Here is a 115343-nt window from a genome sequence, read left to right as displayed (position 1 = left end):
GATTGCTTTCATTGTAACCGGAACCTGATTCAGCAATACCTTTACCATTCAGCATTACATAATCATCTACGAGGTCTTGTGTAGGCACCAGCACACTTCTCAGCAATGCAACCGTCTGTGGCAGGAAGTTGCGTTGTGTAGCATAGGTACGCCCACCACCATATTGCAGGTCGAGGATCACTTCGCTGTTATACTCATTGTTGACGCTGAATACATTTTTATAACTGGATTGCAGGCTATAAGTTCCGTTATCAGTTTTGCCAATGAGTTGTTCACAATCATCTACCACAGCCTGCCACTCACCCTTGTACAAATGTACCCGTGCACTGAAAGCGATCGCAGCGCCACGGGTGATGCGGCCTCTGTCCTGTTCAGCATAAGCCGTGTTTACAGGCAGGTCTGCACGGATAGCTGCCAGCTCAGACTGTACAAAGTTGAGAATGTCTGCCTTTGGTGTACGGGTGATGGATTTAGCTTCGTCGATGGTGATGAGGTTGGTATAGAAAGGAACATCCCCATACCAGTCTGCCAGCTGAAAGTAAGAGTAGGCACGAATAAAACGGGCTTCTGCAAGGATTCTTTTCTTCAGGGTAGAATCCATGTTTGGCACCTTGTCAATATTCGTTGTTACGGTGTTACACTTGCGGATACAGGTGTAGCGGTATGACCATTCATTTGTTACTCTTGCATTGGATGGATCGTAGGCACCATCAGCAATAGCGGTCACGTTGTCAAAGCCGGTACCGTTTACATAAGCATTGTCGCTCAGTGCTTCGGTGCCGAAAAAGTAGCCATCGTTCAACATGTTTTCGTAACAACTGTTTACGGCTGCGAGGGCATCATCTGCATCCCGCCAGTAGGCCTCCTCTGTATATTCGCGTGTGATAGGCTGATCCAGCTTGCGGCAGGAATACAGCGTAGTCGCACTTATGAGTATTATCAGTAGTCTCTTCATACGTTTAAAATTTCAGGTCTATACCGAAAGAGAAGGTAGCTGCATTCGGATAGCTACGTCCTGCAATAGCATTGTAATTGGAAAAAGACAGCTTATCGTCGAACTGTGTGAACTCAGGATCTACACCCAGATCGTGGAAGCGACGTGGCGTGAAGGTGAGCAGGTTCTGACTGGTGAAGTAGATTCTTGCACCCTGTACCTTTATGCGATCGGTAAAGCGTTTAGGCAGATTGTAACCAAATTGCAGGTTCTTCAGGCGCAGGTAGCGGGTGTCGAACAGCCAGTAGCCTGAATAAGCGAAGTTGTTAGCATCAGCCGCACCGATGGTCAGACGTGGATAAGTTGCATCCGGATTTGTAGGTGTCCAGCGATCCAGGTGCTGTACAAAGGCGTGGTCCTCATTGTTATGGAATGCTTCTACGATATCACCGCGCAGGAACTGGGTACGCTTGCCAACCCCCTGCCAGAACATGGAGAAGTCAAAGTTGCGCCAACTGGCACTGTAGTTAAATCCGAAGGTGTAACGTGGGAATGGATTACCGAACACATAACGGTCGTTTGCATCGATCACACCATCACCATTACGGTCTATATATTTAATATCGCCGGGCATCACCTGTTGATTGTAGGCGAATGGCACTTTGGGTGCATTCTTGATATCGTCCAGGTTCTGGTACAGACCATTGGATTTGTAGCCGTAGTAAGAAGCGATCGGGAAGCCTTCTTTGATGATGTAAGTGAAGTCAGAACCCTGAATGGACTGTTCACCATATTTGATCACCCTGTTCAGGTTATCAGATAAGTTCACGCCGATCGTGTGGTTCACAGCGCCTGTTTTTGCGTGGTAGGATAAGGAGATTTCCCATCCTTTGTTTTCCACTTTACCTACGTTCTGTAGAGAAGAGCCGATACCGGCTGTACCCGGTACTACCTGGAAGAGATAGATGCCAGTGGTGGTTTTATTGAAGTAGTCGAAGCTGGCGGTGATCTTGTTATTGAACAGATCCATATCCACACCATAGTTACTCATAGTAGAGATTTCCCATTGCAACGTCTCGTTGTATGCGGAGAAATCCGCACCGGGAGCAGGTGCGTTGTTGAACGCGTACTTGCCGGAGTTGAGCGTTACGCGGGCCAGGTAGTTGAAGCCTCCGATGTTGGAGTTACCCACTTGCCCCCATGAGTAGCGCAGCTTGATATTGCCGTATTTATCTTTGAAGTCTTTGAAGATCTTTTCGTCCGTCACTCTCCAACCCAGGGAGAATGCAGGGAAGAACTGCCAGCGGTGACCGGGAGCCAGTTTGGAAGAACCATCATAGCGCCAGGTGAACTCAGCGAGATATTTATCGTCGTATACATAGTTGACCCTGCCAAATAGAGAGTTCAGTGCATAGAGATTTGGGTTGCTGATATCATTGTAAGTGCCGATAGTAGAATAATCATAGCTGCCATCAGGCTTTGGAATATAACCGCCACCGATTGCCCATTGGTCATCGAGGTTGGTAGTACCATAGCGGCTGGCTTTGATACCATAGTATTCATTCACTGCATCGCTACGGGCGCCTACCTGTGCTTTTACGTAATGCTTGCCGAAGTTGTTTTCGTATTCAGCAGTGGCGTATACGTTCGTGTTGTTATCCTTGTATTCAGATTCTGAATACTGGTTGTAAGTAGGTGGATTCGCAGTGGTATAATAAGGTGCGTAGCTGTACTTATTCACCCTGTTGATATCGTTGGTGATGGTGTAGTTGCCTGAAGCGTTGAAGTTCAGTTTCAGGTGCTTCACGGGCGTGATGGTTACGTCCAGGCCACCAAGCAGGTTATCCTTTTCGACGAGATCAAACCCTTGCAGATCCAGCTGTGCGAACACATTGTTGCTGTTCAGCGCAGGAACTACGTAGTTGCCGAGGGAGTCTTTTACAGGATAGATACGGGGTGTACGCATCGCATCGCGCATCAGGATACCGATGTCTGCAGATTGGCGGCGGAAGAAGGATTTAGTATAAGCGATGTTGGCATTTACTTTTACATATTTGCTTACATCTACACCGAGGTTCGCCCTGGCGTTATAGCGTTTATAATAGAAGTCCTGGTTGACGTATTTATTCTGCAGCATGTTGCCTTGGTTGACGTAACCGAGGGAGATCAGATAACTGCTGCTTTTACCCCCGCCAGTCAGGCTTAAGCTATGATTTTGCTGAGGGGTATAGTTACGGATCATTTCATCCATGTAGGAGGGATATGAGCCTTTACGTTTCCAGTAAGCAATATCTTCAGGTGTGTACTGTGGTGTTTTACCAGAGTTCACCAGTGCTTCATCTTTCAGGGTCATATATTCCCATGCTTCTACGTTGCGGGGTAGTGTGGTTGGTTTTTGCCAGCCATACATACCGTTGTAGGTCACGGATGGTTTATCGTCTTTGGAACCTCTTTTGGTGGTGATATAGATAACACCGTTAGCAGCCTGAGAACCGTAGATAGCGGAAGAAGCGGCATCTTTCAGTACAGAGATGCTTTCCACATCGTAAGGGTTCAGGTTTTGTAAGCCATCGCCACCGGTTTGCACACCATCGATGATGATGAGTGGGGAGTTGCCGGTAAGGCTACCTACACCACGGATATTGAGGGTCAATTTAGCACCTGGTTCTGCATTTTGTTGTTGCAGGATGAGGTTGGGGGCAGTACCCTGGAGAGCCTGGAACATGTTTGTTACAGGGCGGCCTTCAATATCCCTGGTCGAAATGGTATTGATAGCCGCAGTTACCTGGGTTTTCTTTTGTGAGCCGTAAGCTGTGATCACTATCTCTCCCAGGTCCTTGGAATCGGCGGTGAGCATTACGGTAATATTAGTTCTGCCATTGATACCCACCTCCGATGGGATGTAGCCAACGGAAGAGCAAACTAAGGTACCATTGGCTTGCCCAGCTGGGATCTTTAGCGTAAAAAAACCATCATCATTTGTAGTGGTGCCTAGATTGGTACCTTGCAGACGTACGTTGACGTTAGGGATGCCAACGCCTTTGGCATCTACAATACGGCCACTTACACTCAGGTCATTTGCCTGGTAAGTAGCGGCTGGCTGGCGGCCCTGACGCAGGATGATTTTGTTATTGATCTTTTCGAAGCGGATATCCAGCGGAGAGAGGATGAGTTTGAGCACATCGTCGAGCTGTTGATCTTTGACGGAAAGGGTGACTCTTTGGCTGGCTTTCACTTCGTCGTTAGAGTAGACGAAGACAAAGGGTGTTTGCGCTTCAATTTTTTCCAACACCTGTCCCAATCCTTCATCGTTTACCTGGAGGGAGATGCGGTTTTCTGTGGGCTTTTCGGCGGCATTTACCTGCTGTGCGCCTGAGTAGCGGCCAGTGTTGGAGGCGAAAGCCATCTGGGCGCGCAGATCGAGTATGTTCATAACGATCATACAGACGAACATAGGCAGGAAAAGGGAGCGGAAAGTAGCCGGAATAGTAAAACGTAGCGGTCTTTCTTTCATAACGCTATTTTGGTTTATTGTGTGTATCAGTGATGTTTACAGAGTAGGGGGCGGCTAAAAAGGGCTGAATTGGAAGCCCTTTTTAGAGATGCCTGTACCTTAACGTGAATTATGATGTCTATTTCTTTTTCTTTTGCTGTTTTGATTTACGTGTTTAGCATTTACGATCTGGTTTTGCCGTTTTTTGGCTTTACTGTTTGCCTATCGGCAGTATGCAATTACAGTGGTTGCGTTTACCTTCCTGCTATTCACTTATAAGCAGTGTGCTATCAGTTATATTATAGTGGAATGATCTTGATCTGGCAAGGTAATACATGATATCCTGCAGGTTATTGTTCTGGAATGAGCCGGTGAGCCTGTAATGCCGTGGTGCTTCATCTATAAATGAGATCTTCTTGCCGAAGGTCCTTTCCAGTTCAATGCCTATTTCTTCCAATGTTTTATCTCTGAATACGAGTCGGCCTTCAGTCCAGGCTTTATCGTCTTCTGCAGCTGTTGGTTCTTTAATAATTGTTTTTGTAGCGGCAGGCTGATAGGTTACTTTTTCATCTGGTGTGATGAAGACGGTATCCCTGTTATCAGCAGGTATAAAGGCTACTTTACCTGTTTGTACGGAGGTCTGAACGGCTTCATTATCATAAGCACGGATGTTAAAGGAAGTGCCCAGTACATGTACACTTCCTTTAGCGAGGTGAATGATGAAAGGCCGACCCGGATTGGGTGCGATATCAAAGAATGCTTCGCCGATGAGGTAGACTTCCCTGGAGTTACTGTTGAACACTTCAGGGTAAGTGAGTTTACTGTCTACATTGAGCCAGATCTTACTACCGTCAGCAAGTTCGATGCTGGCGCGGGTTGCTTTGCCATTCTGGCGATGCAGCCATTGCATGGTGTCATTGACTGCCATCTGTGATACAGGAGTATGAGCTTTGTCTACATACAATAATCCGGTACCGAGTAATAACAGAGCGGCAGCGGCGACACTGAGCCATTTCCACACAGCTCTTTTTGGTTGGAGTGTGGGGGTGGCGTGAATGCGTGCCATAGTTTTTTGCAGGGCTAGTTCAGTATCTGCCGCAGCGTGATAAGGTGCTTCCCTGAAATAGGATTGTAATAGGGTAAATTGTTCCCGTAAATAATCGTTATCCTGCATTAGGATATCCAACTCCTGCAGCTCTTCGGCGGTAGCTTCTCCAGCCAGTTTCCTGGCGGCTAGTGTATTAAAAAGTTCATCGTTGATCATAATTGAGGAGCCGGTTGTATGAGAAGGACAGAGATATTTTGAAAACTACTTACAGAGAGATTAATTTTTTTTCTGTTTAGCGAAATATATTTTCATTGTCAGAGAAAAGGATGGCCTACTTCTTTTTTGCTTTCAGTGAAACGAATGGCCCGATCACTTCATTCAATCGCTTCATCGCTCTGAATAATTGGGTTTCGACAGTGCGTGGAGAGATGTTAAGAATTTCAGCCACATCTTTATATTTAAATCCTTCTTCTTTAATCAGTTTAAACACCCGCCGACATTGATCCGGCAGACGGTTTACTTCCTGATCCATTTTGAAGAGGATCTCTTTCCATTCCATCGTTTTCTCCGGGTCTGTAGTGGTCAGTCCGGCTAAACCAGTATCATCATTTAGTGGAGTAATTCTAAGGTTGGAATATTGTTCCAGATAATTGAGAGAATGATTTTTGACAGCTACGAACAGGTATACTTCCAGGTTGGAAATAGCATCCAGCCCGGCACGTCGGTTCCAGATCTTCACGAACACGTCCGAGACGATTTCTTCCGCAGCTTCGCGCGTGGACACGTATTGCATGCAGAAGTGCAGTAGTCGTTCGTAATAGTGACGGAATAGCGAGGCGAAAGCTTTTTCATCACCATCATCAGCTATTTGCTGTTGCCATAAACGGATGTTTTCATTGTTGCTCATACCCTGCTGACAGTACCGTAGACGATATAGATAATTTTTGCCCCTTTCATAATGTGGAATAATGGCAGTTAGACCATTTGATATAGGACAGATAAATTAGATAAATTACTGACAGCCATAAAAAATATTTTTTTCAGCAACACGCTTCTTCCGGAAGCTGCCGCAGGGCCCACCTCAACCATTTGAATCTGCCCAAGGTAAATTTGAAAGGAATGGCGTGATTTACTCATTCAGAATTGAGTACTTTTCCGTCAAATAAATAAAACCCAAACCCTTTGCCAGTATACACTGCGACAGAAATATCAGTCATTAATTGAAATGTTAATATAGTAAGAATTATATGTGTGAATCGGGGGAAAAGCCTTAACTTAGTATTGTTACCCAAAATTATCAAACTTCAAATGATTAATGTCGGCGATATTTAATACCATATTATCAATTATAGCTGTTTTCAGCTTGCTGTCTACCTTAGCATTACCTGTTATCAGTGCCTGGAGGGAATCAGCCAGGCTGAAGAAATATAACACACATCCTCCGAAGGCTTTAGTATTGGAGGACAGAAGAGGAAAGGTAGTAGTACTTGAACTGGAAAAACAGAATGATGCCCAAGAGATTCTTCGCACGATGGATGTACTACTAGGTAAGTGACCCAAATACCATAAATTCAATTCAATCCTATAAAACCATTTTCATTCCTTGGATCAAGCAAACTCATTGGTTGCTAACCCATCCACAGAGGCTCTCAATAACCAGCAACCAAGCTCTACATCTGCCAGTATAGCTGGCGCAAGCAGTGGTACCCTGCTCGTACTACTAGCTAGTAATCTCCCTGACAATTATCCACTAAAGTCCTGGCTTGTTATTATTGCTCCCACTGTTTCAATAGCCTTCTCTTTAATCTGGAAGTTCCTTATCCGGGAGAAGAATGCGTATTACAAACGGAAGCGGGTAGTGAAATTTAAAAAACTTCTACTACAGAAAATAGAAGCAGCATTAAGTGATGGGCTTATCTCTTCTGAAGAAGCAGCAGCACTGAAAAGGAAAATGATAGAGATCGAGCTGCAAAGTATTGACAACCTTGCTAACAAGATCAAAAGCATTGAATTTGAAGAGTAGTCTATTCCGTTTGAATACTTTGGACCGGATTGGTCAGCGCGGCAGTCATTGCTTTGTGATTCACGGTGAGCAAAGCTACGGCTACCGATGCCGATGGCAAGACCGGCGATGTTGAGTAAGGAAGCTTTTTTAAAACGGAGGAGGCGGCGGATGGTGATTTTCAGCATGAGGAGGTGGAAGCAGTAATGGTGCCATATGGGAATAAGATGATAGTCAGAGGGTTGTGGGGGTAGGGTGTCCGGTTTTGAGCGGAGCGATGTCCGGTTATGGACGAGGGAAGATTAAGATCGTTTTATTTGTTGTAAAAGATCTTTTGCAGGTACACTTTTGAAATTGCCATCTTTGTCACCGATAATTAGGTTTTCATTATTGGCAGCACGTGCTTCCACAAGTCTACGTCTGGCAATTTCAACTCCCAGTTTTATCTTTTCAGATAATTCTTTGTGTGTTTTTTGTTTATCGGTCATAGTGCCTACTTTGTTGCAATATTACTTCCCAAATACCGGTATGCCATTGCCCTGCCATGATATAAAGATTCGGCATGATTAAATTTATTGAATAATCACTTTTTCGCAGCAAACTTCTCGCGCTGTCCCAAATATAACCCTGCTATTACTAAGATCGTCCCAACCCATGTAAACCAGGTAACCGCCTCATGCAATAAGATAGCCGCATAGATAAAACCGAATACCGGACAGAGAAAGAGCCAGAGCGATGCACGCACTGCATCACGCTTTACAAGATAGAAGAACAGCTGTAATGCCGTGACAGAAACAGGAAGTACCAACCATAAAAGCCCACCCCAAAAATTGATGTCGTATCTGGTAGTAGAAAAATCAGAAGTAAAGCAGGTAAATGGCAATAACAACAACCCACCCAGAAATACCTGCCAGCCATTAATGAGGAGATTGGGTAACTCCCATTCGATGCGGGAATAATAGACAGTAGCAACAGAAACAGATAACATACCGGTAAGCAGTATGATTAGCCCTGCTACAGACCCATGGCTCTCTGCCAACAAAGGATAAGTAGCTACTGCAACGCCGGATAAACCCAGGAACATACCCGTGAGCTCATACCATCTTAATGGTCGTTTGAGCCATAATGCAGATATCGCCATGATGAATAAAGGGTTCGTTGCAGTAGCCAGGGTGCCGATACCCGCAGATACCGATTTCATGGAAATAACATAAAAACTCAGGTATAATGTAGTATTGAGAAAACCAAATGTGAGCAGCTGTCTCCACTCCTTTCCCCGCGGCATTCTATGTTTGCCTTTCTGTATAAGATAGGCAAACAACAACATCCCTCCTCCTGCGAGGAAAAATCGGAAGTTGGCCAATATTAAAGGCTCTGCTGATCTGATACCAATCTTGGTAGCCACGCTGGCGGAAGCCCATAGCATGGCGAATAATACACCGAATACAACTTGACGCATCTGATAAACCCTGGTTACTTCCCAAAGGTAATATCTTTCCTGTCATCTGTTCTGAAAGTTGCTCTGGATACTTCTCCAAAGGGATTCATTTCCAACAATCTTTTCTGAAAGATTTCCACACTTATGTTCTGAAAGTGATCCCTCCTACTTCCCAAATGTCACTCCCTTCCAATCATCTGTCCTAAATGGACTCGCTGGTAACCCCGCACCGTTGTATAGATTGCCCTCAGGATTATTGGCCCAATCATACCTCACCGCCACAGGATGTGGCACCTCTTCACTCCATACCACGACCTGATTCCCCTTGATCGTAGCCTGTGCCCAATGGAATTGCTTGTCGTCGCCAGCGATAGCGAACCCTTTTAATGCCCCTCCTTTCTTCACCTGCAATCCATCATTGGTATATTTAAAGTTCAAAGTCACTTTGTTTCCAGCAATCTGCTTAGACAAATAGATAGGCCCGGAATAAGGAATTTTCTCCCCATACACCTCTGCCCTTGCGATGAGGGACAATCTACGCCCTACCTCCTGTTTGTTTTTAGGATGTATATCCTTCGCCTCTCCAATATCAATCGCCGATGCCATTCCTGTAGCAGGCAGTGATAAAGTCTTAAATTGTGCCTCCCGCAGCTCTGCCCAATCAGACTCCACAGGCTGTGCATCCACATCCTTGTAATTAGCCAGCTGCACGAAATAGAAAGGGAAATCCCCCTGCTTCCACTGTTTCCGCCAGTCTTTGATCATGAGGGGAAACAATTCCCTGTATTGATACGCCCTTTCCGCGTTGCTCTCCCCCTGATACCAGATCACTCCACGGATAGTATAAGGTATAACAGGATGGATCATAGCATTATATAATAATGTCGCCTTATTAGGATTTGAAGGCGCTTCCGGTGTGGACAGTTGTTCAAATGATTTAACCGCATCTGCAAATGCCGGCATTTTTTTCAACGATTCCCCACTCGTCCACGCTTCTGCTACAGTACCACCCCACGAAGTGAGGATGATCCCCACAGGTACTTGTTGATACCCATTAATTTCACGGGCAAAAAAGTACCCGACTGCAGAAAATTCCGGAATATATTGCGGCGTACAAGCTTGCCATCCACCCTGCAAAACAGTGACGGTATCAAGCGGTACGGTACTGGTTGCACGTTTTATCATCAGCAGGCGAATGTTAGGATAGTTCGCTGCTTTGACTTCCTGTTCGAAGTTGTGGACCTTGCCCCAGCCCTGGAGCGGCATTTCCATATTTGACTGGCCGGAAGCCACCCACACTTCACCTATTAATATATTATCGAGGTGAATGGTGTTCTTCCCTTTTAACGACATTTCGTAAGGGCCACCAGCTGGCATTGCAGGCAATGTAACCTGCCATTTACCTTTTTCTGTTGCAACAGTTTTTACTGATTTCCCTTTAAAAGTTACTGTTACAGTTTCGCCTTTATCAGCCCATCCCCAAATGTGTAATGGTTTATTGCGTTGCAGAACCATATTGCTTCCCACTAAAGCAGGCAATTTAATATCAGCATAACAAAAAGTAACAAATAGTGATAAAACAGTGGTACTGAGGAACGTGGTTAATCGCATGAAATTAGTTTTTTAATGATCACTACAAGTTACAATAGTTTGGCACGAAATTTTTATAGCATGAATTATTAAAATGAAACTATCATGGCAAACGGTATCATCACTTTCGAATTTGACATCAAAGCGCTTCACTATTTGAATTCAAATAGCAGCTTTATCAAAGCCACTGCAGATGCCGACGGTAATATCGACATTGCAGCAGCAGCTTTACAATATTATAATACAACCAATACTCATTTCGATATGGAACTGGAGAGCGAAGAAGATGTGAATAGATTTAAACACGTAGCACGTCGCTTTTTCAGTGGGTTTAGTGAAAACTAATTGATCAGTGATTAGCCAGAACTAATTGATCAGTGATTAGCCAGAACTGATTGATCAGTGTTTAGTCATACTGGTTTAGTTCAAACTAATTGATAAGATATTTATTCGTTTAGTGCAAGCAGTTTTCATTCCATTGTAACTTCCAATAGTTTCATCCATTTTACCCCCGAAATTTCGTCCATTATTACCCAGCTTTCATCCATTTTAGCCTGAATTTTATCCATTTTCATCCTGATTTCAACTTTGTTTTCATCCAGTTTCCTACTCCAAAATTTCATCCATTTTAACCTCCGATTTTTCGTCTAGTTGTGATCCCCGGATTTCATCCAATTGCGACCCCTGATTTTCATCCGATTGGCAATGCCCCAATATTCATTGTTTCCCCGTTTCGTTCATTGTTCCCCAAAACATTCATTGTTTCCTTATTCCATCCATTTTATTTCCTCAATTGCATCCATTACCCAAAAAAGTGAGCAGCCTGCGAATACTCTTCGCAGGCGCTTCTATTTAAATAATTAGTGGGTGTTGCATAAATAAATGACAACCGGGAACTGCATAAAATAGAATATGGCTCCATCCAGGTATCAGAATTAATAGGGGGTGTATCTAACATTTGATACTGGCCCTAATCATTTAAATAATCTGAAAAACAAAAACCGGCCAAACTGGCCGGTACAAGTAATAGATGTAGGTAAAAAGATATAGGGATAAAATAAGATTTGAAAAATGAAAGGTCGCCAGGAATGACAACCTTTTTCTACCATATCCTAATAAAAACCAAGCTCTTAACAGTATATGATCATGCTCATATACATATATTTTGAATAAATTATTTTAAATTGCTATTTGGCAATAGAGAAGTCTCAGGATAGTATGACATAGTGTGCTACAAATATAAACAAGCCCCCAATGAGGACGTGTAGTACTATTACTACACCTCAAAAACAAAGGTGGGGAAGCCTGTAGAAAGGCCACCCCACCCCGATACGGCTGATTGCAGCCAATTATTTACCCAGTTTCTTTTCCAATATTTCCATAAAATATCCACCTACCACACTTCTCGCCTGGAATCCTACCATCTTACCATCGGTAGTCTCATGCCAGTCGGAAATAGGTACACGGCTGCTGGTCTCTGTTGCATACTTATACACCGGAGTAATCAGTGCTTCAAAATCAGCCTGGTTATCGGTTAACCCCGCTGTCCACACTATCCAGTCAGATTTTGTGTAGGTCTTACGGCTATCCAGTGGCAAACCAAAACGCTTCTGCTGTGTCAGATAATATTTAATTTCCTTGTCGTATACTGCTTTTGGAAACAGGTCCAGACCCAATACTTTATCCCAAACCAGGTTGTACTTCTGGCTCCAGGTGCCTTTGCGCTCAAACGCCAGGGTATAGTGGTCACCATCATCTGCCAGTTTCATCCAGTTCGTCACCATATTTTTTGCTGCTGTTCTGAACTTCTCAGCTGTTGCCTTCTCGCCCAGCTGATCTGCCAGCATAGCATAACAACCCAAACCAACGATCGCTTTTACAGAGAGGTTAGCATTTCTGGCCAGGTGACCGGCAAAGTCATCGGTACACAGCTGGTTAGCTGGATCGAAACCTTCTTTCAGCAGGTAGTCGGCCCAGGTTGTCAGGGTCTTCCAATGCTTCTTTGCATAATCAGCATTACCTTCTGCTTTTGCGATAGCTGCAATCAGGATGATCATGTTACCAGATTCTTCTACCGGCATGCCTTCGCCATATACCTGCCCATTTGCCAACGGGTACGTGCCCAGGTCATGTGCAGCGTAAGGCTCGGTGTATTTACCGCTTTCGCTGAAGTAGAAGATACCGTTTGTCATCCCCTTCATCAGATCAGGATTGTAGATCAGGAACAAAGGAGCGGATGGATAAGTTACATCCACTGTATTGATACAACCATTGCTGAAGTTCTCTTTGGAGAGGAACAGGATTTCGCCTTCAGGACTCTTCACCAGTTTATGTGCAGCAATGCTCTGGCGATAACCGAGTACACACAACTTAGCATAAGTGTCGCCACCTGCTTTGGTCGCATCAGCATACATCTGTTTGTCGAAGGTATTGCAGCGTTCCAGGATGGAACCGTAGTCTTTGCTGGCAGCAGCCAGTTCTTTTTCGATGGTGAAGGTATCATCCTTTTTCCACCATGGGCGCAGGTTAGTACCGAAGTACTGAATGCTGTAGATATCATCATAACCAATGAGGACAACCTGTTCTTTGGATTCAGCACCTACTTTACCCAGTTTTACAACCGTGTTCAACATCAGTTGTTTGCCGGTAGTTACTGCTTTTGGTTTACCTACGAAAGAAGCAATCGCATCACCATCAGTTGTTATAGTCTGAGTTGCGTTGGCTTCTTTTGGTACAGCTACATACAGGTAACCCCAGTCTATGCGGAGGTCATCCCCTTTCTTCGCCAGGATCGCCTGCTCTGTCGTACCTGCTTTCAATATAGACAGACCATTGCTGTTAAGCTGCTGTGCAGTCACCTCCTGACCAGCGGTATTGGTAGCGAGCGTGGAACTTGCACCAAAGTACACCTGTACATCGTGCTGTGCGCCATCGTTAGATTGTACTTTGTAGCTGATATAAGACACCGGACGAGACATCAGGTCAAGGTCATTTAATAATAAAGGAGACAGGAAGTTCAGCGTCAGATCTACCTTACCACAGGTAAAGGTGTAGGTAGTCTGCGTAGCTGTGAGCTGTACGCTTTTCTGCACGGCTATTTTAATATTGTCAGCCAGTACATTCTTTGGTTTTACAGAGATACCGGCATCGAGGTAAGCACCACCCTGTGTGTTGGTAACATGTATGGCCAGTACATTTTTACCTTTCTTCAGGAGTTTCTTTACATCGTCGCTGATAGGGAAATATTGTGTGTGATTCAACCAACCTTCGTAGCTATACGCTTTAGTACCATTAATATAAACTTCAGCGTTATCATCGTGATTGATCTTCAGGAACAATGGTTCTGAAGGGAGCTTATTCAGGTTGAATGAGCGGCGTACCCAGATGTCGCGGGTATTCCATTGTGTACCTGACATATGTTTGTCGTTGGTGAAAGGTGCCTCACCTGTCTGCCAGCCTTTTTCAATGAAATCGGTAGACATCCAGTCAGCCGCAGGCGCTGTTTCTGTATAGGCAACGGTGTATTTCTTTTCGTCGGCAGCAGGCACGATACCATCATAATGTTCACCTTGCTGACCGAGTACACGGTAAGTGGTGCCATCCACTTTAACCATGCCTACGATGGGCTGTTCTGCACCTGTCCAGTGACGGGTGGCTGAAGCGGTGAGATTGTCCGAAGCGGACCAGATGCTGAAATAAGGATCGTGTGTTACCAATGGATAGGCTGGAGCCTGTTGTTGCTGCGCATGCAATTGCTGAGCGAGCAACAGCGCGGCAAATCCCAAAAATTTGTTCATGGTTTTGTGGAGCTTTATATTGATTAAATTATACGCAAACGTGGACGCAAAGCCATTGTTGGCTGCGGAAGTGTTGAGACGCATAGACCTGAGTTTGAGTAATGACGTGGTATTCTGCTACACTTTTTTCATTCACACGGGTGAAAAATAGGGATTTTATTCTAAATAAAGGTATAGGGTACGCTTAATTTTTTTGCAAATGGGGTTTAACGAGGGGGGGTGGGCCTGCGGCAGGCAGGAAAGAAGAAATAGCTGCCACAGGCCTGAAAAATTATTTCAATTTATAAATCTCGCTACCGGCTAAGAGGAAGCATCCCAACCCATAGTCCTCAAAATCGGGTATCTTATCAAAACTAACCGGCTGACCATCTGAAGGTTGCTTACCTGTACTCTGCACAAAGCCCAGCATTCCATTATCATGTACACAATCTTTTACCAGCGCATTCCAGGCTTTCACCACCACCGGATAATAAGTCTTTTTATCCAGGTAACCTTTACGAATACCCCAGGTAATACCATATACAAATAATGAAGTACCTGTGAGCTCTTTACCACCATAATTATTGGGATCGTGCAGGCTCGCATTCCAGAATCCATCCATCCTTTGCAGGGGTAAAACAGCAGCTGACATTTCCTTAAAGTCATTGAGGAAGATCTTATAATAATGAGAGTTTTCGGGGAGTTGCTCCATTGTTCTTACCAGAGCTGCCAGTACCCATCCATTGCCACGACTCCAATAGCAGTTCTGTCCATTTGGTTCCTTATAAGGAGGAATGAAATCCTTATCTCTCCACCACAAATGCTCTTCTTTATTATACAAACCATTCCTTGTCCACTCATACATTTCATACATGCGGTGGAAATAAGCCGTATCCTTATATATTTTACCTAAGCGGGCCATTACAGGCATCGCCATCTGAATGGCGTCGATCCAATGCCAGTCGTCTATTTTAGATGTCTTTAGCATGGTATCAATAGACGCTTTGATATTGGCGATACGTTCCGGTTTTTTGTCTATCAGGTACAGATCAATATACGTCTGCCCACAATCCTGGTCATCCGCATTGCGGGTTTTAATACCATTGCGAAGGTTCCAGTTATGTTTTTCACCCCATTGCACAGCATAATCATAATAGGATTGCTTTGGGTCAATAGTATACAATGCCATGAGGCCTTCATAATACACACCACGGGTCCAGATATTAGAAGGCCATGTTTTATTCAACACAATCTCTTTCCCGGTATCCGGCCATTTCTCCATAAAATATTGATTCGCCTTCGTCAACGCCGCCAGCGTGGTCTTTTTTGGAATGAGGGTCTGCTGTGCCTGGGTGCTTACGGCCAACAGCATGATAACGAACAGGAAATACTTTTTCATTGTGGATATATTTTAATTTATCAGGGCATAGGCTGCAGGCCTTCCCATTTTATTTTCCATTTACCGTTTTTAGGAATGCCCAGTTCTTTGATGGTACAGCCATCAAAACCTGCACACATCAGTGCCACCGCTGTTAGTAACCCGCCATTTCCAGGAAGGTAAAGCCTTAACCGATCATCCTGGTAGTTATGGCCATTGGGTAACCAGGTATTTGTTTTGATATTCATGAACAGGGCATCTATTGCTCTTTCAGGTTGTCCTAGTCTTACCGCGGTCATGCAGGTGAGTGGAAAATCCCATCCCCATGTATCTTTCCAATCCCAGCTGGTCCATATCTTATCGAGAGTATGGTGCATAACAGCCGTATCCAGTGCAGCACTGGTGGGTAACATGCCCAGGGTACCCAGTACGGCAGGGTGATCTGTCATGTATGCCGGTCGGGTATAGCTATCAGGCGCACTTTCAGCTGCCAGGTATAAGCCTTCCTGCTGTGGTAGTGGCGATAAGCCATTTAATACCTGATCCCATTCCGGGTTACGGGGTAACCCAGCTCTTTCTCTCCATCGTTGAGCCGTTTGCAATCCCCATCGCCAGTAAGCCAGTTCGTATGTTGGATTGTACGTGTCTTCAGGTTTAAATCTTTCCTGTGCAGGAATGAGTCCTTTGCCTAATATATAATGATGGGTGGCACTGTCATACCACGCATAAGACGCCATAAAATCGGCCGTAGCAGCGACCAGCGACTGGTATTTTGTCAATACTTCAGGGTGCTGGCGATACAGTAACTCAGCCATGTAAATAAAATGAGGCTGTTGCCAGATGAGGAAAGCGCCTACAGAAGATGGGCTTTCATTCCCTTCGGGGTCTGTCATCTTTTGCCAGCGAATACCTTTGTAACCCTGTCTTTGTGCAATAGCACGTGCTTTGTCAGCAACGGTCGCATACCATTGCAAGCTTTTCTCCATCAGGTCTGCCCTTCCCCAAAGTGCAAAATGAACGGCATGCCACCAGTACATTTCAAGGTGTGGTTTACCATACCAGCTATTGTACGTCAACCCTGTTTCCTGCGGCGGCATATAGCCGGCACATTGCACTGCCATGAGATACTGGGAAAGGACCACTCTCCTTTCCAGTTCAAAGGCGCGGGGGTCTGTACTACCATTGAAATCAACCGCTCCGCCCCTTTTCCAGAACGCCTGCCAGTATTGGCGGCTATCTTTTTCCGTTTGCGCAAAAGAAGGAAGGTCCTGCGCTTCACGAGGAGAGAACTCAACAGTGATCTCCTCGTCAGGGGTAAGCAGATACTCATGGAGATGAGGACTGCTGGTATTTATAGGGGAGTAATTCAGATAATAATGGGTTGAATCTAACTCGTGGATGATAAGACCGGGTTTAATAACAGACGATTGGTGCCTGTCAGGATGCTGGTAGTCTGTACCCGCATCAGCGAATTCGCCTGTGGGGTAAGGAAGGCGGATACGGATTTTCAAACGCCCCTGCTTTACAAGCGGGGAAATGATTTTGATAGATAGGAGGTCTTTTTGTGGATGAACGACGGTACGGACTTTTACGGGAACGCCTTCTACAGTAAAAGCGCTGCGGACCTCTCCATTCCAGAGGTCCAGTACCTGGTCTACCTGTTGGATATCATCGAGGGTAGCGGGTTGTCCATTCCTTTTCAGTATCTGAAACCCAATGTTCCCCAATTGTAAGCGATGTACATTCTGGCGGAAATAGTCGACAGCCGGGGTATTTTTCTTTTGTACCGTGTAGGTGATATCCCGGCCATGCAGGTGATAAGGCTGGTAAGCATCATCGATTTTATACCCTTCACTGTTGGGGAAGCTATGCCATCCCCAGCCTGACTGGGTACCCAGGGGAATACCTTTGCTATATGCTTCGGGAAACGTTTGCAAACCAGTGACATCTACAGTAAATGCAAAGTTGCCATTGCCCAGAGTCAGAGCGGCGAGTGTATCTGCCTGGTGCAGGGTCACATTATGCCGCTCAACCAGCGCCTGGCGGTTGATGGGCGTTTGTCCACACACTATACTGTATGTGCAGGTCAACAGGAAAGTAATATAGTTTTTCATTCGTGGAATACTTAAAAGTACGTTTTTATGGAAACGTTTGCATAAAAAGTTGACTTTTCAAATATGCAAAATGATGAGAGGAAAGGTATCCTATGCTGTCTTTTTACTATTTTAGCTTATATGAAAAAGTTACTCTTGTGCTGCCTTATGCTTAGTCTGAAGGCGGTTTGCTATGCCGAAGAAGGTACCCCACCACAGGAAAGATATATTTTAGTAATTCATGGCGGTGCTGGTACGATTACCAAACAAAACATGACTCCTGAAAAAGAAGCTGCTTACACAGCGGTGCTGAAGGAAGCCCTGATCACGGGTTACAAACTTCTGAAAGCCGGCAAGAGCAGTGTTGATGCAGTAGAAGCTACTATCAAGGTGATGGAAGACTCTCCTCTCTTCAATGCAGGCAAAGGCGCTGTATTCACCCATGATGGCAAAAATGAAATGGATGCTGCCATCATGAATGGTAAATCTCTGCAGGCAGGTGCTGTAGCCGGCGTGACCACTGTCAAAAATCCGATTGCTGCCGCCAAAGCGGTGATGGAGAAATCTGAACACGTGATGCTGGCAGGTCGTGGAGCTGAACAGTTTGCAAAAGATGCCGGTCTTGAAATCGTAGATCCTAAATATTTCTGGACACAGGAACGCTGGGATGCGCTGCAAAAAGTACTCAAAACCGATTCTACCAGAACAAAACCGGAGCATAGTTATACGCCAGCCGGCAAACTGGGTATCGAAAATGTGGATAACAAATTCGGTACAGTAGGTGCGGTAGCACTGGACAGAAATGGGAACCTGGCGGCAGGAACTTCTACCGGTGGTATGACCAACAAAAAGTACGGCCGTATCGGTGACTCCCCTATCATTGGTGCAGGAACTTATGCTAATAACAAAACTGCCGCTGTGTCCTGTACTGGTTGGGGTGAATATTATATCAGAGACGTAGCAGCTTACGACCTTTCTGCCATGATGGAGTACAAGGGTATTAGTCTGGATCTGGCAGCAAAAACAGTGATTGAGAAAATCGGTATCCTGGGTGGAAGCGGTGGATTAATTGCACTGGATCAGGCAGGCCATGCTGTGATGCCTTTTAATACAGAAGGTATGTACAGAGGTACTATTACCGAAGATGGCCAGATTGATATTGAGATCTACAAACCACAATAAAAAGCGAAAGACTGACTAACAGGCAACCATTTTTAGAGGGGGGAATGGTAAATAACACCTTATTAGTCAGTCTTTTTATGCTTTCAAAAGGATAGTTAATCCGGGCTTTTCAACAATGATTGGGATTAATTTTTTCTGAAAACATGCTTAGTTCAGAAAGCTGAATTTGTTTTCGAAGACTTTACCAATTACTGGTACAGGTCTCTGTGCTTCATTAGAAGCTGTTATTATTCCAAATATCAGCAGAATCAATGGAAGAAGGCCGGCTAAACTCAAGAGGAATCCCATGGTAGGAATTATTCTTGCGACGATAGAAACAATAATTGAAATTGCCAGACCAGCGATAAATACGCCTAAGGCCTGTGCAAGATGGTAACGTACCAGTGGTGAACGTTCAGGTGTTTCTTTATACTTAATGTATGCAACTACCCAACCAATTATTGTACAGTAGGCGACGATAGCTAATGTTTTGTCCTTCATGATATGATCATTTTTTTGTGATTGATGATGTCACAAAAGTATTTGCCCCAAACATGTGTAGCTATTTTTAGCCTACTACGGAAGTACTACAAGCGAAAAAAACAGCGTCTACGAAACAACTACAAACGATGCAATCAATTCATAATCAGAACATTAATACTATGCCTCTCTATTAATATCAGCGATTTCTTCCTTTGCAGCCTGGCTATCGCGGGTATTTTTCTGTACTGCGATGGCACCAAAAATGCTCAGTAAAAATGCAAATGCGTAAAATCCTTTCTCGCTGGGCAGCATGGTGGCGTTCCATAATCCAACTGCCAGGAGGATCAGGCAGAGTAATGTAGACACCCAGCTAATACCATAGTAAATGTCTGTAACAGGAATTTTCTCCAACCTATCCCTTACGCATTTTTGCACAGATACCCCTGCAAAGAGACCATACATCAGCACAGTGAAATAGTATCCCTTTTCATTGAGTTGCATTTGGGCATTATACAGGCCTACGATGTAGCCAACAACCCCAATAAGCAACGCAACCCAGGATGCGGCAATAAATGCCATCGATGGTTTTTGTTTCATTGTATCGGTATATTTCTATATAAGATACAAATTAACCCCAATTATCAGGGGCCTGAAATAGCTGAATTCAGGGATAAAATTTTTGTGCGTTATAATATTATGAAAATCAAGCTTCTCTAAAGTGTCGATTTTAAATACTCATTCTATTTTGATAATTTTATATCAATACTAATAAGCATGCATCAGGAAACACACATCAATAGCTCCAACTTTGTCAGAGATGTTATCATCGGCATGTCCGACGGGCTGACCGTACCCTTTGCTCTTACTGCGGGGTTGAGTGGCGTACTGGATACGAACCACCTCATTATCGTATCCGGACTTTCTGAAATTGCAGCAGGTTGTATTTCAATGGGATTGGGTGGATTTCTTGCCGGTCAGACGGAAGTAGAGCACTATGATTCCGAACTACAACGGGAATATGAAGAAGTAGAGAAGGTACCGGAAACAGAAAGAATGGAAGTGGAAGCCATCTTTATTGACATGGGTGTGGATAAAGAACTAAGTAAGCAGGTGACTTTACAGATCAGCCAGGACAAGCATAAATGGGTAGACTTTATGATGCGCTTTGAACTGGGTCTTGACAAGCCAGATAAGGACAGAGCGATCAAATCTGCATTGACGATAGCATTCTCTTACCTGGCAGGTGGTTTTATTCCTTTGTTCCCCTATCTCGTTACTTCCAATAATCAGCAGGGTTTTTATTTCTCTTGTATCATTACGGTGATAGCCCTGATCATATTTGGGTATTTTAAATCAAAAGTAACCGGGCAACCCTTGATAAAAGGCACTTTGAAGGTAGCGTTCACAGGTATTATAGCAGCTGTGGCGGCTTATTCACTGGCTAAACTGGTGAGCTGATTCAGAATACGACTTTGCCTCCTGGCCGACCGTTTAACCCCATTGACCTACATCACCTCCTCTGATGTTTCACATGCTTTTAGCTTTGTATCAGTATTAAACTAAAAGCATATGAAAACGTTACTTTTATCAGCAGCCGCCCTTTTCATGGTGGTAATGACCAGTGAGGCTAACTCCTTTGACAAGGGGGGCTCTGATAGAGATAATATAACCTTCTTCCAGGCATTGAAATAACCTTAAATTTAATAGTCATGAAACGTATTGTTTTAGCCCTGTTTTCGTGTTTATTGTTGTTGAATAGTTGTACGACTACCACTGCGATACAAGGTAGCACCGCCCCGGTTGGAAGTATTACTTACCAGACATTTTACGATGACCTGTCGCCTTATGGCAACTGGATTGATTATCCTGGCTATGGCCATGTGTGGAGTCCGGGAATGGATGGAGAATTCCGTCCTTATGCAACGAATGGTCACTGGGTATATAGCAATGAAGGATGGATGTGGGCATCTGATTTCAGCTGGGGATGGGCGCCTTTCCATTATGGCCGCTGGTTTTACGACGATGCGTATGGCTGGTTATGGATACCAGGATATGACTGGTCACCGGCATGGGTTACCTGGGGTGCTGTGGATAACTATTACTGCTGGGCGCCACTGGGACCTGGTGTAGGCGTAGGTGCTGCCTATGGCGGGTGGAGACCGCATGACTATTACTGGAACCAGGTGCCAAAGGATCACATGTATGACAATGATCTTTCCAGGGTGGTAACAAGACCCAATAGTGCGGACAGGATTTCTGTGATTAACAATTTTTCCACTACACACCGCAATAACCTGTATTATTCACAGGGACCGAATGTAGCTGAGGTGCAGCGATATACTAACAGGACTATCACCCCGATGGCGATACAGGAAACCAGGGTACGCGGCAATGCCGTACAGACTGGCAATAACATGCAGGTGTACAGACCACAGGTTCAGAATCCACAACCCAGACAATTCAGGAGTTTTAATAGTAACACGACTGCCCGGCCAATTATGCAAATGCAGGACAGGCCGACACCGAGTATAAAAAGATCAGAGCAAATACGAAATGTGAATAGTTTGCCTATGCGTACAGCTCCAATGATGTCTTCACCGTCACCATCATCGAGAGTGAGAAGGTAAAATAACAATGCCGGCGATTATATCACCGGCATTGTTTTATTTCAATAACTTTCTGTCTTCGTCTGTGAGTGGTACAATATGACTGACCAGCTCTACAATTTCTTCCTTCATACCTGCTTCCAACAGAATACCGAGCAAGCCAACATTGATACGCTGCTGCTCTTTGTTTAACCCCTGGAATAAACGGGGTTCTATGCAGTAAAGACTTTTCACTACTTTGAGCAATGCCTTCTTTTTTCTCCCGTCATTGAGCTTTGGAATGATGCCGTTCTTCTCATAGTTATCCACCAGTTTCTCTGCCGCTTCTCCATCTACAAAGGCTTTTTGGCGCAGTCTCACCAGCTCGTGCAGGTGATTCATCAGCGATTTGAATACTCCATGCTGACGGGTGCGTTCAAACAGGTTCTGAGACAACTCATTGTCCTGTGGGTTGAAAGCATCAAAGTAACGGGATTCTACATACACACTGTGATAAAACCCGATCGCATTATTATTAAATGAAGTGAGGTCTTTAAACAACTCCTTTTGATGGGAGTTGAGGAAGTAAAAGAAGAACTTATCCCCAATACGCTCCGACCACCTGACAAAGGTAATCTTGAAATAGTGGTCCTTACCCTCCGCATCCTTGATGGGCAAAGTGCCAATATCGCTTTCTGCTATCAGCTGCTGGTAAGGTACAGCCACTCCATTAATGCGGATCTGGTATTCCTTTTCCCGGTTCAGCATCAGGAACCAGCCAAACTCTCTTTCCAGGAAGGTCTTGAATTCATCTGACTGAAAGGAAAATCCAGTCACATCAAAGAGGTCCGTGAAAGTCACCATGGTGCCGGTAGCACCTTTAGACAGATCCCTGTTGTTGTGCGGATCGAAATAATCTTTAGAGTTTTTTGTAATAAGGATCTCGTAAGCTTTGAGCTGACCGGTGGTCTGGTCTTTATAGACCGTTTTCCACAATGCTTTTCCACTAAAGGCGGAAAAGGAGAAACGTCCACGGCCTTTGTTCCCTTTGATGAAGGAAGATGTCTTCTGAAAGGTGGCCTTCTTGATAGAGTCGTTGAAGTTACCGAAGGTCTCCTTCAGCTGTTCATAGTCAATACCAGTACCATTGTCTGTAATGGACAGACTATGGATAGTATCTATTTCATTTGTTTCAAAAGTGATATCAATGATGGATGCAGCTGCGTCAAAACCATTCCAGATATATTCTGCCACCGCTTCCATGTAGTCCCGGGGAAGCCCGGAAGACTGTATACCGGTATCTGTAACAGACACTTTTTCTTTCATATTACGTGCGCATTTAAGTGGGCAAAAGTAATATAAAAGGCTTATTCATTTGTTAATATAATCTTACCGATATGTTGGCTACTTTCCATGAGGGCATGGGCTTCGGCAGCTTTGTCATATGCAAAAGTTGCATATATGACAGGTTTGTATTTTCCGGCATGAATAAGTGGCCAGACTTTTTCCAGCAGCTCCTGTGACAGGGCTTTTCTAAAGGTATAATCACGGGGGCGCAGGGTAGAACCAGTGATAGTGAGGCGCTTCTGCATCATCCTGCCGATGTTGAGTTGCGCCATGTTTCCACCCATGGCATTAATGTACACCAGGCGACCTTCGGTATTGAGTAGCTGAACGTTTTTGTCCAGATAGTCGCCTCCCACCATGTCGAGGATCACATCCATGCCAGTGCTGGCATATGCCTCTCTGAAATCCTGTTCTTTATAATTGACATAACCGGCGGCACCGAGTTCCAGGCAGGCTTTGCCTTTTTCTTCTGAGCCGACGGTTACGTATACATTTGCGCCAAAGGCATGCCCCAGCTGGATAGCAGCAATACCGATACCACTGCTACCACCATGGACCAGCAAATTTTCGCCGGGTTGTAAGTGTGCCCGCTGAAAGACATTTGTCCATACGGTGGCTATCACTTCGGGCAGACTGGCAGCTTCAGCAAATGAAAGCTTATCTGGTATGGGTAAGCATTGTCCTTCTTTAGCTGTGACATAGGTGGCATATCCACCACCTGCAATGAGGGCACATACTTTATCGCCGGGTTTCCACATGGTTACATCCTGGCCGCATTCCTTTACGATGCCAGCCACTTCCATTCCCAGGATCTCCTGTACTACACCGGGAGGAGGTGGATACTTTCCTTTGCGCTGAGAGACGTCTGCCCTGTTCAGTCCAGCCGCTTTGATTTCAATCAGCACTTCTTCTGCACCTGGTGTGGGTGTAGGGTATTCCTGTAGTTGCAGTACTTCCGGTCCTCCGGGTTTGGTAATGACGATGGCTTTCATAACTTATGCGTTTAAAATGGGTGCATCTTTCAGTTTTTCTTTGATAGCATCTGGCAGAAAAGGTCTGCCACCGGTAGCAGGTACACAGGTGCCTGTAAATACCGCTTTGGTAACGACCTTGTTATTGAGCATGATTTTTTGTTCGAAATGGATCTGTGGTTTGCCGCTTCCGTCTGCCATCAGCTGACAGGTAACTGTGAATGTATCATCTCTTTTCAGAGAGCGAACGAACTGGATGGTATATTGAGACAGCACCATATTGATGCCTTTCTGTGCTTCTTCTTCCAGGCTGAAACCCAGTACGTCTTTGATAAAGTCGTGTCTGCAATATTCCATGTAGAAAGGGTAATAGAGACCGTCCATGATGTTTTGGACGTCGATATGTTCTGGTTTAACGGTGTATTCTTTTACGTATTCCATTGTGTTGGTCCTTTTTCAGTTATAAGCAAATCTACATGAAGGATTCTGATAATATTTCCTTTCTATCAATATTTGTTTTTGTCGAATTTTTACTACTCTTTTATTCAATTTGTTTTAATAATTTTAATATTATTACTATACCTATCTCCTCCCTGATTTTTTCCTATATCGAGTAACAGTGATACCACAACAATGAGATCGTTATGAGAATGGCCAACATTATCGTGTTGCATCAGTATCCTGCTATGGCAGAGAGATTGATTAAAACGCTATACCACAGGAAATTTGATTTTTATGTACACCTTGATAAAAAGGTAAACATCGGTCCTTTCATATCCCTTTCCAGTTTGCCGAATACTTTTTTTGTTCAGGAACGTAAAACAGTGAATTGGGCGGGGTTCAGTCAGCTTGAGGCCATCGGTGCGTCGCTGCGTGCTATATTTTCAAGTGGCCGATCGTATGACTATGTAAACCTGCTGAGCGGGCAGGATTATCCGATAAAACCGACCGGTTACATTTATGATTTTCTCAATGCTTATATTGGTCACTCTTTCCTTACCTCAGAAACACCCCCTACTACCTGGTGGAATGAAGCGCATCAACGGTATACCCGATATCACCTGATAGATTACAGTTTCAGGGGAAAACACCGACTGGAAAATATAATTTCCAATATCTTACCGCAAAGGGAGTTTCCACTACCCTACCAGCTATACGGGGGGCCTTTAGCCGCTTACTGGACGCTGAGTGGAGAGGCAGCATTCTACCTAAGCCAATTCCTGTCTGAAGGAACATGTTATTCATTTTTTAAACACACCTGGGCACCAGATGAATTCCTGGTGAATACCTTACTGATGAACAGTCCATTAAGCAGCATGGTCATCAATGACAATTACCGGTATATAGACCGTTCTGGCGGTGGATCGCACCCAAAAGTGCTCACTATGGCAGACCTGAAGTGCCTACAGCAAAGTAACCGGCTATTTGCGAGGAAATTTGATTCCAATATTGACAATCAGATACAGGACAAAATTGATGAAACCATCCTTTATACTAAAAATTGGGTTTAACCGATGAAACATAACGAAAGTTGGGACTGGGAAATTACCACCAACACAAGATGGTTTGATTGGAAACTTCGGGAAATTATCAGTTACAAAGATCTCTTGTTCCGGTTTGTAAGACGCAACCTGATTGCGAGTTATCAACAGACGATATTGGGGCCGTTCTGGGTATTTATTCAGCCGGCACTGACCACACTTGTTTATTATATCATTTTCGGCAAGGTGGTAAAGATTTCAACAGGGGGGATTCCACCTGTTTTATTCTATTTATCCGGGATAATTTTCTGGAGTTTCTTTTCTGATTGTCTGAATGGGACGATGTATACTTTTTTGCAAAATGCCAATATTTTCAATAAGGTATATTTCCCACGATTGGTAGTGCCTGTTAGCAATGTGCTTTCACATAGTATAAGGACAGGTATTCAATTATTGTTGTTCATTATAATTTATTGCTATCATCTTTTAACAACGGGCATCTATGGTAACTATTACATATTATTAACACCATTGCTGTTGTTGCTGACGGCAGGATTCGGTTTGGGAGCCGGCCTTATTATCAGTGTTTTTACAGCAAAGTACAGGGACCTGGATTATGCACTTCAATTTTTACTACGACTATTTATGTTTGCTACACCAGTCGTGTACCCGGCATCAATTGTTCCGCCTCAATACCAGTTTTTGTTCTGGTTAAATCCGCTTACTGTTATCACCGAAACATTCAGGGCTGCTTATTTTTCGGTGGAACCCGTGCATTATCTCCGGTTGGCGGTTTGTATTGTAGAGGTAATGATTTTATTGGTGGTGGGCATAACGCTGTTTAAGAAAAAGGAACTTAAAATAATGGATGTTGTATGATAGCTATAAAGGTTGAAAACATCTCTAAATTATACCGGCTTGGGAATGCAGGTTCTGGCCGTCTGCGCGAGGATATCCGCTTTTGGATAAAGCGACAGAAGGCAGATAAGCATTTACTGTGGGCACTGAAAGATATCAACTTTGAAATCCATCAGGGGGAAGTGATGGGGTTTATTGGGAATAACGGTGCTGGCAAATCCACCCTGTTAAAAATTATTTCTTCAATTACAACGCCCACTACAGGAAGAATATCAGGCAGGGGCAGTATTGCCAGTCTGCTGGAAGTGGGTTCAGGTTTTCATGGCGATTTAACTGGTCGCGAAAATATCTTCCTCAATGGGAACATATTGGGAATGAAAAATCACGAGATTAAAAGCTGTTTTGATGAGATCCTTACATTCTCTGGTGTAGAAGAACTAATTGATACACCTGTCAAGCATTATTCAAGTGGCATGTATATGCGACTGGCATTTGCTGTAGCCGCGCATTTAAATCCTGAAATATTGATTGTGGACGAGGTACTGGCTGTGGGAGATGTAGAGTTCCAGCGAAAATGCCTGGGAAAAATGAAAGAGATTTCGGGCAGGAAAGGGAAAACAGTTTTGTTTGTAAGTCACAACACGCAGGCAATGCAGAACCTGTGTGATCGGGTAATTACCTTACATAAAGGACATATCATTGATTCAGGCAAGCCGGAGCCTGTGATTGCCAATTATCTGAAAAGTACGGACAACAATTACCTGGAACAGTGCTATGACACTCCGGAATCCGCACCGGGAAATGATTATATCCGGATTAAAAAAATAGCCATTCAATATGATACTGAAATATTCGATATCCGTACACCGTTTACTACGCAATTTGAGTTTTGGTACAACGCCCCTGAGCAGGGTATGCTGACTGTTGGTATTCATTTATTTAATATGGCAGGTGAATGCATTTTTGATGTGGCATCAAAGGGCGCTGATCTGCGTACCGGGCTTATAAAGGGGGAATGTCATATACCTGGTAATTTTTTGAACAATGGAGCTTACTATTTATCCATTGTATTTGTAAAAGATACGACTCAGCGGTTGTATTATTTTGAAGGCTGTCTTTCATTTAATGTAGAAGATTTCAGGGAAAATACCGCTTGGTTTGGGAAATGGATGGGGTATGTTCGTCCGGCATTTCCAGTGATATTAAATCAGCAGCATGTACTATAAAATACACCATATACAATTATCTGCAGTAGATAGTTTTTCGGTGGGGAAAGGCTGGCATTATGTTGTGGTATGGTCAGGAGAATTACCATTGGGGCATGTATGGATTAATTCTCCGGTGAGGATAACTGAAAAAATTCATGCTGCTATACAACCTGCACTTAATTATTACAATGAGTATGGATCATCACTAACTTTTGGTAAGGTAGTGAAGTTAACTGTTGTGATTTGTACCCGTCACAGGCCCCAGTCATTGCAGAAATGCCTGCACTCATTATTATCCGGTCCTGATACTGAATTTGAATTGATTGTGGTGGATAATGCGCCGGAGAATGATGAGACATGGCTGGTAGTGAAGCAGTTTACCCAGGTACGATATGTCCGTGAAGACAGGAAGGGACTTGATATTGCGCGTAATACAGGTGCCAGAACAGCTACGGGGGATATTATAGCCTATACGGATGATGATGTAATCATCCCACAAAACTGGATCACCAATCTAAAGGCTTGTTTTTCCGATCCATTAATCATGGCAGTGACAGGGCTTGTGATACCTGCTTCGCTGGATACCAGGGCACAGTATATTTTTGAAAAAAAATGGGGATTCAATAAGGGGTATCTGCCCAAGCGGTTTAATCACCGGTATTATCTTGATCACCTTGAGTATGGTGTGCCGGCATGGGATATCGGCGCGGGAGCTAATATGGCCTTTCGGAAAGAAGCATTCCTGGTGGCGGGGCTATTTGATGAAAGGCTGGATGTAGGAGCTTCGGGGTGTAGTGGTGATTCGGAAATGTGGCACCGCATACTGGCCGAAGGGTGGGATTGTTATTATATACCGGAGTTGTTTGTATATCATGAACATCGTTCTACTGACGAAGGGTTGCGAAAACAACTGTTTGGTTATATGCGTGGGCATGTCAGTGCACTGCTTGTGCAATATGAAAATTACCAGCATCCGGGAGAATTAAAGCGACTACGGCAAGGGCTACCCCGATATTACCGGCAGCGGTTAATACAATGGATAAAAGGGAACAAGGAGGAGTATATCAGGCATATTATCACTGAGATCAGGGGGTGTAAATCTGGTATTCGATTTTATAAAGCGCATCAACACCTTCGGCGGCAGGATATTCAGACATTTCCCTTACGGCTGTTGGAGCCGGTTTCTGCAGCGTGGAACCTTGTTTCTGTAATTATTCCCTGTTACAACCATGGGCATTATCTCAGGTCGGCCATTGAAAGTGCGCTGGGCCAAACATGGCCCAATATGGAAGTTATTGTAGTGGATGATGGCTCCAGCGATGATACGGCGGCGATTTGTAAAGAATATGGAGACAGGGTGAAATACATATATGTAGAACGTGTTGGTTTATCAGCAGCGCGGAATATAGGCGTACAATTTAGTCAGGGGAAATTCCTGATCTTCCTCGATGCAGATGATTATTTATATCCAGGCGCTGCTGAGATAAACATTTTTTATTTCAGGTACTATCCACAGTTAGCTTTTGTATCCGGTGCACATGACAGGGTTGATGCAAACGGGGAATTCATAGCGGAAGTGTATAATAGCGGAACAGGGTACCTCTCTTTATTGCAGGGGAACTACATAGGTATGGAAGGTTGTATTCTATACAGGAGGGATCTGTTCTTTCATTTTCATTTTGACACAAAACTGAAGGCATGTGAAGATTATGACCTCAACCTGAAAATAGCAAGGCTGCTACCAACTTTCCATCATAAAGAAAGGATAGCTGCTTACCGGATTCATGGTCAGAATATGTCGGACAACAGGAAAATGATGTTGCATTTAGTGAAGGAGGTATTAAAAAGGCAAATACCGCTGTTATCAAATGATGAGGAGCGATTGGCATTACAATCCGGACAGCAAAACTGGAAGGCATATTATGAATAACAGGATTCCCGATCAACCACCTATTATAGCGCCGATTTCACCGGAGGTGCATAGACCATTATGGTCTGTGATGATCCCAACTTACAATTGTAGTCACTACCTGGAGGCTACTTTAAAAAGTGTGCTGGAACAGGACTTGGGGCCAGCGCTGATGCAGATTGAAGTGGTGGATGATTGTAGTACGGATGGGGATATTGCAGCCCTGGTAGCGGCGATTGGCCAGGGTCGGGTATCGTTTTACCAGCAACCGGAAAACCGGGGTAGCCTGCGGAATTTTGAAACATGCCTGAACCGGGCAAAGGGGCATTTTGTGCACTTATTGCATGGTGATGATTTATCAGGGCATGGTATCTACCAACAGGCGACGCAATTATTTAAACAGTATCCTGACGCAGGTGCGATTTGCACGGGTTTCTCCTACATCAATGAACAAGGAGCCGTAATAAATAGAAGTCGCGCTATACAGGCTGAAACAGGTCTTATAAAGGATTGGCTAACCCAGATAGCAACAGGGCAAAAAATGCAGCCACCAGCAGTGTTAGTCAGAAGGAGTGTCTATGAACAGTTAGGCAGCTTCTTTGGCATACATTACGGCGAGGACTGGGAAATGTGGGTAAGGATTGCGGCGCATTACCCGGTGGTGTATACGCCGGAAAGGCTGGCTTTTTACAGGGTACATACATCCAATATTACAAGCAGGTATTTCCTGTCGTGTCAGCATATCCTTGATATTTCGAAAGTCATTCACCTGATACAATCTTATCTTCCTGTTACAGAACGTTCCCGTTTAAAACGGCAGGCCCAATATAACTGGTCATTATATTTTGCACGAACTACTGATATGACCTATCATAAATACAATGCGCCCCTACAAGCCCTTAACCAGGCGGGCAAAGCATTTAAGATGCATCCGAACAAGGTAACGCTCTATTATTTATGTAAAATTTTATTGAAAATAATGCTTCGATACAAGCAATGAATTTAGTATTTTGTTGATATGAAATTACTGACAGAAGCTGAATTAATCTGGTCTCCCATTGTGGCGAATAACAAGATGAATCGTAAGCGTGTGGCGAATGGTGTAAATAGTTATGAGAAGGAATTATTTTTCAATCCGTCAAAGTACCTGAATGATTGCCTGGCGGAACGAGGTGAAGTGAAATGGCTGGATTTATGTTGTGGAGAGGGGAATGCTTTGATTCAATATGCGAAAGGATTAACGCAGCAGGCAGGGGTGCAATTGAAAGGGATTGACCTGGTAGATTTGTTCCAGGAAATACCTCCTTTTATTGGTTGCCTGGAATTTGAGGTAAGATCTTTAGTGAATTGGGTTCCTTCGGAGAAATATGATCTGATTACCTGTGTACATGGTATTCATTATATCGGCGATAAATTGAAGGTGTTAGTGAGGGCAATAGCAACGTTGCAACCATGGGGCTTGTTTGTGGCCAATCTTGATCTGAATAATATACAGGGGGTGGATGTAAAGAAATTATTTGCTTTGTGCGGGATTGAGTATAATAAAAGAAGGAAGCTCCTGACATGTACCGGCCCCCGGCATATTGATATCACCTGGACCTATGTGGGTGCTGATGACCAGACCGGCCCCAATTATACAGGTCAGGAAGCTGTGACCTCTTTTTATCGTTAATTTACTTTCTTAATACTTAATACGATCCTTATCTTTTCGCCTTCATTATCGGCAGTTTTCTTCACTACAAAGTACCATTTCTTATCAGGCACATCTACTAAAAAGATATCTCCTTTTTTGTGGACACGTACAGCATCTTCAAATGGTTTTACCATCATACCGGCTGTAAATGGACCGGTATCTCCGTCCTTTTGATTGGGATCCATGTTATATTTAGCATTCAGCTCTTCGAAAGATTTACCAGCAGCGTATTGCTGTAGTATCAACGTGCGGAGGCTGTCTATCTCTCTATGTTTTAACACCGCACCATCCAGGTGGATGTAGCTGGCCCGGAAGGCGTAATTCCCGGTATCTGCGACTACCCTGTAATAACGCCCTTCAATGGTGGCAGTATCTCCTACATTCAAACTAAACAGCTTTTTATCCAACGCATTTGTATCCTTTGAAGAGTTCAATGGACTCGCGGTGATAAAGGAATATTTATCAGCCAGCTTGTAAGCATCGTCAATCGTAACTGCCCGGTCAAGAATGATTTCCTGGGAGCGGTAGTCGGCTGACTGACCGCAGGCTGCTAGTATCAATAAAAACAGACAAGCGTATATGTATTTCATAGCCCTCAAGATAAAAAATAATTAGGTATTTGCCACGAGGATGAGTTCTGAATTTGAGAGAGACAGACCGTCATTTCTTACCTGAAAATATTTCTTTGTAAGGTCGTCACCGGATACCACTTTAGCATATTTAAACCCTGCTTTGTGAGCAAGATCCAACATCTGCTCCTCTTTTAGAAGCTGTAAAGATTGGGAATAAGCGTTCTTTTTGAGTATGCCAATCGGAAATAAAATTTACTCAGTAATGAATTTTTTCTCTTTCCACAGGTCAAGGGTTTCAGGTTTTACCCCGCATTCCAGGAGGATTTCCTCTAAATCTTCGCGGCCACCTTCTACGGTCCAGTCTACAGCATAAGCTGCAAAGTCAGTGGTGGTTTTGATTTTCCCTAATAGTTTGGTTTCGGTTAGGATAGCAGCGGTTCTTCTGAGGGCTATCCGGCCAATATCCCAGTTATCCTGTTCTTCCATTAGTTGTTCCATTTGGGCGAAGTAGTCTTCGAATGAGGTGATATCTAATGGAGAGGAATCGTCATATTTGTCATGAAAGAAAACTTCTCCCCCATTTTCGAGTCTTTGTTCAACTTCCTGTTGAGATTGAGAAACCAGGAGGGGGAAATAGTTATCAGCATAGTGGTAATTTATTTCCAGGAGAGCCAGTGGTGAAGTTGTTTCATGATGCGTCAGAGAACTAACGATTGATTGGGCCATAGCCTGGGCGACTTTTTCGATCAGCTCATCCTGGGACAGGTTTTCCCGGTTCCGACTATAGGTCAGGCGGTTGCTGCCTCCTTCATGGAAGGTTCTGATCTTATCCAACTGATTATCGGTATAAGTGTATTCATCGTAGGAGGAATACTTTCCCAGACCGGGGGCGACATTGTTGCTTACGGAGCGGATGATCCTGCCATCTGCGTCGTATTCGAAGGTAGTCGTGATCAGGAAAAAGAAGAGGTCATTTTCTTTATATTCTTTTATTAACTCTTCCCTGGACTGATTCGGTTTGCAAATGGTTCCTTTACCGTTTATGCCCAAACGTTGTGAGGTGATCTTACGGCCATTTTCAAATGTAATCCTTGTAAGGGCGGAAGGCACACCTGTATTGATATTAAATTCTATGTACTCAGCGAGGTTATCGGTATATTTATAATATCCTTCCCATAAGGTTTTGATTGCTTCATTGCCGAAGGTCATGTAGCAAGGTAGCCCCTGGTCATTGAAGCCGTATTCATAGTCGTCTTTTTCATTTGATAAGGCTCCATTTGAGGGGAAGGAGTGCTGGTCATATTTTTCGAGATTATAACGGGTGCCGGGGGCGTATAGTGTTATTTTAACCTGTGCTTTGAAAGCAGGGAGGTTGTGAATGTCGTCAAAGGCTTTTTCCCAACGGCTGATGAGGTTATCTATTAAATTGTCCATTGAATAAAATTAAAGAATAAATATGTCATACGATTTTTTTTTGCAGTCGTATTGAATGGGGAGCGGCAGCAGGTGGAGACAGGGCGGATATAGGGAGATAATTAGGGATTACCAACTCGAGCTTATCGGCACCGAAGACTTTGACGATTTAGATAGTCGTAGTTAACAGATCCTGTCGTGGAATTTTTTTATTTTTAGTATTATCTTCCCATGGAACAGTTTAAAAAAATACAATGGGTTGTACAGCGCAACCTTACTAACCCCACTGATTTTGAAGGCATGCAGCATGCCTGTGAGCAATTAAGTATTCCATTTATCCCATTGGATATTATTCCTTTTTCGACTGAATTACCTTCATTTGACAGGAGCCGCCGATCTATTATATACGGGTCTACGACGTTTAATGCCCTCGCGAGGGAGGAAGCTTCTTTGCGGGAGGGTATCTTCTTTGATGAAGCGCAGTTTTCGATAGAAAATTATTTCCATCATTGGGGCAGATATATGCTTAACTATGGAGCCCGAATTACGACGTTTGAGGAATTAATTGTTAGCAATGAGTATCCAGGGGATAAAATGTTGTTTATTCGCCCAAATGACGACAACAAATCATTTGCAGGGGAGATGAAACGATATGATGAGATCAGGGATTGGTATGCTCAGTTATCATCGGTGGAAAAATTTACAGATGGTAAGATTGTTATTTCTGAGCCGTATAATATTCAATATGAATGGCGGCTTTGGATTGTGAATAAGCAGGTGATAGCGGCTTCCAAGTATAGGCATTATTTTAAATTAAAAAAAGAGGAAGGTTGTCCGGATAGTGTGGTAGCATTTGCGCAGGCGAGGTGTGAGGAGTATACCCCGCATGATGTATTTGTGATGGATATCTGTTTGTGTGGGGATGAGTATTTTATTGTGGAGTGTGGGGGGATGAATGCGGCAGGGTTTTATAAAGCGAGGATTGGAGATATCGTGAAGGGGGTATCGGAGTATTTTGTAGGAACCTGAATGTGCTATAATATAGTGGCTTTCAGACAGTATATCTGAAAGCCTTTTTATTATTGATATTCAAACTTACCACCTCTGTATTTGCCATATTTCAATATTGTATATACCATCCAGAGTACTAAAAGTGGGGACAGTATGAGACTAATCAACATTATAGGAACTGTCAATCCAGTCGTTAATAAAATTAAATGCACCACGAGGTAGATAGTCACTGTCCAGATTGAAAAAGTTGGGCTCTTTAACATAAAATAAGTTTTAAAGTTAATAATGCGGCGGCCTCATATACTCCTGATTTTACATTTCATTCTCATATCTTACTAACATAAAGGTTACAATTAGTAAGCCACAAGTGGTTTCTTAAATATGGAACTGACAATCAATTATTGTCAGAATTCAATGGGGTTCTCATCAATAGTTCAGGATGTTGACATATGTCATCAAATAATGAATAATATTTGCGGTTACCCAGCTATTAGAGGATTCAGGTTACGATTCGCTTGAAGTTTTTCAAGAAGGGATATATCTCTTTTTCATAATTCAGCTTATGAATTTATCAGTTAAAATCTGAATGGATTTAGATTTTTCAGGAATTTAAACTGGCTACTCACTAATTGCATTTCTTGTGAATAATTCTTTGTCAAACAAAGAATATCTATTAAATTAGTATACCCCAATTTATTATTGTGTTTCAATATGAATTTTCTATTTGATGTCGCTGAATAAGAATAAAGATTTGCTTGCATAGATTAACCGATACATCAAATATCACTACCCCCAAAATCGTTGTTATGTTTTATTCGAGCCCCCAAAAGAAATCATCGATTGCTACAAGTTCACACGCTTTTTTTGGTGAACAACAAACTTCATCTCCATTTTTTCAACCAGTCGTACAACCTAAACTTGCAATAAACAGTCCAGGAGATAAATATGAGCAGGAAGCCGATAGTATGGCTGATCGGGTGATGTCCATGCCTCAGGCAGAGGCAGCGCCGTCCATACAAAGAAAATGTAAGCAATGTGAAGAAGAAGAAAAGGGGAACCTGATGCGTAAGGCTACGAATGATGGAGGCTTCCATACACCTCAACACTTTGAATCAAAACTGGCGGAGAGCAAAGGAACCGGTACACCATTGCCAACCGATACTCGAATCTTTATGGAAAATGCCTTCCATGCAGATCTATCGCATGTTCGCATTCATGATAATACAGCATCGACAGCCATGAGTAACACCATACAGGCAAAAGCATTTACACATGGAAGCGACATTTATTTTAACAGCGGCCAATATAACCCACACAGTGCTGAAGGCAAACATTTACTGGCGCATGAATTAACACATACCCAACAGCAGAGAAAAGGGGGCCTATCCCTGCAAAGGCAATCTGCTGATGCACCTGGGCAGACATCCTTTAGATCGGCCAATATCCCTCTTGAAAAATGGGGAGATAATGTGGAGCAGTCTTATCGCCGGGCCGGGCTTGTCAATGCTGCCAACGCAGTTCGTGACTGCCGGGAATGGGGGGCCTGTGATAAAGTACTCACTGAAGCTGAAGTGTATCATATGTACAGCACGGGACGACAGCAAGCAGGCCTTAATGATCCTAAGGCACAAGCCACACAACAAGCTAATATGGCTCCTTTAGCAGCTCCCCTGGTTGCAGGTTCTATTAGGGCAGGTGCGGCAACTGCGGTAGAAGGCGCCACTGAATCCGCTGCAAAGACAGCTTTAGAAAGGGCAGCGGTTCGATGGGGTACTGCCAGTGTAATCGAAGGAGGCGCATCCACAGCACCAGCAGCGGCAGGTGCCACTGTAAGCACTGTGGCTATACCAGTAGCCTTAGGAGTGTATGTTGCCGCATCCATTTACGATCTTATTAACTACGGAGCATTCCAAAATATGCTGACGAAACAAGGGTATATTATTCTGCCATCACCATTAGGGGTATGCATTGGTAACTGCCATCAACCCAAGGCTCCGCAACCAAGTCCTTGGTTGAGTGGTACGGACCTTCTTACACCAACTACCAGACAACCCTTAACACCATTTGACCGATATCCCTTTCCTTTCCCAAATCCAAGCCCATGGCCAGAGGATGAGGATAAGAAAAATGGATGCAGATCTCGTTGGATAGAACCTAAATTTGGCAGGTATCCCTGTCATTCTGATTACGCGAAACTTTTCAGCGGCACACGTCTGGAATACCAGGTAACAGCTCCTGATGGATTGACTGCTGATTTTGATGCTGTACGCGGAGATATGCTGATAGAAGTAAAAACAGGATATGAGTGGTTATTGAATAAACATCTTTCACCTGAAATGCAGGCGAGGAAGAAGCAGGTAATTAGTCGGTTTATGGATCAAAGTATCAGGCAGTTCCTGATAGCAGCTGAATGCGGCTATGACGTTGAGTGGTATTTTAATTCTAAACCAGTGGCTGATATGATGCGGGATGAACTGCCTCATGTGGAGGTAAAATGGCGGGCGTTTAATTGCGATAAGGATAGCGATTTTACGTGGTAAAGGAATTAGGGATAACAGGTAAAATTGGAAGAGCTTAAGGAGAAGGGGATTATGATGAATCATGTTTATAAAATCAACATCAATATTCGGAGAAATAAAAACGGCCCGGAATAATTCCGGGCCGTTTTCCAGTGTAGCGGGAAAGGGAGAAATGTTGAACCAAGCATTAAAAGATTTATCAATATTTATGAACTTTCCCTAACTATTGCTGAAAAGCATAACTGATGAATTGTGGGTTCTAAAAAATGTATTTCACAACCCACAAACAAATTGATTATCATTAAATTACAACAAAAAGTAAATTATTTATTGTTTTTTCATGTTCCAAAGTGTCGAGAATTTCTTAAATTTGGGTATGACAACTTCAGCGTATAATAGAATAAGAACTCTTTTAATAGAGCAAAAGCGCCAAGTTACTAGTTCATCACAGGCTGCGTCCGAGTTGATAACTGAGTTGGGCATAAGGGATATCTTAGTTACGGCTCCATCAAGAAAGGTTGCTCCTAAAAAGGCCGCTGCCAAGAAAGCTGCACCTAAAAAAGGAGCTGCAAGATAGCAATATTACTTACCAAAGTAATCCCCAAAACTTTTCCTAATATTTATTCCACAATTCCACCAACCATTTATGGCATCCCAATACATCTATTCATCCGATCCAGGATTAATAATCGGTTTTCACGGTTGTGACCAAAATGTTAGAGATAATATTGTATCAGGCCAGTCTGCGCTTAGACCAAGTAAAAATAAGTGGGACTGGTTAGGAGAGGGTATGTATTTCTGGCAAAATAATTATGAGAGAGCTTTACATTATGCACAGAATCCGCCTACAAAGTCTGCAATAAAAACGCCAGCAGTACTTGGAGCTATTTTTAGTCTTGGTCACTGTTTAGATCTTACCGATAAAGAAGGAATTGATTTGGTAAAACTTTCTCACGAAAGCTTGAGCAAATCAGCAGAACAGGAAAAAAAAGAATTGCCACGTAATGTCAACCCTAAGGAAAGTACAGATTCAAAGGATAAGATAATTAGAAGGCTCGATTGTGCAGTAATAAACAATATTCATTCGTTAATGGAAAAAGCGAATGAAGCTCCATTTGAATCTGTTCGAGCGGTATTTTTTGAAGGCGCAGAACTCTATAAAGATGCAGGCTTTCTCGATAAAACCCATGTTCAGATTTGTATAAGAAATCCTAATTTAATAAAGGCATTTTTTGTTCCTCGCAAAACAGTCAAATGGCCTTAACCCTTCTCACTTATATATTTCTAAAGCCGATTAAATTACAAACATATACAAATGAGTTATACAAAAAATGATATGGTTTACGATGATTATTCATGGACCACACGATATACCAATGATGACCCCAAAGTTACAGGGGAACCAGACAGCACATTATTAAATAGAAAAGAGGGATGGGAAATGCTTTATTTTATTAATAAATGTGGAGAAAAATGGAACTGGGCGCAAAATTCAATTGAGGCTTACAAAAAGCTTGAAAAAACAATAAGACAGAAAGTCCCGAGTGATATAAGATCTCAACAACGAATTAAAACTTGGATTGAAGAAAACTATAAGTCATTTTGGAATACCATCTAACAACGTGAATCCAGTAGATATTTGTGGGCATAGTTGTAGAAAGAAAAAGAGAGGGGTGTGAAGAAAAAAGTAAAAGGCTTCCAGTGATACTGAAAGCCTTTTTTAGTCAGTGTAGCGAGAAAGGGAGTTGAACCCTTGACCTCAGGGTTATGAATCCTGCGCTCTAACCGCCTGAGCTACCTCGCCAAATCCTCGTCTTGTTCAAAACGGGAGTGCAAAGATAATCGCTAAATTGATAAAAGCCAAGAGGTATTTATATTTTTTTTTAATACGCTAATAATTCCTTCACCGCAGCCTTCACCTTTTGCGGATTTGGCAACATTTCATTCTCCAATGCCAGATTGATAGGCACTGCTGGCAAATCCAAAGCACCAATCGTGAAAATCGGCGCATCCAGCGAGCGGAAGCAATGCTGTTGAATACGACCCGCTAAAGCCTGCGCAAAAGAATTGTTCAGTTGTTCTTCAGTGAGCACAAGACATTTTCCATGGCGGGAAACTGATGAATAGACCAGCTCTTCATCCAGCGGGAATAACGTACGCAGATCAATCACCTCTACCTGACCAGGGAAGGCCGCAGCGACAGCCATTGCCCAGTATACCCCCATTCCGTAAGTGATAATACAACAAGTATCACCCTTCTTCACATCTTTTGGATGAGCAGGTACCACTACCCTACCCTTGCCCATAGGTAACTGATAGTCTGCATCTGGTTCAACCATGATCGCTGCCTGTGTACCAGGGACCTTGCTCCAGTATAAACCTTTGTGCTCCAGCATAACAACCGGATTAGGATCTAAAAAAGCCGCCTTCATCAGCCCTTTCATATCTGCAGCATTCGATGGGTAGACTACTTTAATACCTTTGATAGTTAACAAAGTAGATTCGATACTACCAGAATGATATGGACCTCCTCCTCCGTAAGCTCCTATAGGTATACGGATCAGGGTCTGTACCGGGAATTTGCCATAGCTGAGGTAACAGGATTTCGAAATCTCCGTCACCAGCTGATTAAATCCAGGATAGATATAATCGGCAAACTGAATTTCTACAATAGGCTTAACACCTACTGCTGATAAACCAGCAGTGGCCCCAACAATATAAGCTTCCTGTATAGCCGTGTTGTATACCCTGTGGTCACCGAATTTTTCAGCAAGGGTAGCTGCTTCGCGGAATACGCCACCCAAACGGCGTCCTACATCCTGACCAAAAAAGATGGCTTCAGGATAGTCCCGCAGAATTTCTTCTACCGCATGCAAAGCAGCATCCACCATCATCACTTTCACACCGTTTGCAGGGGTACGATTCCCCTTTTCACTTGTAACTGCAGCAGGTGCAAATACATGATCCTTTACGGTGCGGGGATCCGGATCCTGCGCTATCCGCGCCTTATCAAATTCGGCTTCTATATATTCCTGTGTTTCTCTTTCAATGGTTAACAGGTCCTTCTCCGGAATACCGGAGGATATTAATAATGCTTTTAGTTTTGGTAAGGGATCCTTTTCTCCGTGAAAGGACAGGTCTTCATCTGTTCTATACCATTCCTTTCGTACACCTGAGGTATGGTGCCCTAACAATGGTACACAGGCATGGACCAATACAGGTTTTCTTTCCTTGCGTACATAACTGATAGCCGCCTCCATGCCGTGATAACTCTCTTCAAAATCACTTCCATCCACCCGTATGCGTTTCAGGCCTTTAAATCCCGCAGCATATTCATATGCATCCATTACACGGGTTTCTGCAGATGAAGCAGAAATACCCCATTCATTGTCCTGTACCAGGTAAATGACAGGTAACTCCCATAGAATCGCACTCTGCCATGCTTCACTCACTTCACCTTCTGTAACACTGCCATCACCGAGAGAGCAAAGAACTACCGGTAATTCTCCATGGGGCCCGGTAGGCAGAGAGTCCGATAAATTTCTTTCCAGATAACGGATACCCTGCGCCATGCCTGTAGCCGGAATGACCTGCATGCCGGTAGCACTGCTCTGGTGAGGGATTAAGGGGCGATTGGGCACCCGGCTGGCTGGATGACTATAATACGATCGACCGCCAGAGAAAGGGTCATCTCCCTTAGCGAGGAGTTGTAACATCAGCTCAAGAGGAGTAAACCCCATGGCCAGCATCATACTGTCATCGCGATAATAAGGACTGGCATAATCCCAGGGGTGTAACTGTAATCCTGCTGCTATCTGAATAGCTTCATGCCCACGAGACGTGGAATGTACATATTTGCAAACGGAGCGATTCGCTTCATACGTGGCGGCCATTTGGGAAGCCTGACACATCAGCCGGAAGGCTTTCAGCCATAGGCCTTGCTTATTAGCAATACCTGCTTTTATAGTTGGGGTGATTGTATTATCTTTAAACACTTTATATCCTGTTTGGATGTTTATAAGATTAAATAGTTGCTAATACAACTATTGCTAATGCAATTTAAATAATTATGCCTAATACTTTCGTAACGAATCCATCTTTTTTTAAGTTGGATGCCACCCTTAAAAGAATCCGTAACTACTGGCAAAAGACTTTTGATATTCATAAAGTGGACATTACTGTTGACCAATGGCTGCTGATAGAAAACCTGTATAAGCACAAAAAGATTACGCATAACGAACTCGCTAAGCTGACATCGAAAGATATTACCACCGTTTCCCGTATTATTGAATTACTGGTTAAGAAAGAACTGGTACTTAGGGAAGGATCTCCCCAGGACCGCAGGAAGGTATATTTACAACTCACTGTTAAAGGCGCAGATAAGTATAAGGAAGCAAGGCCTTTAGTGCTGGAAATGCGTAAAACAGGCTGGAATCATCTTACAGAAGACGATTTTCAGGAGCTGACGAGGATACTGGATGTGATTTATAACAACGTGCCGGATGAGGTTACTTTGACGAAACAGGTGCCAGAAGATAAGTAATTTAAAGGACAGCGAGATTCATAGGGTTGATCGATTACACTAAAAAGAAGCTAGAAGAAAAGTAATATAAAGAACTAACAAAATTCTGAATGGGATAGATAAAACCATACAATTGATTTCAAGAACTAACAAGAATTTCGATTAAAGCCGCTCAAAACAAATCCAAATAAAAACCGGCCTGCTCAGTGAATGAGCAGGCCGGTTCATTTATATCATCAAAACTTATTTCACCATAAACTCCAGCAAACTATCATTTTCAATAAACGCTTCCAGTGTATCCCCTATCTCCACAGGACCAACCCCAGCGGGTGTTCCCGTAAATACAAGATCCCCAATATTCAGCGTAAAGAATTTAGAAATATAAGCCACCAGAAAATCAAATGAAAACAACAGGTCTTTCGTATTACCCTGCTGCACCAGTTCTTTATTTTTATACAAACAGAAGTTAATATCCTTTTTATCCAACTCAGGGGTAATGGGAGTAAACTGCCCTACCACGGCCGAATTATCAAACGCCTTGGCAATCTCCCACGGTAATCCTTTCTGTTTTTGCTTATCCTGCAGATCACGGGCAGTGAAATCAATACCAATCCCAATCTGGTCATAGTATTTATCTGCAAATTTTTCCTGAATATGCTTTCCATTTTTGCATATTCTCAGCACCAGTTCACATTCATAATGGAGGTTGTCGGTAAACTCTGGATAGTAAAATGGATGGTTGTTCTGCAGCAATGCATTCTTAGGCTTCATGAAAATCACAGGTTCTGTCGGTACCTCATTTTTCAATTCCTTTGCATGATCGGCATAGTTTCTTCCAACGCATATAATTTTCATGACGGTTAATCTTTAATTAAGGTTAAATGAATGGATTTATAAATTTAGCTTCCGGGTGAATATTTAAGGTTATTATACTTGTTCATTGTGCGTTCCAAACCTATAGATACAAATCCTTCAATGATTTCCACGCATTTTTCCAGTTTCCACTGCACTATTACCATTTCATCTTTAGGCCATTTGCCCAATACAAAATCAACCTGTCTGCCTTTAGGATAGTTATTACCAATACCGAATCTCAGCCTTGGATACTGGTTTGTACCCAGTAGCTCCTGAATATTCTTAAGCCCGTTTTGTCCTGCATCGCTACCACCAGGGCGGATACGTAGCACTTCTACCGGCAGGGCCAGGTCATCTACCAGTACAAAGATATTTTCCAATGGGACTTTCTCCTTGTCCATCCAGTATTTTACGGCTTTGCCACTCAGGTTCATGTAGGTGGTAGGCTTTATTACAATAAGGGTACGCCCTTTCCATTTCACTTCTGCCACATCCGCCAGGCGTTCGCTTTTGTAGGTAGCTCCGTGCTTTGCAACAAAGGTATCTGCTATATCGAATCCAATATTATGGCGGGTATGCTCATATTCTGCGCCTATATTCCCTAGCCCTACTATCAGGTATTTCATCTGTCGACTAATTTAATAAACACGAACTCGTGGCGGCATCCACCATATATACGGAAGATTTGCAAACCACGGCGTAAAAATAGAAAAAGTCCCATCCCGGACGAACCAGGACGGGACTTTTTGGAAAAATATCTATAAAGAAAATTATTTCTTCTTGGCGTCTTTTTCGTTAGCAGCCTCTTCCTGACGTAACTGACGGGTCATTACTACGGAAGCGATAGGAATACGAGGAGAGTTAGTGATCTCGATGTTTTCAGCTACTACGTCTTCTACGCGGATGTTACCATTCAGTTCCAGGTTATCGATGTTTACTTCGATATTCTCACGCAGGTACTTAGGCAGCGCCTTAACTTTCAGTGCCTTGATCTTTACAACCAGCTTACCACCGGCTTTAACACCTTCGGACTGACCTACGATCTTGATTGGCAGACTTACCGCTACTGGCTTATCTTCAACCAGTTCCAGGAAGTCGATGTGTGACAGCTCGTCAGTTACGGTATCAAACTGCAGATCTTTCAGTACACATCTGTAAGTATTAGCACCTAATTTGATTTCAGCGAGCTGAAATTCAGAAGTGTAAACCAGCGTTTTGAAAGCAACAGCCGGAGCAGAAAAGCTCACGGTTTCAGCACCCCCGTAAATAACACAAGGCACTTGTCCCTCAGAACGTACCTGGCGGGTGGCTTTTTTGCCATATTCGCTTCTGAGTTGTCCTTCGATTGTTATCGTTTTCATTGATTAAACATTTATAATTGTTATAAATAAGCTTGTTGCTACTAGCGGCGGTGACTATGCACGAACAGGTTTGTGATAGACTTGTTCTCATGCATGTTCCGGATGGCTACTGCAAAGAGATCAGCAACACTGATCACCTTGATCTTTGAAGATTGCTGTTTCAATGGAATAGTGTCGCAGATAACGAACTCTTCCAATACAGAATTCTCAATGTTTTCGTATGCCTTTCCGCTCAGCACAGGGTGTGTACAAAATGCACGAACACTCTTTGCTCCCTTTTCTATCAGCAGGTTAGCTGCTTTGGTAAGGGTACCTGCAGTATCGCAGATGTCATCGATCAGCACGATGTCCTTGTCTTTCACATCACCTATTACAACCATGGAAGCGATCTCATTCGCACGTTTACGGTGCTTATCGCAGATCACCATTTCCGCGTTGAAGTAGGCTGCTACTTCCCTTACCCTGTTAGTGCTACCCACATCAGGGGACGCAAAGGTAAGATTTTCCAGCTTCAAATTCTCAATGTACGGTATGAAAATTGCCGAACTATCCAGGTGGTCTACCGGGATATCGAAGAAGCCCTGGATCTGAGGAGCGTGCAAATCCATGGTAATCACCCTGTTAGCACCTGCCGACGTGAGCAGATTCGCTACCAGCTTAGAGGCGATGGCTACCCTAGGTTTGTCCTTTCTGTCCTGCCGGGCGAAGCCAAAATACGGAATTACTGCGGTGATATACCCGGCAGAAGCCCTTTTGGCTGCGTCGATCATCATTAATAACTCCATCAGGTTGTCCGATGGAGAATTAGTGCTCTGCACGAGAAAAACATAATCACCGCGGATACTTTCCATATAAATTGGCTGGAATTCTCCGTCACTGAACTTCTGAATTGTCAATTTGCCTAACCCGTTGCCGTAGCGGCTGGCGATTTTCTCTGCCAGCGCGGGATTGCTGTTCCCTGTGAATATTTTTACTGATGGTTGCATGAACTATGAAAAAGAGGTTGCAAAACTATGATATTTGGAGAATGAATTTTTTTATTTTTTGGTGACTACAGGGCCAGACACACGACTTTGCTTTATTTCGAATAAGTAAAACTCTTATTATTAGGAGGTTACCTATTCTATGCTGTGGATTGTAGTGCTAATTTAAAAAAAATTGAAAGCCCGGGGGAAAAGATGTATCTTTTGGTAAAGATAGAAAGAATGGATACCATTGATTCGTTAGCCGGGCATGTGTCAATCAAAGATTGGCACACAGATGACCAACCACGACACAAGTTAATCATAAAAGGAACAGGAACATTGAGTGATGCAGAATTGCTCGCTTTATTATTAAATACAGGCCATAAGAACAAATCCGCATTGTTGCTGGCACAGGAAATACTTCACAAATCATCCAATAATTTACAGGAATTAGGGAAGCTAAATGTCAATCAGTTGAAGAAACTGAGGGGAATTGGCGAAGCTAAAGCAGCCAGAATAATAGCTGCTTTGGAACTCGGGCGCCGAAGGCAGGCCGGATTCATGCTGTCAAAAACCAAAATCAGAAACGGGCAGGAAGCAGCTTTATATTTTAAACCCATTCTGGGAGATTGCTCCAATGAGCGGGTACATGTACTTTATTTAAATTTTGCGAATACAGTGATCAAGGATTGTTGTGTGAGCGTGGGAGGTATTTCTTCTGCACCCGCCGATGTGAGAGTGATTCTGAGAGAGGCGCTGGAACTGGGAGCTACCTCTATTATTCTTTGCCATAACCACCCTTCAGGTAATCTGAGTCCCAGTCAGGCCGATATTCTTTTTACACGAAAGGTGGTACAGGCTGCCAGCATTTTGGATATAATGGTGCTGGATCATATCATCGTTTCACAGGCAGGGTACTATAGTCTGAATGAAGAAGGTCTGATGGAGGAAGAAAAAAAGCAACCAGTAAAGAGCAGGCTAATCAGAGAAAACAACTCTCCATTAGGCTTCTCCGGAATGAGGATTGCCATGGCATAATTGCAACTTTCACATATATAATATAACATTTGGATATAACACCGTCTTTTCCTTACATTCGCAATTATTTTATTTTCAAAGAATAATATGCTCAAAATAGGAATCTTTGGTGTGGGGCACCTGGGTAAGATCCATCTTTCTCAATGGGCCACCATAAAAGACGTAGAAGTAGTCGGCTTTTTTGATCCAAGTGATAGCAATGCCGCCAGTGTAGCACAGCAATACCAGATTCCGAGATTCTCGACCGCGGAAGAACTGATACAGGCTTCTGATGCCATTGATATCATCGCTCCTACCACCCAGCACTTCAAGTTATGTGAAAGCGCTATCCGTAACGGAAAGCACATTTTCGTGGAGAAACCTATGACCAATACCATGGAAGAAGCTAAAACACTGGTGAAACTGGTGGAAGAAGCTAATATCAAATTCCAGGTAGGTCATGTGGAACGTTTCAACCCGGCTTTCCTTGCGCTGAAAGGACATGCACTCAACCCCATGTTCATCGAAGTACATCGCCTGGCTGAATTTAATCCACGTGGTACGGACGTAAGCGTAATTCTGGACCTGATGATCCATGATATCGACATCGTGCTCAGTATCGTACAGTCAACCGTGAACCGTATCTCTGCCAGTGGCGTCGCTGTGATGAGCGATACACCTGATATAGCCAATGTTCGCATTGAATTCCATAACGGCTGCGTAGCCAACCTGACATCCAGCCGTATCTCTCTGAAAAAGATGCGCAAAATGCGCCTCTTCCAGAAAGATGCTTACATCGGCATCGACTTCCTGGATAAGAAGACTGAAATCATCAAGCTGAAAACACCAGAAGATGAAGGGCTATTCACATTGGATATAGATACCAACAGCGGTAAAAAAACCATCGCTATCGACAATCCTGAAATCAAACAGGTGAACGCGATCAGAATGGAGCTGGAATTGTTCAGAGATGCTATTCTACTGAATAAACCTGTACCGGTGAATGCAATTGATGGTCTGCAGGCTATGGAAGTAGCACATCAGATCCTTGCTAAAATCAATAAGGGATTATCTTCAGAAGCTTAATTTCTTGTTCCTAACAAGGCCTCCGCGATCGTAAGATCCAGCGGACGGGTGATTTTTATATTCGCTTCGTCGCCGGGTACCAACTGTACCTGGCGACCCTGCCGCTCTACTACCGTTGCTTCATCTGTGAATAACGGATCAAAAGGTTGCTCAAATGCGGGCAGGATCCATTCCGAGAGGAATGTCTGCGGGGTCTGTATGATCTTATATTGCTCTCTGTTTACCGCCCTGTTACCATCCCCTACCAACTCGCGGATACTATCTTTCATATCAATCACAGGGATGGCACTTCCCTGCGCTACTGCTCCTTCATAACAACGGTGGATCAATGCTCTGCTAACCAGCGGCCTTACACCATCGTGTACAAAAATCACTGCCGGTGCCTGCACCGTCTTCAACCCGTTGAGTACAGAATTGAAACGGGTTTCCCCTCCTTTCACCAACATCACCTGCTTAAAATCGCCTATCCATTCAGCCACATAACTGAAATGGGCCTCCGGCAATACCAATACGATCTCCATATCAGCATACGCCTGCACAAAAGCATTGACGGTGTGCCATAATACCGGCTTTCCGGCCAGTTCCAGAAACTGTTTGGGAACGGCACTTCCCATGCGGGTACCGGAACCTCCGGCTACAATGATGGCTACTTTCTTTCGTTGTTCCACGAGCTGAAATTAAATTGCGAATGATCCTGCCTAAGCAGTACCATTCGCAATAAATAATTGAGAATCTGTTTCGTTTATTAGAGGATCAGCATAGCATCGCCATAGCTGAAGAAACGGTATTTCTCCTTGATAGCCTGTTGGTAAGCTTCCATCACCAGATCATAACCAGCAAAAGCACACACCATGATCAGCAGACTTGTCTTAGGCAGGTGGAAGTTCGTTACCAAAGCATTAGGGATAGCGAAATCATAAGGCGGATGAATGAATGTGTTCGTCCATCCTTCTGCTGCTTTCAGCATGTTCTGCGCAGTCACGGAAGATTCTACAGCCCTTACAGTTGTAGTACCGATCGCACATACTTTACGATTTTCTTCTTTCGCTTTGTTCACAATCTTCACAGCGTATTCATCAATGTTGAAATACTCTGCATCCATCTTGTGTTTGCTCAGATCTTCCACTTCAATAGGACGGAAAGTACCTAAACCAGTGTGAAGAGTTACCTCTGCAAACTTAATACCTTTGATCTCAAGACGCTTGATCAGCTCACGGCTGAAGTGCAGACCAGCAGTTGGCGCAGCTACTGCACCTTCGTACTTGGCATACACCGTCTGATAACGCTCCTTGTCCTCATCTTCAGGCTTACGCTTGATGTACTTAGGCAGTGGCGTTTCACCCAGGGTGTCCAGCACCTGCTTAAACTCTTCATCATTACCTTCGAACAGGAAACGGATTGTACGGCCACGGGAAGTAGTGTTGTCAATTACCTCCGCTACCAGCGACTCATCATCTCCAAAATACAACTTGTTACCAACCCTGATCTTACGGGCAGGATCCACAATCACATCCCACAAACGATTCTGCTTGTTCAGTTCGCGCAACAGGAATACTTCAATCTTGGCACCTGTTTTCTCTTTACGGCCATAAAGACGGGCAGGGAACACTTTCGTGTTGTTTACCATCATTACATCCTTGTCATTGAAATAATTCAGGATATCCTTGAATACCTTGTGCTCGATTTTGCCGGTGGCACGGTTTACCACCATCAAACGTGCTTCATCTCTTGTCTTGGAAGGGTGCTGTGCGATCAGATTTAAAGGAAGATCAAACCTAAACTGTGATAGTTTCATATTACGGTATGAATAAATTTAAAGGTTGCAAAGGTATTGATAATATACCATCTGTCAAAAAATGATTATTTGATATTTATGAAACAATTAATTACGCATAAATATTTTTAGGAATAGAACTAATTAGCTGCTTTGTATATGCACTCTGCGGATGTTCATAGACCTGATCGGCCAATCCGGCTTCCTCTATCCTCCCCTTATTCATGACCATCATTCTGTCACTGATAAAACGCACTACCGATAAATCGTGCGATATGAATATATACGTAAATCCAAACTCTTCCCGTAAGCGCATCAGCAGATTCAATACCTGTGCCTGTATACTTACGTCCAGTGCGGCAACCGACTCATCACAAATGATAAATGAAGGTTGTAGCGCCAACGCACGGGCGATGACTATCCGCTGCCGCTGCCCACCCGAAAACTCATGTGGATAACGGTAATAATGCTCCGGCAACAGATTAACTTTATCCAGCAATTCCTGTACCTTTTCTTTACGCTGACGATCATTGGCATATAATCCGTGTACCTGCAACGGTTCCAGAATGGCCTGCCCTACGGTCAAACGTGGATTCAGGGACGAGTAAGGATCCTGAAATATGATTTGCAGCTCTTTGCGGAGGTCCCGCATCTCTGAAGCCGGCAACTGGCAAAGGTCTTTCCCTTTATATAATATGCTTCCGTCAGTGGGTGGCGTGAGTCGCAGCAAGGTACGACCAAGGGTCGTCTTTCCACATCCTGACTCCCCTACCAACCCCATTGTCTCACCTTCTTTGACTGTAAAACTCACCCCATTCACGGCTTTGGTCCAGCTCAGGACCTTTCCGAATATATTGCGGGAAGCCGGAAACCAGGTATGCAGGTCCTTTACCTCCAACAATGGAGGTTGCTGTACAATGTACTGTTCTCTGAGTATTATTTTTTCAGCAGGGATTTCGAGGCTATGTACCAGCGATTGTACGGCCTGGCCTTTTTCCTGGATCTGACCGGCAGTGTCCACTTCCATAAAGTCGCGGGTCACCGGCAGTCTATATAATCTTTTATCCAGCGGAGGGCGGCAGGCCAGCAGCCCCTTGGTATAAGGATGTTGTGGATGTGTGAATATCTCCTGTACACTGCCCTGTTCTACAATCTGTCCTTTGTACATCACCGCGACCCTGTCTGCGATTTCTGCAATTACACCCAGGTCATGGGTGATAAATACCACGCTCATACCCGTTTGCTGCTGCAGTTCCTTTAACAGGGCGAGAATAGTCTTTTGTACGGTAACGTCCAGGGCAGTAGTCGGTTCATCAGCTATCAGCAGGCGGGGTTGGCAGCTGATGGCCATGGCAATCATGACACGTTGTTTCTGACCGCCGGACAACTGATGTGGGTAACGGTGCAGGATCTTCTCCGGATCTGGTAGGCGCACCTGCCTGAATAAAGCTAATGTTTGCTCCCTCGCGTCACTGGCAGAGACTTTCTTATGCAGACGGATGACTTCCATAACCTGTGCTCCACAGGTATGCAGCGGGTTCAGTGCCGTCATCGGCTCCTGAAAGATCATTGCGATTTCATTGCCTCTCCATTTGCGCATCTCGCTTTCGGAGAGATCGGGAAGATTAACAGGGGGCTTTTCCGGGTCAACCTGGTAAAATAAACTACCAGCTGAAATGAGACCAGGAGGCTGAATGAGCCGCATCAGGGCCAGCGACGTCACAGACTTTCCTGAGCCGGATTCTCCGACTATTCCCATAATCTCCCCTTTTCTGATGTCCAGAGAAATATCCTTCACCGCCTGATGGCCGGCGAAGGAAACGGTTAAATTCCGGATGGAAAGTAATGTTTGTTGCGTAGTGGCTGATGTGAGCATGAGTCCTTTATCCTGCTCATATTACGAAATAATACGCAAAATTCTTACTGCTTACGAACTTAGAATCGTAGATGCTTCACTGTCTGGTGACTATTGATCAGCGCTTTCAGCGAGTCAATACCAATCTTGAGGTGATTGTTCACATAATCAGAAGTCACTTTCTTATCAGATTCTTCTGTCTTCACTCCTTCCGGAACCATAGGTTGGTCAGAAACCAGTAATAATGCACCGGTAGGGATCTTATTGTAGAAGCCTACTGAAAAGATGGTGGCAGTTTCCATATCCACGGCCATTGCCCTGATCTTTTCCAGATAGCGTTTAAATTCCACATCATGCTCCCATACACGTCGGTTGGTACTGTAGCAGGTACCTGTCCAGTAGTCGCAGCCATATTCGCGAATGGTGGTGGAAATTGCCTTCTGAAGGGCGAATGAGGGTAGTGCAGGAACTTCGGGCGGGAAGTAGTCATTGGAGGTACCTTCACCTCTGATAGCTGCAATAGGCAGGATCAGGTCTCCAACATTATTCTTTTTTTTCAGTCCCCCGCATTTGCCAAGGAATAATACGGCATTGGGTGAAATAGCGGTCAGCAGGTCCATGATAGTAGCGGCACCGGGACTCCCCATACCAAAATTGATGATGGTAATGTCATTTGCAGTGGCACATTGCATTGCTTTGCCATTGCCAACGATCTTGACATTATTCCATTCAGCAAATAAATTAAGGTAATTACTGAAGTTGGTGAGGAGGATGTGGGAACCAAAGTTCTCCAGCTTTTCTCCGGTGTAGCGGGGAAGCCAATTAGCTACTATTTCGTCTTTTGTCTTCATAGCCTTTTGACATGCAAATTTACAAAAAATTACTGAGAAGACTACCTTTGCCTGATGATTACCATCGAATTTCCCCCTCCTGACTTCAAAATCATCACTGAAAACGATAAAGACCTGATCTTCGACCGTTTCCGGAAAAAATACGTTGTCCTCACCCCTGAAGAATGGGTACGTCAAAACTTTCTGAATTATCTGGTCGCAACCCTTAAATACCCGGCATCCCTGATAGGCATTGAAAAGGAGATCTACCTGGGAGAGATGAAAAAGCGCTATGACATCGTAGTTTTCAACAAAAATCACCAGCCCTGGATGATCGTGGAGTGCAAGGAGATGGGGATTCCCCTCAGCCAGACTACTTTAGAACAGATCGTTCGTTATCATATGGTATTGCCCGCCGCCTATCTGGTGATCACCAACGGCGTCAATACCTGGTGCTGCGAACATAATGTGCCGGCCGGCGGATGGGATTTTATCGAAATGCTACCTTCGCACCAATAAAAAAAGGACGTACCAGCAATGGTACGTCCTTTCGTAAATATGCTGTATTCCAATCAAGGGAAAATACCCAGTTGTTCGTAGGCTGCGCCTACTTTATCAATTGCACAGATATAAGCGGCAGTACGCATATCGTGTACATCAGGATGGTTCACCATGATCTCACGTACTTCGTGCAAAGCAGCATGCATGGTTTCTTCCAGGCCGGAATATACCAGATCCACTTCGTCCGCACCGTGTGCAATGAATTTTCTTTCTCTTTCTGACACGCTCTTACCTGTCATTTCTTCAATCACGCCAAGAATGTGAATATTCATATTCTCATCAAAGCGTTTGCCCAGACGACCATAACGTACATGGCTAAGGTTCTTGAGCCACTCAAAGTAAGATACAGTCACACCACCGGCATTCAGGAACATATCCGGCACTACAATCACGCCTTTCTTATTCAGAATATCATCTGCTTCTGGTGTAATAGGACCATTCGCCGCTTCACCGATAATGCGGGCTTTGATATTAGCAGCGTTGCCTTTGTGGATCACATTTTCCAGCGCGGCGGGGATCAGGATATCACAATCCAGTTCCAGTCCGTCTGTATTTTTCGCCAGCGTCTGTGCACCCGGGAAGTTGATGATTGAACCAGTCTCGTTCCTGTGTTTCAATACCTTGTCAGGATCCAGGCCTTTCTCATTGTAGATAGCACCATCATATTCGATCAGACCTACAATGACAGAACCTGCTTCATGGAAATATTTAGCGGCATGGTAACCTACGTTACCCATACCCTGTACGATCACCCTTTTGCCAATGAGACCAGGCTCCAGACCGACCTTTTTCATATCTTCCCTGATATTACATAGTTCCTGCAAACCATAGAATACACCCAGACCAGTCGCTTCTTTACGGCCTCTTACACCGCCCTGTGATACGGGTTTACCCGTTACGCAGCCATAACCATCTATTTCTCCCGGACGAAGGCTCATATAAGTATCCAGGATCCAGCTCATTTCTCTTTCACCGGTTCCATAATCAGGAGCAGGTACATCGATACCAGGGCCGATAAAGTTTTTCTTTACCAGTTCAGCAGTGTAACGACGGGTAATGTTTTCCAGCTGGAATGGAGAATAATTGCGGGGATTGATTTTGATACCACCTTTTGCACCACCGAAGGGTACGTTTACGATGGCACATTTGTAAGTCATCAGGGAGGCAAGGGCCATTACCTCATCCTGGTTCACTTCTTCACTGAAGCGGATACCACCTTTACAAGGAAGTTTGTGGTGTGAGTGCTGTACACGATAGGCTTCGATCACTTCAATCGTATCACCTACGCGTACGGGGAATTTCATACGGTAAACGGCATTACAAGCTTTAATCTGCTCGAGAATGCCCTTCTCCCATTTCGTGAAACCTGCGGCTTTGTCAAAGCTTTTTTCAACGTTCTGAAAAAAGCTTATGTGCTGTTCTTGCGCCATAAAAAACTGTTTTGGTATAAATATGTAGTTGGACTTAATAAAGTCTTAGAGGGTATCAGCACGTTCCCTACGCTCCAGCTTACTGATCTTCCGATCCAGGCGAACTAAAAAAATCACAATTCCAATAAAGATGATCAGCAGGACTCCTACTACCACATATATCTTGCCATTGCTACGAAAAAATTCATTTACCGGTCCAGTCTCCGTATTCTGTTGTTGTGATGCCGGCTCTTGTCCAAAGGTCAGCAGGGATACTAATAACAACAAACAGGTACAACAGAAAGAAATCGCTTTGTTAATCATTTAAAAATATTTTTTAACTCTAATTTTTTGTAGCGCACCACGAGGGTATAGATCCAGACACTCAGCAGTACCCAGCCAATGAATGCGGGATAGAGCACCGTCTTCATACTGCCATCAGTATCTTTTGAGGCAAACGTAGGAGAGCCGGCGGCACCTGGGTGAAGGGATTCCACCATGCGTGGGATGATATATGTTAAGGGAATCAACAAAGCAAATGCGAAAATGTTAAACACGGCAGAGATACGTGCACGCTTATCGATGTCCGGAATAGACATACGCAGTACCAGGTAAGCCATATATATGAGCAGGGCAACAGCGGTAAGCTGTTGTTTGGCGTCATTCGTGATTGTTCCGCCCCAGGTGTATGTTGCCCACAGTGTACCGGTACAAAAGCCCAGTATACCAAAGAACACGCCTACACTACCGGCTGCGCCAGCCAGGGCATCTTTCTTCAAATCGTATTTTGTGAGATAGAGCAGGGAATTTGCTACCGAAATGCTGAACATGGTATACATACACATCCACATCGGTACGTGGAAAAATAGTCCCCGGGATGATTGTTGATTCGTACCTATAAGGGGTATATTAATTGTAAACCCTGCAATTATAGTGTAGATGAGAAGTATTACCGCTAAAGCTTTCCACCAGTGCTTTGCCATTGTTTATAACGACTAAATGAGAGGCAAACCTACAACAAAATTCTAATCCTTCCATAAAAAAGGGAATAGAATCAGGGACAAGCCTACAATGAGTATATCCATAGCACCCAGCATCAGGAACATCTTAGGCAGACCAGGCTGATAGACAGTGATAAATGAAGAACGGGCGATGTTCGACAGCATAGTCAACAAGGGAAGCATGATCGGGAATCCCATGATTGCCATAAGTGCCGCATTCTGATTGGCCTGAGCTGCAATGGCCGCCAGCATGGTAAAAAGCAGGGAAAGGCTGAGGCCCCCCAGCATAATGACACCCAGGAAATAGGATATATTAATAATAGGATTGCCCATAAAGAGGATGCAGCATACCAGGGTAATTATACTCATGAGGGCCATGAGCAAAATATTATATATCAGCTTAGCAATGATAAAGTTACGGGGATGTACCAGTGAGTAAAAATACAACAGCCGCCCCCGGTTTTCCTGCAAAAAGCTCTTGGCAATCGCATTGACAGATACAAATAACTGTACCACCCAGAAAAGCGCATTCCAGGTCTTTTCTTCCGGCTTGCCTATCATCAGGTTAATGACAAATACGGTAGAAATGATATAGAGCAGAACCCCATAAAGCGCATATTTCTGACGTAATTCCAGTAATATGTCTTTTTTTACCAGGGTAATTGTTTGTTGGAATGCGGTCGATTTCATGAGGGGGCAAAGATACCTTATATTCGCTTTTATGAAAAAAATACTGGTAGCCAATCGCGGCGAAATCGCACTACGTATTATGCGATCTGCACGGGAAATGGGCATTGCTACTGTGGCGGTGTATTCTGAACCTGACCGGACCATGCCCTTTGTACAATATGCTGATGAAGCTATCTGTATAGGCCCTGCCCCCTCCAGCCAATCCTACCTGCAAATCGAAAAGATCCTGGCAGCAGCCAAACAATCCGGAGCGGATGCTATCCATCCGGGCTACGGATTTCTTAGCGAAAATGCCCGTTTTGCTGAAGCGGTGACCGCCGCCGGTATTACTTTCATTGGACCCAGCGCCTACGCCATCGAAATGATGGGTAGCAAACTGGCCGCCAAACAAGCCGCTCAAAAATTCGGCGTACCAATGGTACCAGGTACCGAAACGCCCCTACGCAACCTTGAGGAGGCCCAGGAGATCGTGAAAAAAACCGGATTCCCGATTCTGATCAAAGCCTCTGCCGGTGGTGGTGGCAAAGGTATGCGGGTAGTCAACTCAGCCTCAGAGCTGGAAGAACAGATCCGGCTGGCCAAAAGTGAAGCCATGAGCGCCTTTGGCGACGATGCCGTTTTCATTGAAAAATATGTAGGCGCTCCCCGCCATATTGAAATACAAATATTGGGTGACCAGCACGGCAATTACGTATATCTCTTTGAACGTGAGTGTTCTATACAACGCCGTCACCAGAAACTGATCGAAGAAGCGCCCTCCTCCTGCCTGACGCCGGATATCCGTTCCGCCATGGGCAAGTGTGCGCTAGATGTAGCCAAAGCCTGTAACTATTATGGGGCCGGCACAGTAGAGTTCCTCGTAGATGAACAGTTACAGTTTTACTTCCTGGAAATGAACACCCGTCTGCAGGTGGAACACCCGGTGACTGAACTGATCACCGGACTGGACCTGGTAAAGGAGCAGATCAGGGTAGCCAGAGGGGAAAAATTATCTTTTTCACAGGAAGACCTGACAATAAATGGTCATGCCATCGAGTTAAGGATCTGTGCAGAAGACCCTGCCAGCAATTTCCTGCCGGATACTGGTACACTTGAAACTTATGTACGCCCTCAGGGTTATGGGATCAGGGTTGATGATGGGTACGAAGCGGGCATGGAAATACCTATATATTATGACCCGATGATTGCCAAACTTATTGCCTGGGGCGCTAACAGAGAGGAAGCAAGGGAAAGGTTGATCCGTGCGATTGCCGAGTACCAGGTAAAAGGCATCCAGACCACTTTACCGTTTGGCAGCTGGGCACTGCAACACCCCGCATTCATCAACGGGCAATTCGATACTAATTTTATAGGGAAATACTTCACGCCACAATCTTTGGAAACTCCGTCGCCGGATGCAGCCCGGGCAGCCGCACTCCTGGCAGTACAGGTATGGCAGGAGGAACAGCGAAATGCACAACAGCAACCTGTAAACCAGGTGGCAGGAAGATGGAAAACCCGCCGCTAAACGTTCATTTATTCCGTCTCATCCATCTCCTTAAAAACCATCAAATTGTTAAGATAATTCTAAAGCGCGATTCAATAACGGTAAAACGTACTAGTTTTGTTATTGTATATTTCTATTATGAGACGGTTTATTTTATTAGTTATTTCGTTTTTCTACCGCCCATTTGCCAAAGTGATGCCCTTTCAGACCTTCCGCTACCTTGCTTGTGGTGGAGGTAATACGGTGTTGGACATATGTTTATATTACATCAGCTACCATTACATCCTTGGAGGAGGTAACGACCTCATTCCCCCTCCTGACGTAGTCTTACCATTTATAACTATTCAGGCGCATATCGCAGCTTTATTTATGGCGCTTGCTGTTACTTTTCCCACAGGTTTCCTGTTGAGCAAATACATCGTATTCTCTGAATCCAACCTGAGAGGCCGGGTACAGCTGATCCGCTACTTTATGATGGTAGGCACCTGCCTGCTGCTGAACTATGGATTCATGAAATTATTTGTAGATTACCTCCACTTCTACCCCACTCCTTCCAAGATACTGACTACCTGCTTTGTAGTGATATTCAGTTACCTGGCACAAAAAAGATTCACATTCAAGGTAAAAGTAGCGGAACAAAAGTAAAGACTACTCCTCGTAATAACAGTGCCTGCAACGGGGTTCGTACAGGTCTGTTTCTCCTAACAATACGGTGTGCTTATCGGCTGATTTCCGGTAAGAATAATTGGCAATGTTGCCACACTTCACACAGATGGCATGCAGCTTGGTAATGTAATCTGCCTTAGCCAGCAAAAATGGCATCTGCCCAAATGGTTTACCCAGGTAATCCATGTCCAGACCTGCCACAATTACACGAATTCCACGTAATGCCAGCTGGTCGCACACTTCCATCAATTCACCATCAAAGAACTGGGCTTCGTCTATGCCCACTACATCTACGTCCTGCGCGAGCAGCAGGATCTGTTGAGAATTCTCAAGAGGGGTGCTTATTATTTTGCTTTCATCATGAGATACAATATGTTGTACGTCGTAGCGGGTATCTATGACCGGTTTAAATATTTCGACTTTTAAATTGGCAATGCGGGCCCTTTTTAATCTCCTGATCAACTCCTCCGTTTTTCCAGAAAACATTGAGCCACAGATCACTTCTATCCAACCCCTTCGCCCTCCTGCAAGAGAAGGTTCAATAAACATAATATACTATTTTGATTTACAGTTAATTAAAATGGTATAACTTCATGCAAATAAAATAATTTCTCTCAGACTACGTTAACAATTAACGCATGGAACACATTTTGCATTAAATTATTTTTTTTTGCGATTATGGAAAAAATAAGTGCATTAATTGACAAGTTACAGGAATTAAAGACGACTGGCGCGACCCTGCAGTCAATATCATATTATGTGCAATTATTGCAGGCGGAAATCCTTCATGCCCGGAGTCTTGAAAGAGAACGGGAAAGAGAATTGCAACGCAGACAGAGTAATATTGCTGTAATTATGCCGGGAGCTACTATGGCTGACCCGGAAGTTACAGTTGATTCCAATGATAAAATAACCGCCCCGCAATTTACGCCATCTGAATCAATACCAGTTGTTGAATATAAACGACCTGAACCGCCAGCTCCAGAGCCAGTAGGAATGATTGAACCGGCACCGGTTGTAAATCAACCTATTGCGGAGAAGACGCCAGCGCCTGCAACAGAACCACTGCGGGCGTACCAGTCTCCAGCTCCTACATCAGAAGCATTGAAAGCGTATCAGTCGCCAATACCTGAGCAGGATGCCCTGAAAGCTTATCAAACACCTGCACCTGAGCCAAAACCAGCACCCATTCCTGAGCCACCGGTTGCCTACCAGCCACCGACACTCACTCCAGCTCCAGCGCCTGCTCCGGAACCAACACCGGCACCCGCTCCTACTCCGGCTCCCAAAGAAGAAGAAAAACAACCTGTGTTCATCACCCTCTTCGGTGACCATAGCCAGCCTGTTGTCAGTGCTTCCAGACCTGAAAAGAATGAAAAGGTTGAAAAACCTGAAAAAACAGACAAGTCTGAAACCAACGGTATTCACTCCGAGCTGAAAGAACTGAATCAAAAAGTAGCACAAAATATTCCTTCCCTGAACGACCGCCTGCGTCAAAGTCAGTCAGAGATAGCTGATCGCTTCAACGATATGCCTGTCAAAGACCTGCGCCAGGCCATCGGTATCAACGACAAATTCCAGTTCATCCAGGAACTCTTCCGTGGTGATGTAGACTCTTATGAGCGCTCCGTCAAGACGATCAATGAGATGCACTCATTGCCTGATGCGGAATACTGGATAGAAAGAGAGTTGAAAATCAGACAGGGTTGGGTAGATGATAACCGTGTCGTTCGCCAGTTCTATGCATTGGTGAAAAAACGTTTCTCCTGAATATAAGCCAGAATTTTTTCGGTCGCACCCTTATTATCGGCCACAAAACGGCCGGCGGCATTACCTTTTTGCATACAGCGGGCATCGTCTTCCAGTAAGGATTCCATTTCTGTAGTTAATGCACTGACATCAGCAATGGTTGCACCACCGCCAGCTGCCAGCAATGCAGCTGCTTCCGGGTATTTATGGAATACTGGCCCGAATACTACCGGCTTGCTGTAAGTAGCCGGCTCCAGGATATTGTGAATGCCATCTTTTCCAAATCCCCCACCGATAAAGGTAACGCGGGCATAACGATATAACAGGGACAACAAACCAATATTATCAATAATCAGCACATTGCCCTGACCACCCTGTGAATAACGGACAGCGCCGGGAAACAATAACTGCACCCGTTTAATATGCGCTTCATGAATCTCATGCGGCGCCAGTATCAAACAGCGATCCGGTTTCGCATTTGTTTTCCACCATTCAGCCAGCACCTGTTCATCGGCCTCCCAGGTACTACCTGCTATCACGGCCTTACGGCCATTGATAAAAGTTTCGATAGCCGGCAAAGAAACAGTTTCCTCCAACAGCGCCGATACCCTGTCAAAACGGGTATCCCCAGCCAGGCTTGCTCTTTCAATGCCCAGCTGCCGGATCAGGTCCAGCGAATCCTGGTTTTGTACAAAAATCCAGTCAAACTGCCGGAGCAACTGTCTGAACATACCACCATAAGGCTTGAAAAATAACTGGTTAGGTCTGAAAATGCCGGAAATAAGCAATACTGGTAGCTGCCTTTGAGACAAGGCTGTCAGGAAATGATACCAGAACTCATATTTAATAAAGATCACCAGTGTCGGACATACGATGTCCAGGAAATCTCTGGCATTGCCTGGAGTATCCAACGGAAGGTAGCATACGTAATCAGCTCCCTGGTAATTCTTACGCACCTCGTACCCGGATGGGGAATAAAAGGTGAGCAGGATACGGCAATGGGGGTATTGTGCCCGGATCGCTTCCAACACAGGTCTTCCCTGCTCAAATTCACCCAGCGAGGCGGCATGCACCCAAATGAGAGGACCAGTTCCTTTCAGCTGTTCCTTCATCCGTTCCCGCCAGTGACGGCGGCCTTCAATCCACAGTTTCGCTTTGGCATTGCCGGTAGCAGCAGCCAGCCCAACCCCGGCCCGGTATGATTTTATTCCTATATTATATATGGCGTTTCCCAGCATCCTGATGACGTACTTGTACTGATTTTTTTAACAGGGGCAAAGATACTGCCCTTCCTATGTCAAAATTTGTAAATTTGCCTCACTTTAAACAAAATATCTATCCCAGACATGGTTCCGATTCAAATGGTGGATCTCAAACGCCAATACAACAAGATAAAACCGCAGGTAGATGCTGCTATGGCGGAAGTTTTAGAAAGTGCAGCTTATATTAATGGTGCGCCAGTACAGAAATTTACGTCGGCTCTGCAAGACTATCTGGGAGTAAAGCACGTAATTCCCTGTGCCAACGGTACCGATGCATTACAGATCGCCATCATGGCGCTGGATCTGCAACCTGGTGATGAAGTCATTACACCATCCTTTACCTTTATTGCTACAGCCGAAGTAATAGCTCTCCTACAGCTTAAACCCGTTTTCGTTGATGTAGACCCAAAGACTTTCTGTCTTGACCCGGTGGCAGTTGAAAAGGCCATCACACCAAAAACCAAAGCAATCGTTCCTGTGCACCTGTATGGCCATAGTGCTGACATGGAGCCAATTATGGAAATTTCCCGCAAGCACAATATTCCTGTTATCGAAGATAACGCCCAGGCCATCGGTGGTACTTACACCTTCTCCGATGGAACTGTGAAGAAAACCGGTGCTATCGGTCAGATAGGCTGTACTTCCTTCTTCCCTTCCAAGAACCTGGGGTGCTATGGTGATGGCGGAGCCCTGTTCACTAACGACGACACCCTGGCTGCAAAGATCAAAATGATCGCCAACCACGGACAGTCTCAACGTTACTATCATGATGTAGTGGGTATCAATTCCCGCCTGGATACACTACAGGCGGTGGTATTGAACATCAAGCTCCCGCTGCTGGATGAGTATATCAAGGCCCGTCGTGCTGTAGCTGACGCCTACGATGCAGCATTTGCCAACCATCCGAAGATCACGGTTCCTTTCCGTGCGGCAAACAGCTATCACGTATATCACCAGTATACATTACAACTCGAAGGTGCAGACCGTCTTGCACTTCAACAATATTTAGCTGAGCAGCAAGTTCCTGCTATGATTTATTATCCTGTACCTGCTCACAAGCAAAAGATGTTTGCCAATTTTGGCGGCGCTGATTTTAACCTGCCTATTACAGACTCTCTGACGTCCAAAGTGATCTCCTTACCGATCCACACCGAAATGGATGCAGACCAATTGAATCACATTATTCACTCCGTTCTTTCATTTTTAAATCAAACCTCCAAATGAAAATTACAGTAGTAGGCACCGGGTACGTAGGGTTGGTCACTGGTACTTGTTTTGCTGAAACCGGTAACGATGTCACCTGTGTAGACATTGATGCCGCTAAGGTGAACAAGTTGTCCGGCGGACAAATCACTATTTACGAGCCCGGCCTGGAAAAATTATTTGAACGTAACCTCAAAGAAAATCGTCTGCAGTTCACTACTGACCTTGCAGCCGGTGTGAAAGACGCTGAAGTGATCTTTCTTGCACTCCCTACCCCTCCCGGTGAAGATGGCTCCGCAGACCTCTCATACATCCTGAAAGTAGCTGAGCAACTGGGTAACATCATTACAGACTACAAGGTTATTGTAGACAAAAGCACTGTACCAGTAGGCACTGCCGACAAAGTACAGGCCACTATTGCCCAAAACTGCAAATGTGAATTCGATGTGGTGTCCAACCCTGAGTTCCTACGCGAAGGAGTAGCTGTGGATGACTTCATGAAACCTGACCGCGTGGTAATAGGTACCCGTTCAGAAAGAGCCCGCAAAGTAATGGGCGAACTGTTCGGACCATTCGTTCGCCAGGGTAATCCTATCCTGTTCATGGATGAAAAATCAGCAGAACTGACTAAGTATGCTGCTAACTCTTTCCTCGCTACCAAAATCTCTTTCATGAACGAAATCGCCATCCTGTGCGAAAAACTGGGTGCCGATGTAGACATGGTACGCCGTGGTGTAGGTAGCGATGACCGTATCGGTAAGCGCTTCCTGTTCCCAGGTATTGGTTACGGTGGTAGCTGCTTCCCTAAGGACGTGCAGGCACTGGTGAAATCTTCTGAAGATGTAGGATATAACTTCAGTATCCTGAACGCAGTAATGGACGTGAATGAAAAGCAAAAGCTGTTCCTGCTGCCAAAGATCAATGCCTTCTTTAACAATGACCTGAAAGGTAAACACTTTGCACTGTGGGGGCTGGCCTTTAAGCCAAATACCGACGATATACGCGAAGCACCGGCTTTATATATCATAGATGCACTGGTGTCCGCAGGTGCTACTATTACAGTACACGACCCTGAAGCCATGGAGAATGTAAAAAGACTGCTGGGAGACAAAGTATCTTACGCCAGTCATCAGTACGATTGCCTGGACAATGCAGATGCATTGGTGATAGCAACCGAATGGAGCGTATTCAGAACGCCTGACTTCGAGAAAATCAAGTCAACACTGAATAACCCACTCATATTCGACGGTCGTAACCTGTTTGACGTGGCAAGGATGCAGGAACTAGGCTTTCATTATGAGAGCGTAGGCCGCGCAGCTGCTACTATTTAACATTCAACCAAAATATTTATGGAGAAAAAAAGAATTCTGATCACTGGTGCTGCAGGTTTCCTGGGTTCACACCTCTGTGATCGTTTCATAAAAGAAGGTTACCAGGTAGTTGGAATGGATAACCTCATCACCGGCAATATCAAGAACATCGAACACCTGTTCCCGTTACCGGAATTTGAATACTACCATCATGATGTCAGCAAATTCGTGCACGTATCCGGCAAACTGGATTATATCCTGCATTTTGCCTCTCCTGCGAGCCCGATTGACTATCTGAAAATGCCGATCCAGACACTGAAAGTAAGCTCCCTCGGTACCCACAACCTGCTGGGTCTTGCCAAGGAGAAGAAAGCCAGGATCCTGGTAGCTTCCACTTCCGAAGTATATGGTGACCCGTTGGTACATCCACAGACAGAAGAATACTGGGGCAATGTGAATCCAATAGGTCCACGTGGAGTGTATGATGAGGCGAAACGCTTCATGGAATCCATTACCATGGCTTATCACAATTTTCACGGTGTAGAAACACGCATCATCCGCATCTTCAATACTTATGGTCCAAGAATGCGCCTCAATGACGGCCGTGCACTGCCTGCATTCATGAGCCAGGCATTGACAGGACAGGATCTGACCGTATTCGGAGATGGCTCTCAGACCCGGTCTTTCTGCTATGTAGACGACCTGGTAGAAGGCATTTACCGCCTGCTGCTGAGCGATTACCACTTACCGGTAAACATCGGAAATCCTGCAGAGATTACACTGAAAGAATTTGCGGAAGAAATCATAGCACTGACCGGTACCAAGCAAAAACTGGTGTACCAGCCATTGCCAAAAGATGATCCGAAGCAACGTAAACCAGACATTACAAAGGCACAGGAGATACTGGGCTGGTCTCCTAAAGTGGATAGAAAAGACGGTCTGCGCATCACATACGAATACTTCAAAGAAGCTCTTAACAAATAAATAACTCAACACGGGTTACAGACTACGAATGTCTGGTTGTATACTAATGAGATAGTTTTACAATCGTTATTCGTATTTTGTAACCCGTAATTTTATTATATATGAACCATACCATCTTAATAACCGGGGGTGCTGGATTTATTGGATCTCACGTGGTGAGATTATTTGTCAATAATTATCCACAATATAAGATCGTCAATCTTGACGCGCTGACCTACGCCGGTAACCTGGAAAATCTGAATGATATCAAGGATAAGCCCAACTACACTTTTGTAAAAGGCGATATTACTGAGGAAGCTTTTATTGATGAGCTGTTCCAGGAATATACATTTGATGGTGTAATACATCTTGCCGCAGAGAGCCATGTAGACAGATCTATCATGGACCCGCTGGCATTTATCAAGACCAATGTAATGGGTACTGCTACCCTGCTGAATACCGCCAGAAAATACTGGAAAGATAATCTCGAAGGCAAACGCTTCTATCACATCTCAACTGATGAAGTATACGGTAGCCTGGGCCAGGAAGGTTTCTTCACAGAAGAAACTTCTTACGATCCCCGCTCTCCTTACTCTGCCTCCAAAGCCAGCTCTGACCACTTCGTAATGGCATGGTACCATACATACCACCTGCCCGTAGTGATCTCCAACTGCTCTAACAACTATGGCTCCCACCATTTCCCTGAGAAGCTGATTCCGCTGGCTATTCACAACATCAAGCATAATAAGCCCGTACCTGTATATGGTAAAGGTGAAAACGTTCGCGACTGGCTCTTCGTTGAAGACCACGCCCGCGCTATCGACACCATCTACCATAAAGGCAGGATCGGGGAAACATACAATATCGGTGGTTTTAATGAGTGGAAAAACATCGACCTCATTAACCTGCTCTGCATGATCATGGACAAGAAACTGGGACGTGCACCTGGCACTTCCGCAGGACTGATCACTTTCGTGAAAGACCGCGCCGGCCATGACCTTCGCTATGCGATCGATGCGACTAAACTGAACAAAGAACTGGGCTGGTATCCTTCCCTGCAGTTCGAAGAAGGACTGGAAAAGACCGTAGAATGGTATCTCGCCAACGAAGAATGGCTGGACCACGTAACCAGCGGTGCTTACCAGGAATATTACAGTGACCAATACCAGAAAAGATAATACAACATGCCATTTACAACGACACCGATTCCCGATTTGTTAGTGTATGAGCCAAAGGTGCATCATGATAATCGCGGTTATTTTTTTGAAAGCTATTCTGAACGCGTATTTAAAGATGCCGGCCTTGACCTGAACTTTATTCAGGACAACCAGGCCCGTTCTACCTACGGGGTATTGCGTGGATTGCATTATCAGCTGGAACCATACGCTCAGACCAAATTGATCAGGGCACTGGAAGGTAAGATCCTGGACGTGGTGGTTGACATCCGTACCGGCTCTCCTACCTATGGTCAGTCTTATTCTATAGAACTTTCTGCCGAAAATAAGCTGCAACTGCTCGTGCCTAAAGGCTTTGCCCATGGCTATGTAGTACTGAGCCCTACTGCAGAGGTGATGTATAAAGTTGACAACTTCTACCACAAAGCAAGTGAAGGCGGCCTCATTTACAATGATCCTGCCCTGAAGATCGACTGGCAGATTGACCTGAAAGATGCGATTGTATCTGATAAGGACCAGATCCTGCCAACACTGGCAAACTGCACACACAATTTTGTATATAACAAACCCACTGAATAATATGAAAACAGTGCTGATCACCGGCGCCAATGGGCAGCTAGGACAGGCTTTGAAGCAAATAGCAGGAGATTATCCAGCCTTCAGTTTTTTATATACAGACTATACAGAGCTGGATATAACAAATGAAGAAGCAGTAACCGCATTCTTCTCCCAGCAGGAAATTCATGCCTGCATCAACTGTGCTGCCTATACGGCGGTAGACAAAGCTGAATCAGAAGAAGAACAGGCTTTCAGATTGAACTTCGAAGCGGTCATGCACCTGGCTAACGCTTGCCTGGCGCACAATGCAAGATTTATCCAGATATCTACTGACTATGTATTTGACGGTAAAAAAAATACCCCTTATACAGAAGAAGACGATACAGATGCACAAAGCATATACGGTAGTTCCAAACTACGTGGTGAAGCGACAGCGCTGGGTATTAATGAAGATACCATCGTGATCCGTACAGCATGGTTATACAGCCAGTATGGTGTGAACTTCGTAAAGCGCATGCGGGAGCTGATGCAGGAAAAGGATAGCCTGAACGTAGTATTTGACCAGGCAGGTACGCCTACCTATGCTGTGGATCTGGCACAGGTATTACTGTCAGTACTGAGCAAAGCGATCGATGCACCCGGTACTTTAGGTGGTGTATATCATTACAGCAACGAAGGCGTGACCAGCTGGTACGACTTTGCCATTGCCATCAGGGATATGAGTGGCCTGAGCTGCAATATTCAGCCGGTTACTTCTGATAAGTATCCTACTGCTGCCAAACGCCCGGCTTACAGCGTTTTTAACAAGCAAAAGATCAAGGATACCTTCGGACTGGAAGTTCCTTATTGGAGAGAAAGTCTGGCAGTATGCCTGAAACATCTATAAAGAAAACCCTCATGAACCGAATTCACAAACGACTATGAAAATGGTGGTACCTTCGACAAAAGTACTACCATGGAACAATCACATATCAGTTTTGAACAGGTTGTGAGTCGTGGCTGTGGCCTCGATGTTCACCAGGAGAATGTAGTAGCTACCATCAGGGGTGATAATTTGCAGGAACAAACCCGCACTTTTAGCACCTTCACAAGTTCACTTAAGGACCTGGTAGCCTGGTTGGAAGAATCGGGCATTACACATGTCGCAATGGAGAGCACGGGTGTTTACTGGAAGCCTGTTTTTAATATACTAGAACCTCACTTTGAACTTATTTTGGTCAATGCCCGGCATATTAAATATGTGCCGGGTCATAAGACTGATCGTAATGACAGTGCCTGGATTGCAAAATTATTGCTAAGCGGGCTACTAAAAGGAAGTTTTATTCCACCCCAATACACTCGTGAATTACGGGAATTGTACCGATACAAACGTAAAGTAATAGGCCAACGCTCCAGTGAATATAACCGATTACAGAACATTTTAGAGACTGCCAATATCAAATTGAGCAGCGTTGTCAGTGATGTGTTCGGCATAAGCGGCTGGTCAATGATCTCTGCTATTATTGATGGAGAACAGGATCCCATGATATTGGCCAATCTGGCCAAAGGTAGGCTCAAAATCAAGAAGCAAGAACTTATTCTTGCTTTAGAAGGTAATCTTAATGAGCATCACCGTTTTATGCTCAACCTGTCTAAAGCTGCTATCTTACAGCTAAATGAACTGCTTTGTCAGGTAGATAACCGTATTGATCAGTACTTAAGAAAATGGGAAGAAGAAGTAAAATTACTTCAGACTATTCCCGGAGTACAAAAACAAACAGCTACAGCCATCTTAGCCGAAATAGGTACAGATATGCATGCCTTCCCAAATCAGCATCATTTAGCCAGTTGGTGTGGCTTATGTCCGGGTAATAATGAAAGTGCCGGAAAAAAGAAAAGTGAACGTATCAATCATGGCAACAGTTCTCTTAAAACAGCACTGGTGGAGGCGGCCTGGGCCGCTGTACATACAAAGGAATCTTATCTGAAAAGAAGATATTACTCTTTAAGTGTGCGAAGAGGTAAAAAACGTGCTCTTATCGCCATTGCACACAAAATCCTCATTGCCACTTATTTTATACTCAAAAATAGAGTGCCATATATGGAACCGGATAATCAGGAGTGGCTTAAAAAAAGAAAGCAGGCGCAGATAAATAATTATCTCAGGCGCCTGCGCGAGCTTGAGGCATTACCCCCATCTCAATAAGATTACTAAGTTACAAAAATCGACCTCTTATTGGTGCTTTTTAAGCCTGTAAAGAAAACTGATTTAAGACTCTAAGTACAAACGATTGTTGCTATAAGCACGAAATGAAAATTTTAAGCATATAGAGTCATATCAAAATTATGACACAGACTAACTATTTTCAATGAAAAACCCTCATGAACCGAATTCACAAACGACTATGAAAATGGTGGTACCTTCGACAAAAGTACTACCATGGAACAATCACATATCAGTTTTGAACAGGTTGTGAGTCGTGGCTGTGGCCTCGATGTTCACCAGGAGAATGTAGTAGCTACCATCAGGGGTGATAATTTGCAGGAACAAACCCGCACTTTTAGCACCTTCACAAGTTCACTTAAGGACCTGGTAGCCTGGTTGGAAGAATCGGGCATTACACATGTCGCAATGGAGAGCACGGGTGTTTACTGGAAGCCTGTTTTTAATATACTAGAACCTCACTTTGAACTTATTTTGGTCAATGCCCGGCATATTAAATATGTGCCGGGTCATAAGACTGATCGTAATGACAGTGCCTGGATTGCAAAATTATTGCTAAGCGGGCTACTAAAAGGAAGTTTTATTCCACCCCAATACACTCGTGAATTACGGGAATTGTACCGATACAAACGTAAAGTAATAGGCCAACGCTCCAGTGAATATAACCGATTACAGAACATTTTAGAGACTGCCAATATCAAATTGAGCAGCGTTGTCAGTGATGTGTTCGGCATAAGCGGCTGGTCAATGATCTCTGCTATTATTGATGGAGAACAGGATCCCATGATATTGGCCAATCTGGCCAAAGGTAGGCTCAAAATCAAGAAGCAAGAACTTATTCTTGCTTTAGAAGGTAATCTTAATGAGCATCACCGTTTTATGCTCAACCTGTCTAAAGCTGCTATCTTACAGCTAAATGAACTGCTTTGTCAGGTAGATAACCGTATTGATCAGTACTTAAGAAAATGGGAAGAAGAAGTAAAATTACTTCAGACTATTCCCGGAGTACAAAAACAAACAGCTACAGCCATCTTAGCCGAAATAGGTACAGATATGCATGCCTTCCCAAATCAGCATCATTTAGCCAGTTGGTGTGGCTTATGTCCGGGTAATAATGAAAGTGCCGGAAAAAAGAAAAGTGAACGTATCAATCATGGCAACAGTTCTCTTAAAACAGCACTGGTGGAGGCGGCCTGGGCCGCTGTACATACAAAGGAATCTTATCTGAAAAGAAGATATTACTCTTTAAGTGTGCGAAGAGGTAAAAAACGTGCTCTTATCGCCATTGCACACAAAATCCTCATTGCCACTTATTTTATACTCAAAAATAGAGTGCCATATATGGAACCGGATAATCAGGAGTGGCTTAAAAAAAGAAAGCAGGCGCAGATAAATAATTATCTCAGGCGCCTGCGCGAGCTTGAGGCATTACCCCCATCTCAATAAGATTACTAAGTTACAAAAATCGACCTCTTATGGTGCTTTTTAAGCCTGTAAAGAAAACTGATTTAAGACTCTAAGTACAAACGATTGTTGCTATAAGCACGAAATGAAAATTTTAAGCATATAGAGTCATATCAAAATTATGACACAGACTAACTATTTTCAATGAAAACCCTCATGAACCGAATTCACAAACGACTATGAAAATGGTGGTACCTTCGACAAAAGTACTACCATGGAACAATCACATATCAGTTTTGAACAGGTTGTGAGTCGTGGCTGTGGCCTCGATGTTCACCAGGAGAATGTAGTAGCTACCATCAGGGGTGATAATTTGCAGGAACAAACCCGCACTTTTAGCACCTTCACAAGTTCACTTAAGGACCTGGTAGCCTGGTTGGAAGAATCGGGCATTACACATGTCGCAATGGAGAGCACGGGTGTTTACTGGAAGCCTGTTTTTAATATACTAGAACCTCACTTTGAACTTATTTTGGTCAATGCCCGGCATATTAAATATGTGCCGGGTCATAAGACTGATCGTAATGACAGTGCCTGGATTGCAAAATTATTGCTAAGCGGGCTACTAAAAGGAAGTTTTATTCCACCCCAATACACTCGTGAATTACGGGAATTGTACCGATACAAACGTAAAGTAATAGGCCAACGCTCCAGTGAATATAACCGATTACAGAACATTTTAGAGACTGCCAATATCAAATTGAGCAGCGTTGTCAGTGATGTGTTCGGCATAAGCGGCTGGTCAATGATCTCTGCTATTATTGATGGAGAACAGGATCCCATGATATTGGCCAATCTGGCCAAAGGTAGGCTCAAAATCAAGAAGCAAGAACTTATTCTTGCTTTAGAAGGTAATCTTAATGAGCATCACCGTTTTATGCTCAACCTGTCTAAAGCTGCTATCTTACAGCTAAATGAACTGCTTTGTCAGGTAGATAACCGTATTGATCAGTACTTAAGAAAATGGGAAGAAGAAGTAAAATTACTTCAGACTATTCCCGGAGTACAAAAACAAACAGCTACAGCCATCTTAGCCGAAATAGGTACAGATATGCATGCCTTCCCAAATCAGCATCATTTAGCCAGTTGGTGTGGCTTATGTCCGGGTAATAATGAAAGTGCCGGAAAAAAGAAAAGTGAACGTATCAATCATGGCAACAGTTCTCTTAAAACAGCACTGGTGGAGGCGGCCTGGGCCGCTGTACATACAAAGGAATCTTATCTGAAAAGAAGATATTACTCTTTAAGTGTGCGAAGAGGTAAAAAACGTGCTCTTATCGCCATTGCACACAAAATCCTCATTGCCACTTATTTTATACTCAAAAATAGAGTGCCATATATGGAACCGGATAATCAGGAGTGGCTTAAAAAAAGAAAGCAGGCGCAGATAAATAATTATCTCAGGCGCCTGCGCGAGCTTGAGGCATTACCCCCATCTCAATAAGATTACTAAGTTACAAAAATCGACCTCTTATTGGTGCTTTTTAAGCCTGTAAAGAAAACTGATTTAAGACTCTAAGTACAAACGATTGTTGCTATAAGCACGAAATGAAAATTTTAAGCATATAGAGTCATATCAAAATTATGACACAGACTAACTATTTTCAAAGAAAACCCTCATGAACCGAATTCACAAACGACTATGAAAATGGTGGTACCTTCGACAAAAGTACTACCATGGAACAATCACATATCAGTTTTGAACAGGTTGTGAGTCGTGGCTGTGGCCTCGATGTTCACCAGGAGAATGTAGTAGCTACCATCAGGGGTGATAATTTGCAGGAACAAACCCGCACTTTTAGCACCTTCACAAGTTCACTTAAGGACCTGGTAGCCTGGTTGGAAGAATCGGGCATTACACATGTCGCAATGGAGAGCACGGGTGTTTACTGGAAGCCTGTTTTAATATACTAGAACCTCACTTTGAACTTATTTTGGTCAATGCCCGGCATATTAAATATGTGCCGGGTCATAAGACTGATCGTAATGACAGTGCCTGGATTGCAAAATTATTGCTAAGCGGGCTACTAAAAGGAAGTTTTATTCCACCCCAATACACTCGTGAATTACGGGAATTGTACCGATACAAACGTAAAGTAATAGGCCAACGCTCCAGTGAATATAACCGATTACAGAACATTTTAGAGACTGCCAATATCAAATTGAGCAGCGTTGTCAGTGATGTGTTCGGCATAAGCGGCTGGTCAATGATCTCTGCTATTATTGATGGAGAACAGGATCCCATGATATTGGCCAATCTGGCCAAAGGTAGGCTCAAAATCAAGAAGCAAGAACTTATTCTTGCTTTAGAAGGTAATCTTAATGAGCATCACCGTTTTATGCTCAACCTGTCTAAAGCTGCTATCTTACAGCTAAATGAACTGCTTTGTCAGGTAGATAACCGTATTGATCAGTACTTAAGAAAATGGGAAGAAGAAGTAAAATTACTTCAGACTATTCCCGGAGTACAAAAACAAACAGCTACAGCCATCTTAGCCGAAATAGGTACAGATATGCATGCCTTCCCAAATCAGCATCATTTAGCCAGTTGGTGTGGCTTATGTCCGGGTAATAATGAAAGTGCCGGAAAAAAGAAAAGTGAACGTATCAATCATGGCAACAGTTCTCTTAAAACAGCACTGGTGGAGGCGGCCTGGGCCGCTGTACATACAAAGGAATCTTATCTGAAAAGAAGATATTACTCTTTAAGTGTGCGAAGAGGTAAAAAACGTGCTCTTATCGCCATTGCACACAAAATCCTCATTGCCACTTATTTTATACTCAAAAATAGAGTGCCATATATGGAACCGGATAATCAGGAGTGGCTTAAAAAAAGAAAGCAGGCGCAGATAAATAATTATCTCAGGCGCCTGCGCGAGCTTGAGGCATTACCCCCATCTCAATAAGATTACTAAGTTACAAAAATCGACCTCTTATTGGTGCTTTTTAAGCCTGTAAAGAAAACTGATTTAAGACTCTAAGTACAAACGATTGTTGCTATAAGCACGAAATGAAAATTTTAAGCATATAGAGTCATATCAAAATTATGACACAGACTAACTATTTTCAATGAAAAGAGGGTGTATCTAACTTCAGATACACCCTCTTTCTTCTGAAAATGGGTTTCATGCCTGTTGGCGAATTCCCGCTTCTATTTCTTAAAGGCAGTGATCTGCATACTCCCCAGCGTCGAACCTCCTCTTTCAGTATCCGTTTTTACAATCCCGAACCCCGGAGCAAACCATTCAGTCGCATTTACATCCAGGTCCATCGGAAAGTTCGTTCCCATCATCTGCACAGTGAATCCCAGTTTATAAGAGATCTTAAAGCACTCCCAGGTACCGGCAGGGGTCGTGATCTTTTCCTTTCCCACTACTTTACGGTCGCTCACTTTCAGGGTCATGCTGATCTCCATCCCATTCATATTTCCCCTCATTTCCTTTTCATTACCAGGCAGGGTCTGCCCTTCTTTCAGGGTTGCAGGATAAGAAAGGAAAATCTCGTCACTACCTGGTTCCATCTTCATATTCTGAAGCTGAGGAATGTTGGGCATCGCCATTTGCATATCCAGCAGTATTTCTGATCCGGTACATTTAAATTTACCTTTCCCGTTGGAAAGGTCTTTGCCCTTTGCATCCTTCAGCGTGGTAGAGAAGTTGGAGCTGATCACATTGGCCGTTCTGTTGACATTCAATACCTTCTCAATATTCTTAGCCACCAGTTCGCCCTTGCCGTCATAAATGCTCATTTCCACTTCCGCGTTGTTCTGCAAAAAGTAGTAACTCTTACAATCCTGTTGCTGACCATATAATAATTGTGCTGCCAGTATTAATGGCGCAGCAAAAAACATTTTTTTCTTCATACTGCTAGATATATACTATTATTTTATCACATGAATGTACGTATTTACCCTGGTTCCGGGTTGTAGGCCAAAAGCAATACCGTTTGCGACTGCCTAATTTCTGGTTAATTTCTTACGTTTGCAAAAATTATCCCAATAAATCATGAACCTGATAGAAGAATTAAGATGGCGGGGAATGTTGCAGGATATTATGCCCGGCACTGAGGAACAATTACAGAAGGAGATGACCACTGCCTATGTAGGCTTCGATCCTACTGCAGATTCTCTGCACGTAGGTAGCCTGGTTCCAATCCTGTTGCTGGTACACCTGCAGCGGGCTGGCCACAAGCCATTGGCGCTGGTAGGCGGTGCTACAGGTATGGTGGGCGATCCTTCTTTTAAGGCGGCCGAAAGGAAAATGCTCGATCTTGATACCCTCAAGCATAACCAGGCAGGTATTAAAGCCCAGCTGGAAAAGTTCCTGGACTTTGATCCTTCCAAACCGAATGCTGCTGAAATGGTCAATAACTTCGACTGGTTTCAGAACATCAGCTTCCTGGATTTTATCCGTGATGTAGGTAAACACATTACTGTAAACTATATGATGGCCAAAGATTCTGTAAAAAGAAGAATCGAAGGCGACAGCGGTATGTCCTTCACGGAGTTTTCTTACCAGCTGATTCAGGGATACGACTTTTTCCATCTGTATACTACCAGGAACTGTAAACTGCAAATGGGCGGTTCTGACCAGTGGGGAAATATCGTAACCGGTACCGAACTGGTAAGACGTAAAGCCAATGGCGAGGCATTTGCCTTTACCTGTCCGCTGATGAAAAAGTCAGACGGTACCAAATTCGGTAAATCTGAAGGCGGCAACGTATGGCTGGATGCCCGCCTCACCTCTCCATACCTCTTCTACCAGTTCTGGCTGAAAGCTACTGACGAAGACGCAGAGAACTATATTAAGATCTTCACCCTGCTGGACAAAGCAGAAGTAGAAGAACTCATCGCACAGCATAGGGAAAAACCTGAGCAGCGCCTGCTGCAGAAGAGACTGGCAAAAGAAGTGACCATCTTTATCCACAGCGAAAAGGACTATGAGTTCGCTTTGCAGGCTTCTGAACTGCTGTTCCGCAATGATACGGCAGATGTACTGCAATCACTCACCGAAGAGCAGCTGCTGGATGTCATGAACGGCGTACCACAGGTAGAAACTACCCTGGCTGAACTACAGGAAAATAAAGACGTCATCACCTTCGCAGCAGAAAAGGGCATCTTCCCAAGTAAGGGAGAAGCCCGCAAAATGCTCCAGGGCGGAGGTGTAAGCATCAATAAAAAGAAAGTAGAAGACCTGGCTGCAGTGGTAGATAGCTCTCTGCTGCTTGCGGGTAAGTATATTCTTTTCCAGAAAGGGAGAAGGAACTACTACCTCATTATTGTTAAATAAAAAATTCCCGGTGGTCGGACGATCTTAAGTCTGACCACTGGTTTATATACGCAATAAAGTGTTGGCTAATAATGGCCGTTTACGATTGTTTGCCTTAGTCCAGATTGAGTTCTCCGGTTTCCCCGTCTTCGAATTGCTTTCCCCTGATGATTGCAGTCAACACATTAAAAAAGATGATCATTTTGCTGGAAGAGTTGTCCCAATACCAGGCCTGCTTGGTATCTACTTTTAACAGGCAGAGTTTTGGATCATCAATACCGTCCGGGAACCAGGCTTTTACAGCTGGGGTCCAGAGCTGTTTCATTTTTTCTTTGTCAATAACAATGCTGCCAATACCAAAGATGTTCAGGTAGGTGTTGTGACCAGGATGTGCATAAATAAGGTTCAGCTCATTGTTTTCAGAGATCTGGGTAATTTTTCCCGAGTACTCGTTGGTGAAGAACCACACATTTCCATCTTTATCCACATCAGCTGTCGCCATTGGTCGCGATATGACCTGGCCATGCTCATCAATGTTTGTGAGCATGCATACGCCTACGTCATTGATCATTTCCGTGACCTTTTTGATGGCGTCATCTCTTTTCATAATTGCTCCCATATATATGGTTTATAGGGAAATAGCAGTAAAAATCATACCAGCCTCAAAAAAAATCGCTTTTGTCTGGCGACAAAAGCGATTTTAATAACAGGGCCTGAAAACTAAATTTACTTCAAACCGTACTTGAACTTGTATCTTTCATACAGCTGCTTATGCTTATTATCCAGGCTGATCTCTCTTCCCTGTATAAACGCCTGTGTAATCACACTGGACCGCATATCCATAATATCGCCGGTACTGATTGTGATATTCGCATCTTTCCCTGTTTCCAGGGTCCCTGTCACCTTATCAATCCCTAAGATCTTTGCGGCATTGATAGTCACTGCACTCAGGGCTTCTTCTTTACTTAAGCCATATGCACTGACGGTACCCGCTTCAAAAGGCAGGTTACGCTGCTGCCAGAAACCTTCATTGCTCAGGCAAAATAATACCCCTGCCTGCTGCAGTTGGTAAGCCAGTTTATAAGGCTGGTCCACATCATCATCCTGCATTACGGGCAGGGAGTGTGGTTGCTTCAGCACAACTGCAATGTTATTTTGTTTCAGGATATCCGCTATGCGCCATGCATCTGCCCCGCTTACAATCACCACATTGAATCCGAACTCTTTGGCAAAATCCACCGCCACCATCATTTCTTTCACAATATCACAGTGTATAAACAGCTTCTCATCTTTTGAGAAAAGGCGGCGTACCGCTTCAAACTTCAGGTTGGTCTCAGCATGCTTACCCTGTGCCAGGTATACTTTTGCTTCTCTGAAGAAAGCACGTACCTGGTCAATCTTCTCTGTAGCTTCTTTGATCCTGGTGGAAGGAGGAGCCGGTCTGTCCTTTGGCGGAGCCGGGGGAGGCAGCAGGCTGGGCATATAGAAATGTAATGCACCATCTTTATGGTAAGCAGCATCTTCCCAGTTCCAGGCATCCAGCTGAACAACAGAAGATGAGCCGGAAATCAAACCACCTTCCGGTGTGACCTGTGCCAGCAGAATACCGTTGGCACGAATGGTATTAATTACTTTGGAGTCGGTATTATAAGCGACCAGCGCACGTACAGAAGGATCTATCTCCCCTACTTCCTTGAAGTCGTTGGTAGATCTTACTGCTTCCACTTCTGTCAAACCCAGGTTCGTTACAGGAGCGATGATGCCGGGATAAACATGTTTTCCTTGCAGGTCGATCACTTTTCCTGCTGCCGGTGTAGCTACGGAAGTGCCCACCGCCGTGATCTTGCCATTGGAAAAGGTCAGTACGCCTTTTTCAATAACCTGTCCATTGCCCACATGTATGGTAGCATTGGTCAGTACTACAGTCTCCTGCTGCTTGCCGGCAGGATAAATCGTTTCCTGTGCCATGGCCGCCAGAGAGCCGGTGATTGAAATATATAATAGAATCAGGTGTTTCATCCATCAATGTTTTAATTATTACCATTTTCATCACCCAACAAACTATGCTGGTGACCTGCCTGCAGGTCTTCGCAATGATAGTTCTCTTCTTCAGCAGGAGCCGCTTTCTGTGTAGGCGTACCTTTTTTCTTCTCTGCCAGCATTTTGCGGATCAGGCGGTTACGCTCTGAACTGATGCGCTGACGGAGTTCTTTGTCTGTCTCCCTATCGAAGTATACAATGCCATCCACAATGGTCTTATCTGCTTTTGCATAAATGCTCAGCGGGTCATCGCTCCACAGCACCAGGTCAGCATCTTTACCGGCCTTGATACTACCTGTTTTATCTGCTACGTGCAACAGTTTGGCAGGATTCAGGGTCACCAGTTTCAGCGCATCCTCCTCGGTCATACCACCGTACTTGATGCTCTTGGCGGCTTCCTGGTTCAGGCGGCGGGCCATTTCAGCATCGTCTGAGTTGATAGCTACGGTGAGACCTACACGTTGCATGATGGTTGCGTTGTAAGGGATCGCATCCTGTACTTCCATCTTATACGCCCACCAGTCAGCAAAGGTGCCTGCACCGGCGCCATGTGCCTTCATCTTGTCGGCCACCTTATAGCCTTCCAGAATGTGTGTAAAGGTGTTGATATGGAAATGGAAAGTATCTGCCACATGCATTAGCATATTGATTTCGCTCTGTACATAAGAGTGACAGGTCACGAAACGCTTGCTGTGGATGATCTCTAACAAGGTTTCCAGTTCCAGATCTTTGCGCTTGTCCGCACCCAGTTTTTCATAATCCAGTGCGCGGGTAAATGCATCCGTCAGTAACTGTTCTACCCCCATACGGGTTTGTGGGAAACGCTCTCTTTGTCTGTCTCCCCAGTTAGATTGTTTCACATTTTCGCCCAGGGCAAACTTGATGAATGGATCAGCACCAGCAAATTTCAACGCTTCGGCATCTGCCCCCCAACGTAGTTTGATCAATTGTGACTGACCGCCGATGGTATTCGCAGAACCGTGCAACAGGTGAGATGCTGTCACACCACCACTCAGCTGACGATAGATGTTCACATCATCAGGATTTACTACATCCGCAATACGCACTTCTGCAGTAACTGATTGTGTACCTTCATTCACACCTCTTGAAATGGCGATGTGAGAGTGCTCATCAATGATACCGGCTGTCAGGTGTTTGCCTGTACCATCTATCACCTTTGCACTGCCGGCAGCAAGATTTTTACCTATCTGGGCAATCTTACCATTGCGAATCAGCACGTCTGTATTTTCCAGTTTACCATCCTGTTCATTCGTCCATACAGTAGTGTTTTTGATCAGGATATCCTGCTGTGCAGGTATTGTTTCCCAACCATATCCATTAAATGGAAAATAGTTATTGCCAATGAATGGTTGTGGTTTTGCTTTCACAGAATCAGTACCTGCAAATGGCGTTTTCAATACAGCCTGCCAGTGAATGTTATTACCACTGGTATCCACACCTGTACCACTCCATCCATTGCCATCTGTAATACCGGTGAGACGCAGCTGTGCACTGCCTTTCTTCACAGGGAACGTTACTTTTACCAGGTCACCGTTAAAGCTGAGTGAACCACCAACGGTATCAGTGGCTAACAAGGACAACGCTGGTGCACTGGGAGTACCTTTTACAAGCACGGTATAGGTAACATTTCCTGGCGTAACAGTCAGGGTATAAGTACCTCTTACATCTTTCCAGTTATCGTCTTTAATACTATATTTCTTACCCTGTACCCAGTTCTGGTAAATGACAGTATTTTCATTGAAGATATTACCGGATGTAATGAGGAAGTTGGCTAGTTTACCGGCATCCAATGTACCCACCTGGTCCTCTGCTTTCAGCAGTTTAGCAGGTGCGAGTGTCAATGCATCCAGTGCTTTCTGTTCGGTCAAACCATATTCGATGGCTTTGCGTACACTGGCTAAAAACTGCTTCACATCTTTCAGCCCATCGGCTGTGATACAGAAAGGAATGTTTGCCTTTTCAAAAGCAGCAGGTTCTGAAGGGGCCATTTCCCAGTGCTTCATTTCACTGAGTGCAACAAAGCGTGCATCTTCCGGATCTTCCACATCTATTGGCAACGGGAAAGAAACAGGCAGGATGAAAGTAGCTTTGGAAGCAACCATTTCAGGTATGCGCTGGTATTCATTACCACTTGCCCTGATAATGTATTGCACGCCGAACTCATCTCCGATCTTATCGGCTCTCAGTGCATCCCATTTATCATTCACTTCAAAGATCTGGGGCAGGGTCTGGTTGTCATTCCATGCCTGTAAGGACAGGTTCACACCTTCTTTTTCAGGACGGGAGCGATACCACTGCGCATCGAGATAAGTCTGGCGCAATAAGGCAATAGCCCCCATCAGTGAACCGGGATAGTTCTGAGTAGAACTCCCTTTGTCAAATGAATACTGGGCACTTGCTTTTTCTTTAATGATAGCTTTGTTTTCTCTGCCGTCTGCCAGGGTTACCAATACGCCGGTACCTCTTGCTATACCATCCTGCTGATGTGTAAGCACGGTACCAAAACCTGCTTCACGCAGGGTCGCAGCGGTAGCAGCATCGGTACTGAAAACTGCTGCTGCATTTACTTCGCTTTTAATGGCCTGGTTCCAGCCGTAAGCTCCTTTGGTAGTGGAGATAAACTGTGGATCATCACGACGGCTTACATTACTTTTCTTTACCGCTGGTGTCCCATAATCGCTGTAGGCATCTACAAAAGAAGGGTAGATGAATTTGCCGGCGCAATCGATCACAACTGCATCGGCAGGGATGGCGCCAGTGCCTGCACTGACAATGCGTCCATTCCGGATCACTAAAGTTGCATTGGTTAATACATTCCCTGCACTTTTAACGATAGTGGCTTTGGTAAAGGCATAACAGCCTTCTCTCGGATCAGCCACACCATTCACAGGAAACGTCTGTTGCGCCCTGAGCTGACCAGTGGCAAACAGGCTGCCTAATAACAGGCATAGGCCAGCCAGCCTTTTCCCGGTCATCGTACGGGCCTCCCTTTTGATGGGAAGGTAGATACGGGTTTTAATCATCTTTTTCTATTGGTTTTTAGCGGTTTAGATTTGGTATCGGATTATTATCGGCACTTACTATAGACGGTGTATAATGTTGTTCATTTGTTAAAATAAATAAATGAATTTTGGTCCCCACTATATTTTATATGATTGGTATTAATATTGCGGTAAATGACTATATTTAACAAGACGAATCAATCTCCTTTTTATGAAAAGATACATGATCTGCATAAGTAGTTTGCTGATGTGCCTGTTCTTAAGCGTTCATGCAAATAGTATGGCGCAGAATAAACGTACAAATGATGTTGACAGCACAGGTAAACGTGTTCGCTGGAGTGCTGAAGAAAAAGCAGACAGAATGAGTGATAAGCTCGATCGCCGTTTGAATCTTACGCACAAACAGGATGCAGATATTCATGCTATCAACACTGACATTAGCCGTCGCCTGGATGCGCTCAAAAATAATACATCTCTTGCAAAGAAAGATAAAATGCAACAGGTGAAAGCACTCAATGAAGAACGTAGCCAACGCTTCAAAACAGTACTTACACCAGAGCAATACAAGAAATGGAACGACTGGGAAATGAAGAAGAAAGAGCAGATGGAAGCACGCATGGATAAGAAACAACAGAAGCACAGCAACTAGTTACTTACAATACCCAACAAAATAAAATGGATAAGGATGCTCCGAAGCATCCTTATTTTTTTTCAATATGAATACTGATGCAATTTCCATTTTTAATTCCGCGATCATTGCAGTACAACCGGCAACGTTAATACATCGATGCATACAACATAATGCGGATACCATCACTATTTGCGGCAAATCATTTCCACGCTCCGCAGGCAGACCTGTATGGATATTTGGTGCAGGAAAAGCAGCTGCTGCCATGGCACATGCTGTAGAAACATTACTCCCTGACTGCCAGTTACAGGGCATGGTGATTACCAAATACGGGCATGAATTACCATTACAACATATCACCCTTGCTACAGCGGGTCATCCTATTCCGGATGAAAATGGCGAAGCTGCTACACTGCAAATGACAGAAATGATCACCGGTGTACAGGCTGATGATATCGTGTTATTCCTGTTATCCGGCGGCGCATCTGCACTACTCGCAGATCACCCACCCGGTGCTATACTGCAGGAAGTACAAACCGTATTTGATCTGTTGCTAAAAAGTGGTGCAGATATTCACGAAATGAATACCGTACGCAAACACCTCTCCGGTGTAAAAGGCGGACAACTCGCACTACTCACAAATACACCCGCACTCTGCACCATTGTTCTCAGTGATGTAGTGGGCGATGATCTCCATGTAATCGGTTCGGGACCTACCGTACCTGATCCCTCTACATTTGCAGATGCCATGACGGTGGTAGAAAAATACAGGCTCACCGAGCTGCTGCCCCTTTCTATCTATTTACACCTGGAAAGAGGCTGCGCAGAAATAATAGCAGATACGCCCAAACCCGGGCATCCCCGTTTTGAAAACACTTATACTTTCCTTGCAGGCACGAATCGTATTGCACTGGAAGCTGCTGCCATCACAGCCTCACAACTGGGATATGATACACACATTCTCTCATCGACATTGACAGGTGATGCAATCACCATTGCACACTCGCTGGTAGCCCAGGCAAAAGAATGGAAGGGAAAACGGCCCGCCTGTTTGCTGGCTGGGGGTGAAAGCACCGTCACCATAACTGGCAACGGCCTGGGTGGACGCAACCAGCAACTCGCGCTGGCGGCGGGCATTGCGCTGGAAGGAGCCGAAGGCATTACTTTATTAAGTGCAGGCACCGACGGTACCGATGGTCCTACAGATGCTGCAGGCGCCATTGTCGACGCTGCGATTATGCAAATAGGAAAGAATGCTCAGGAACATCTGGATAAACAGGATGCGTATCCTTTTTTTCAAAAGGCCGGCGGACTGCTGATTACAGGGCCTACACAGACAAATGTGATGGATATTATAATCATTCTTCTTGTATAGTGTATAAAAACATCATTACTTCTTTATTAATTATGGCTGGAAGTCCTATTTTTGACATTTAAACCTGTATATGCGTATGTTAAGAATGGAACAGACATGGCGTTGGTTCGGGCCGAAAGACCCGGTGAGCCTGGCTGATATCAAACAAGCCGGGGCCACCGGAATAGTAACGGCATTGCACCACGTTCCAAATGGCGAAGTATGGGCTAAAGAAGAGATCCTGGAAAGGAAAGCGCTCATCGAAGCGGCAGGTCTGACCTGGTCCGTAGTAGAAAGTGTGCCTGTACATGAAGATATAAAAACACAAAGCGGCGATTTCAAAACATACATCCAGCATTACCAACAGTCGTTGCGTAATCTGGCAGAATGCGGCATTTATGTAGTTACATACAATTTCATGCCAGTGCTGGACTGGACACGTACCGACCTTGCTTATACCGTGGAAGATGGTTCTAAAGCATTAAGGTTTGAAAAAGCAGCCTTCATGGCCTTCGATCTCTTCATGCTGCAACGTCCCGGAGCCGAGAATGATTACGATCCTGCTGACATTTCTATGGCTAAGGAGCGCTTTGATAGTATGACCGACGCAGAAAAGACCTTGCTGCAACGCAACATCATAGCAGGTTTACCTGGTTCTGAAGAAAGTTTTTCTTTACAGCAATTCCAGGAAGCCCTGGATAAATATAAAGGCATCGATGCTACTCAGCTGAAACTGCACCTGTTCTATTTCTTACAACAGATAGCGCCAGTAGCAGAAGAAGTAGGAATCAAACTGGCCATCCATCCGGACGATCCTCCATTCCCTATTTTAGGTCTGCCCCGTATAGTGAGCACCGAACAGGATGCTCGCGAACTGCTGCAGGCAGCCCCTTACGCGGCGAATGGTCTCTGTTTCTGCACCGGTTCTTACGGTGTACGTGCAGACAATGACCTGCCAGGCATGGTGGAAAGACTGGGAGAACATATCCATTTCATTCACCTCCGCAGCACACAGCGTGACAGCATTGGTAATTTCCATGAAGCCAATCACCTTGAAGGCGATGTGGATATGTATGCAGTGGTCCGGAATATCCTCGCTGTAATGCATAAGCGCAATGTGAGCATCCCAATGCGACCGGATCATGGTCACCAGATGCTGGATGACCTGCAGAAACACACCAATCCAGGTTATAGTGCAATTGGGCGACTGCGGGGCCTTGCCGAACTACGGGGATTGGAAATGGGTATTGCACGTTCAGTCTTCAATAAATGAAAGCAAACACCTTCTGCCGTACGCTGGCAATTATATAAGGTTGGGATTAGAAACGAACGTATACGTAGCTGGATAGTAACCGGCTGAACCAATAAGTAACACCCCTGAAAACAAACAGCAAATGAACAGTTCACTGGATGAGCAGGTAGCGCTGCATCTGGCACAACGAAAACGAAGTCTGACCAGACTATTGGGATTGTTGAAAAAGGACATGGACTGTAGAATAGTAGAAAAGTTACAACAGAAAGGATATAATAATTTTAAGCTGGGAGATCTGGTAGTATTTATCAATATTCAACCAGAAGGTATTATAAACAACGAACTGGCCAAGAAAGCTAGAATCACCAAACAGGCGATGAGCAAAGTGGTCAAATACCTGGAATCAGAAGGATATATTTCTACTACGAAACATACCGTCGACAACAGGGCCATTCTCATATCACTGACTGATAATGGCAAGAAACTGCTGATAGCCGCATTTGAAACCTTCGAAGAAATACAGGCTGAATATACAGCCATCATCGGAGACTCAGATGCGGCTGCCCTCAGGCAGGTACTCGGTAAACTACTCTTTTCACTTCATCCCCAACTTGCCTGATGGAATTTTTTTCCAGATACGGGAATTTTTTGATGACCAGACGCAACAATATAAAGAAATGGCTCCTTAACGCTCAGTTCTCTATAAAAGACACTCAAATAATACGGTATGCATTAAAAAAGGCGTAGCATAATAAACCACTCATACTTTATATTCAACATTTTTCAAATCCGGCATAACCATTGTAATAGATATTTTTGTCTATTGACCTTGATTACTTTTAATTTTGTCCCATAGGAAAGATTTTATGGTATCCAGCCGGATTATAAATAATGACGATGAATATATAGATGGTTTGCTGGACAGCTCCCCTGCTATTGTAGATGCCATTTACAAGCGCTATTCCCGAAAGGTAAAGCACATGGTAATTGGTTGGGGAGGCAATATAAAGGAAGCAGCCAACGTATTTGAAGAGGTCTTACTGGCCATTTACAACTACGCCCGTCATCACAAACTTTTGCTCACTAATCATTTCGAGCCATTCTTTTTATATGCCTGCCAGCTAAAGTGGAAGCAGGAACTGATGGAGAAAACGCCCAATAAAGGATCTTCTTTCCATCCGGTAGCGCCATCCCCGGGGTTGGATGCCGTGCATATGAAATACGTGGAGGAAGCACTGGCCTGGTCGGGAAACATCCAGGACAATGATAATACCCGCGAAGAACTGGAAGAAATGCTCGCCGATCAGCGGGAACGCTGGTTTCATACCAAAGGCAACCCAAATACAAAGATCAGTATCTACGTCATCGTCACCGCTGTTATAGCCGCCGGCCTGGCCGGCCTGCTGTTCCTGAGCCCCTGGCACAAGGATGTATACAGACAATTCTCCGGTACAGAGATGGAGCACATACACAGGGAAGGCCAGGAAGCTGATACCGCCCTTATTCTGCACGAAGCAGCCATGAGTTTTAACCATGGTCATTTCACCCATACCATCCAGCTATTGGATCAGATATTGGCAAAGGATTCCTCGCACGCCCCGGCGCGCTATTACAAAGGAGTCAGCCTGCTTGAACTGGGAGAACTGGAAAGGGCCCGGAAGGATCTGGGGATCGTATTTGCGGGGACTTCACCCTACCAGTATAACGCCGCATTCTATATAGCCCTGAGCTATCTGAAAGAGGGCAATAAACAACTTTGCCTTGAATGGTTGCTGAAAATACCAGATAGCGCACCCATTTATTTCAAAGCGCAAAGCTTAAAAGAGGAACTGGCTGACAAAAATTAATTCAGGTGTATCATGTGCTTGCTGAAGTGGATAATATTCTCTACTTCACCTTTAATCAGTTCGTAGATCTGTACTCTATCTTTCTTAATCATGATTAACTGCTGGAGAACAAGGTAGTAGGTTTCTCCGTTATGCCCGCTCATCTGGGCTTTTAAGATCTCTTTTTTTACTTCTTCAAAACCAACAGCTCCTAGCTTTTGGTAGATCACATTTAACTCTTCAATCCAATTCATGGTCATAGGTTTTTTTAATAATAGTTTGGAAGTCATAGGGTATATAAATTTATTCAATATATAATTAATAAACAATAGGGCTAAATAACTTTTTTGTTAATTCTACAATTTTCTACCTTCCCGTTCGTCTACCTTTATGATATGCCTCGGAAAAAGCAATTTATAGCGTCGCAAAGTCTGGAGGGATTGTTCCCGGATCTGCCTTCTTTTGCCATCAAAATCATGTCCACTACTACCAATAGGGAAATGGCCAGCCTGGCAGATGTGCACCGGCACAATTACTACATGCTGTTTGTATTAATGGAAGGTGTCAGTGAACATATGATCGATATGGAGCTGGTTACGTTGAATGCAGGACAGATAGGACTCATCGTTCCCGGTCAGGTACACCTGGCCCAACCGGAGCAAACAGGAAAAGGATGGGGTATTGCATTCACTGCGGACTTTCTTCCTCTCTTATCACTCCCGGTCACGCTACAGGGACCTGTGACCCTACCAGCCGATGAACTGGAAGCCGTGAACCAGATCGTCTGCCTGATGTACAGGGAATACAATGAAAAAAAGACCCAGGCCATTCCCTTGTTGCAGCATTACCTCTCCATTCTCCTGCTCATGCTGCAGCGGCATACTGCCGATGCGCCATCTGCCAATAAATCGCTCCTTACCCGATACCGGGAACTGGTAGCCGCTCATTACCTGGAATGGACAAAACCCGCACAATATGCCGAGGCGCTCCACATTTCGGTGGACTACCTGAACGAAGTAGTGCGGCAATACTCGGGACAGACCGCATCGTCCCTCATTACAGAACGTAGAATACTGGAAGCCAAACGCTTACTACTGCATGCTGAAGAAAGTGTGAAGGAAATAGCCTGGCATTTACAATTCAACGAAGTCTCTTATTTCAACCGCTTTTTTAAGCAACATACAGGCTATACACCTGCTGCCTTCAGGGAAAGTGTACGGGATAAATCCCTATCTGACCCGGAATAGTATAACAGGTAAGGTGTGAACCATCAATAATTTTGTACCGAATTAATGATCTCTTTATGCAGCCAAACAATATAGTACACAATGATATGCATGCTATCAGCACAGAAAATAATGTGCGGTTACAGCGTGGGGCTGTTTCCGACTTCCTTGCCAGTCTGGCTATAATTGAAAATCCTGTAGATTATCCATCCTATGAATCAGCCGTACAGGAAATCATCGATCTGATGCCCGTACTACAATTGAACGGCATCTTTACACACCTCCGACTGCGCTCACCCAAAGCCATCTCATTGATCACTGACCTCTTCCCGGAACTGACAGGGATAATAGACTAAACACAAAAACAAACATATGTCATTAAAGGAAAAAGCAACCGCCTTCCTGATGGGAAGGTTGGGGAAGACTGCGCATGTGCGCCAGGTAACAGCTCTTGATCACCGCTTACTGCAATTGGAATTGCAGCTCCCCGAACCCCTCGCCTGGCGTAGCTGTCAGCACCTGAAGTGCCAGGTAAGCAGTACTGCACTCAGGGATTACACCGTAGCACACTACAACGAAAATAACCGGATAGCCACCCTGATTATAGATGCAGGCCACGTAGGCCAGGGCAGTGAGTGGCTCCGAAAGCTGAATCCAGGTGATCCTGTCATGTATGTAGGCCCCGGTGGCGGATTACACCAACCTACAGCAGCTTCTAAGCTGGTATGTATAGGCGATGCCAGCGCCATAGGCCATATCCTGTCTCTCTATCACCGCCGGAACCCGGAGCAGGGCTTCCATACACTGGCAATAGACGAAGATCCCCTACCCGCAGCAATAATGGACATGCCGGTACAGTTCTCTGACGGACAGGAAAAGGATGTAATCAATTGGCTGGACCAACTGCAACTACCTTCAAATGATACTACATTTTATGTAGCTGGCTATATTCCGATGGTGGTTCAAACAAGAAAGTTGCTCAAACAATTGGGTTGGAAACAGGTAAAAGCGGCGGGGTTCTGGGAATAGTGCGACAAGCGTAAGCTAGCCTACCAATCTTTCCTGCATAGCTTTGACAATAGCAGAAGAACGGGAATTTACATCCAGTTTGCGATAGATGTTCATAATATGTGAGCGTACAGTGCCGACACTAATATGACAGTGTTCGGCTATTTTTTTGTAGGTATCTCCACTTACCAGGCAATCCAGTACCTGCAATTCACGATGAGAAAGGCCATACCGCATTGGTACTTCTTCCGGTTTACGGTTGAAGAAAGTAAGTACTTTCTGAATAGTCGCCGTATTGCTATGGATGGCCGCTTCGTACAGTTGGGCAAAAGTTGCGCTCAGTGATGCTGGTGGTGGTACAGGATCATGCTTGCTGGTAATGGTGGTGATAGCTGTTTCCCTATTTCGCACAGAAAATAATAGTACGTTGATGTCGGGATAGGCTGCTTTCAGAATATTGGCGGCTTCGATAGCAGTTAGTCCGGGAATATCACTATCCATGAATACAACATTACTGATATCTTTTGCCAGTTGCTGTACCAGGTGTTTTGAATCCGCATGTTCTCCGCCTTCCGCCCCTAAAGCATCCTCCCCACTGGCCTTCCCAGTGCTGTTGCGCCGCACATTTTTCATATTGTTTTTTTTGGGTTTGTATATGTTGCGAAACCTTTAATTCCGGTACTGCAAGTGTCGATAAATTGGTATACCAGTATGGCTGTAATGGAATATATACACGGTCTCCCATACCGAAACAAATTTGAAACAAATACCCACAGTAGTCAATCCGATAAGTATATGATTTTTCAATAAATACTAATAAACAATTGTTTGTATATTATAGAATACCTAAAAAGAAAAAATCATTCAAACGTAAGCTTGTATTGATTAGGGACATAGTCAGGGAGTCGTGGAATAGTACCAATTTACTCATAAAACCGGATGCTCCCAAATAGTAAAACAATATGAAAGGAAAAGAAAAGAGCTTGTCCTCTGTTCTGTATCACAATATTAAGTGTAAAAAAATTATGGATTATAAAAATGAGGGCGCCTTAACAATCGGTTAACCACCAGATCAAAACATTATCTCTAATTTTGATATATCGTTCAAACATTAGTGACTGACTAAAAAATTAAAACGTTACAGTATTATACTCATTGACACAGCTGTAACGGGTTGACATGTGAATGTTCTGGCCCTTACCCCTTGGTGAGGGCCGATTTTTTTTTATAATAGCTAAGATGGAAAAAAACTGGCAGGTAACTTAACAGAAACCTGCGTACAGAAGCTTATGAAATCTAAACCGTCTTATGAGAAAAAGGTAATTGCGAATTTAGGTGCTACATATATAGAATTGCCTATGCGGGATAAATGGCAAGACAAACCCCATATAGTTTTTGTGTAACAGGCATGAAAGGTAGGAAGAGTTTTTCCTAAATAGGTTAATGTACAGTTAATGACGTAGTTAATACGCAGTTAACTGCGGAATAACATACTCCGCAATAACGCGCATTCATGGGAAAACAAGTCCTGACCCTATCCCAAAGGATTGAGCAGAAGAAAATTGAATAAGCTGTGTGAATTGGGTTACACAGTAGTAATGGGTTATATCAGGAAAAAGAGAAGGTTCGTCACAAGCGCTAAAGTTAGATTCTTCACAAATTTAATATTGAAGCCTCCTTTTTCCGAGTAATAATAGCTTTCCTTATAGCGGTCATATGCTATAGGAGCTCCCAGTTCTTTCATCATTTTTAAAAATTCAAATAAAGTTCTTTCGGAAATCCTTAACCTTTTTGCAAGGTGAGCGGGCTTTCCTGTGCCTTTGATCCTTATCAGGTAATCAATGGTTTGCAGTCTTTCAAAATAACGTTTAGGCATGCTGGCATAGTGGGGTTTACAATGTACTTGAATAATAAGAAATTTTTAAAGTCACTCATTCCAGGTCTGCAATGGATTCTTCCTTGCTGATTTATCGGATAGTCTTTTAAATGTTGTGTTTCTTGTATCGATCCCTTAATTGGTTAATGCTGGATTAACTGTTACAAAATTTTGTTTAGCTCCATCTGCATAGTTAACAGGAATATAGGACCTGCTCCTGCAGGCAGTATAGTACGCATTTTTCATAAACTATTATTTTGAGGGTATAAGATCAATTTTAAATACAGGATAGCCTGCATGCAAGCTAAAAAATCCTACTGCTATTTTGTTGCAGCTGCGCCTTATTTTCCAATCACTTTCATTACTTGAAAAGTAAACTCCCCCGGTTGAAACCTGGGGAGTTTTCATCAAAAACCAACCATTAAAAGGCTCGTCAGCAAAGGATTTCAGCATCTTAATGCACCAACCCGTTGCAATATCTTGAAGTAAGTTTTTATCCATTATAGTTTTTCGTGTATACACTTTAAGATAAAATTCTCACGGGTAGATACCCGAAAGAGGTTTCCATGGCTGACAAATGTGGTACAAATCCTTTTTTTCTACATTACATTACTACGTTGTAATGATACATTACCGGACTGAGAATTTGGTTAATAAGATGTTAACGAATAAAAATAGCTACAAAAACAATCACTAATAGATTAATTAACAACAGTTTATATACATACAATGGTATAACGTTTTAGCAAAAAAATATAAGGATAGTTAACCAGTTGTTAATTAAAAAATAGGCGATCGCCAAAGTTTTAGAGATAAAAAAAAACGCCCTTCCGGAGAGGAAGAGCGTTACTAATTATTTAAGCCCCCAGTGCGATACCATCTGCGTAACCACCCCAGTCGCATCATCATTGTAATGATGCCCTCCAGGCAATACCAGGGATTTATAATTTGTAATCGTCAATGCATGCAGATCAAAGTCGTTTTCGTCTTTCCCGAAAATCAATAATAACGGCTTATTAGCAATCGTATTCATCGCCGCCGGTACATTCAGCGCCCCAGGCGTGGAACTCTTGCCCAGCATGTCTGAAATATGTACCACCATATCCGTACTTGCAGATGGCGACATAAACACCAGCGATAACGTCCCGTTCTGCAACGCCCCCGGCAAATGCTGATATATGAAAGGTAATACATCCGCTCCCATTGAATAACCTACCAGCAAAAATGAATGATTGTTCCACTCCTTACTATAATATTGTAATAAGGCTGCCACATCCGCTCCTGCCTGCTGTGGAGTCTTCTTACTCCAAAAATATTTCAGGGAGTTCAACCCAATCACAGGATAACCCTTTGCATTCAGCGTATTCACCATATCCACGGCAAACTTTTTCATCCCACCGTCTCCTGACAGAAACAATACTATCGGATGCTCGTTGCCAGCTGTGGGTACCTTCACCGTTACAGGCAGTTTGCTGATATCCGTTTGCGCATGGGCTGTAGCCATCACCAGGCCCAGTATCCCCATCAGCCATAATCCTTTCACCATCGTAAGCGTTTTTATAATCAAGCCTTCATTACTTTGCTCAATGCAGCCGGAAGTTGTATCAGGTCAAAATCATGCTCGTATACCAGGTACTTGTTCGTCCAGTCCGTGGCATACTTTTCCTTGAATTCTCTCAAGCCATGATAATGACGGAACGCCTTGATCTTCTCGTACGCAAATTTTACTACCTGCTCGGCGGTATTCTGCGGTTGCTGTATTCCCGACATCGGTACCAGGCCCAGATTCAGGTATTGTAAACCCTGATCTTTTGCATCCTGGATCAACGCGATGATCAACGCATCCATACACCCACCAGGTGTAGCCGTACGCTTGCGGATCAGATCATATGTACATTCCCCCGGTGCATAATCCGGAATGATATTCAAAAATGCTGCCACCTGTCCCTGCGCATCCGTTACCGTGATCACATCCTGGTCCCTGATGGCATCCATATCGAACAATCCCTGGGAGAAAGTCATTTCTTTTACATCATAATCCACCAGCCACTCGTCAGACACTTCTTTCAGTTCCTTTATCAGCTCAGGGCTCAATGGCGCACGTTGTATTGACGTTACATATCCTTTCGCTGCCAGGCTATTCAACCCGTTACGCAAGGATTTTTTATCCTTTCCACTCAATGTAAACGCGGTCACATCCACAATACCCTCCTGCCCTATCAGGATCTTCTTTTTCCGCAGGTGTTCAAAATAATACATACTTTGTTCATCCACTCTGTAGAATGCAGGCTTCAATCCCATCTTCTTACACTGCTCTTCAAACTCCTGCAGCAAAGGCAATTTTGCATCTTCTGCACATACCGGTTCCTCCAGTACAATAGCAAAACTACTGGCTACTCTGTAGGCAATAAAGCCCTCGTATTTCTCTGATATAAAGAGCAACTTGTCATCCCCCACTTTAAAGTAGTCCATCGCGGAACTACCATATTGACTCAGGTAATACTGCGCCTTTTCCATCGCCGCATTCGTGTGCTTGCCTGTATGCAGATAAGGACGAATTATGGTATAGAACAGGAACGCCCAGGCTCCTACCCCCAATACCCGGATGGCACTTAAAAATTCCCGGCCAAAACGCGTCACCGGTTTTAACCCATCGTCTTCCAGTAATAGGAAACCATGGAAAGATGCACGCAATGAATGCAACAGGGTAAAGTCCATTCCGAAATGCTTTACATTCAGGAAATAGAACCCGATTGTGCCAAAGATCAATACTACCAGTAGCGTTGCGACTGCCGTCACGGCCCCGATATTCACCAGTTGACGATTGCTCTTGATCCTATATTGCCTGGCAGTAATGAGCAAAATAAGCGCCGTTAACAAGGCCAGCGAAGCCTCTTCATAGTCCAATGCCTTACTGATATGACCAAAGGCTGATAACACCGATACCGTCAGTGCAACAATCCAGGCACTACGCAATCCCCTGAACAGAAAAGTGGCCGTGACCAGCAGTACCAATCCCAGGAACACCACCAATAAGTTGGAAGCATGAATACTCTCTGTAGGAATATAGCCTCTCAGCACCCGCAAACGATTTGCGAGGGGAGGCGTCAATACCGAAAAAATATTCACCATCCCCAACAGAAAGATCAACACCGGCGGCACTAAGCGCAGCACCAGGTGACGCCCCTTCAGGATAAAAGCAAACACCCCTGCCATCAAAGGCAGCCAGAATTCGAAAAGGCGGTATAATAATGTGATTTCCAATGCCTGCAGGGAGGTAAATCCATAATTGGTGAGCAGGTAAGCCAATGACAGCTCAATGGCCCCCAATCCCCTCAGAAATGGCGATACAATCAGGAAGATCGTAGCTACGATGTACCCTACACAAGCGGCTTCCAGCGATGGATGAGCCCCTGTAGCCAACATGCTCAGGTATAAATGAGCGATGCCTGCCAGCTCTATGCCGGCAGACACCAGTATTGTTTTTATAAATGCGGGACGGTTCAGGTCAAAAGCGAAGATCTCGTCTACATGCTGCATCACACCAGGCAGGTATTTTGCCAGCAGGTTGTAAGCGGCCCCCCGCGTCTGGATAGAACGCACTAACCAGACAGTACCAGCCAGCACCGCACAAATGGTCACCAGTCCCCCTACTGCTTCCAGCATCGATTCATCATGCAGTACTGCATAGCCCACCACAGGTATTCCCACAAGGAAAACGGAGAAAATACCTACAAATCCATAGATGCCGGAGGCCTGATGGATCTGCTGCTTATTAATCTGGCTGCGCCTGAGGCTTTGTGGCAGGTAAGCCAGTGAGCTCACGCCGCCTGCAGGCAAAAAGATACTTAGCAGGTTTCGCTTCAGAAACAATTCAGTTCCCCTGCCTATGTCCAGCTTACTACCTACAGAACGGAAACTATAGAGATACATCCATGCCTGCAGTAAAACGTATACCACAGAGAGCACGACGCCGACGATCACCCAGAAGCGGTCAGCCCGCTCTATGGCAGGCATCAGAGAATATAGTTCATGGCGCTGTTGCCTGAAAAAATAGATGGCCAGTAAAATAAATAGTACAGCCAGCATTTCTTTCCAATGCAGTTTACGCAACAACGGACCAAATTTGATCTTGTCTTTCAAGGGCATTACAGGTATGATTTTGAGTATAGCATGATCCTTACTTAACACACAAAACTACGTGTAAGTTGAAAGGCAATTAGGATATGGTGAAGAGTTTAATTAAATTTTAATGCCGTTCTTTCCTGTAAGGCACTACCAGTACGGGAATAGAAGCATGGCGGATGACAAATTCAGCCGTGCTGCCAATCAGCAAATGGTCCAGACCGGTGCGGCCGTGTGTACCAATTACGAGGGTAGTTGTACCTTCTTCGGCTGCCTGCTCCAGAATGTCTTCTTTTGGATTGCCTAAAGTAGCAGTAACGGATATGGTTACATCAGGGTAAGCTTCCCGGTAAGTTTCAAGATGCGCGATAATGTCCTGCAGACGACCATTCAGCTCATCGGCAGATGGACTTACGGTTTCGATCACAGGTATTACTTCTGCGTTCTTGTCCAGGATAGAAGTGATGGTTACCGGAGACTTAGTACTCCGCGCAAGTTCCATACCAGCAGCAATAACGCTGGCAGAATAGCTGCTTAGATCTACAGCTATCATAATTTTTGACATAGACAGTCGTTTTTTTTAAATGCAGATGTTCGTTGTGGTAGGCTTAGGTAAGGGTGTATTATGATACAAATTTACTATAAGTATGGGGATAAAACAAAAAACGCTTCTGCCGCAGGCAGAAGCGTTTTTTTGGCGGCAACGGCCTGTAACCGGCCTATCTATTTTCAATAGCCACCGTTCTGCTGGCTCTCCCTTTGGCATTAAATACCTTTAACCTGATCGTTCCTTTCTCTTTAATGGGTCCTGCATACACTTTGCTCTTTGCATCCGGCTCCTTGCCATTTGCTGTATATCTGATCGTAAACCCTGGCAATTGCAGATTCGCAACGACAGCCCCGTCTACTACAATCGCACCGGCTGTAGGTATTCGGTAATTATACCCGCCATTGTAATAACTCAATCTCACCAACTCCTTTTTACCCAGTGTATTTGCAAATGAACTCCACGCTTTTGTATACAGATCAGCACTTAGTGCACTATCTTTCACCTGCGCCCACTCCGGATCTTTCGCCCATGCTCTCTCCGCCAATCCCAACAACTTAGGCAAGATCATATACTCCATCCTGGCAACATTCTTCACCGTCTCACTCCACAGCAATCCCTGCACACCTACAATGTTATCAGCACCATAACCAGTCAGTCGTTGTTTGTCTTTGAAAATAGCCGGATCCAGCGGATTACCCAATGCATCTACTTTAGCGTTCTTGTAATAATCCATCGGGATGAAATAGAAGGGTTTATCCACATCGACAAAACCACCCCAGTAGAAACCCGGTTCATCAAATGACTTCATATAAGCCATATCGAAGTACATATTGCTCACTCCTGAAAGCACTACTTTGTAATTCGCATTGGCCAACCGGTAAGGCAGATCTTCTGCACCACCACCCATGATATTGTTCCATACATCTACCATCAGATTTTCACCACCAAATCCAGGGTTGGGCATACTGAAAGGCTTACCGTCCAGGGTTGTTTTACGCATCCCCATCTCTTCCCAGCCATACAGTTTCAATCCTCTTTTCTTCAACAGATCATTTACTTTTCCATAATAGTAATACCACAGATCATTCACATCGCGAATACGCTTATCTTTTTCCATCAGCGTCTTTACTGCAGGAGAACCCGCCCATACACCAGCGGGTACTTCATCACCACCCATGTGTACATATTCCAGCGGTACGCCCGCTTCTTTATACATTCCCTGTACTTCTTCCACTACCTTATCCAGGAAGTGATATACTGCCGGCAAGGCTACGTTGATCACATTGTCATTCCAGTTCTGGACAGAGCGATATACAGATGCATCCTTCGGATCTGATAATAAATATTCTTCAGCAGCAGTCTGTTGACCTGCTTTTGATAACTTTTCGTAGCGTGATTTCATTGATACGATTGCTGCACGCGCATGCCCCGGTGTTTCAATTTCAGGGATCACACGGATATGGCGCTCAGCGGCAAAGTGCAGGATATCAATGAAATCCTGTTTGGTATAAAAACCACTGCCTGCTTCGTTGCTCACATCAGGACCGGAACCATATGCAGGTTGTAAATGATCCTTTTCATCGGGTGTATGACCACGGTGTGCACCCACTGTCGTCAACTCAGGCAAAGAAGGGATTTCCAGTCTCCAGCCTTCATCGTCCGTGAGGTGAAAATGCAGTACGTTCAGTTTGTACATTGCCATCAGATCCAGCAGACGATAGATGTCATTTTTGCTATGAAAATTGCGGGACACATCGATCATAAATGCACGGTAGCCAAAACGGGGACCATCTTTTACATTCACTGCAGGGAGGGTTATTTTCTTTTGTGCACCGGCCCATGCATTCGCAGGGAACAGCGATTTCAGGGATTGAATACCATAGAAAATACCAGCACCTTCACCCGCTTTAATCTGTACACCGGTGCTGGTCACAGTCAGTGTATAATTTTCAGGTGCCAGGGTGGCATCTGTAGATAAAGTAATGGTTGCATTGCCGCCGTTTGTTACAGCTGGTTCCTTGCCAAATACGGATTTCAGGTCAGCGGCGAGATAGGCAGACTCCTTTGCAAATGCAGGATCTGCGCTGATGGTCACAGCTGGTGTCAGTACCAGATCTCCTGTACCATTCGTGATTTCAATTGGTGTAGGAAATACCTTCGGTAATTCAGCAAGGGGTACATCCGCTGTATTTTTATTCTGCTCATAGATATCCTGTGGTGTGATCAGACCAATCTTATCACCCGGGAACCGCAGGTATTGCTTAGGCTGTGTAGAAGGGCGGACATTCAATGCTGGTACACTGTATCCTTTTGCAGGTTCTTTATCCCACACGAAGTATAAACCATCTGGTGCATCCGTATAGTTTACCGCCCATGCATCTGCTACCAGTGCAATACGAATAGAATCACCAGCTGCAATTCCTTTACTGTCTGCAGTTGGCGTCAGTTTATACAAATCTCCATTCACATGCGCAGCACTTACACCACCGGTGGTAGGACCTGCATTTACCGATCTTACAAAGTTGAAATATAACTGCCATCCCTGGGCAGGAAATGCAGTATGACCTTTATTGACAATGGTAAAAACAGACATAAACTGTGCTTTCCCCTGATAGTGATTTTCCCCTACTTCCCAGGATACTTTCAATTGCGAAGCGTCAAAAGGCGCCTGCGCCCAACTCTTGGTGGCGGCTACTGTAAAGAGACCGCATACCAGTATAAACCTCCTTATATGCATGTTCAGTTGATATTAATCGCCCTAATATAAGGCGAATTACCTTTTTCTCCTATCTTTAACTACTCATTAAAAAGGAAGCTCGTTTATGAAAGGATTTTTTGCATTTACGCTTGGCAGTCTCGCGCTTATATTTTGTGGCGGTTATTTCTTTCCCTGGGTGCTGTGGCTACTGGTATTGATTGTTCCACTTATTATCCTCGGATTTGTTGATATTTTCCAGAAAAAACATGCCATTATGCGCAATTACCCTATTGTGGGCAGAATGCGCTACCTGATGGAAGATATACGTCCCAAAATCTACCAATACTTTGTAGAAAGCGATATCGACGGTAGCCCTGTCAACAGGGTAGACCGCTCCACTATCTATCAGCGTGCAAAACGTGAACTGAATTCACAACCCTTTGGGACCCAGTTCAACGTATACGCTGAGGGGTATGAATGGATGGCCCATTCCATCCAGCCCCGTTCTTTCGACACCATGAACAAGGATCCACGCGTGCAGATCGGTGGTACAGAATGCCGGCAGCCATATTCTGCCAGCATCCTCAACGTGTCTGCTATGAGCTATGGTTCCCTGAGTGCCAATGCAGTCGAAGCTTTGAACGGCGGCGCCAAAATTGGCAACTTTGCCCATAACACCGGCGAAGGGGGTATCAGTGAACATCACCTGAACCAGGGTGGAGATATCATCTGGCAGATTGGTACCGGTTACTTTGGCTGCCGGGATGAAAATGGTAATTTCGACGAACACTTATTTGCACAGAATAGCGCGAAGCCACAAATCCGCATGATCGAACTAAAGGTATCTCAGGGTGCCAAACCAGGCCACGGCGGTATCCTGCCAGCGTCTAAGAACACTCCTGAAATCGCTGCTATCCGCCATGTGAAACCACATACCACAGTGGCCTCCCCTCCTTACCACACAGCCTTCAACACCCCCCGCCAGATGATGGAATTCATCAGCAAAATGCGAATTCTGGCAAATGGTAAACCTGTTGGTTTCAAACTCTGTATCGGTCAGAAATCTGAATTCCATGCAATCTGTAAAGCCATGCTGGAAACCGGCTGCTATCCTGACTTTATCACTGTTGATGGTGGTGAGGGCGGTACCGGTGCAGCACCTCCGGAGTTCAGCAATTCCGTAGGTATGCCACTGATGGATGCACTGGCATTTGTACACGATACACTGAGAGGATACAATATCCGTCATAAAGTAAAGGTGATTGCCTCCGGTAAGATCCTCACCGGCTTCCACATCCTCCGTGCTTTGGCATTGGGCGCCGATGCCTGCAACAGTGCAAGAGCAATGATGATGGCAATAGGTTGTATACAGGCTTTAATTTGTAATACCAACCGTTGTCCTACAGGTGTAGCGACACAGGATAAATGGTTGCAGGCGGGTCTGGTTGTAGATGATAAAAAGCACAGGGTAGCAAACTATCATCAGGATACTATTGAAAGTGCCATTGAACTGGCTGCTGCAGCCGGATTGGAGACACCACATCATATCACCAGAAGTCACCTGTCACGAAGAGTGTTCATGAACCAGGTGAAAACATTCGAAGAGATCTATCCAAGTACAGAAGTAGGGGCTTTATTGAATGCAGCAACGATAGAGAAAATAAATATCGATAACTGGTAAATTCTCAAAACCCAAACGCTACTGCCTGCGGCAGCAGCGTTTGGGTTTTGGTCTCTTTTATTTTATGCGAATGGTAAATAACGAGGTCGGTAAATCACCAGGTGTTAATCCTGATAAATCAATTACAAAGTCCTTCCCTACCTGCTTTCCACTGATCTTCTTTTTACATCCCAGTATACTCACACCCACCTTCTTTGACGGCATATAATCCTTGATCTTCACCTGCGGTACATACCCTGGTACAATTGTATACAATACATTCTCTTTCTGGGTAAAGAATAGCTCTACATGCGCACGATCCTTCGCCGGTTTTATCAGGTTTGAAATACTATAATCCGACATGAAATTTGACTCCTTCAGCTCAGGTACTTTTCCCTCACTCCACTGTCTTGTTTCTTTCCATGTTTTAGTATCAAAAATTGCTTCTCCATTCACATCCAGCCACGCACCAATATCAATCAATCTTTGCTGCATTATCACCGGAATACGGCCATCAGCAGTGGGTCCGATATCCAGCAGCAGGTTACCACCTCTTGATACGATATCTACCAGCATCAGTGTGAGATCTGCACTCTTCTTATAATCATCCACATTCTCCATGCGGTTATAACCATAAGACTGGCCAATGCCCTGATTTTCTTCCCATATCACACCCGGTTGCATACCACTACCATATTCAGATGTAAGGTAAGTAGCACCATTGTGTTTACCACGTGTATTACTGCCCCAGCGATCATCAACCACTACTTCATCTTTCACTGGCGATTCGTTGAACAACCATGCCAGCAATGATGTACTGTGCCAGGCGGTATCAGACAGGTCCCATTCGCCATCAGAGAAGATCACAGAAGGTTTATACTTTGTGACCAGGTCTTTGAACTCGGGAACCATCACCTGATTGATATATTGTTGTTTATCTTTTTTCCAGATTGGATTGAACCATTCGTAAAGGGAATAATAGTACCCCATTTTCAAACCTGCCTTGCGAACCGAATTTGTCAGGTCGCCCAGCAGATCTCTCTTTGGCGTACCATCTTTTGCATTCCAGGTACGGCCGTAGCTTTCACTCGCCTGTTTATTATCCCACATCGCATAACCTTCGTGGTGCTTGGAAGTAAGCACTACATATTTTGCACCTGAGCGACGAATGATATCCGCCCATTGATCAGGATTAAACAATGCAGCAGTAAACTGTTTTTCTAAATCCTGATAAGGTACATCCTTGCCATAGTTCTTATCGTGGAATTCGCGGGTGGCATCGTGCGGACCATCGGTACGGCCATCCAGCTGATACCAGTACCATTCTGAATAACCACCCGGGCCTACTGGTGCATAAGAAGGTACTGCATATACGCCCCAGTGTATGAAGATGCCGAATTTAGACTGATTGAACCAGGCCGGAATACCACGGGTTTCCAGCGAAGCCCAGTCGGCGGTATATTTCTTTTGTCCTATAACGGTGGAAGCGCCGAACAATAACGCAAACAGGTAAATAAGTGATGGTTTCATACTCAACAAAATAAAAAAAGCCGGTCACTTTCTCAACCGGCTTTCTATTTAAAAAAGAGATCATTTTACATTTCCAGCGCACTTGCCGCAGCCTCATCCACAAACCAATGTAACTCACCATCCTGCGGTCTGATTAACTGAGAAGGGAATTTCTCTGCATCAAAAGTACCTTCAATCACATTTTTTAAAGTCAGTGCCTTACCGCCTCCGGTCGCCATAAATACTACGCATGCTGACTGGTTCACCACCGGTGCTGTCAGCGTAATGCGGTACATATCCTGTGCCTGCAACCAGAAAGCGCTTACCCACGCCTTTTTCTCGTTCACGATTGGTAAACCAGGGAAGAGGGACAGGGTATGCCCATCATCCCCCATACCTAACAGTACAAGATCGAAGGTCGTGTCTGAATCCTTGAAATATTCCAGCAGAATTTCTTCATATGCTGCTGCTGATTCTTCCGGCTTGATGTCGGTGCGCATTACATGAATATTTTCCTTAGGCACATTCACTACTTCCAGCAGACTTTCAAATGCCATACGGGCATTGTTACGGTCATCTTCAAACGGCACAGCTCTCTCATCTCCCCAGAAGAAATGAATTCTTTCCCATGGAATCATCTTGCTGTAAGGCTCCTTAGCCAGTAAGTGGTACAGCGACTTAGGTGTACTGCCACCGGATAGTACAAAGGTAAAAATGTCCTGATCCTGTAATACTTCCTGTATATAGTTGCTGATCCATGCAGCCAGGTTCTCGCTTAGTTCCTGGGTATTCTTGGCTATATGTAATTCCATGTCAAATATTATTTAGGCAGATTGATCCACGCATGTCCATCTCTGGCGATCATTGCATCAGCATCTTCCGGCCCCCATGAATCAGGTGCATAGTTAGGGAAGTCTACCGGCGTGCGGGATTCCCATGTTTCCAGTATTGGCATGATCAGTTTCCAGGCAGCTTCTACCTGGTCTGCACGCATGAACAGGGTAGCATCTCCTTCCATTACATCCAGCAGCAGTGTTTCGTATGCTTCCGGTGCATGGTCATCACCATACTGGTGATCGAAGTTGAATACCATGTCTACTGGTTCCAGCGTCATGGCCTGACCCGGGCGTTTAGCCTGGAAGCGGATACGGATATCCATTTCAGGTGTAATACTGATAGTCAGTCGGTTAGGTCTCCAGGTCTCTGCAGATTCTGATGGGAATGCAAAGTGAGGAGCCGGACGGAACTGCAGGGTGATATTTGTTGCTTTCTGATGCAGGTGCTTACCGGTACGTACATAGAAAGGTACGCCCTGCCAGCGCCAGTTATCAATATGGAACTTCACAGCTGCATACGTTTCCGTAGCTGATTCCTTAGCTACACCTTTTTCATCGCGGTAGCCTGGAACTTCTTTCCCCTTGATCCAGCCATTGGAATACTGGCCACGTACTGCATTCTCATGCACCTCACCTTTGGAGAAAGGACGCATTGCATTCAGCACGTCAACCTTTTTATTACGCACCTCATTCGCATCGAATGATACCGGTGCTTCCATAGCTACCATACAGAGTACCTGCAGGATGTGGTTCTGCACCATATCACGCAGGGCGCCTGACTTTTCATAGTATTGTGCACGATCTTCCAGACCTACTGTTTCTGAAGCAGTGATCTGTACGTGATCGATATAGTTACGGTTCCACACCGGTTCGAACAGGGCATTGGCAAAACGCAGTGCCAGGATGTTCTGAACAGTTTCTTTACCCAGGTAGTGGTCTATACGGTAGATCTGCTCTTCAGAGAACAGACGGCCCAGCAGCGCATTCAGGTCATGAGCACTCTGCAGGTCATGGCCAAATGGCTTTTCGATAACGATACGGGTACAGTTTTTATCTGTGCAGAGGTTCAGTGCACCCAGTTTCTGAGCGATTGAAGGCACCAGTTGTGGTGCTACTGCCAGATAGAAGATCACATTTGGATGCTCTCCCCATTCAGTTTCTTTCTCCTTCACATAGTCGGTAATCTTGCTGTAAGCAGCCTGATTGTCCGCATCCATCTGCAGGTAGGTTACATTTTTTGAGAACTCCTCCCAGTGACCATTCTGCTCATCTTTACGACGGGAAAATTTGTTGATCCCGTCCAGGAGGTGGGTACGATAGTCTTCATTAGAATACTGGCTACGTCCGATACCTGCGATGGCGAATTTTTCCGGCATGTAATCGTCCAGAAAAAGGTTATATAAAGCCGGCGAAAGTTTTCTGTAATTCAGATCGCCGCTACCTCCAAAAATAAAGAGTATGGAGGCCGCAGGGCGTTTGTGGTTTTGCATAAAATTATTGTTTTAAGCAGTGCAGCCTGACGCAGTTGTGCGCTATCTCCGTCAGGCCGCATCCATTTATTCTCCCCACACGGTATGGAAAGTACCGGGTTGGTCTATTCGCTGATAGGTATGTGCACCAAAGTAGTCACGCTGTGCCTGTACCAGGTTGGTAGGCATGCGCTCTGTACGATATGCATCGAAGTAAGACAGTGCAGACATAATACCTGCTGCTGCTACTCCCGACTGTGCAGCATTTGCTACTACAGCACGGGTGTTACCAACTACCTGCTTCACGATAGCTGCAATCTCTTCACTCAATAAAATGTTAGGCAACGTTGGGTTAGCCTCATATGCGCGGTTAAATACTTCCAGGAGGGTAGAACGGATAATACAGCCACCTCTCCATACTTTCACTACTTCCGGCAATGGAATTTCCATTTCCAGTTCTTTGGAAGCCTGTGTCAGCATAGCCAGCCCCTGTGCATAGCTCAGGAGAATACCAAAGCTCAGTGCATCGTGGATCTGCTCCACACTCAGCGCAGGTGCTGATTCGGAAGAGCTATAAATTTTAGCAGCTTCTACGCGCTCATCTTTGTAACCAGATACGGTACGCATAGCTACTGCTGTATCAATCACGGGTACGGCTACAGGCAGCTCCATCGCATCCTGTGAAGTCCACTTACCTGTTCCTTTGGAACCGGCTTTGTCAGAGATCACATCTACGAGGTGTGCACTGGTTTTGTCATCCTTTTGCAGGAAGATGTCCGCAGTGATTTCGATAAGGAATGATTGCAGATCACCTTCATTCCATTTCTTGAATGTTTCATGCAGCTGTTCGTTGCTCAGGCCTTCCTTCTTCAGCAAGGCATAAGTTTCGCTGATCAGCTGCATGATGGAATATTCAATACCATTATGTACCATTTTCACATAATGGCCGGCACCTTCCTTACCCAGGTAAGCTACACAAGGGGTACCATTTACCTTGGCAGATACTGCCTCCAGCATAGGTCTTACCTTTTCATAAGCTTCCTTGTCGCCCCCCGGCATGATGCTGGGCCCCGTGCGGGCTCCCTTTTCACCACCGGATACGCCGATGCCCATAAAATGAATACCCTTCTCCCGCAGATATTTCACCCTGCGCAGGGTATCAGTATAATGAGAGTTACCGCCATCGATCACTACATCGCCCTGCTCTAACAGCGGGATCAGTGATTCGATCACATCATCAACCGGTTTCCCAGCGGGAACCAGCATCATCAGTTTGCGCGGACGCTCCAGCAATTGTACCATGGTTGCCAGTTCAGCCACTCCCTTCACGGTAGTGCCAGCTGTAGCAGCCGATTCCAGTGCTCCGGTCTTGGTTGTATCCTTGTCGAAACCAATAACGGAAAAGCCATGATCAGCCATGTTGAGCAACAGGTTTCTTCCCATTACGCCAAGACCAATCATGCCAAAATCGAATACGCTTTGTGCCATAAATTATCGTGTAAAAGCCAAAAGATGAAGTAAAATTACGAATTATCAATTAGGAATCGTACATATTCGATATGCGCATCGGGAAAACATTCAATTACCTCGATGATATGTACCAGTAAATCTTTTCGTTACCAACCCAGCCACACCATACCTAACCCGCAAATAAAAATGGTGAACCCTCCCAATGCATGCACATACCGCTCCAACCGACTGGTTGTCAGTAGCGAAAAGCCATAATAGCCTAACAGCACCATCGCCACCATAGTCAGTAATGTAAAGAGCGTAAATACCACGATGAGCAATACCATAGCGTAAGTAGAATGTTGCGCAGCAGGATATGTCAATAAAGGTATCAGTGGTTCACAGGGACCGAGACCAAATATAATAAGCATAATCCATGGTGTTACCTTTCTCCGCTCCTGCGGATACACGATTTGCTCGTGTTTATGCTCATATACATATATGTCTCCGTTATCGTATACATCAAAATGCTTGTGCACCCTGTTTTGCCAGGCACGTTTCAATCCCCATATTGTGTACAACAATCCAAAGGTGAGCAGCGCCCAACCGGCTATACCTCCCCGCAGATTTTCCAACCCGCTTATCTTTGACAACGACCAGCCCAACGCAATACCCAGCAATCCCAACAACACGGAACTACCCACATGCGCCACGCCGCAAAGCAGTGTCCATACCACCGTTTTGCCTATTGACCAGTTCCTCACCCTGCTTAAAGCTATGAAAGGAATATAATGATCCGGTCCCGTCACCGTGTGCAGGGTACTGATGGTCAACGCCGTGATAATGAGCAACTGTAGCTCCATATTCATACCATGATCATTTTAAAGTCTTCTTTCAGCACCCGCCAGCAATGCTATCTTTTTAAATAGCTGGTAGAGTTGCTCGCCCCCCTGCCCTAAAACCCGTACCAACAATGCGCCTGCAGCTGTTCTGGACACTCCGCCACGAATGCCTGCCTCGGCAGACAAAAGGTCATATACCGCTCCTGCCATTTCCATCATATCGACAGTACTATCCTGCCAATACAAAGATGCCTGGTGTGTATATCCCTCCCACTGCCCCATCTCTCCTGCCGGGATCTGTGCCGGTTCCAGTAAAGTCACATCCTTAAATACAAGCTTTCCTTCGCAATGCACTTCTGTTGTACTCTGAAAATGCCGGCAGCGAAAGATCTCCCCACTCAGCTTACGCCCACATGTGATGATCTCTCCCCACAACAGCCGACTATCCTTCTCCAACCGGATTTTATTTACAGCAGTAAACACCGCATTTTCATGCGGCACACTGGGATGCGGCAGGTAATAAAAACTACTGCCTGCACCTACATGAACAGAAAACACCTGCTTTGCACCTGATTTCATCTGGAATATGCGCTGATAAGATTGGGTGTATAAATGTAAACTGGTACCCGGCGCCACATACACCTTCATATCATATTCATCGCCATCCAATATGCCGGGCGATGCACTCATCAATGTTAAATGCAGATCTGCTGCATGCTGCCCGCTGATATCAGCCACCTTGAACGGGCGGGTGAAATAGCAGTGTTGCAAATAGGTTTTGCTTTCTCTCGCGGCAGTATTTATTTGTAACTCACTATACATTATGCTTCCAGTAGCGCGTATTTCTTAATCCAGTCTATCACCTGATCCAATCCCTGTAGCGACATCAGGTTTGTAAAAATAAATGGCCGCTCATCCCGCATCTTCCGGGCATCTCTTTCCATGACCTCAAGACTTGCATTGACATAAGGTGCCAGATCAATTTTGTTGATAACCAGCAGATCGGAACGCGTGATACCCGGGCCTCCTTTGCGGGGTATTTTATCACCTTCTGCCACATCGATCACAAAAATGGTCACATCTGCCAGGTCAGGACTAAAAGTAGCTGACAGGTTATCTCCACCACTTTCAATGAAGATGATTTCCACATCCGGAATGCGTGTTACCATTTCTTCTACAGCTTCCAGATTCATACTGGCATCCTCACGGATAGCCGTATGTGGACAACCACCTGTCTCCACACCGATAATGCGTTCGGCTGGCAACAGGCTGTTTTTCATGAGGAATTCTGCATCCTCTTTTGTGTAAATATCATTGGTGATCACCGCCAGACTATATGTTTCATGCAGCTGACGGGATAAGCGTTCTATCAAAGCAGTTTTGCCAGCGCCTACCGGGCCGGCCACCCCTATTTTTATATATTTTCTGTTCTCCATTTACGACATGTATAACCTTGAATATAATTTTTCATGCTGCATACAACTGATATCAAATGCAGGACTGCAGCGACCAGCCAGCTCACGGGGAACCATTTGCGTCTTAGCTACCCAATCCGATAATAATGGCAATAAACTATACAGGATCTCCTGCCCCTGTTGTTGCCCCAATGGCACGAGTTTTACACAATTCGTCACCATACCGGTAGCGGCATTGTAATAATACGCCGTCATGGCTTCTTCCAATGGAATGCCCAGCAGGTAAGCATATACCCCAAATACCAAACAGTAATGACCCGTTGTTTTTGACGCATATTCCTTTGCGAATGCATGCTTAGTCAGTGGGGTCATCAACTTCAACAGCCGCAGTCCCAGTTTCTGGCTGGCCTGTCTCATTTCCATAGGAGATTTCAATGCGTTACACTCCTCATCGAGCGATAATAACAATTCTACATCGTCCGCTGCCGCAGCCATATATCCCTGCCATGCAAAGAAGCCATCGTTGTAAATAAAATTATATTCCAGCATATTGCGGATGTAAGTACCCGCGGTCGCAGCATCCTTTACGAGTCCTTGCTGCACATAGGTTTCCAGCCCATTGGAATGGGTGTAAGCTCCTACCGGCAATGCCGGATCGGACAGGTGCAACAGATGTGGCAACCAGTTTTGCATATTTATGATTTAGTGGTCAGCTGCAGGATCTTACTGAATAAAGTAGAACCAGATCCATGCTCATGTGGCTGAACATTACTTCGCAGCATATTTGTCAATACCCGTTGCTCCTGTTTGGGGGCATATCCTTTTGCTTCCAGCCAACGGAACAACGGATCTTCGTAAGGCACCAGTACTTCTTCATTCACGATGAACAAAGGCAGGTGTTTATTACCAATCTCGTAACAGATGGTCGCCATATCCAGCATGGTGACAGGTGTAAGTACAATAGCTGCAGCTGGTAGGATACTCACAGCAATGACTACCTTTTCATCCATCCAGAGAATATCACCATCCTGCAACACAGGTAATCCTTTCACCACTTTCCAACCTATTTCAACCCCGTTGCGGGTATGGCGGCGCATGATCTTTTTGCCTGTCTCAAACCATTCCAGCGGCAACGGATCCACTCCCCTTGCAGCGATATCCACAGTGTTTATGTTTCCCTGTATTGAGTTGATCAGGATCATTTAGAATAGAAAATAACGTTGAGCTAATGGCAGTACGGTAGCAGGTTCACAGGTCACGACCTTGTCATCCACTAATACTTCGTATGTTTCAGGATTCACCTTGATATCAGGCGTACTGTTATTGTGGATCAGGTCTTTTTTGCCAATATTACGGCAGTTCTTCACCGGCAATACGATCTTTTGTAAACCATAAGTAGCCGCAATATTATTATTCACAGCTGCCTGACTTACAAAAGTGACACAGGTATTGTGCAGGGCTTTTGAGAACGCGCCAAACATCTCCCTGTATATCACCGGTTGTGGGGTAGGAATAGACGCATTAGGATCGCCCATTCTGGCACAGATGATCATACCACCTTTAATAATCATTTCCGGCTTAGCGCCGAACAATGCTGGTTTCCACAGCACAATATCCGCCAGTTTGCCGGGTTCCAGTGAGCCTACATGTTCCGAAATACCGTGTGTAATAGCAGGATTGATCGTATATTTTGCGACATACCTTTTTGCCCTGAAGTTGTCGTTCTCTTTATCTTCTGGCAGGTAGCCCCTTTGTTTTTTCATCTTGTCAGCCGTCTGCCACGTACGGATGATCACCTCTCCCACACGGCCCATGGCCTGGGAGTCGGAACTCATCATACTGAATACGCCCATGTCGTGCAGAATGTCTTCTGCCGCAATAGTTTCAGGGCGGATACGACTGTCAGCAAAGGATACATCTTCCGGCACACTCTTATCCAGGTGATGACACACCATAAGCATATCCAGGTGCTCATCAATAGTATTCACCGTATACGGTCTGGTCGGGTTGGTTGAAGAGGGCAGGATGTTCGGGTACATAGCCGCCTTGATAATATCAGGCGCATGTCCACCACCAGCGCCTTCTGTGTGATAGGTATGGATCACACGGCCATTGATGGCCTGAATGGTATCTTCCAGAAAACCGGATTCATTCAGGGTATCGGTATGGATCGCAACCTGCACATCGTACTTATCTGCCACCTTCAGGGAAGCATCTATTACAGCAGGAGTAGCGCCCCAGTCTTCATGTATTTTTAATCCCAGCGCACCGGCTTCTATCTGTTCGTTCAAGGGTTCTACTGTAGCACAGTTACCTTTGCCAAGAAAGCCCAGGTTCATAGGAAAAGCATCTGCTGCTTCCAGCATTTTACGAATGAACCAGGCGCCGGGAGTCACGGTGGTTGCATTTGTCCCATCTGCAGGACCTGTACCACCACCAATCATGGTTGTGATACCGCTATGCAGGGCATGGGTGATCTGCTGAGGGCTAATAAAGTGAATATGTGTATCTATGCCCCCGGCAGTAGCGATCAGTCCTGCACCGCCATGCACTTCTGTGCTGGCGCCGATGATCATGTCAGGGTCTACCCCATCCATTGTATCAGGGTTGCCGGCTTTGCCTATTTTCACAATGCGGCCATCTTTGATGCCGATGTCTGCTTTCACGATGCCCCAATGATCGATGATCATCACACTGGTGATCACCATATCCAGCACACCGTCGTTGCGGGTGGCAGTGGAAGATTGCGCCATACCGTCGCGGATGGTTTTACCCCCGCCGAATTTGGCTTCATCTCCGTATACTGTGTAGTCTTTTTCTATTTCAATAATGATATCGGTATCTCCCAGTCTCACCTGATCGCCGGTGGTAGGGCCATACATGGCAGCGTAGCGCGCCCTGTTGATCTGCAGACTCATGATGGATTGTTTTTAAAGTGACCGTCATTGATCTTTTTCATGGCCTGTGTGGCTGCAAGGGCAGTGGTAGTAGTACCATTCACCAGGTTGTTCATGCCATAGGCATTCCTGGCGCCACCAAGATTCACGAGTTCTACCGTCTTTTCCTCGCCGGGTTCAAAGCGCACAGCGGTGCCTGCCATAATATTCAGGCGCTTGCCAAAAGCAGTTTGGCGGTCAAAGGAAAGCATGCGGTTGACTTCGAAAAAGTGGGTGTGAGATCCGATTTGTACAGGTCTGTCGCCGGTATTCACCACGGTGATGGTAGCAGTATCACGGCCTTCGTTGGCATTGATATGACCAGGCTTTATAAAGTATTCTCCGGGAATCATAACATAGATTTTGGTGTTATCTGATAGGATGATGTACAGTTACCAGCTTTGAGCCATCTGGAAAAGTAGCTTCAATCTGGATTTCGTCTATCATCTCCGGCACTCCTTCCATCACGTCTTCGCGGGTGAGGATGGTCGCACCATATTGCATGAGATATGCCACGGACTGTCCATCCCTGGCGCCCTCCTGCAGGCGGCTGCTGATCAGCGCAATGGCTTCAGGATAGTTTAGTTTTACCCCTCTGGCCTTTCGCTTTTCGGCCAGTTCACCAGCCAAAAAGAGCAATAGTTTCTCCTGTTCCCGGGCTGTTAAATGCATACTTCTTTAGATTTTGGGTTATGGGGTAAATTACAAAAAAAGCCGGATGATCAATCCGGCTTTCTAACTTATTAAAATTAATTCTATGCAGAGTTTCTTCCCGCGTTAATGATCCCAAATGAACATCTTACGACTAATTTCTCGAAGATTTCTTTCAGGCCATCTCCATTTCCAGCCTCATTCATCTCACGGATGCGGCTTAATGCATACTGCTGAATTGTGAGTAGTGGCAGTACGATACGCTCGCGCATCTGGATAGATAACTGGTCGATCGGGTAATGAGACATCAGATCAGAATGTCCTGTCAGTTTCAACAGGTAAGTACGGGTACGCTGGAATTCATCGTAAATCAGTGTCCATACTTCTCCGAACTGCGGGTGATTTCTGTAAGCAGCAGTGAGTGGGAAGTAACACTTCTTCATCGCCATCTCACAGTTGTCCAGCAGGGTACGGAAGAACAGGGAATTTTTATACAGATCCTGCAATTGTTCCCACTTACCGTCTTTCTCCATTTTTTCCATGCTGTAGCCTACACCGTAGAAACCAGGAACGTTCTGTTTGATCTGGCTCCATGCTCCTACATAAGGCACTGCTCTCAGATCATTCAGGTTCAACTTGGCAGAACCATTCCTTTTGGAAGGGCGGCTGCCGATATTGGTTTCGGCATAGTAGCGCAGCGGGCTGGCGTAGTTCAGGTAATCCAGGAAATCAGGATGGTTCTTCAGTTCATTGAAGGACTCAAATCCTGCATCTGCCAGTACCTGCAACGTCTCTTCCTGCTCGGCAGTTAACGTCTTTTCACGGCTGGAGAACAATTCGTTAGCAATACCCGCATGTACGAGTTGTTCAATATTATACTGAGCAGAATCTACCGTACCAAAGTTGGAACTGATGGTCTGCCCCTGTATGGTGAGCTGAATTTCTTTGTTTGCAATATTGCGACCCATAGATGCATAGAACTGATGGGTCTTTCCACCACCTCTTGCAGGAGGACCTCCACGACCGTCGAAGAAGACTACATTGATGCCATATTCTTTAGAGATAGCACTCAGTTCTTCCTTCGCTTTGTAGATGCACCAGTTAGCCATCAGGTAGCCACCATCCTTGGTACCGTCGGAGAAGCCGAGCATAATGGTCTGTTTGTTATAGCGCTGTTGCAGATACTTTCTGTACGCTTCGTTGGAATAGAGAGCGCGCATTACCTCACCGGCATGTCGTAAGTCTTCGATGGTTTCGAACAGTGGTACGATGTCTACGCTCAGGTCATTTTTATCCCAACCGCTCAGCAGGAAAAGACCATATACTTCCATCACATCGAGAGCATTGGTTGTGTGACTGATGATGTAGCGATGACAACCAAACTCGCCGTTTGCGTTCTGGATAGTTTTGATCGCTTTGATGGTAGCCAGGGTATCCTGTTGCAGACCTTCTTTCACGATTGCCGGATCAGCAGCTGATTTTATTTTGAGCAGAGCACTGATCTTTTCTTCGTCGCTTAGATCTGTATAGTTCTTTGGCAGAAGGTCGGAACCTGCTGCGATCCCGGCCAGCAGTGGTCCATGTACGGAGCTGTCCTGCCGGATATCCAGTGTGGCGAAGAACAACCCGAACAGCTCTACCCTGACAATCAGGTCATCGAGCAGGTTCAGGAACAGGGCGTTGTTTTCCTCGATGAGGATAATACGCACCCTGTACAGGGTATCGAGTATATCCTGACGGCACAGGTTTGTCTTGTGGCCAGGAATAAAAAGATTGCTGTATAGCTGTTGTTCCAGTGCGGCCAGCTCATTTTCGATGCCTTTGAAAGTGAGGCGACGTTTGAGGCGGCGTACATCCAGGTAATAACATTTTATAATACCGCTACGCAGCGCATCTGCTACACGCAGCGTGATATCTGCATTTACAAATGGGTTACCGTCGCGGTCACCACCTGGCCAGAATCCCATGCGGATCACCGGATTATTGCCATTGATAGCTGCGGGGAAGTGAGATTTGAGACGGGATACGATCTTACCGGCAGCGGTATAGAACGTATTCTCCAGGAACCAGACCAGGCTGATAGCCTCGTCATAAGGTGTCGGCTTTTCCTTTTTAAAGAAAGGCGTCTTACCCAACTGCTTCAGGTAGGAATCCACCTGAGCAGTATTATCATTGATCAAGGCCCTTGACAGGTCATTGATAATACTTAAAACATTGCCTGGATAGAACTGTGTAGGGTGCGCTGTCAGTACAAGGCGTACTGAGAAATCCTGCAACTTCGCAGCCAGTTCATCCTGCTTTTGTTCAGCCACTACTTCAGATTCCAGGTGACTAAGCGAACCTGTACCGTTCATGTCGTGAATGTGGCGAAATGCAGCATCTTCCAGTGCATCGAACAGTACAACCTGACGTTCTGCGTATTGCACAAAACGGAACAGCATGTCAATCTTCTGCTGTTCATTGGTATTGGTATACTGCTCGAAAAAAGAAGTAAGAATTTCCTGCGGACTTTTTTCCTTTCCGTATCCCTCTTCACAATGGATCAGGAATAACGAGAGAAAGACGCCGGTCTTCTCCACCTTATGAAAAGGTAGAGCAGTAAAAAGGCTGTTGTATAACTGGAATTTGGTGCCGACCAAATTCTTAAACAACTGTAGAGTGTTATTTACCGGTGCTTCCATAACTGATTTTACTAATTTTTAGTGACCCATAGCCAACCGGGAGATAAAAGTAGTACAAAATAGTTACAAAGTTTAATAGAAAAACTGCCTAAAAAATATGCCACGGCATATAGCCGTGGCACGCAAAGGATCCCCCCTCGTTGCAGTTGAGCGCAAACGTTAATTGAACAATAGGTTCGGGTAAAAAGTAATTAGTATCTTAAAAAATCATTATGCTTTGTGCAGGAGCAATTGGGGATTAATTTTGCAGCGTGTACCTGACAGGGAGGTTAAATTGTACACTTACCGCTTCTCCGTTTTGACGGCCGGCTTTCCACTTTGGCATTTTCTTTACTACACGGATGGACTCTTCTTCAAGGCCACCTCCTTTAACAGCACCAATTGTTTTGACATCGCTGATATAACCCTGCTTGTCTACTACAAACTGTACGGATACTATTCCCTGTATTTCATTTTCCTGTGCCACGCGAGGATAGTGCACATTATCGCGGAGAAATCTTAACAATGCGTCTTCACCACCTGGGAATGAAGGCATGATTTCAACAGTATAAAACACGGAGTCTATTGCCGGTACCTTAGGGGCTTCTACTACATTTGTAGTACCGTCACCACCAAGCATGGATGCGATATCACGCCCATTGATGTCATCACCTTGTACAGTAGCTAATGCAATAGTTTTGTTACCAATACTATCGAGCTTCACAACTTCATCTTCAGCACGAACTAATTCATTAGGGGTGATAACGGGAGGTGTAACTTTAATGGATGATGCGGCCGGCGGAGGTGGAGGAGGGTCAACAGGAGGAGGAGGAATTACCTTATCGTCTGGAGGTAATTCAATTAATTTGGTACTATCATACACGACCTGTGTATTTCGTATACCCGTTGACGCTGCAAAAATATTATTACTCAATACATATCCACCCACTATTACCAAAGCGACGGAAGCTGTACCTATCAAGGCTTTACGAACACGCCCATCTTCACTTCTGCGGAGTTCATATGCGCCGTAATCTTTATTACGACCCTCGAAGAGAATATCGAGGAAGTCTGCATTGTAAATGTTTTTTGTATTCATGTGTTGAACATTTACAATAGAGATGCCGGGTTAAAATAATTCCATATGATTAAGGGGAAAAATTTTTTTAGCTTTTAAAAAATCCATTCCAGATCGATATCCGGATCGGGACACCTATTTTGCTAAAGGAAGTATTCACTATCTTATATAAAGTAATTATTGTCGGATTGGTATCAGTGCAAGATGCTAATATGCCAGGGGCGCGGGGTGATACGTTACATTATAATTTACCACCAATAAATCTGCAACATAACCTGCCCCGCAAACCTGTCCGGCATTTCTTTTTCTATTTACAGCTTATAGCAAACAAAATTCTTGCTGTTTGTATCGGCACCTATTAGTCTACCGATTCTGTAGACAAATATACGCTAACCTGTTTTACATTTCCAAATATGATTTGAATTATTTTTAAAAATCTGTGTGAATTTAATGTCGGCCGCAGTTTTGCTACCAATAATAGAATAACTAGATTTGATACATGACACGCCTTATTCTGCCTTGCTTAACCTGCCTGTTGTCATTTTCTGTATATGCACAACAGCCTGCAGACACTACCCAACTTCCCGAAGTACAGATCATGGCCTATCCGGGCAAAAAATACTCATTCTTACAGGTACCATCCAGCAGCGCTGTCATTACCGAAAAACAAATTTTACTGCAACAAGGGACCACGCTCATCCCCACCCTGAACACCGTTCCGGGCATACGAATGGAAGAACGTTCCCCTGGCAGTTATCGCTTATCTCTGAGAGGCAGCCTGTTACGCTCCCCCTTCGGCATCCGGAATGTGAAGATCTATATGGACGAAATTCCCTTTACTGATGCAGGTGGCAATACGTATCTGAACTTATCAGATGCAGGGGCTTTCTCCGGCATAGAAGTGCTGAAAGGTCCTGATGGCAGCCAGTTCGGCGCTAACTCAGGAGGTGTGGTACTCCTCCACCCTGCCGGTACCCTCCCCGATACCGCTCACCTGAAAGCAGATATTCAGGGGGGCAGCTATGGCCTCTTCCATGAAGAAGCCGGCTGGCAGCACCAATGGAACAAATACCGGGTCAATATATATGAAGGTGTACAGCGCTCTGACGGCTACCGGCAGAATAGCGCCTTAAAAAGATATTATATACAAACGGCCCAACAGTGGCAATACAATCCGCACAACAGCCTCAAACTGATTGCCTTCTACAGCGATATGGATTACCGTACCCCGGGAGGTCTCACCGCCGCCCAGGCTGCCGCCAATCCCCGCGCTGCCCGACCTGCCACTGCTACCCTGCCCGGCGCCATTGAGCAACAAGCCGGCATCCGCAATAAAACTGCTTTAGGAGGTTTGGTACACACTGCCCAGTTATCTACCCACTGGAAACATGTGTTCACCCTCTACGGTATCAATACACACTTCGAAAATCCTTTTATTACAAACTTTGAAGCCAGGGATGAAAACACTGCCGGTGCACGTACTTATATCGCACTACAGGATCAACCCATTAATGGCACTAATATACATGTAGACTGGACCACAGGCATTGAATGGTCACAAACCAATTCTGACATTGTAAACTATGGTAATAACAAAGGCAAAAGAGATACCGTGCAGGCAGCCAGCAATATCACTGCCGGCCAGCATTTCTTTTTCACAAGTCTCTCTGTACGTCCCGGTACACAATGGATAATAGAAGCCGCCCTCAGCGCCAACTATTTTAAATACAGCTTTGAGGAGGGTAGAAAAAAGTTTGATGCAGAGTTGATGCCACGGGTATCCCTCTCCTATCTTATCCTCCCTGAATGGTCTGTACGCGCTTCTGTAAGCAGAGGATATTCTCCTCCTTCCATTGCCGAAGTACGCGCGACGGACAATATCATTAATACCACCCTGCAGGCTGAAACAGGCTGGAATTACGAAGCAGGCTTCCGTTTACAGGGGGCCAGTCGCCAATACCAGCTGGATGCATCTGTATTCTATTACAAACTACAGGATGCCATCGTTCGTCAGCTCCATGATGATGGTACTGAATACTTCATCAATGCTGGCGGCACGGAACAAAAAGGCATAGAAGTACAAGGGATGACCTGGTTCACTAAATGGCTGCAATTCAACGTTAGCTATGCTTACAGCCATTTCATATTCAGTGATTATAACACAGCTGGCAAAAATCTTTCCGGCAATGCCATCACCGGCGTACCTCGTCATGTAGCATATGCAGGCTTGCTGGCACAATTGCCTGTACACTTCTCTGTATATGCACAATACACATTCACAGATAAGCTGCCATTGGACGATGCAAACACTGCTTACGCCAAACAATATCATTTATTACAAGGGAAAGTAAGTTGGCAAATGATGCGGAATGTAACGCTCTACGCAGGTGCCGATAATATCCTGAACCAGTTCTATAGCCTGGGGAATGATTTGAATGCAGTAGGAAACCGTTACTTCAATCCTGCTGCCTTACGCAGCTATTACGGTGGCGTAAGAGTGCATCTCTAAAAAAAAGAAAGGGGCCGCCTAAAGGCCGCCCCTACACACATTGGATCAAAAAAAACAAAAAAACATAGATTAAACGAGTTGCCCGCTTTTGTAATGGACTGCAGACAAAGTCCTCAGCTTTTCAGCTGCAAATTCCGGCGTAATATCCCTTTGTGGATTAGCCAGCATCTCGTATCCCACCATGAATTTCTTCACTGTCGCAGAGCGCAGTAATGGTGGATAGAAATGCATATGCCAATGCCATTCAGGATGTTCGCTGCCATCATTCACCGGCGCCTGGTGCATACCGGCAGAATATGGAAATGATGTTTCGAATAAGTTATCGTAACGGATGGTCAGTTGTTTTAAAATATCTGCCAGTCCTGTTTTTTCATCTTCATTAAATTGCAGCACAGACTGTACATGCCGGCGGCTGATGATCATTGCCTCGTAAGGCCATACTGCCCAGAAAGGTACCAGTGCTACAAAGTGTGCATTTTCAGCAATGATTCTCACCTTTTCTTTTACCTCTTTGTCCAGGTAGGCGGA

The 115343-nt window shown here is 44.7% G+C and carries 106 protein-coding genes and 1 tRNA gene (2 of these 107 cut by a window edge); 46 read left to right on the top strand and 61 right to left on the bottom strand.

Annotation, left to right across the window (positions count from 1 at the left end; genetic code table 11):
* The 4 genes from SIO70_RS09150 to SIO70_RS09135 form a co-directional block, all read right to left on the bottom strand.
* Window positions 1-955 carry the 5' portion of a RagB/SusD family nutrient uptake outer membrane protein gene (locus SIO70_RS09150; RefSeq protein WP_320580603.1) on the bottom strand. It extends 650 nt beyond the left edge of the window, so 955 of the gene's 1605 nt are visible here — the first part of the coding sequence; its start codon is at window positions 953-955; its stop codon lies off the left edge, out of view.
* A gap of 4 nt (window positions 956-959) precedes the next feature.
* A complete protein-coding gene (locus SIO70_RS09145) occupies window positions 960-4448 on the bottom strand; it encodes a TonB-dependent receptor (RefSeq protein ID WP_320580602.1) in 3489 nt (1162 codons plus the stop codon).
* Window positions 4449-4692: 244 nt separating this feature from the next.
* Window positions 4693-5691, bottom strand: coding sequence for a FecR family protein (locus tag SIO70_RS09140; RefSeq protein ID WP_320580601.1), 999 nt, complete (start codon window positions 5689-5691; stop codon window positions 4693-4695).
* Window positions 5692-5806: 115 nt separating this feature from the next.
* Window positions 5807-6382, bottom strand: coding sequence for an RNA polymerase sigma-70 factor (locus SIO70_RS09135; RefSeq protein WP_320580600.1), 576 nt, complete (start codon window positions 6380-6382; stop codon window positions 5807-5809).
* A gap of 408 nt (window positions 6383-6790) precedes the next feature.
* Between SIO70_RS09135 and SIO70_RS09130 the strand changes: the two genes are divergently transcribed.
* Entirely contained in the window at window positions 6791-7030 is a 240-nt protein-coding gene (locus SIO70_RS09130; protein WP_320580599.1) for a hypothetical protein, read from the top strand.
* A gap of 48 nt (window positions 7031-7078) precedes the next feature.
* On the top strand, window positions 7079-7498 hold the full coding sequence (locus tag SIO70_RS09125; RefSeq protein WP_320580598.1) for a hypothetical protein: 420 nt from the start codon (window positions 7079-7081) through the stop codon (window positions 7496-7498).
* A 281-nt stretch (window positions 7499-7779) separates the two neighbouring features.
* Here SIO70_RS09125 and SIO70_RS09120 read toward each other — a convergent pair whose 3' ends face one another.
* The 3 genes from SIO70_RS09120 to SIO70_RS09110 form a co-directional block, all read right to left on the bottom strand.
* Complete coding sequence (locus SIO70_RS09120; protein ID WP_320580597.1) at window positions 7780-7965, bottom strand: hypothetical protein; 186 nt, start codon at window positions 7963-7965, stop codon at window positions 7780-7782.
* Window positions 7966-8060: 95 nt separating this feature from the next.
* Window positions 8061-8936: a DMT family transporter gene (locus SIO70_RS09115; RefSeq protein WP_320580596.1), complete on the bottom strand. Its 876-nt coding sequence runs from the start codon at window positions 8934-8936 to the stop codon at window positions 8061-8063.
* A 144-nt stretch (window positions 8937-9080) separates the two neighbouring features.
* Window positions 9081-10526 carry a sialate O-acetylesterase gene (locus tag SIO70_RS09110; protein ID WP_320580595.1) on the bottom strand — a complete coding sequence of 482 codons (1446 nt, stop codon included), beginning with the start codon at window positions 10524-10526 and terminating at the stop codon, window positions 9081-9083.
* A gap of 84 nt (window positions 10527-10610) precedes the next feature.
* On the opposite strand from SIO70_RS09110, the gene SIO70_RS09105 reads away from it, so the two are divergent.
* Window positions 10611-10850 (top strand): hypothetical protein, encoded by a 240-nt coding sequence (locus SIO70_RS09105; RefSeq protein ID WP_320580594.1) that lies wholly within the window; start codon window positions 10611-10613, stop codon window positions 10848-10850.
* Between the two features lie 1004 nt (window positions 10851-11854).
* Here SIO70_RS09105 and SIO70_RS09100 read toward each other — a convergent pair.
* From SIO70_RS09100 to SIO70_RS09090, 3 genes are all read right to left on the bottom strand, one after another.
* Window positions 11855-14302: a glutaminase family protein gene (locus SIO70_RS09100; RefSeq protein WP_320580593.1), complete on the bottom strand. Its 2448-nt coding sequence runs from the start codon at window positions 14300-14302 to the stop codon at window positions 11855-11857.
* Window positions 14303-14573: 271 nt separating this feature from the next.
* Window positions 14574-15680, bottom strand: a complete 1107-nt coding sequence (locus SIO70_RS09095; protein ID WP_320580592.1) for a glycoside hydrolase family 88 protein — start codon at window positions 15678-15680, stop codon at window positions 14574-14576.
* Window positions 15681-15700: 20 nt separating this feature from the next.
* The gene (locus SIO70_RS09090; RefSeq protein ID WP_320580591.1) at window positions 15701-17773 is read right to left on the bottom strand and encodes a hypothetical protein; all 2073 of its coding nucleotides are present in this window, start codon (window positions 17771-17773) and stop codon (window positions 15701-15703) included.
* 120 nt (window positions 17774-17893) lie between these two features.
* Here SIO70_RS09090 and SIO70_RS09085 point away from each other — a divergent pair, with 120 nt between their 5' ends.
* Window positions 17894-18934: an isoaspartyl peptidase/L-asparaginase gene (locus SIO70_RS09085; protein WP_320580590.1), complete on the top strand. Its 1041-nt coding sequence runs from the start codon at window positions 17894-17896 to the stop codon at window positions 18932-18934.
* A 147-nt stretch (window positions 18935-19081) separates the two neighbouring features.
* On the opposite strand, the gene SIO70_RS09080 is transcribed toward SIO70_RS09085, so the two are convergent.
* Together SIO70_RS09080 and yiaA are read right to left on the bottom strand one after the other, a co-directional pair.
* Entirely contained in the window at window positions 19082-19414 is a 333-nt protein-coding gene (locus SIO70_RS09080) for a DUF4870 domain-containing protein (protein WP_320580589.1), read from the bottom strand.
* Window positions 19415-19573: 159 nt separating this feature from the next.
* Window positions 19574-19993 (bottom strand): inner membrane protein YiaA, encoded by a 420-nt coding sequence (gene yiaA, locus SIO70_RS09075; protein ID WP_083721101.1) that lies wholly within the window; start codon window positions 19991-19993, stop codon window positions 19574-19576.
* A 177-nt stretch (window positions 19994-20170) separates the two neighbouring features.
* Here yiaA and SIO70_RS09070 point away from each other — a divergent pair, with 177 nt between their 5' ends.
* From SIO70_RS09070 to SIO70_RS09060, 3 genes are all read left to right on the top strand, one after another.
* A complete protein-coding gene (locus SIO70_RS09070; RefSeq protein WP_320580588.1) occupies window positions 20171-20854 on the top strand; it encodes a VIT1/CCC1 transporter family protein in 684 nt (227 codons plus the stop codon).
* A gap of 111 nt (window positions 20855-20965) precedes the next feature.
* Window positions 20966-21088, top strand: a complete 123-nt coding sequence (locus tag SIO70_RS09065) for a hypothetical protein (RefSeq protein ID WP_320580587.1) — start codon at window positions 20966-20968, stop codon at window positions 21086-21088.
* A gap of 17 nt (window positions 21089-21105) precedes the next feature.
* Window positions 21106-22023 carry a DUF6600 domain-containing protein gene (locus tag SIO70_RS09060; RefSeq protein WP_320580586.1) on the top strand — a complete coding sequence of 306 codons (918 nt, stop codon included), beginning with the start codon at window positions 21106-21108 and terminating at the stop codon, window positions 22021-22023.
* A gap of 36 nt (window positions 22024-22059) precedes the next feature.
* Here the strand turns inward: SIO70_RS09060 and SIO70_RS09055 are convergent, their stop codons facing one another.
* From SIO70_RS09055 to SIO70_RS09045, 3 genes are read right to left on the bottom strand one after another with little or no spacing between them, the layout of a single operon-like run.
* Entirely contained in the window at window positions 22060-23307 is a 1248-nt protein-coding gene (locus tag SIO70_RS09055) for an ATP-binding protein (protein ID WP_320580585.1), read from the bottom strand.
* Between the two features lie 41 nt (window positions 23308-23348).
* Entirely contained in the window at window positions 23349-24320 is a 972-nt protein-coding gene (locus tag SIO70_RS09050) for an NAD(P)H-quinone oxidoreductase (protein ID WP_320580584.1), read from the bottom strand.
* 3 nt (window positions 24321-24323) lie between these two features.
* Window positions 24324-24740: an acyl-CoA thioesterase gene (locus SIO70_RS09045; protein ID WP_083721115.1), complete on the bottom strand. Its 417-nt coding sequence runs from the start codon at window positions 24738-24740 to the stop codon at window positions 24324-24326.
* 203 nt (window positions 24741-24943) lie between these two features.
* Here SIO70_RS09045 and SIO70_RS09040 point away from each other — a divergent pair, with 203 nt between their 5' ends.
* Genes SIO70_RS09040 through SIO70_RS09015 form a run of 6 tightly spaced genes read left to right on the top strand, consistent with a single transcriptional unit; the run spans window position 24944 to window position 31427 of the window.
* The gene (locus SIO70_RS09040; RefSeq protein WP_320580583.1) at window positions 24944-25810 is read left to right on the top strand and encodes a beta-1,6-N-acetylglucosaminyltransferase; all 867 of its coding nucleotides are present in this window, start codon (window positions 24944-24946) and stop codon (window positions 25808-25810) included.
* A gap of 3 nt (window positions 25811-25813) precedes the next feature.
* On the top strand, window positions 25814-26659 hold the full coding sequence (locus tag SIO70_RS09035; RefSeq protein ID WP_320580582.1) for an ABC transporter permease: 846 nt from the start codon (window positions 25814-25816) through the stop codon (window positions 26657-26659).
* A complete protein-coding gene (locus SIO70_RS09030; RefSeq protein ID WP_320580581.1) occupies window positions 26656-27864 on the top strand; it encodes an ABC transporter ATP-binding protein in 1209 nt (402 codons plus the stop codon). The genes SIO70_RS09035 and SIO70_RS09030 overlap by 4 nt, the downstream gene beginning before the upstream one ends.
* Window positions 27854-29776 (top strand): glycosyltransferase family 2 protein, encoded by a 1923-nt coding sequence (locus SIO70_RS09025; RefSeq protein WP_320580580.1) that lies wholly within the window; start codon window positions 27854-27856, stop codon window positions 29774-29776. The genes SIO70_RS09030 and SIO70_RS09025 overlap by 11 nt, the downstream gene beginning before the upstream one ends.
* Window positions 29769-30755 (top strand): glycosyltransferase family 2 protein, encoded by a 987-nt coding sequence (locus SIO70_RS09020; RefSeq protein WP_320580579.1) that lies wholly within the window; start codon window positions 29769-29771, stop codon window positions 30753-30755. The genes SIO70_RS09025 and SIO70_RS09020 overlap by 8 nt, the downstream gene beginning before the upstream one ends.
* Window positions 30756-30773: 18 nt before the next feature.
* Window positions 30774-31427: a class I SAM-dependent methyltransferase gene (locus SIO70_RS09015; protein WP_320580578.1), complete on the top strand. Its 654-nt coding sequence runs from the start codon at window positions 30774-30776 to the stop codon at window positions 31425-31427.
* Here the strand turns inward: SIO70_RS09015 and SIO70_RS09010 are convergent.
* The 3 genes from SIO70_RS09010 to SIO70_RS09000 form a co-directional block, all read right to left on the bottom strand.
* Window positions 31424-32038 carry a peptidylprolyl isomerase gene (locus SIO70_RS09010; protein ID WP_320580577.1) on the bottom strand — a complete coding sequence of 205 codons (615 nt, stop codon included), beginning with the start codon at window positions 32036-32038 and terminating at the stop codon, window positions 31424-31426. The genes SIO70_RS09015 and SIO70_RS09010 overlap by 4 nt on opposite strands.
* Before the next feature lie 21 nt (window positions 32039-32059).
* Window positions 32060-32200 carry a hypothetical protein gene (locus SIO70_RS09005; protein WP_320580576.1) on the bottom strand — a complete coding sequence of 47 codons (141 nt, stop codon included), beginning with the start codon at window positions 32198-32200 and terminating at the stop codon, window positions 32060-32062.
* Window positions 32201-32272: 72 nt separating this feature from the next.
* On the bottom strand, window positions 32273-33454 hold the full coding sequence (locus SIO70_RS09000) for a hypothetical protein (RefSeq protein WP_320580575.1): 1182 nt from the start codon (window positions 33452-33454) through the stop codon (window positions 32273-32275).
* A gap of 210 nt (window positions 33455-33664) precedes the next feature.
* Here SIO70_RS09000 and SIO70_RS08995 point away from each other — a divergent pair, with 210 nt between their 5' ends.
* The 4 genes from SIO70_RS08995 (at window position 33665) to SIO70_RS08980 (ending at window position 38581) form a co-directional block, all read left to right on the top strand.
* A complete protein-coding gene (locus tag SIO70_RS08995; RefSeq protein WP_320580574.1) occupies window positions 33665-34462 on the top strand; it encodes an ATP-grasp domain-containing protein in 798 nt (265 codons plus the stop codon).
* Between the two features lie 788 nt (window positions 34463-35250).
* Complete coding sequence (locus SIO70_RS08990; protein ID WP_320580573.1) at window positions 35251-36984, top strand: DUF4157 domain-containing protein; 1734 nt, start codon at window positions 35251-35253, stop codon at window positions 36982-36984.
* A gap of 625 nt (window positions 36985-37609) precedes the next feature.
* Complete coding sequence (locus SIO70_RS08985) at window positions 37610-38227, top strand: hypothetical protein (RefSeq protein ID WP_320580572.1); 618 nt, start codon at window positions 37610-37612, stop codon at window positions 38225-38227.
* Window positions 38228-38278: 51 nt separating this feature from the next.
* Window positions 38279-38581, top strand: a complete 303-nt coding sequence (locus tag SIO70_RS08980) for a hypothetical protein (protein ID WP_320580571.1) — start codon at window positions 38279-38281, stop codon at window positions 38579-38581.
* Window positions 38582-38693: 112 nt separating this feature from the next.
* Here SIO70_RS08980 and SIO70_RS08975 read toward each other — a convergent pair.
* Window positions 38694-38767, bottom strand: a tRNA-Met gene (locus tag SIO70_RS08975).
* Between the two features lie 79 nt (window positions 38768-38846).
* Entirely contained in the window at window positions 38847-40958 is a 2112-nt protein-coding gene (locus tag SIO70_RS08970; protein ID WP_320580570.1) for a thiamine pyrophosphate-dependent enzyme, read from the bottom strand.
* Window positions 40959-41032: 74 nt separating this feature from the next.
* Between SIO70_RS08970 and SIO70_RS08965 the strand changes: the two genes are divergently transcribed.
* Window positions 41033-41506, top strand: coding sequence for a MarR family winged helix-turn-helix transcriptional regulator (locus SIO70_RS08965; RefSeq protein ID WP_320580569.1), 474 nt, complete (start codon window positions 41033-41035; stop codon window positions 41504-41506).
* A 222-nt stretch (window positions 41507-41728) separates the two neighbouring features.
* Here SIO70_RS08965 and SIO70_RS08960 read toward each other — a convergent pair whose 3' ends face one another.
* The 4 genes from SIO70_RS08960 to SIO70_RS08945 all read right to left on the bottom strand — a co-directional run bounded on the left by SIO70_RS08960 (window position 41729) and on the right by SIO70_RS08945 (window position 44687).
* The gene (locus SIO70_RS08960; protein ID WP_320580568.1) at window positions 41729-42340 is read right to left on the bottom strand and encodes a fumarylacetoacetate hydrolase family protein; all 612 of its coding nucleotides are present in this window, start codon (window positions 42338-42340) and stop codon (window positions 41729-41731) included.
* Window positions 42341-42384: 44 nt separating this feature from the next.
* Window positions 42385-42966, bottom strand: a complete 582-nt coding sequence (pth, locus tag SIO70_RS08955; RefSeq protein ID WP_320580567.1) for an aminoacyl-tRNA hydrolase — start codon at window positions 42964-42966, stop codon at window positions 42385-42387.
* A 144-nt stretch (window positions 42967-43110) separates the two neighbouring features.
* Window positions 43111-43701, bottom strand: coding sequence for a 50S ribosomal protein L25 (locus SIO70_RS08950; protein ID WP_320580566.1), 591 nt, complete (start codon window positions 43699-43701; stop codon window positions 43111-43113).
* 41 nt (window positions 43702-43742) lie between these two features.
* Window positions 43743-44687, bottom strand: a complete 945-nt coding sequence (locus SIO70_RS08945; protein ID WP_072360476.1) for a ribose-phosphate pyrophosphokinase — start codon at window positions 44685-44687, stop codon at window positions 43743-43745.
* Between the two features lie 219 nt (window positions 44688-44906).
* Here SIO70_RS08945 and radC point away from each other — a divergent pair, with 219 nt between their 5' ends.
* Complete coding sequence (gene radC, locus SIO70_RS08940) at window positions 44907-45704, top strand: RadC family protein (protein ID WP_320580565.1); 798 nt, start codon at window positions 44907-44909, stop codon at window positions 45702-45704.
* An 87-nt stretch (window positions 45705-45791) separates the two neighbouring features.
* A complete protein-coding gene (locus tag SIO70_RS08935) occupies window positions 45792-46769 on the top strand; it encodes a Gfo/Idh/MocA family oxidoreductase (protein ID WP_320580564.1) in 978 nt (325 codons plus the stop codon).
* Here SIO70_RS08935 and SIO70_RS08930 read toward each other — a convergent pair.
* From SIO70_RS08930 to SIO70_RS08915, 4 genes are all read right to left on the bottom strand, one after another.
* Window positions 46766-47437, bottom strand: a complete 672-nt coding sequence (locus tag SIO70_RS08930) for a 2-C-methyl-D-erythritol 4-phosphate cytidylyltransferase (RefSeq protein WP_320580563.1) — start codon at window positions 47435-47437, stop codon at window positions 46766-46768. The two genes, SIO70_RS08935 and SIO70_RS08930, sit on opposite strands and share 4 nt — an antisense overlap.
* A gap of 77 nt (window positions 47438-47514) precedes the next feature.
* Window positions 47515-48564, bottom strand: coding sequence for a tRNA preQ1(34) S-adenosylmethionine ribosyltransferase-isomerase QueA (gene queA / locus SIO70_RS08925; protein WP_083721156.1), 1050 nt, complete (start codon window positions 48562-48564; stop codon window positions 47515-47517).
* 91 nt (window positions 48565-48655) lie between these two features.
* Window positions 48656-50419 (bottom strand): ABC transporter ATP-binding protein, encoded by a 1764-nt coding sequence (locus SIO70_RS08920; RefSeq protein ID WP_320580562.1) that lies wholly within the window; start codon window positions 50417-50419, stop codon window positions 48656-48658.
* Window positions 50420-50478: 59 nt separating this feature from the next.
* Window positions 50479-51249 carry an AMP nucleosidase gene (locus tag SIO70_RS08915; RefSeq protein WP_320580561.1) on the bottom strand — a complete coding sequence of 257 codons (771 nt, stop codon included), beginning with the start codon at window positions 51247-51249 and terminating at the stop codon, window positions 50479-50481.
* 54 nt (window positions 51250-51303) lie between these two features.
* On the opposite strand from SIO70_RS08915, the gene SIO70_RS08910 reads away from it, so the two are divergent.
* The gene (locus SIO70_RS08910) at window positions 51304-51747 is read left to right on the top strand and encodes a type I restriction enzyme HsdR N-terminal domain-containing protein (protein WP_320580560.1); all 444 of its coding nucleotides are present in this window, start codon (window positions 51304-51306) and stop codon (window positions 51745-51747) included.
* A gap of 53 nt (window positions 51748-51800) precedes the next feature.
* Here SIO70_RS08910 and SIO70_RS08905 read toward each other — a convergent pair whose 3' ends face one another.
* From SIO70_RS08905 to SIO70_RS08890, 4 genes are read right to left on the bottom strand one after another with little or no spacing between them, the layout of a single operon-like run.
* Window positions 51801-53219: a Glu/Leu/Phe/Val family dehydrogenase gene (locus SIO70_RS08905; protein WP_083721164.1), complete on the bottom strand. Its 1419-nt coding sequence runs from the start codon at window positions 53217-53219 to the stop codon at window positions 51801-51803.
* Window positions 53220-53264: 45 nt separating this feature from the next.
* A complete protein-coding gene (locus SIO70_RS08900) occupies window positions 53265-53522 on the bottom strand; it encodes a CcmD family protein (RefSeq protein ID WP_204545984.1) in 258 nt (85 codons plus the stop codon).
* Window positions 53519-54181 (bottom strand): cytochrome c biogenesis protein CcsA, encoded by a 663-nt coding sequence (gene ccsA / locus SIO70_RS08895; protein WP_083721166.1) that lies wholly within the window; start codon window positions 54179-54181, stop codon window positions 53519-53521. Before ccsA ends, SIO70_RS08900 begins: the two co-directional genes overlap by 4 nt.
* Before the next feature lie 42 nt (window positions 54182-54223).
* The gene (locus SIO70_RS08890; RefSeq protein ID WP_083721167.1) at window positions 54224-54889 is read right to left on the bottom strand and encodes a heme exporter protein CcmB; all 666 of its coding nucleotides are present in this window, start codon (window positions 54887-54889) and stop codon (window positions 54224-54226) included.
* 31 nt (window positions 54890-54920) lie between these two features.
* Here SIO70_RS08890 and accC point away from each other — a divergent pair, with 31 nt between their 5' ends.
* Together accC and SIO70_RS08880 are read left to right on the top strand one after the other, a co-directional pair.
* The gene (accC, locus tag SIO70_RS08885; protein WP_320580559.1) at window positions 54921-56396 is read left to right on the top strand and encodes an acetyl-CoA carboxylase biotin carboxylase subunit; all 1476 of its coding nucleotides are present in this window, start codon (window positions 54921-54923) and stop codon (window positions 56394-56396) included.
* 117 nt (window positions 56397-56513) lie between these two features.
* Window positions 56514-57020, top strand: a complete 507-nt coding sequence (locus SIO70_RS08880; RefSeq protein ID WP_320580558.1) for a GtrA family protein — start codon at window positions 56514-56516, stop codon at window positions 57018-57020.
* Window positions 57021-57023: 3 nt separating this feature from the next.
* Here SIO70_RS08880 and SIO70_RS08875 read toward each other — a convergent pair whose 3' ends face one another.
* A complete protein-coding gene (locus SIO70_RS08875; protein WP_320580557.1) occupies window positions 57024-57590 on the bottom strand; it encodes a thymidine kinase in 567 nt (188 codons plus the stop codon).
* Window positions 57591-57719: 129 nt separating this feature from the next.
* Between SIO70_RS08875 and SIO70_RS08870 the strand changes: the two genes are divergently transcribed.
* Window positions 57720-58811, top strand: coding sequence for a hypothetical protein (locus tag SIO70_RS08870; protein ID WP_320580556.1), 1092 nt, complete (start codon window positions 57720-57722; stop codon window positions 58809-58811).
* Here SIO70_RS08870 and SIO70_RS08865 read toward each other — a convergent pair.
* Window positions 58781-60028: a 3-deoxy-D-manno-octulosonic acid transferase gene (locus SIO70_RS08865; protein ID WP_320580555.1), complete on the bottom strand. Its 1248-nt coding sequence runs from the start codon at window positions 60026-60028 to the stop codon at window positions 58781-58783. The two genes, SIO70_RS08870 and SIO70_RS08865, sit on opposite strands and share 31 nt — an antisense overlap.
* Window positions 60029-60136: 108 nt before the next feature.
* Between SIO70_RS08865 and SIO70_RS08860 the strand changes: the two genes are divergently transcribed.
* The 11 genes from SIO70_RS08860 to SIO70_RS08810 all read left to right on the top strand — a co-directional run bounded on the left by SIO70_RS08860 (window position 60137) and on the right by SIO70_RS08810 (window position 71834).
* Complete coding sequence (locus SIO70_RS08860) at window positions 60137-61276, top strand: DegT/DnrJ/EryC1/StrS family aminotransferase (RefSeq protein WP_320580554.1); 1140 nt, start codon at window positions 60137-60139, stop codon at window positions 61274-61276.
* The gene (locus SIO70_RS08855; RefSeq protein ID WP_320580553.1) at window positions 61273-62586 is read left to right on the top strand and encodes a UDP-glucose/GDP-mannose dehydrogenase family protein; all 1314 of its coding nucleotides are present in this window, start codon (window positions 61273-61275) and stop codon (window positions 62584-62586) included. The genes SIO70_RS08860 and SIO70_RS08855 overlap by 4 nt, the downstream gene beginning before the upstream one ends.
* Before the next feature lie 18 nt (window positions 62587-62604).
* The gene (locus tag SIO70_RS08850; RefSeq protein ID WP_083721184.1) at window positions 62605-63549 is read left to right on the top strand and encodes a UDP-glucuronic acid decarboxylase family protein; all 945 of its coding nucleotides are present in this window, start codon (window positions 62605-62607) and stop codon (window positions 63547-63549) included.
* A gap of 101 nt (window positions 63550-63650) precedes the next feature.
* On the top strand, window positions 63651-64706 hold the full coding sequence (gene rfbB / locus SIO70_RS08845; protein WP_320580552.1) for a dTDP-glucose 4,6-dehydratase: 1056 nt from the start codon (window positions 63651-63653) through the stop codon (window positions 64704-64706).
* A 6-nt stretch (window positions 64707-64712) separates the two neighbouring features.
* On the top strand, window positions 64713-65282 hold the full coding sequence (gene rfbC, locus SIO70_RS08840) for a dTDP-4-dehydrorhamnose 3,5-epimerase (RefSeq protein WP_083721188.1): 570 nt from the start codon (window positions 64713-64715) through the stop codon (window positions 65280-65282).
* 1 nt (window position 65283) lies between these two features.
* Window positions 65284-66147: a dTDP-4-dehydrorhamnose reductase gene (gene rfbD / locus SIO70_RS08835; RefSeq protein WP_320580551.1), complete on the top strand. Its 864-nt coding sequence runs from the start codon at window positions 65284-65286 to the stop codon at window positions 66145-66147.
* A gap of 69 nt (window positions 66148-66216) precedes the next feature.
* Window positions 66217-67446, top strand: a complete 1230-nt coding sequence (locus tag SIO70_RS08830) for an IS110 family transposase (protein WP_320577102.1) — start codon at window positions 66217-66219, stop codon at window positions 67444-67446.
* A 234-nt stretch (window positions 67447-67680) separates the two neighbouring features.
* The gene (locus SIO70_RS08825) at window positions 67681-68910 is read left to right on the top strand and encodes an IS110 family transposase (protein WP_320577102.1); all 1230 of its coding nucleotides are present in this window, start codon (window positions 67681-67683) and stop codon (window positions 68908-68910) included.
* Between the two features lie 232 nt (window positions 68911-69142).
* Entirely contained in the window at window positions 69143-70372 is a 1230-nt protein-coding gene (locus SIO70_RS08820) for an IS110 family transposase (protein ID WP_320577102.1), read from the top strand.
* A gap of 233 nt (window positions 70373-70605) precedes the next feature.
* A complete protein-coding gene (locus tag SIO70_RS08815) occupies window positions 70606-70842 on the top strand; it encodes an IS110 family transposase (RefSeq protein WP_320580550.1) in 237 nt (78 codons plus the stop codon).
* A gap of 47 nt (window positions 70843-70889) precedes the next feature.
* Window positions 70890-71834 (top strand): IS110 family transposase, encoded by a 945-nt coding sequence (locus SIO70_RS08810; RefSeq protein WP_320580549.1) that lies wholly within the window; start codon window positions 70890-70892, stop codon window positions 71832-71834.
* Window positions 71835-72079: 245 nt separating this feature from the next.
* Here SIO70_RS08810 and SIO70_RS08805 read toward each other — a convergent pair whose 3' ends face one another.
* Window positions 72080-72790, bottom strand: a complete 711-nt coding sequence (locus tag SIO70_RS08805; RefSeq protein WP_320580548.1) for a hypothetical protein — start codon at window positions 72788-72790, stop codon at window positions 72080-72082.
* 142 nt (window positions 72791-72932) lie between these two features.
* On the opposite strand from SIO70_RS08805, the gene tyrS reads away from it, so the two are divergent.
* Window positions 72933-74216, top strand: coding sequence for a tyrosine--tRNA ligase (gene tyrS, locus SIO70_RS08800; protein ID WP_320580547.1), 1284 nt, complete (start codon window positions 72933-72935; stop codon window positions 74214-74216).
* Between the two features lie 94 nt (window positions 74217-74310).
* Here the strand turns inward: tyrS and SIO70_RS08795 are convergent, their stop codons facing one another.
* From SIO70_RS08795 to SIO70_RS08785, 3 genes are all read right to left on the bottom strand, one after another.
* Window positions 74311-74814 (bottom strand): pyridoxamine 5'-phosphate oxidase family protein, encoded by a 504-nt coding sequence (locus SIO70_RS08795; RefSeq protein ID WP_320580546.1) that lies wholly within the window; start codon window positions 74812-74814, stop codon window positions 74311-74313.
* A 107-nt stretch (window positions 74815-74921) separates the two neighbouring features.
* Window positions 74922-76214, bottom strand: coding sequence for an amidohydrolase family protein (locus SIO70_RS08790; protein ID WP_320580545.1), 1293 nt, complete (start codon window positions 76212-76214; stop codon window positions 74922-74924).
* An 11-nt stretch (window positions 76215-76225) separates the two neighbouring features.
* Window positions 76226-79279: an amidohydrolase family protein gene (locus SIO70_RS08785; protein WP_320580544.1), complete on the bottom strand. Its 3054-nt coding sequence runs from the start codon at window positions 79277-79279 to the stop codon at window positions 76226-76228.
* Between the two features lie 190 nt (window positions 79280-79469).
* Between SIO70_RS08785 and SIO70_RS08780 the strand changes: the two genes are divergently transcribed.
* The 5 genes from SIO70_RS08780 to SIO70_RS08760 all read left to right on the top strand — a co-directional run bounded on the left by SIO70_RS08780 (window position 79470) and on the right by SIO70_RS08760 (window position 84339).
* On the top strand, window positions 79470-79907 hold the full coding sequence (locus tag SIO70_RS08780) for a hypothetical protein (RefSeq protein ID WP_320580543.1): 438 nt from the start codon (window positions 79470-79472) through the stop codon (window positions 79905-79907).
* 67 nt (window positions 79908-79974) lie between these two features.
* Window positions 79975-81261 carry a glycerate kinase gene (locus tag SIO70_RS08775; protein WP_320580542.1) on the top strand — a complete coding sequence of 429 codons (1287 nt, stop codon included), beginning with the start codon at window positions 79975-79977 and terminating at the stop codon, window positions 81259-81261.
* 76 nt (window positions 81262-81337) lie between these two features.
* Window positions 81338-82513 carry a mannonate dehydratase gene (gene uxuA, locus SIO70_RS08770; RefSeq protein WP_083721272.1) on the top strand — a complete coding sequence of 392 codons (1176 nt, stop codon included), beginning with the start codon at window positions 81338-81340 and terminating at the stop codon, window positions 82511-82513.
* A 121-nt stretch (window positions 82514-82634) separates the two neighbouring features.
* Window positions 82635-83111, top strand: a complete 477-nt coding sequence (locus SIO70_RS08765) for a MarR family winged helix-turn-helix transcriptional regulator (protein ID WP_320580541.1) — start codon at window positions 82635-82637, stop codon at window positions 83109-83111.
* 226 nt (window positions 83112-83337) lie between these two features.
* Window positions 83338-84339: a hypothetical protein gene (locus tag SIO70_RS08760; RefSeq protein ID WP_320580540.1), complete on the top strand. Its 1002-nt coding sequence runs from the start codon at window positions 83338-83340 to the stop codon at window positions 84337-84339.
* Here SIO70_RS08760 and SIO70_RS08755 read toward each other — a convergent pair.
* Window positions 84336-84572, bottom strand: a complete 237-nt coding sequence (locus tag SIO70_RS08755) for a hypothetical protein (protein WP_143708711.1) — start codon at window positions 84570-84572, stop codon at window positions 84336-84338. The genes SIO70_RS08760 and SIO70_RS08755 overlap by 4 nt on opposite strands.
* 141 nt (window positions 84573-84713) lie before the next feature.
* Between SIO70_RS08755 and SIO70_RS08750 the strand changes: the two genes are divergently transcribed.
* Genes SIO70_RS08750 through SIO70_RS08740 form a run of 3 tightly spaced genes read left to right on the top strand, consistent with a single transcriptional unit; the run spans window position 84714 to window position 86573 of the window.
* Window positions 84714-85565, top strand: a complete 852-nt coding sequence (locus SIO70_RS08750; protein WP_320580539.1) for a helix-turn-helix transcriptional regulator — start codon at window positions 84714-84716, stop codon at window positions 85563-85565.
* 56 nt (window positions 85566-85621) lie between these two features.
* A complete protein-coding gene (locus SIO70_RS08745) occupies window positions 85622-85900 on the top strand; it encodes a hypothetical protein (RefSeq protein ID WP_320580538.1) in 279 nt (92 codons plus the stop codon).
* A gap of 16 nt (window positions 85901-85916) precedes the next feature.
* On the top strand, window positions 85917-86573 hold the full coding sequence (locus SIO70_RS08740; protein WP_320580537.1) for an FAD-binding oxidoreductase: 657 nt from the start codon (window positions 85917-85919) through the stop codon (window positions 86571-86573).
* Between the two features lie 15 nt (window positions 86574-86588).
* On the opposite strand, the gene SIO70_RS08735 is transcribed toward SIO70_RS08740, so the two are convergent.
* From SIO70_RS08735 to SIO70_RS08705, 7 genes are all read right to left on the bottom strand, one after another.
* On the bottom strand, window positions 86589-87185 hold the full coding sequence (locus tag SIO70_RS08735; RefSeq protein WP_320580536.1) for a response regulator transcription factor: 597 nt from the start codon (window positions 87183-87185) through the stop codon (window positions 86589-86591).
* A 970-nt stretch (window positions 87186-88155) separates the two neighbouring features.
* Window positions 88156-88428 carry a hypothetical protein gene (locus SIO70_RS08730; RefSeq protein WP_320580535.1) on the bottom strand — a complete coding sequence of 91 codons (273 nt, stop codon included), beginning with the start codon at window positions 88426-88428 and terminating at the stop codon, window positions 88156-88158.
* Window positions 88429-88680: 252 nt separating this feature from the next.
* Complete coding sequence (locus SIO70_RS08725; protein WP_320580534.1) at window positions 88681-88929, bottom strand: hypothetical protein; 249 nt, start codon at window positions 88927-88929, stop codon at window positions 88681-88683.
* Window positions 88930-89281: 352 nt separating this feature from the next.
* The gene (locus SIO70_RS08720) at window positions 89282-89974 is read right to left on the bottom strand and encodes an AcvB/VirJ family lysyl-phosphatidylglycerol hydrolase (protein WP_320580533.1); all 693 of its coding nucleotides are present in this window, start codon (window positions 89972-89974) and stop codon (window positions 89282-89284) included.
* A gap of 17 nt (window positions 89975-89991) precedes the next feature.
* On the bottom strand, window positions 89992-92577 hold the full coding sequence (locus SIO70_RS08715) for a phosphatidylglycerol lysyltransferase domain-containing protein (RefSeq protein WP_320580532.1): 2586 nt from the start codon (window positions 92575-92577) through the stop codon (window positions 89992-89994).
* Window positions 92578-92677: 100 nt separating this feature from the next.
* Window positions 92678-93118, bottom strand: a complete 441-nt coding sequence (locus SIO70_RS08710) for a universal stress protein (RefSeq protein WP_320580531.1) — start codon at window positions 93116-93118, stop codon at window positions 92678-92680.
* Window positions 93119-93272: 154 nt separating this feature from the next.
* Window positions 93273-95840, bottom strand: a complete 2568-nt coding sequence (locus SIO70_RS08705) for a family 20 glycosylhydrolase (RefSeq protein WP_320580530.1) — start codon at window positions 95838-95840, stop codon at window positions 93273-93275.
* Between the two features lie 85 nt (window positions 95841-95925).
* Between SIO70_RS08705 and SIO70_RS08700 the strand changes: the two genes are divergently transcribed.
* The gene (locus SIO70_RS08700; RefSeq protein ID WP_320580529.1) at window positions 95926-97482 is read left to right on the top strand and encodes an FMN-binding glutamate synthase family protein; all 1557 of its coding nucleotides are present in this window, start codon (window positions 95926-95928) and stop codon (window positions 97480-97482) included.
* 57 nt (window positions 97483-97539) lie between these two features.
* Here the strand turns inward: SIO70_RS08700 and SIO70_RS08695 are convergent, their stop codons facing one another.
* The 14 genes from SIO70_RS08695 to SIO70_RS08630 all read right to left on the bottom strand — a co-directional run bounded on the left by SIO70_RS08695 (window position 97540) and on the right by SIO70_RS08630 (window position 112327).
* On the bottom strand, window positions 97540-98991 hold the full coding sequence (locus SIO70_RS08695) for an alpha-L-fucosidase (protein ID WP_320580528.1): 1452 nt from the start codon (window positions 98989-98991) through the stop codon (window positions 97540-97542).
* A 65-nt stretch (window positions 98992-99056) separates the two neighbouring features.
* Window positions 99057-99782, bottom strand: coding sequence for a 6-phosphogluconolactonase (gene pgl / locus SIO70_RS08690; protein WP_083721238.1), 726 nt, complete (start codon window positions 99780-99782; stop codon window positions 99057-99059).
* Window positions 99783-99790: 8 nt separating this feature from the next.
* Complete coding sequence (gene zwf, locus SIO70_RS08685) at window positions 99791-101296, bottom strand: glucose-6-phosphate dehydrogenase (RefSeq protein ID WP_320580527.1); 1506 nt, start codon at window positions 101294-101296, stop codon at window positions 99791-99793.
* A gap of 66 nt (window positions 101297-101362) precedes the next feature.
* Window positions 101363-102763 carry an NADP-dependent phosphogluconate dehydrogenase gene (gndA, locus tag SIO70_RS08680; RefSeq protein ID WP_320580526.1) on the bottom strand — a complete coding sequence of 467 codons (1401 nt, stop codon included), beginning with the start codon at window positions 102761-102763 and terminating at the stop codon, window positions 101363-101365.
* A gap of 128 nt (window positions 102764-102891) precedes the next feature.
* On the bottom strand, window positions 102892-103593 hold the full coding sequence (locus tag SIO70_RS08675; RefSeq protein ID WP_320580525.1) for a sulfite exporter TauE/SafE family protein: 702 nt from the start codon (window positions 103591-103593) through the stop codon (window positions 102892-102894).
* A gap of 12 nt (window positions 103594-103605) precedes the next feature.
* On the bottom strand, window positions 103606-104337 hold the full coding sequence (locus tag SIO70_RS08670; protein ID WP_320580524.1) for an urease accessory protein UreD: 732 nt from the start codon (window positions 104335-104337) through the stop codon (window positions 103606-103608).
* 50 nt (window positions 104338-104387) lie between these two features.
* Window positions 104388-105002, bottom strand: coding sequence for an urease accessory protein UreG (gene ureG, locus SIO70_RS08665; protein ID WP_083721245.1), 615 nt, complete (start codon window positions 105000-105002; stop codon window positions 104388-104390).
* Window positions 105003-105674 carry an urease accessory protein UreF gene (locus SIO70_RS08660; protein WP_320580523.1) on the bottom strand — a complete coding sequence of 224 codons (672 nt, stop codon included), beginning with the start codon at window positions 105672-105674 and terminating at the stop codon, window positions 105003-105005.
* Between the two features lie 2 nt (window positions 105675-105676).
* Window positions 105677-106183, bottom strand: coding sequence for an urease accessory protein UreE (gene ureE, locus SIO70_RS08655; protein ID WP_320580522.1), 507 nt, complete (start codon window positions 106181-106183; stop codon window positions 105677-105679).
* Window positions 106184-107899, bottom strand: a complete 1716-nt coding sequence (gene ureC, locus SIO70_RS08650; RefSeq protein WP_320580521.1) for an urease subunit alpha — start codon at window positions 107897-107899, stop codon at window positions 106184-106186. It abuts the gene before it with no gap.
* A complete protein-coding gene (ureB, locus tag SIO70_RS08645) occupies window positions 107896-108270 on the bottom strand; it encodes an urease subunit beta (RefSeq protein ID WP_320580520.1) in 375 nt (124 codons plus the stop codon). Before ureB ends, ureC begins: the two co-directional genes overlap by 4 nt.
* A 16-nt stretch (window positions 108271-108286) precedes the next feature.
* Window positions 108287-108589, bottom strand: coding sequence for an urease subunit gamma (gene ureA, locus SIO70_RS08640; protein WP_083721250.1), 303 nt, complete (start codon window positions 108587-108589; stop codon window positions 108287-108289).
* An 83-nt stretch (window positions 108590-108672) separates the two neighbouring features.
* Entirely contained in the window at window positions 108673-111249 is a 2577-nt protein-coding gene (locus SIO70_RS08635) for a phosphoenolpyruvate carboxylase (protein WP_320580519.1), read from the bottom strand.
* Window positions 111250-111487: 238 nt separating this feature from the next.
* Entirely contained in the window at window positions 111488-112327 is an 840-nt protein-coding gene (locus tag SIO70_RS08630) for an energy transducer TonB (RefSeq protein ID WP_320580518.1), read from the bottom strand.
* A 478-nt stretch (window positions 112328-112805) separates the two neighbouring features.
* On the opposite strand from SIO70_RS08630, the gene SIO70_RS08625 reads away from it, so the two are divergent.
* Window positions 112806-114815 carry a TonB-dependent receptor gene (locus tag SIO70_RS08625; RefSeq protein WP_320580517.1) on the top strand — a complete coding sequence of 670 codons (2010 nt, stop codon included), beginning with the start codon at window positions 112806-112808 and terminating at the stop codon, window positions 114813-114815.
* A gap of 69 nt (window positions 114816-114884) precedes the next feature.
* Here the strand turns inward: SIO70_RS08625 and SIO70_RS08620 are convergent, their stop codons facing one another.
* A protein-coding gene (locus SIO70_RS08620) for a UDP-glucose--hexose-1-phosphate uridylyltransferase (protein WP_320580516.1) crosses the window boundary here: on the bottom strand, window positions 114885-115343 show its end. The gene runs 606 nt beyond the window's last position; 459 of the gene's 1065 nt are visible here — the last part of the coding sequence; the start codon falls outside the window, past its right edge; the stop codon is at window positions 114885-114887.

Origin of the sequence: Chitinophaga sancti, assembly GCF_034087045.1 — a bacterium.
Taxonomy (GTDB): Bacteria; Bacteroidota; Bacteroidia; order Chitinophagales; family Chitinophagaceae; genus Chitinophaga; species Chitinophaga sancti_B.
This window is presented reverse-complemented; position numbering and strand designations above follow the sequence as displayed.

Bases quoted from the DNA above. Each gene is read 5' to 3' on its own strand.
- SIO70_RS09145 (WP_320580602.1), bottom strand. From the start codon at position 4,448: ATGAAAGAAAGACCGCTACGTTTTACTATTCCGGCTACTTTCCGCTCC.
- SIO70_RS09140 (WP_320580601.1), bottom strand. From the start codon at position 5,691: ATGATCAACGATGAACTTTTTAATACACTAGCCGCCAGGAAACTGGCT.
- SIO70_RS09135 (WP_320580600.1), bottom strand. From the start codon at position 6,382: ATGAGCAACAATGAAAACATCCGTTTATGGCAACAGCAAATAGCTGAT.
- SIO70_RS09130 (WP_320580599.1), top strand. From the start codon at position 6,791: ATGTCGGCGATATTTAATACCATATTATCAATTATAGCTGTTTTCAGC.
- SIO70_RS09120 (WP_320580597.1), bottom strand. From the start codon at position 7,965: ATGACCGATAAACAAAAAACACACAAAGAATTATCTGAAAAGATAAAA.
- SIO70_RS09115 (WP_320580596.1), bottom strand. From the start codon at position 8,936: ATGCGTCAAGTTGTATTCGGTGTATTATTCGCCATGCTATGGGCTTCC.
- SIO70_RS09110 (WP_320580595.1), bottom strand. From the start codon at position 10,526: ATGCGATTAACCACGTTCCTCAGTACCACTGTTTTATCACTATTTGTT.
- SIO70_RS09105 (WP_320580594.1), top strand. From the start codon at position 10,611: ATGGCAAACGGTATCATCACTTTCGAATTTGACATCAAAGCGCTTCAC.
- SIO70_RS09100 (WP_320580593.1), bottom strand. From the start codon at position 14,302: ATGAACAAATTTTTGGGATTTGCCGCGCTGTTGCTCGCTCAGCAATTG.
- SIO70_RS09095 (WP_320580592.1), bottom strand. From the start codon at position 15,680: ATGAAAAAGTATTTCCTGTTCGTTATCATGCTGTTGGCCGTAAGCACC.
- SIO70_RS09090 (WP_320580591.1), bottom strand. From the start codon at position 17,773: ATGAAAAACTATATTACTTTCCTGTTGACCTGCACATACAGTATAGTG.
- SIO70_RS09085 (WP_320580590.1), top strand. From the start codon at position 17,894: ATGAAAAAGTTACTCTTGTGCTGCCTTATGCTTAGTCTGAAGGCGGTT.
- SIO70_RS09080 (WP_320580589.1), bottom strand. From the start codon at position 19,414: ATGAAGGACAAAACATTAGCTATCGTCGCCTACTGTACAATAATTGGT.
- yiaA (WP_083721101.1), bottom strand. From the start codon at position 19,993: ATGAAACAAAAACCATCGATGGCATTTATTGCCGCATCCTGGGTTGCG.
- SIO70_RS09070 (WP_320580588.1), top strand. From the start codon at position 20,171: ATGCATCAGGAAACACACATCAATAGCTCCAACTTTGTCAGAGATGTT.
- SIO70_RS09065 (WP_320580587.1), top strand. From the start codon at position 20,966: ATGAAAACGTTACTTTTATCAGCAGCCGCCCTTTTCATGGTGGTAATG.
- SIO70_RS09060 (WP_320580586.1), top strand. From the start codon at position 21,106: ATGAAACGTATTGTTTTAGCCCTGTTTTCGTGTTTATTGTTGTTGAAT.
- SIO70_RS09055 (WP_320580585.1), bottom strand. From the start codon at position 23,307: ATGAAAGAAAAAGTGTCTGTTACAGATACCGGTATACAGTCTTCCGGG.
- SIO70_RS09050 (WP_320580584.1), bottom strand. From the start codon at position 24,320: ATGAAAGCCATCGTCATTACCAAACCCGGAGGACCGGAAGTACTGCAA.
- SIO70_RS09045 (WP_083721115.1), bottom strand. From the start codon at position 24,740: ATGGAATACGTAAAAGAATACACCGTTAAACCAGAACATATCGACGTC.
- SIO70_RS09040 (WP_320580583.1), top strand. From the start codon at position 24,944: ATGAGAATGGCCAACATTATCGTGTTGCATCAGTATCCTGCTATGGCA.
- SIO70_RS09035 (WP_320580582.1), top strand. From the start codon at position 25,814: ATGAAACATAACGAAAGTTGGGACTGGGAAATTACCACCAACACAAGA.
- SIO70_RS09030 (WP_320580581.1), top strand. From the start codon at position 26,656: ATGATAGCTATAAAGGTTGAAAACATCTCTAAATTATACCGGCTTGGG.
- SIO70_RS09025 (WP_320580580.1), top strand. From the start codon at position 27,854: ATGTACTATAAAATACACCATATACAATTATCTGCAGTAGATAGTTTT.
- SIO70_RS09020 (WP_320580579.1), top strand. From the start codon at position 29,769: ATGAATAACAGGATTCCCGATCAACCACCTATTATAGCGCCGATTTCA.
- SIO70_RS09015 (WP_320580578.1), top strand. From the start codon at position 30,774: ATGAAATTACTGACAGAAGCTGAATTAATCTGGTCTCCCATTGTGGCG.
- SIO70_RS09010 (WP_320580577.1), bottom strand. From the start codon at position 32,038: ATGAAATACATATACGCTTGTCTGTTTTTATTGATACTAGCAGCCTGC.
- SIO70_RS09005 (WP_320580576.1), bottom strand. From the start codon at position 32,200: ATGTTGGATCTTGCTCACAAAGCAGGGTTTAAATATGCTAAAGTGGTA.
- SIO70_RS09000 (WP_320580575.1), bottom strand. From the start codon at position 33,454: ATGGACAATTTAATAGATAACCTCATCAGCCGTTGGGAAAAAGCCTTT.
- SIO70_RS08995 (WP_320580574.1), top strand. From the start codon at position 33,665: ATGGAACAGTTTAAAAAAATACAATGGGTTGTACAGCGCAACCTTACT.
- SIO70_RS08990 (WP_320580573.1), top strand. From the start codon at position 35,251: ATGTTTTATTCGAGCCCCCAAAAGAAATCATCGATTGCTACAAGTTCA.
- SIO70_RS08985 (WP_320580572.1), top strand. From the start codon at position 37,610: ATGGCATCCCAATACATCTATTCATCCGATCCAGGATTAATAATCGGT.
- SIO70_RS08980 (WP_320580571.1), top strand. From the start codon at position 38,279: ATGAGTTATACAAAAAATGATATGGTTTACGATGATTATTCATGGACC.
- SIO70_RS08965 (WP_320580569.1), top strand. From the start codon at position 41,033: ATGCCTAATACTTTCGTAACGAATCCATCTTTTTTTAAGTTGGATGCC.
- SIO70_RS08960 (WP_320580568.1), bottom strand. From the start codon at position 42,340: ATGAAAATTATATGCGTTGGAAGAAACTATGCCGATCATGCAAAGGAA.
- pth (WP_320580567.1), bottom strand. From the start codon at position 42,966: ATGAAATACCTGATAGTAGGGCTAGGGAATATAGGCGCAGAATATGAG.
- SIO70_RS08950 (WP_320580566.1), bottom strand. From the start codon at position 43,701: ATGAAAACGATAACAATCGAAGGACAACTCAGAAGCGAATATGGCAAA.
- SIO70_RS08945 (WP_072360476.1), bottom strand. From the start codon at position 44,687: ATGCAACCATCAGTAAAAATATTCACAGGGAACAGCAATCCCGCGCTG.
- radC (WP_320580565.1), top strand. From the start codon at position 44,907: ATGGATACCATTGATTCGTTAGCCGGGCATGTGTCAATCAAAGATTGG.
- SIO70_RS08935 (WP_320580564.1), top strand. From the start codon at position 45,792: ATGCTCAAAATAGGAATCTTTGGTGTGGGGCACCTGGGTAAGATCCAT.
- queA (WP_083721156.1), bottom strand. From the start codon at position 48,564: ATGAAACTATCACAGTTTAGGTTTGATCTTCCTTTAAATCTGATCGCA.
- SIO70_RS08920 (WP_320580562.1), bottom strand. From the start codon at position 50,419: ATGCTCACATCAGCCACTACGCAACAAACATTACTTTCCATCCGGAAT.
- SIO70_RS08915 (WP_320580561.1), bottom strand. From the start codon at position 51,249: ATGAAGACAAAAGACGAAATAGTAGCTAATTGGCTTCCCCGCTACACC.
- SIO70_RS08910 (WP_320580560.1), top strand. From the start codon at position 51,304: ATGATTACCATCGAATTTCCCCCTCCTGACTTCAAAATCATCACTGAA.
- SIO70_RS08905 (WP_083721164.1), bottom strand. From the start codon at position 53,219: ATGGCGCAAGAACAGCACATAAGCTTTTTTCAGAACGTTGAAAAAAGC.
- SIO70_RS08900 (WP_204545984.1), bottom strand. From the start codon at position 53,522: ATGATTAACAAAGCGATTTCTTTCTGTTGTACCTGTTTGTTGTTATTA.
- ccsA (WP_083721166.1), bottom strand. From the start codon at position 54,181: ATGGCAAAGCACTGGTGGAAAGCTTTAGCGGTAATACTTCTCATCTAC.
- SIO70_RS08890 (WP_083721167.1), bottom strand. From the start codon at position 54,889: ATGAAATCGACCGCATTCCAACAAACAATTACCCTGGTAAAAAAAGAC.
- accC (WP_320580559.1), top strand. From the start codon at position 54,921: ATGAAAAAAATACTGGTAGCCAATCGCGGCGAAATCGCACTACGTATT.
- SIO70_RS08880 (WP_320580558.1), top strand. From the start codon at position 56,514: ATGAGACGGTTTATTTTATTAGTTATTTCGTTTTTCTACCGCCCATTT.
- SIO70_RS08875 (WP_320580557.1), bottom strand. From the start codon at position 57,590: ATGTTTATTGAACCTTCTCTTGCAGGAGGGCGAAGGGGTTGGATAGAA.
- SIO70_RS08870 (WP_320580556.1), top strand. From the start codon at position 57,720: ATGGAAAAAATAAGTGCATTAATTGACAAGTTACAGGAATTAAAGACG.
- SIO70_RS08865 (WP_320580555.1), bottom strand. From the start codon at position 60,028: ATGCTGGGAAACGCCATATATAATATAGGAATAAAATCATACCGGGCC.
- SIO70_RS08860 (WP_320580554.1), top strand. From the start codon at position 60,137: ATGGTTCCGATTCAAATGGTGGATCTCAAACGCCAATACAACAAGATA.
- SIO70_RS08855 (WP_320580553.1), top strand. From the start codon at position 61,273: ATGAAAATTACAGTAGTAGGCACCGGGTACGTAGGGTTGGTCACTGGT.
- SIO70_RS08850 (WP_083721184.1), top strand. From the start codon at position 62,605: ATGGAGAAAAAAAGAATTCTGATCACTGGTGCTGCAGGTTTCCTGGGT.
- rfbB (WP_320580552.1), top strand. From the start codon at position 63,651: ATGAACCATACCATCTTAATAACCGGGGGTGCTGGATTTATTGGATCT.
- rfbC (WP_083721188.1), top strand. From the start codon at position 64,713: ATGCCATTTACAACGACACCGATTCCCGATTTGTTAGTGTATGAGCCA.
- rfbD (WP_320580551.1), top strand. From the start codon at position 65,284: ATGAAAACAGTGCTGATCACCGGCGCCAATGGGCAGCTAGGACAGGCT.
- SIO70_RS08830 (WP_320577102.1), top strand. From the start codon at position 66,217: ATGGAACAATCACATATCAGTTTTGAACAGGTTGTGAGTCGTGGCTGT.
- SIO70_RS08825 (WP_320577102.1), top strand. From the start codon at position 67,681: ATGGAACAATCACATATCAGTTTTGAACAGGTTGTGAGTCGTGGCTGT.
- SIO70_RS08820 (WP_320577102.1), top strand. From the start codon at position 69,143: ATGGAACAATCACATATCAGTTTTGAACAGGTTGTGAGTCGTGGCTGT.
- SIO70_RS08815 (WP_320580550.1), top strand. From the start codon at position 70,606: ATGGAACAATCACATATCAGTTTTGAACAGGTTGTGAGTCGTGGCTGT.
- SIO70_RS08805 (WP_320580548.1), bottom strand. From the start codon at position 72,790: ATGAAGAAAAAAATGTTTTTTGCTGCGCCATTAATACTGGCAGCACAA.
- tyrS (WP_320580547.1), top strand. From the start codon at position 72,933: ATGAACCTGATAGAAGAATTAAGATGGCGGGGAATGTTGCAGGATATT.
- SIO70_RS08795 (WP_320580546.1), bottom strand. From the start codon at position 74,814: ATGGGAGCAATTATGAAAAGAGATGACGCCATCAAAAAGGTCACGGAA.
- SIO70_RS08790 (WP_320580545.1), bottom strand. From the start codon at position 76,214: ATGAAACACCTGATTCTATTATATATTTCAATCACCGGCTCTCTGGCG.
- SIO70_RS08785 (WP_320580544.1), bottom strand. From the start codon at position 79,279: ATGATTAAAACCCGTATCTACCTTCCCATCAAAAGGGAGGCCCGTACG.
- SIO70_RS08780 (WP_320580543.1), top strand. From the start codon at position 79,470: ATGAAAAGATACATGATCTGCATAAGTAGTTTGCTGATGTGCCTGTTC.
- SIO70_RS08775 (WP_320580542.1), top strand. From the start codon at position 79,975: ATGAATACTGATGCAATTTCCATTTTTAATTCCGCGATCATTGCAGTA.
- uxuA (WP_083721272.1), top strand. From the start codon at position 81,338: ATGTTAAGAATGGAACAGACATGGCGTTGGTTCGGGCCGAAAGACCCG.
- SIO70_RS08765 (WP_320580541.1), top strand. From the start codon at position 82,635: ATGAACAGTTCACTGGATGAGCAGGTAGCGCTGCATCTGGCACAACGA.
- SIO70_RS08755 (WP_143708711.1), bottom strand. From the start codon at position 84,572: ATGAATTGGATTGAAGAGTTAAATGTGATCTACCAAAAGCTAGGAGCT.
- SIO70_RS08750 (WP_320580539.1), top strand. From the start codon at position 84,714: ATGCCTCGGAAAAAGCAATTTATAGCGTCGCAAAGTCTGGAGGGATTG.
- SIO70_RS08745 (WP_320580538.1), top strand. From the start codon at position 85,622: ATGCAGCCAAACAATATAGTACACAATGATATGCATGCTATCAGCACA.
- SIO70_RS08740 (WP_320580537.1), top strand. From the start codon at position 85,917: ATGTCATTAAAGGAAAAAGCAACCGCCTTCCTGATGGGAAGGTTGGGG.
- SIO70_RS08735 (WP_320580536.1), bottom strand. From the start codon at position 87,185: ATGAAAAATGTGCGGCGCAACAGCACTGGGAAGGCCAGTGGGGAGGAT.
- SIO70_RS08730 (WP_320580535.1), bottom strand. From the start codon at position 88,428: ATGCCTAAACGTTATTTTGAAAGACTGCAAACCATTGATTACCTGATA.
- SIO70_RS08725 (WP_320580534.1), bottom strand. From the start codon at position 88,929: ATGGATAAAAACTTACTTCAAGATATTGCAACGGGTTGGTGCATTAAG.
- SIO70_RS08720 (WP_320580533.1), bottom strand. From the start codon at position 89,974: ATGGTGAAAGGATTATGGCTGATGGGGATACTGGGCCTGGTGATGGCT.
- SIO70_RS08715 (WP_320580532.1), bottom strand. From the start codon at position 92,577: ATGCCCTTGAAAGACAAGATCAAATTTGGTCCGTTGTTGCGTAAACTG.
- SIO70_RS08710 (WP_320580531.1), bottom strand. From the start codon at position 93,118: ATGTCAAAAATTATGATAGCTGTAGATCTAAGCAGCTATTCTGCCAGC.
- SIO70_RS08705 (WP_320580530.1), bottom strand. From the start codon at position 95,840: ATGCATATAAGGAGGTTTATACTGGTATGCGGTCTCTTTACAGTAGCC.
- SIO70_RS08700 (WP_320580529.1), top strand. From the start codon at position 95,926: ATGAAAGGATTTTTTGCATTTACGCTTGGCAGTCTCGCGCTTATATTT.
- SIO70_RS08695 (WP_320580528.1), bottom strand. From the start codon at position 98,991: ATGAAACCATCACTTATTTACCTGTTTGCGTTATTGTTCGGCGCTTCC.
- pgl (WP_083721238.1), bottom strand. From the start codon at position 99,782: ATGGAATTACATATAGCCAAGAATACCCAGGAACTAAGCGAGAACCTG.
- zwf (WP_320580527.1), bottom strand. From the start codon at position 101,296: ATGCAAAACCACAAACGCCCTGCGGCCTCCATACTCTTTATTTTTGGA.
- gndA (WP_320580526.1), bottom strand. From the start codon at position 102,763: ATGGCACAAAGCGTATTCGATTTTGGCATGATTGGTCTTGGCGTAATG.
- SIO70_RS08675 (WP_320580525.1), bottom strand. From the start codon at position 103,593: ATGAATATGGAGCTACAGTTGCTCATTATCACGGCGTTGACCATCAGT.
- ureG (WP_083721245.1), bottom strand. From the start codon at position 105,002: ATGGAGAACAGAAAATATATAAAAATAGGGGTGGCCGGCCCGGTAGGC.
- SIO70_RS08660 (WP_320580523.1), bottom strand. From the start codon at position 105,674: ATGCAAAACTGGTTGCCACATCTGTTGCACCTGTCCGATCCGGCATTG.
- ureE (WP_320580522.1), bottom strand. From the start codon at position 106,183: ATGATCCTGATCAACTCAATACAGGGAAACATAAACACTGTGGATATC.
- ureC (WP_320580521.1), bottom strand. From the start codon at position 107,899: ATGAGTCTGCAGATCAACAGGGCGCGCTACGCTGCCATGTATGGCCCT.
- ureB (WP_320580520.1), bottom strand. From the start codon at position 108,270: ATGATTCCCGGAGAATACTTTATAAAGCCTGGTCATATCAATGCCAAC.
- ureA (WP_083721250.1), bottom strand. From the start codon at position 108,589: ATGCATTTAACAGCCCGGGAACAGGAGAAACTATTGCTCTTTTTGGCT.
- SIO70_RS08635 (WP_320580519.1), bottom strand. From the start codon at position 111,249: ATGGAAGCACCGGTAAATAACACTCTACAGTTGTTTAAGAATTTGGTC.
- SIO70_RS08630 (WP_320580518.1), bottom strand. From the start codon at position 112,327: ATGAATACAAAAAACATTTACAATGCAGACTTCCTCGATATTCTCTTC.
- SIO70_RS08625 (WP_320580517.1), top strand. From the start codon at position 112,806: ATGACACGCCTTATTCTGCCTTGCTTAACCTGCCTGTTGTCATTTTCT.